The organism is Maritalea sp. S77, assembly GCF_049801075.1.
Taxonomy (GTDB): Bacteria; Pseudomonadota; Alphaproteobacteria; order Rhizobiales; family Devosiaceae; genus Maritalea.
Genome location: NZ_JBNAGG010000001.1, coordinates 457,968 through 573,310, shown reverse-complemented (window position 1 = coordinate 573,310; position 115,343 = coordinate 457,968). Strand labels below are relative to the sequence as shown.

Annotated in this window: 109 protein-coding genes, 1 tRNA gene and 1 pseudogene (2 of these 111 cut by a window edge); 77 read left to right on the top strand and 34 right to left on the bottom strand. The window is 50.9% G+C overall.

The window, feature by feature from the left end:
• The 5 genes from ACP15Y_RS02645 to ACP15Y_RS02625 all read left to right on the top strand — a co-directional run.
• Positions 1-105, top strand: the 3' end of a protein-coding gene (locus ACP15Y_RS02645; RefSeq protein WP_424981454.1) for a sigma-54-dependent transcriptional regulator. 1,260 nt of this gene lie to the left of the window's left edge; only the last 105 of its 1,365 coding nucleotides appear in the window; the start codon falls outside the window, past its left edge; it ends in the stop codon at positions 103-105.
• A gap of 167 nt (positions 106-272) precedes the next feature.
• Complete coding sequence (locus ACP15Y_RS02640) at positions 273-1,607, top strand: extracellular solute-binding protein (RefSeq protein ID WP_424981453.1); 1,335 nt, start codon at positions 273-275, stop codon at positions 1,605-1,607.
• 63 nt (positions 1,608-1,670) lie between these two features.
• Positions 1,671-3,404: an ABC transporter permease gene (locus tag ACP15Y_RS02635; protein WP_424981452.1), complete on the top strand. Its 1,734-nt coding sequence runs from the start codon at positions 1,671-1,673 to the stop codon at positions 3,402-3,404.
• 27 nt (positions 3,405-3,431) lie between these two features.
• Positions 3,432-4,520: an ABC transporter ATP-binding protein gene (locus ACP15Y_RS02630; RefSeq protein WP_424981451.1), complete on the top strand. Its 1,089-nt coding sequence runs from the start codon at positions 3,432-3,434 to the stop codon at positions 4,518-4,520.
• Positions 4,510-5,178, top strand: a complete 669-nt coding sequence (locus ACP15Y_RS02625) for an HAD family hydrolase (protein WP_424981450.1) — start codon at positions 4,510-4,512, stop codon at positions 5,176-5,178. The genes ACP15Y_RS02630 and ACP15Y_RS02625 overlap by 11 nt, the downstream gene beginning before the upstream one ends.
• Before the next feature lie 76 nt (positions 5,179-5,254).
• Here ACP15Y_RS02625 and ACP15Y_RS02620 read toward each other — a convergent pair whose 3' ends face one another.
• Positions 5,255-7,294, bottom strand: a complete 2,040-nt coding sequence (locus ACP15Y_RS02620) for a bifunctional aldolase/short-chain dehydrogenase (RefSeq protein WP_424981449.1) — start codon at positions 7,292-7,294, stop codon at positions 5,255-5,257.
• Between the two features lie 87 nt (positions 7,295-7,381).
• Between ACP15Y_RS02620 and ACP15Y_RS02615 the strand changes: the two genes are divergently transcribed.
• Positions 7,382-8,359: a sugar-binding transcriptional regulator gene (locus ACP15Y_RS02615; RefSeq protein ID WP_133573687.1), complete on the top strand. Its 978-nt coding sequence runs from the start codon at positions 7,382-7,384 to the stop codon at positions 8,357-8,359.
• 62 nt (positions 8,360-8,421) lie between these two features.
• Here the strand turns inward: ACP15Y_RS02615 and mtnA are convergent, their stop codons facing one another.
• Together mtnA and mtnK are read right to left on the bottom strand one after the other, a co-directional pair.
• Positions 8,422-9,516 (bottom strand): S-methyl-5-thioribose-1-phosphate isomerase, encoded by a 1,095-nt coding sequence (gene mtnA, locus ACP15Y_RS02610; protein WP_424981448.1) that lies wholly within the window; start codon positions 9,514-9,516, stop codon positions 8,422-8,424.
• Complete coding sequence (gene mtnK / locus ACP15Y_RS02605; protein WP_424981447.1) at positions 9,513-10,781, bottom strand: S-methyl-5-thioribose kinase; 1,269 nt, start codon at positions 10,779-10,781, stop codon at positions 9,513-9,515. The genes mtnA and mtnK overlap by 4 nt, the downstream gene beginning before the upstream one ends.
• Positions 10,782-10,953: 172 nt before the next feature.
• Here mtnK and ACP15Y_RS02600 point away from each other — a divergent pair, with 172 nt between their 5' ends.
• From ACP15Y_RS02600 to ACP15Y_RS02535, 14 genes are all read left to right on the top strand, one after another.
• Complete coding sequence (locus tag ACP15Y_RS02600) at positions 10,954-12,489, top strand: sugar ABC transporter ATP-binding protein (protein ID WP_424981446.1); 1,536 nt, start codon at positions 10,954-10,956, stop codon at positions 12,487-12,489.
• 26 nt (positions 12,490-12,515) lie between these two features.
• Positions 12,516-13,505: an ABC transporter permease gene (locus tag ACP15Y_RS02595; protein WP_424982445.1), complete on the top strand. Its 990-nt coding sequence runs from the start codon at positions 12,516-12,518 to the stop codon at positions 13,503-13,505.
• Positions 13,506-13,558: 53 nt separating this feature from the next.
• Complete coding sequence (locus tag ACP15Y_RS02590) at positions 13,559-14,605, top strand: substrate-binding domain-containing protein (protein WP_424981445.1); 1,047 nt, start codon at positions 13,559-13,561, stop codon at positions 14,603-14,605.
• 95 nt (positions 14,606-14,700) lie between these two features.
• Positions 14,701-15,144 (top strand): RbsD/FucU family protein, encoded by a 444-nt coding sequence (locus ACP15Y_RS02585; RefSeq protein ID WP_424981444.1) that lies wholly within the window; start codon positions 14,701-14,703, stop codon positions 15,142-15,144.
• Positions 15,145-15,242: 98 nt separating this feature from the next.
• Positions 15,243-16,172: a transketolase gene (locus ACP15Y_RS02580; RefSeq protein ID WP_424981443.1), complete on the top strand. Its 930-nt coding sequence runs from the start codon at positions 15,243-15,245 to the stop codon at positions 16,170-16,172.
• A 14-nt stretch (positions 16,173-16,186) separates the two neighbouring features.
• A complete protein-coding gene (locus tag ACP15Y_RS02575) occupies positions 16,187-17,191 on the top strand; it encodes a transketolase family protein (protein ID WP_424981442.1) in 1,005 nt (334 codons plus the stop codon).
• A 3-nt stretch (positions 17,192-17,194) separates the two neighbouring features.
• Positions 17,195-18,313, top strand: a complete 1,119-nt coding sequence (locus tag ACP15Y_RS02570) for a RuBisCO large subunit C-terminal-like domain-containing protein (protein WP_424981441.1) — start codon at positions 17,195-17,197, stop codon at positions 18,311-18,313.
• A 356-nt stretch (positions 18,314-18,669) separates the two neighbouring features.
• Entirely contained in the window at positions 18,670-19,845 is a 1,176-nt protein-coding gene (locus ACP15Y_RS02565; RefSeq protein ID WP_424981440.1) for a transporter substrate-binding protein, read from the top strand.
• On the top strand, positions 19,842-20,462 hold the full coding sequence (locus ACP15Y_RS02560; RefSeq protein WP_424981439.1) for an ANTAR domain-containing response regulator: 621 nt from the start codon (positions 19,842-19,844) through the stop codon (positions 20,460-20,462). Before ACP15Y_RS02565 ends, ACP15Y_RS02560 begins: the two co-directional genes overlap by 4 nt.
• Positions 20,463-20,465: 3 nt before the next feature.
• Positions 20,466-21,314, top strand: coding sequence for an ABC transporter permease (locus tag ACP15Y_RS02555; RefSeq protein ID WP_424981438.1), 849 nt, complete (start codon positions 20,466-20,468; stop codon positions 21,312-21,314).
• 1 nt (position 21,315) lies between these two features.
• Positions 21,316-22,236, top strand: a complete 921-nt coding sequence (locus tag ACP15Y_RS02550; protein ID WP_424981437.1) for an ABC transporter permease — start codon at positions 21,316-21,318, stop codon at positions 22,234-22,236.
• Positions 22,237-22,292: 56 nt separating this feature from the next.
• The gene (locus ACP15Y_RS02545) at positions 22,293-23,909 is read left to right on the top strand and encodes an ABC transporter substrate-binding protein (protein WP_424982444.1); all 1,617 of its coding nucleotides are present in this window, start codon (positions 22,293-22,295) and stop codon (positions 23,907-23,909) included.
• 11 nt (positions 23,910-23,920) lie between these two features.
• A complete protein-coding gene (locus ACP15Y_RS02540) occupies positions 23,921-24,865 on the top strand; it encodes an acetamidase/formamidase family protein (RefSeq protein WP_424981436.1) in 945 nt (314 codons plus the stop codon).
• A 41-nt stretch (positions 24,866-24,906) separates the two neighbouring features.
• Positions 24,907-26,679 (top strand): ABC transporter ATP-binding protein, encoded by a 1,773-nt coding sequence (locus ACP15Y_RS02535; protein ID WP_424981435.1) that lies wholly within the window; start codon positions 24,907-24,909, stop codon positions 26,677-26,679.
• A gap of 101 nt (positions 26,680-26,780) precedes the next feature.
• On the opposite strand, the gene ACP15Y_RS02530 is transcribed toward ACP15Y_RS02535, so the two are convergent.
• The gene (locus ACP15Y_RS02530; RefSeq protein WP_424981434.1) at positions 26,781-28,280 is read right to left on the bottom strand and encodes a CoA-acylating methylmalonate-semialdehyde dehydrogenase; all 1,500 of its coding nucleotides are present in this window, start codon (positions 28,278-28,280) and stop codon (positions 26,781-26,783) included.
• Between the two features lie 98 nt (positions 28,281-28,378).
• Here ACP15Y_RS02530 and ACP15Y_RS02525 point away from each other — a divergent pair, with 98 nt between their 5' ends.
• Positions 28,379-29,260: a LysR family transcriptional regulator gene (locus ACP15Y_RS02525; protein WP_424981433.1), complete on the top strand. Its 882-nt coding sequence runs from the start codon at positions 28,379-28,381 to the stop codon at positions 29,258-29,260.
• Here ACP15Y_RS02525 and ACP15Y_RS02520 read toward each other — a convergent pair.
• Positions 29,257-30,276, bottom strand: coding sequence for a LacI family DNA-binding transcriptional regulator (locus tag ACP15Y_RS02520; RefSeq protein WP_424981432.1), 1,020 nt, complete (start codon positions 30,274-30,276; stop codon positions 29,257-29,259). The two genes, ACP15Y_RS02525 and ACP15Y_RS02520, sit on opposite strands and share 4 nt — an antisense overlap.
• 186 nt (positions 30,277-30,462) lie before the next feature.
• On the opposite strand from ACP15Y_RS02520, the gene ACP15Y_RS02515 reads away from it, so the two are divergent.
• The 8 genes from ACP15Y_RS02515 (at position 30,463) to ACP15Y_RS02480 (ending at position 38,807) form a co-directional block, all read left to right on the top strand.
• Entirely contained in the window at positions 30,463-31,707 is a 1,245-nt protein-coding gene (locus tag ACP15Y_RS02515) for an ABC transporter substrate-binding protein (RefSeq protein WP_424981431.1), read from the top strand.
• 116 nt (positions 31,708-31,823) lie between these two features.
• The gene (locus ACP15Y_RS02510) at positions 31,824-32,720 is read left to right on the top strand and encodes a carbohydrate ABC transporter permease (RefSeq protein WP_424981430.1); all 897 of its coding nucleotides are present in this window, start codon (positions 31,824-31,826) and stop codon (positions 32,718-32,720) included.
• A complete protein-coding gene (locus ACP15Y_RS02505; RefSeq protein ID WP_133570807.1) occupies positions 32,710-33,624 on the top strand; it encodes a carbohydrate ABC transporter permease in 915 nt (304 codons plus the stop codon). Before ACP15Y_RS02510 ends, ACP15Y_RS02505 begins: the two co-directional genes overlap by 11 nt.
• Before the next feature lie 2 nt (positions 33,625-33,626).
• A complete protein-coding gene (locus ACP15Y_RS02500; protein ID WP_424981429.1) occupies positions 33,627-34,703 on the top strand; it encodes an ABC transporter ATP-binding protein in 1,077 nt (358 codons plus the stop codon).
• A gap of 10 nt (positions 34,704-34,713) precedes the next feature.
• Positions 34,714-35,460 (top strand): sugar phosphate isomerase/epimerase family protein, encoded by a 747-nt coding sequence (locus tag ACP15Y_RS02495; protein ID WP_424981428.1) that lies wholly within the window; start codon positions 34,714-34,716, stop codon positions 35,458-35,460.
• Between the two features lie 8 nt (positions 35,461-35,468).
• Positions 35,469-36,593, top strand: coding sequence for a Gfo/Idh/MocA family protein (locus ACP15Y_RS02490; protein ID WP_424981427.1), 1,125 nt, complete (start codon positions 35,469-35,471; stop codon positions 36,591-36,593).
• Positions 36,594-36,604: 11 nt separating this feature from the next.
• Positions 36,605-37,663 carry a sugar phosphate isomerase/epimerase family protein gene (locus ACP15Y_RS02485; protein ID WP_424981426.1) on the top strand — a complete coding sequence of 353 codons (1,059 nt, stop codon included), beginning with the start codon at positions 36,605-36,607 and terminating at the stop codon, positions 37,661-37,663.
• Positions 37,664-37,667: 4 nt separating this feature from the next.
• On the top strand, positions 37,668-38,807 hold the full coding sequence (locus tag ACP15Y_RS02480; RefSeq protein WP_424981425.1) for a Gfo/Idh/MocA family protein: 1,140 nt from the start codon (positions 37,668-37,670) through the stop codon (positions 38,805-38,807).
• Positions 38,808-38,848: 41 nt separating this feature from the next.
• On the opposite strand, the gene ACP15Y_RS02475 is transcribed toward ACP15Y_RS02480, so the two are convergent.
• From ACP15Y_RS02475 to ACP15Y_RS02445, 7 genes are read right to left on the bottom strand one after another with little or no spacing between them, the layout of a single operon-like run.
• Positions 38,849-39,805, bottom strand: a complete 957-nt coding sequence (locus tag ACP15Y_RS02475; protein WP_424981424.1) for an ABC transporter substrate-binding protein — start codon at positions 39,803-39,805, stop codon at positions 38,849-38,851.
• A gap of 38 nt (positions 39,806-39,843) precedes the next feature.
• Positions 39,844-40,896, bottom strand: a complete 1,053-nt coding sequence (locus tag ACP15Y_RS02470; RefSeq protein WP_424981423.1) for a FecCD family ABC transporter permease — start codon at positions 40,894-40,896, stop codon at positions 39,844-39,846.
• The gene (locus ACP15Y_RS02465) at positions 40,893-41,888 is read right to left on the bottom strand and encodes a FecCD family ABC transporter permease (RefSeq protein WP_424981422.1); all 996 of its coding nucleotides are present in this window, start codon (positions 41,886-41,888) and stop codon (positions 40,893-40,895) included. The genes ACP15Y_RS02470 and ACP15Y_RS02465 overlap by 4 nt, the downstream gene beginning before the upstream one ends.
• Before the next feature lie 16 nt (positions 41,889-41,904).
• On the bottom strand, positions 41,905-42,768 hold the full coding sequence (locus tag ACP15Y_RS02460; RefSeq protein ID WP_424981421.1) for an ABC transporter ATP-binding protein: 864 nt from the start codon (positions 42,766-42,768) through the stop codon (positions 41,905-41,907).
• A gap of 58 nt (positions 42,769-42,826) precedes the next feature.
• Positions 42,827-43,795 (bottom strand): ABC transporter substrate-binding protein, encoded by a 969-nt coding sequence (locus ACP15Y_RS02455; RefSeq protein WP_424981420.1) that lies wholly within the window; start codon positions 43,793-43,795, stop codon positions 42,827-42,829.
• A 10-nt stretch (positions 43,796-43,805) separates the two neighbouring features.
• Positions 43,806-44,771: an ABC transporter substrate-binding protein gene (locus ACP15Y_RS02450; protein ID WP_424981419.1), complete on the bottom strand. Its 966-nt coding sequence runs from the start codon at positions 44,769-44,771 to the stop codon at positions 43,806-43,808.
• A 57-nt stretch (positions 44,772-44,828) separates the two neighbouring features.
• On the bottom strand, positions 44,829-45,680 hold the full coding sequence (locus ACP15Y_RS02445; RefSeq protein ID WP_424981418.1) for a (2Fe-2S)-binding protein: 852 nt from the start codon (positions 45,678-45,680) through the stop codon (positions 44,829-44,831).
• Positions 45,681-46,217: 537 nt separating this feature from the next.
• On the opposite strand from ACP15Y_RS02445, the gene ACP15Y_RS02440 reads away from it, so the two are divergent.
• The 7 genes from ACP15Y_RS02440 (at position 46,218) to ACP15Y_RS02410 (ending at position 55,235) form a co-directional block, all read left to right on the top strand.
• A complete protein-coding gene (locus tag ACP15Y_RS02440) occupies positions 46,218-48,176 on the top strand; it encodes a beta-galactosidase (protein ID WP_424981417.1) in 1,959 nt (652 codons plus the stop codon).
• A gap of 154 nt (positions 48,177-48,330) precedes the next feature.
• Positions 48,331-49,497: an ABC transporter ATP-binding protein gene (locus ACP15Y_RS02435; protein WP_424981416.1), complete on the top strand. Its 1,167-nt coding sequence runs from the start codon at positions 48,331-48,333 to the stop codon at positions 49,495-49,497.
• Positions 49,494-50,723 (top strand): ABC transporter substrate-binding protein, encoded by a 1,230-nt coding sequence (locus ACP15Y_RS02430; RefSeq protein WP_424981415.1) that lies wholly within the window; start codon positions 49,494-49,496, stop codon positions 50,721-50,723. Before ACP15Y_RS02435 ends, ACP15Y_RS02430 begins: the two co-directional genes overlap by 4 nt.
• Before the next feature lie 24 nt (positions 50,724-50,747).
• Positions 50,748-51,683: a carbohydrate ABC transporter permease gene (locus tag ACP15Y_RS02425; protein WP_424981414.1), complete on the top strand. Its 936-nt coding sequence runs from the start codon at positions 50,748-50,750 to the stop codon at positions 51,681-51,683.
• Positions 51,676-52,488 carry a carbohydrate ABC transporter permease gene (locus ACP15Y_RS02420; RefSeq protein ID WP_133570822.1) on the top strand — a complete coding sequence of 271 codons (813 nt, stop codon included), beginning with the start codon at positions 51,676-51,678 and terminating at the stop codon, positions 52,486-52,488. The genes ACP15Y_RS02425 and ACP15Y_RS02420 overlap by 8 nt, the downstream gene beginning before the upstream one ends.
• Positions 52,489-52,491: 3 nt before the next feature.
• Positions 52,492-54,195, top strand: a complete 1,704-nt coding sequence (locus ACP15Y_RS02415; protein WP_424981413.1) for an amylo-alpha-1,6-glucosidase — start codon at positions 52,492-52,494, stop codon at positions 54,193-54,195.
• 8 nt (positions 54,196-54,203) lie between these two features.
• Positions 54,204-55,235, top strand: a complete 1,032-nt coding sequence (locus tag ACP15Y_RS02410) for a LacI family DNA-binding transcriptional regulator (RefSeq protein ID WP_424982443.1) — start codon at positions 54,204-54,206, stop codon at positions 55,233-55,235.
• 5 nt (positions 55,236-55,240) lie between these two features.
• On the opposite strand, the gene ACP15Y_RS02405 is transcribed toward ACP15Y_RS02410, so the two are convergent.
• Together ACP15Y_RS02405 and ACP15Y_RS02400 are read right to left on the bottom strand one after the other, a co-directional pair.
• Positions 55,241-56,029, bottom strand: coding sequence for an SDR family NAD(P)-dependent oxidoreductase (locus ACP15Y_RS02405; RefSeq protein ID WP_424981412.1), 789 nt, complete (start codon positions 56,027-56,029; stop codon positions 55,241-55,243).
• Positions 56,030-56,149: 120 nt separating this feature from the next.
• Positions 56,150-56,272 (bottom strand): annotated as a pseudogene (locus ACP15Y_RS02400) (GMC oxidoreductase); the annotation flags it as partial.
• A gap of 669 nt (positions 56,273-56,941) precedes the next feature.
• Here ACP15Y_RS02400 and ACP15Y_RS02395 point away from each other — a divergent pair.
• The 3 genes from ACP15Y_RS02395 (at position 56,942) to ACP15Y_RS02385 (ending at position 62,957) form a co-directional block, all read left to right on the top strand.
• Positions 56,942-58,093, top strand: a complete 1,152-nt coding sequence (locus tag ACP15Y_RS02395) for a hypothetical protein (protein WP_424981411.1) — start codon at positions 56,942-56,944, stop codon at positions 58,091-58,093.
• Between the two features lie 211 nt (positions 58,094-58,304).
• The gene (locus ACP15Y_RS02390) at positions 58,305-62,168 is read left to right on the top strand and encodes an OmpA family protein (protein ID WP_424982442.1); all 3,864 of its coding nucleotides are present in this window, start codon (positions 58,305-58,307) and stop codon (positions 62,166-62,168) included.
• Between the two features lie 159 nt (positions 62,169-62,327).
• Positions 62,328-62,957 (top strand): hypothetical protein, encoded by a 630-nt coding sequence (locus ACP15Y_RS02385; RefSeq protein ID WP_424981410.1) that lies wholly within the window; start codon positions 62,328-62,330, stop codon positions 62,955-62,957.
• 38 nt (positions 62,958-62,995) lie between these two features.
• Here the strand turns inward: ACP15Y_RS02385 and ACP15Y_RS02380 are convergent, their stop codons facing one another.
• Both ACP15Y_RS02380 and ACP15Y_RS02375 read right to left on the bottom strand, forming a co-directional pair.
• Entirely contained in the window at positions 62,996-63,925 is a 930-nt protein-coding gene (locus ACP15Y_RS02380) for an alpha/beta fold hydrolase (protein ID WP_424981409.1), read from the bottom strand.
• A gap of 54 nt (positions 63,926-63,979) precedes the next feature.
• Positions 63,980-66,046: a lytic transglycosylase domain-containing protein gene (locus ACP15Y_RS02375; RefSeq protein ID WP_424981408.1), complete on the bottom strand. Its 2,067-nt coding sequence runs from the start codon at positions 66,044-66,046 to the stop codon at positions 63,980-63,982.
• Between the two features lie 283 nt (positions 66,047-66,329).
• On the opposite strand from ACP15Y_RS02375, the gene dapA reads away from it, so the two are divergent.
• The gene (gene dapA, locus ACP15Y_RS02370; RefSeq protein WP_424981407.1) at positions 66,330-67,208 is read left to right on the top strand and encodes a 4-hydroxy-tetrahydrodipicolinate synthase; all 879 of its coding nucleotides are present in this window, start codon (positions 66,330-66,332) and stop codon (positions 67,206-67,208) included.
• A gap of 3 nt (positions 67,209-67,211) precedes the next feature.
• A complete protein-coding gene (gene smpB, locus ACP15Y_RS02365) occupies positions 67,212-67,694 on the top strand; it encodes an SsrA-binding protein SmpB (protein ID WP_424981406.1) in 483 nt (160 codons plus the stop codon).
• 6 nt (positions 67,695-67,700) lie between these two features.
• Here smpB and ACP15Y_RS02360 read toward each other — a convergent pair whose 3' ends face one another.
• The gene (locus ACP15Y_RS02360) at positions 67,701-68,237 is read right to left on the bottom strand and encodes a uracil-DNA glycosylase (protein ID WP_424981405.1); all 537 of its coding nucleotides are present in this window, start codon (positions 68,235-68,237) and stop codon (positions 67,701-67,703) included.
• A gap of 152 nt (positions 68,238-68,389) precedes the next feature.
• Positions 68,390-68,917 (bottom strand): NYN domain-containing protein, encoded by a 528-nt coding sequence (locus tag ACP15Y_RS02355; RefSeq protein WP_424981404.1) that lies wholly within the window; start codon positions 68,915-68,917, stop codon positions 68,390-68,392.
• A gap of 287 nt (positions 68,918-69,204) precedes the next feature.
• On the opposite strand from ACP15Y_RS02355, the gene rpoZ reads away from it, so the two are divergent.
• The 9 genes from rpoZ (at position 69,205) to parC (ending at position 78,360) form a co-directional block, all read left to right on the top strand.
• Positions 69,205-69,579 carry a DNA-directed RNA polymerase subunit omega gene (gene rpoZ / locus ACP15Y_RS02350; RefSeq protein WP_424981403.1) on the top strand — a complete coding sequence of 125 codons (375 nt, stop codon included), beginning with the start codon at positions 69,205-69,207 and terminating at the stop codon, positions 69,577-69,579.
• Between the two features lie 109 nt (positions 69,580-69,688).
• Positions 69,689-71,968, top strand: coding sequence for a RelA/SpoT family protein (locus ACP15Y_RS02345; protein ID WP_424981402.1), 2,280 nt, complete (start codon positions 69,689-69,691; stop codon positions 71,966-71,968).
• Positions 71,968-72,552 (top strand): orotate phosphoribosyltransferase, encoded by a 585-nt coding sequence (pyrE, locus tag ACP15Y_RS02340; protein ID WP_424981401.1) that lies wholly within the window; start codon positions 71,968-71,970, stop codon positions 72,550-72,552. Before ACP15Y_RS02345 ends, pyrE begins: the two co-directional genes overlap by 1 nt.
• Before the next feature lie 11 nt (positions 72,553-72,563).
• A complete protein-coding gene (gene acpS, locus ACP15Y_RS02335; RefSeq protein WP_424981400.1) occupies positions 72,564-72,968 on the top strand; it encodes a holo-ACP synthase in 405 nt (134 codons plus the stop codon).
• A gap of 22 nt (positions 72,969-72,990) precedes the next feature.
• The gene (gene lepB / locus ACP15Y_RS02330; protein ID WP_424981399.1) at positions 72,991-73,743 is read left to right on the top strand and encodes a signal peptidase I; all 753 of its coding nucleotides are present in this window, start codon (positions 72,991-72,993) and stop codon (positions 73,741-73,743) included.
• On the top strand, positions 73,740-74,450 hold the full coding sequence (rnc, locus tag ACP15Y_RS02325) for a ribonuclease III (protein ID WP_424981398.1): 711 nt from the start codon (positions 73,740-73,742) through the stop codon (positions 74,448-74,450). The genes lepB and rnc overlap by 4 nt, the downstream gene beginning before the upstream one ends.
• Positions 74,440-75,345, top strand: coding sequence for a GTPase Era (era, locus tag ACP15Y_RS02320; protein ID WP_424981397.1), 906 nt, complete (start codon positions 74,440-74,442; stop codon positions 75,343-75,345). The genes rnc and era overlap by 11 nt, the downstream gene beginning before the upstream one ends.
• On the top strand, positions 75,299-76,075 hold the full coding sequence (recO, locus tag ACP15Y_RS02315) for a DNA repair protein RecO (protein ID WP_424981396.1): 777 nt from the start codon (positions 75,299-75,301) through the stop codon (positions 76,073-76,075). Before era ends, recO begins: the two co-directional genes overlap by 47 nt.
• A gap of 38 nt (positions 76,076-76,113) precedes the next feature.
• Entirely contained in the window at positions 76,114-78,360 is a 2,247-nt protein-coding gene (parC, locus tag ACP15Y_RS02310; RefSeq protein WP_424981395.1) for a DNA topoisomerase IV subunit A, read from the top strand.
• A 39-nt stretch (positions 78,361-78,399) separates the two neighbouring features.
• On the opposite strand, the gene ACP15Y_RS02305 is transcribed toward parC, so the two are convergent.
• From ACP15Y_RS02305 to ACP15Y_RS02290, 4 genes are all read right to left on the bottom strand, one after another.
• On the bottom strand, positions 78,400-79,404 hold the full coding sequence (locus tag ACP15Y_RS02305) for an endonuclease/exonuclease/phosphatase family protein (RefSeq protein WP_424981394.1): 1,005 nt from the start codon (positions 79,402-79,404) through the stop codon (positions 78,400-78,402).
• 24 nt (positions 79,405-79,428) lie between these two features.
• A complete protein-coding gene (locus ACP15Y_RS02300) occupies positions 79,429-80,169 on the bottom strand; it encodes an arginyltransferase (protein ID WP_424981393.1) in 741 nt (246 codons plus the stop codon).
• Between the two features lie 38 nt (positions 80,170-80,207).
• On the bottom strand, positions 80,208-82,037 hold the full coding sequence (locus ACP15Y_RS02295; RefSeq protein WP_424981392.1) for an SLC13 family permease: 1,830 nt from the start codon (positions 82,035-82,037) through the stop codon (positions 80,208-80,210).
• A gap of 79 nt (positions 82,038-82,116) precedes the next feature.
• Entirely contained in the window at positions 82,117-82,659 is a 543-nt protein-coding gene (locus ACP15Y_RS02290; RefSeq protein WP_424981391.1) for an RDD family protein, read from the bottom strand.
• Positions 82,660-82,791: 132 nt separating this feature from the next.
• Here ACP15Y_RS02290 and ACP15Y_RS02285 point away from each other — a divergent pair, with 132 nt between their 5' ends.
• Positions 82,792-83,046: a GlsB/YeaQ/YmgE family stress response membrane protein gene (locus ACP15Y_RS02285; protein WP_424981390.1), complete on the top strand. Its 255-nt coding sequence runs from the start codon at positions 82,792-82,794 to the stop codon at positions 83,044-83,046.
• 65 nt (positions 83,047-83,111) lie between these two features.
• Here the strand turns inward: ACP15Y_RS02285 and ACP15Y_RS02280 are convergent, their stop codons facing one another.
• From ACP15Y_RS02280 to hemB, 3 genes are all read right to left on the bottom strand, one after another.
• Entirely contained in the window at positions 83,112-83,666 is a 555-nt protein-coding gene (locus ACP15Y_RS02280; protein ID WP_424981389.1) for a TetR/AcrR family transcriptional regulator, read from the bottom strand.
• Positions 83,663-84,172: a dihydrofolate reductase family protein gene (locus ACP15Y_RS02275; RefSeq protein WP_424981388.1), complete on the bottom strand. Its 510-nt coding sequence runs from the start codon at positions 84,170-84,172 to the stop codon at positions 83,663-83,665. The genes ACP15Y_RS02280 and ACP15Y_RS02275 overlap by 4 nt, the downstream gene beginning before the upstream one ends.
• Positions 84,173-84,321: 149 nt before the next feature.
• Positions 84,322-85,338: a porphobilinogen synthase gene (gene hemB, locus ACP15Y_RS02270; protein ID WP_424981387.1), complete on the bottom strand. Its 1,017-nt coding sequence runs from the start codon at positions 85,336-85,338 to the stop codon at positions 84,322-84,324.
• Between the two features lie 161 nt (positions 85,339-85,499).
• Here hemB and ACP15Y_RS02265 point away from each other — a divergent pair, with 161 nt between their 5' ends.
• From ACP15Y_RS02265 to ACP15Y_RS02230, 8 genes are all read left to right on the top strand, one after another.
• Positions 85,500-85,892, top strand: coding sequence for a hypothetical protein (locus ACP15Y_RS02265; RefSeq protein ID WP_424981386.1), 393 nt, complete (start codon positions 85,500-85,502; stop codon positions 85,890-85,892).
• A 165-nt stretch (positions 85,893-86,057) separates the two neighbouring features.
• Entirely contained in the window at positions 86,058-86,567 is a 510-nt protein-coding gene (ldtR, locus tag ACP15Y_RS02260; RefSeq protein WP_424981385.1) for a transcriptional regulator LdtR, read from the top strand.
• A gap of 232 nt (positions 86,568-86,799) precedes the next feature.
• Positions 86,800-88,035, top strand: coding sequence for a L,D-transpeptidase family protein (locus tag ACP15Y_RS02255; RefSeq protein ID WP_424981384.1), 1,236 nt, complete (start codon positions 86,800-86,802; stop codon positions 88,033-88,035).
• A gap of 53 nt (positions 88,036-88,088) precedes the next feature.
• Positions 88,089-88,292, top strand: a complete 204-nt coding sequence (locus ACP15Y_RS02250) for a DUF6898 family protein (protein WP_424981383.1) — start codon at positions 88,089-88,091, stop codon at positions 88,290-88,292.
• A gap of 111 nt (positions 88,293-88,403) precedes the next feature.
• Complete coding sequence (gene glyA / locus ACP15Y_RS02245) at positions 88,404-89,690, top strand: serine hydroxymethyltransferase (RefSeq protein WP_424981382.1); 1,287 nt, start codon at positions 88,404-88,406, stop codon at positions 89,688-89,690.
• Between the two features lie 9 nt (positions 89,691-89,699).
• Positions 89,700-90,176 carry a transcriptional regulator NrdR gene (nrdR, locus tag ACP15Y_RS02240; protein WP_424981381.1) on the top strand — a complete coding sequence of 159 codons (477 nt, stop codon included), beginning with the start codon at positions 89,700-89,702 and terminating at the stop codon, positions 90,174-90,176.
• 150 nt (positions 90,177-90,326) lie between these two features.
• Positions 90,327-90,833, top strand: coding sequence for a transcription antitermination factor NusB (nusB, locus tag ACP15Y_RS02235; RefSeq protein WP_424981380.1), 507 nt, complete (start codon positions 90,327-90,329; stop codon positions 90,831-90,833).
• 15 nt (positions 90,834-90,848) lie between these two features.
• A complete protein-coding gene (locus ACP15Y_RS02230; protein WP_424981379.1) occupies positions 90,849-92,063 on the top strand; it encodes an MFS transporter in 1,215 nt (404 codons plus the stop codon).
• 65 nt (positions 92,064-92,128) lie between these two features.
• On the opposite strand, the gene ACP15Y_RS02225 is transcribed toward ACP15Y_RS02230, so the two are convergent.
• Positions 92,129-92,560, bottom strand: coding sequence for an outer membrane protein assembly factor BamE (locus ACP15Y_RS02225; RefSeq protein WP_424981378.1), 432 nt, complete (start codon positions 92,558-92,560; stop codon positions 92,129-92,131).
• A gap of 160 nt (positions 92,561-92,720) precedes the next feature.
• Between ACP15Y_RS02225 and ACP15Y_RS02220 the strand changes: the two genes are divergently transcribed.
• The 7 genes from ACP15Y_RS02220 to ACP15Y_RS02190 all read left to right on the top strand — a co-directional run bounded on the left by ACP15Y_RS02220 (position 92,721) and on the right by ACP15Y_RS02190 (position 97,373).
• Positions 92,721-93,272 carry a ubiquinol-cytochrome C chaperone family protein gene (locus tag ACP15Y_RS02220; protein ID WP_424981377.1) on the top strand — a complete coding sequence of 184 codons (552 nt, stop codon included), beginning with the start codon at positions 92,721-92,723 and terminating at the stop codon, positions 93,270-93,272.
• 4 nt (positions 93,273-93,276) lie between these two features.
• The gene (locus ACP15Y_RS02215; RefSeq protein WP_424981376.1) at positions 93,277-93,819 is read left to right on the top strand and encodes a YceD family protein; all 543 of its coding nucleotides are present in this window, start codon (positions 93,277-93,279) and stop codon (positions 93,817-93,819) included.
• Between the two features lie 79 nt (positions 93,820-93,898).
• The gene (plsX, locus tag ACP15Y_RS02210; RefSeq protein WP_424981375.1) at positions 93,899-94,966 is read left to right on the top strand and encodes a phosphate acyltransferase PlsX; all 1,068 of its coding nucleotides are present in this window, start codon (positions 93,899-93,901) and stop codon (positions 94,964-94,966) included.
• On the top strand, positions 94,963-95,937 hold the full coding sequence (locus ACP15Y_RS02205; protein ID WP_424981374.1) for a beta-ketoacyl-ACP synthase III: 975 nt from the start codon (positions 94,963-94,965) through the stop codon (positions 95,935-95,937). The genes plsX and ACP15Y_RS02205 overlap by 4 nt, the downstream gene beginning before the upstream one ends.
• Positions 95,938-96,017: 80 nt before the next feature.
• Positions 96,018-96,329, top strand: coding sequence for an integration host factor subunit alpha (locus ACP15Y_RS02200; protein ID WP_424981373.1), 312 nt, complete (start codon positions 96,018-96,020; stop codon positions 96,327-96,329).
• Positions 96,330-96,346: 17 nt separating this feature from the next.
• Positions 96,347-96,880 carry a MerR family transcriptional regulator gene (locus tag ACP15Y_RS02195; RefSeq protein ID WP_424981372.1) on the top strand — a complete coding sequence of 178 codons (534 nt, stop codon included), beginning with the start codon at positions 96,347-96,349 and terminating at the stop codon, positions 96,878-96,880.
• Positions 96,881-96,950: 70 nt separating this feature from the next.
• The gene (locus tag ACP15Y_RS02190; RefSeq protein WP_424981371.1) at positions 96,951-97,373 is read left to right on the top strand and encodes a GFA family protein; all 423 of its coding nucleotides are present in this window, start codon (positions 96,951-96,953) and stop codon (positions 97,371-97,373) included.
• Here ACP15Y_RS02190 and ACP15Y_RS02185 read toward each other — a convergent pair.
• Together ACP15Y_RS02185 and ACP15Y_RS02180 are read right to left on the bottom strand one after the other, a co-directional pair.
• Positions 97,370-98,611, bottom strand: a complete 1,242-nt coding sequence (locus tag ACP15Y_RS02185) for an FAD-dependent oxidoreductase (RefSeq protein ID WP_424981370.1) — start codon at positions 98,609-98,611, stop codon at positions 97,370-97,372. The two genes, ACP15Y_RS02190 and ACP15Y_RS02185, sit on opposite strands and share 4 nt — an antisense overlap.
• A gap of 108 nt (positions 98,612-98,719) precedes the next feature.
• A tRNA-Pro gene (locus ACP15Y_RS02180) sits at positions 98,720-98,796 on the bottom strand.
• Positions 98,797-98,950: 154 nt separating this feature from the next.
• Here ACP15Y_RS02180 and ACP15Y_RS02175 point away from each other — a divergent pair.
• A complete protein-coding gene (locus ACP15Y_RS02175) occupies positions 98,951-99,946 on the top strand; it encodes a phosphotransferase enzyme family protein (protein WP_424981369.1) in 996 nt (331 codons plus the stop codon).
• On the opposite strand, the gene ACP15Y_RS02170 is transcribed toward ACP15Y_RS02175, so the two are convergent.
• The 4 genes from ACP15Y_RS02170 to ACP15Y_RS02155 all read right to left on the bottom strand — a co-directional run bounded on the left by ACP15Y_RS02170 (position 99,943) and on the right by ACP15Y_RS02155 (position 104,509).
• Complete coding sequence (locus tag ACP15Y_RS02170) at positions 99,943-101,202, bottom strand: O-antigen ligase family protein (protein ID WP_424981368.1); 1,260 nt, start codon at positions 101,200-101,202, stop codon at positions 99,943-99,945. The genes ACP15Y_RS02175 and ACP15Y_RS02170 overlap by 4 nt on opposite strands.
• 29 nt (positions 101,203-101,231) lie before the next feature.
• Positions 101,232-102,749 carry an undecaprenyl-phosphate glucose phosphotransferase gene (locus ACP15Y_RS02165; protein WP_424981367.1) on the bottom strand — a complete coding sequence of 506 codons (1,518 nt, stop codon included), beginning with the start codon at positions 102,747-102,749 and terminating at the stop codon, positions 101,232-101,234.
• Between the two features lie 77 nt (positions 102,750-102,826).
• Entirely contained in the window at positions 102,827-103,927 is a 1,101-nt protein-coding gene (locus ACP15Y_RS02160; RefSeq protein WP_424981366.1) for a glycosyltransferase family 4 protein, read from the bottom strand.
• Positions 103,928-103,954: 27 nt separating this feature from the next.
• Complete coding sequence (locus ACP15Y_RS02155; protein ID WP_424981365.1) at positions 103,955-104,509, bottom strand: polysaccharide biosynthesis/export family protein; 555 nt, start codon at positions 104,507-104,509, stop codon at positions 103,955-103,957.
• Positions 104,510-104,689: 180 nt separating this feature from the next.
• On the opposite strand from ACP15Y_RS02155, the gene ACP15Y_RS02150 reads away from it, so the two are divergent.
• On the top strand, positions 104,690-106,852 hold the full coding sequence (locus ACP15Y_RS02150; protein ID WP_424981364.1) for a GumC family protein: 2,163 nt from the start codon (positions 104,690-104,692) through the stop codon (positions 106,850-106,852).
• A gap of 20 nt (positions 106,853-106,872) precedes the next feature.
• Entirely contained in the window at positions 106,873-107,928 is a 1,056-nt protein-coding gene (locus ACP15Y_RS02145; protein ID WP_424981363.1) for a polysaccharide deacetylase family protein, read from the top strand.
• Between the two features lie 7 nt (positions 107,929-107,935).
• Here ACP15Y_RS02145 and ACP15Y_RS02140 read toward each other — a convergent pair whose 3' ends face one another.
• A complete protein-coding gene (locus ACP15Y_RS02140; RefSeq protein WP_424981362.1) occupies positions 107,936-108,172 on the bottom strand; it encodes a DUF2842 domain-containing protein in 237 nt (78 codons plus the stop codon).
• Between the two features lie 102 nt (positions 108,173-108,274).
• Here ACP15Y_RS02140 and ACP15Y_RS02135 point away from each other — a divergent pair, with 102 nt between their 5' ends.
• The 6 genes from ACP15Y_RS02135 to ACP15Y_RS02110 all read left to right on the top strand — a co-directional run bounded on the left by ACP15Y_RS02135 (position 108,275) and on the right by ACP15Y_RS02110 (position 112,621).
• Positions 108,275-109,327: a COX15/CtaA family protein gene (locus tag ACP15Y_RS02135; protein ID WP_424981361.1), complete on the top strand. Its 1,053-nt coding sequence runs from the start codon at positions 108,275-108,277 to the stop codon at positions 109,325-109,327.
• A 142-nt stretch (positions 109,328-109,469) separates the two neighbouring features.
• A complete protein-coding gene (gene rplM, locus ACP15Y_RS02130) occupies positions 109,470-109,934 on the top strand; it encodes a 50S ribosomal protein L13 (RefSeq protein ID WP_424981360.1) in 465 nt (154 codons plus the stop codon).
• 1 nt (position 109,935) lies between these two features.
• Entirely contained in the window at positions 109,936-110,421 is a 486-nt protein-coding gene (gene rpsI, locus ACP15Y_RS02125; RefSeq protein WP_424981359.1) for a 30S ribosomal protein S9, read from the top strand.
• 92 nt (positions 110,422-110,513) lie between these two features.
• Positions 110,514-111,611, top strand: coding sequence for a Wzz/FepE/Etk N-terminal domain-containing protein (locus tag ACP15Y_RS02120; protein WP_424981358.1), 1,098 nt, complete (start codon positions 110,514-110,516; stop codon positions 111,609-111,611).
• 112 nt (positions 111,612-111,723) lie between these two features.
• A complete protein-coding gene (locus ACP15Y_RS02115; RefSeq protein ID WP_424981357.1) occupies positions 111,724-111,999 on the top strand; it encodes an autorepressor SdpR family transcription factor in 276 nt (91 codons plus the stop codon).
• On the top strand, positions 111,986-112,621 hold the full coding sequence (locus ACP15Y_RS02110) for an SdpI family protein (protein ID WP_424981356.1): 636 nt from the start codon (positions 111,986-111,988) through the stop codon (positions 112,619-112,621). The genes ACP15Y_RS02115 and ACP15Y_RS02110 overlap by 14 nt, the downstream gene beginning before the upstream one ends.
• Here the strand turns inward: ACP15Y_RS02110 and ACP15Y_RS02105 are convergent.
• On the bottom strand, positions 112,618-113,916 hold the full coding sequence (locus tag ACP15Y_RS02105; RefSeq protein WP_424981355.1) for a glycosyltransferase: 1,299 nt from the start codon (positions 113,914-113,916) through the stop codon (positions 112,618-112,620). The genes ACP15Y_RS02110 and ACP15Y_RS02105 overlap by 4 nt on opposite strands.
• Before the next feature lie 130 nt (positions 113,917-114,046).
• Between ACP15Y_RS02105 and argC the strand changes: the two genes are divergently transcribed.
• A complete protein-coding gene (gene argC, locus ACP15Y_RS02100; protein ID WP_424981354.1) occupies positions 114,047-115,099 on the top strand; it encodes an N-acetyl-gamma-glutamyl-phosphate reductase in 1,053 nt (350 codons plus the stop codon).
• Between the two features lie 167 nt (positions 115,100-115,266).
• Positions 115,267-115,343 carry the 5' portion of a glyoxalase superfamily protein gene (locus tag ACP15Y_RS02095; protein ID WP_424981353.1) on the top strand. The gene runs 61 nt beyond the window's last position, so 77 of the gene's 138 nt are visible here — the first part of the coding sequence; the start codon lies at positions 115,267-115,269; its stop codon lies off the right edge, out of view.

Below are 115,343 nucleotides of genomic sequence, written 5' to 3'. Positions count from 1 at the left end.
AATGTCACCCGAACCGCAGAAATGTTGAACATCCCGCGCAAAAAACTTTATTTGCGGATGAAAAAATACAATCTCGATAAATCCTTTTTTGACACAAATGGGTGAGTCAAAATTGACGCATTGGGTCAAAATTGACGCATAAATATCTGCTAAAATTTTAGAAAATTCTGTTATTTTTCAGATAATTATAGTTTTTCCTCCAATTGGCACGCCGATTGCAATGCATAGGGTGCGGAAAATTCCGCATACCTAGATTTGGGAGGAAAATCGGTATGAATTTATTACGTAACGCCCTGCTTGCAGGCGTCGCCTTTGCGGCGACCGCAAGCGCCACGACAGCATTCGCTGCTGACAAGTTGGTGGTGGTGACATCGTTTCCTAAAACTTTGACCACACCTTTCGAGCAAAAGTTCGAAGAGATGTATCCTGATGTCGATGTGGAGATCGTCAACAAGTCGACTTCGTCCTCAGTGAAATATATTCAAGAAACAGCATCATCCAACACATCAGATATTTTCTGGGCTTCTGCACCGGATGCATTTGAAGTGTTGAAAACTGATGGCTTGTTGATGAAGAGCGGTGTGACCAACGACAACATTCCACCAAATGTGGCTGGCTATCCCATGAATGACCCTGACGGGTTCTATAACGGCTTTGCAGCTGCTGGTTATGGCATCATGTATAATGAGCGCTATTTGGCAGGTAACAATCTTGAGCCTGCTCAACAGTGGATTGATTTGGCTGAACCTGAATATTTCGGCCATGTGGGCATGTCTGCCCCATCTCGCTCAGGCACAACCCACCTGACCGTTGAAGCGGTTATTCAAGGTGAAGGCTGGGACGAAGGCTGGTCGCAATGGAAATTCATCGCGGGTAACTTTGCCACAGTAACAGAGCGTAGCTTTGGTGTGCCGGATGGCGTGAACTCAGGTCAGTTTGGCCTTGGTATCGTGATTGACTTCTTTGGCCTAGCCTCTAAGGCATCTGGCTTCCCTGTTGATTTTGTTTATCCGAAAACAACAGCGATTGTGCCGGCCAATGTGGGCATCATCAACGACGCACCGAACCAGCAAGCAGCCAAAGACTTTATCGAGTTCTTGTTGTCCGTTCCGGGTCAGGAATTGCTGTATCACCCTGAAATTCGTCGTTTGCCGGTGAACATTGAGGCCTATGCCAATGCGCCGGAAAACTTCCCGAACCCCTTCAATGGTTCAATTGAAGCTTCGGTGAATTTTGACGTTGAAAAATCAGGTGCTCGGTACAATGTGGTCAACTCGCTGTTTGACGTGATGATCACCTATCGGATGGATGATCTGCGTGATGCTGTGCGTGCTGTGCAATTGGCTGAAGAAAAGCTTGGCGATGCGGACAATGCAGAAGCAAAGGCCTTGATTGAAGAGGCGCGCGCATTGATTGCGGCGATGCCAATTGATGAAGCAAAAGCGTTGGATCCAGATTTTGCTGCCATCTTTAAGACCAAGCGTAAAAAGGCCGAAGACGTTGTCGAAGGCCGTCAGGCTGAAGTTGAGCAGGAATGGGATTCTATCGTCACTGCCAACTATGCGAAGGCGAAAGAACTCGCCGATAAAGCAGCTTCAATGCTGTAATTGACCAAGTAGGTGTGTTGGCCCTTTGGGCCAGCACACCATCTGGCACAAAGGTATTCCATCATGACTCATCAATCCGCTGGCGCGGCACCTGCACGCCGCCGCTTGACAGATGTGCTGTTTCCAAAATTTTCGGGCACGGTGCTCGCAGCCATCTTTATCGCAACGCTTTTGTTTGGCTTTTTGATTTTGCCGGTGGCAAAGGTGATCTACGTCGCCTTTGTGGACCCGCAAACAGGGGGGCTGACGCTTCAAAACTTTGGAGATTTTTTCAATTCTTCATTGTTTAGGGAGAGCTTTTATAACTCACTATACGTGTCCGCCATGTCCGTTGTGGTGGCCAGCGTCTTTGCCCTGCCGCTGGCTTACATCACCTCAAGATTTGAATTTAGCGGCTCCATGCTCATCCAAAGCCTTGGCTTTATCCCATTGATCATGCCGCCATTCGTTGGTGCGATTGCGATGCAACTTTTGTTTGGCCGCAATGGTACCTTCAATTTGCTGCTGGGCAATATGGGCATCAATATCCCCTTTATGGAGGGACTAAACGGGGTGATTTTGGTGCAAAGCGTGCACTATTTCCCGTTCATTCTGATTAATCTTTCGGCCAGCTTGCGCAATATTGACCGCTCCATGGAAGAGAGTGCCCAAAATCTAGGTGCTCACGGCATTCGCTTGTTCCGTCGCGTGGTGTTCCCCTTGGCCGCACCTGGTTATCTCGCTGGTGCTTCATTGGTGTTCATCAAAGTGTTTGACGATTTGGGCACACCGTTGCTGCTGAACGTCAACAATATGCTCGCGCCACAAGCCTATTTGCGCATCTCATCTATCGGCATTTCAGATCCGATGGGCTATGTGATTTCCTTTATTCTGGTGGCTTTCTCTGTGTTTTCGCTTTGGGCCAGCTTCTTGCTGATGCGCGGTAAAGACTATGCCACAACGCAAAAAGGTGGGGGCGGATTAAGCCGCCGTAAGCTATCCACACGAGAAAACATCGTGGCCTATGCCATCGTGATCTTGATTCTGTTGATGGTGCTTTCGCCACACATCGCGCTTGCCTTGCTGGCTTTTGGCACGATCTGGTCTTACAGCCCGCTGCCGGACGCATACACGCTGGATAATTTCAGCACCATGTTCGCGCAATCAGGTGTCTACATCAAAAACACCTTGATCTATGCAGGCCTTGCCGCATTCATAGATGTGATCTTGGCCACAGCCATCGCCTACATCGTGTTGCGCACCAAGATCATTGGTCGCCAATGGCTGGACTATATGGCCACTGCGGCGCTGGCTGTGCCGGGCGTTGTGCTGGGTATTGGCTATTTGCGGACGTTCAACGACTTTGACGTGCCGTTGGTGGGCAAGCCCTTGGCATCATGGTGGGTGATCATCATGGTTGCACTGACCATCCGTCGATTGCCTTATGCATTGCGTGCTTGCACAGCAGCGTTGCAACAGGTCAGTATTTCGCTTGAAGAAGCGGCGGAAAGCTTGGGAGCAGACCGCTCCAGCACTATTCGTCGCATCGTGATCCCCCTTATGTCGGGCGGCATCCTAGCTGGCTTCGTAACCAGCTTTGCCACAGCGGCCGTGGAACTTTCAGCCACCATCATGCTGGTTTCAACCGATCAGGACGCACCGCTTGCCTATGGCATCTATTTGTTCATGCAAAGCCCATCCGGACGTGGGGCAGGGGCTGCCCTTGGCATCTTTGCCGTCATCATCGTCGCCGCGGGTACTTTGTTGGCTCAATATATCATTGACCGTGACCGTAAACACCGGACTGGCGAGCGCTAAGCGCTCGTCCTTTGTGGAGGAACTCAAATGACTTTAATTCAAAAAAGCGCAGGGATCTCAATCCAAGATGTGCACCTTTCCTTTGGCAGCACCAAAGTGCTGACTGGGGTAAATCTAGAAATCAAAGCTGGTGAATTCTTCGCCTTTCTCGGGCCATCAGGTTCGGGGAAATCCACCCTCCTGCGGGCAATAGCGGGCTTCGGCCCGCGCCCAAAGGGAAAGATTTTGGTGGGTGACCGCGATTTGGCTGGCCTTCCACCTTGGGAACGCAATGTGGGCATGGTGTTTCAAAGCTATGCGCTTTGGCCACACATGTCGGTGCGCAAAAATGTGGCTTTTGGCTTGGTGGAAAATAAAGTCCCCAGCAATCAAATTAACGAAAAGGTTGAGGCGGCATTATCCCTCGTCGGTTTGCTTGATTATGCCGAACGTATGCCCTCTCAACTTTCTGGTGGTCAGCAACAGCGTGTTGCACTCGCCCGCACAATTGTGGTCGAACCGGATGTTTTGCTCTTGGATGAACCCCTGTCCAACCTTGATGCGAGCCTTCGGGTGCAAATGCGGCGCGAGCTCCTAGCCTTGCAACGTAAACTGGGGCTGACCACCATTTTTGTGACACACGACCAAGAAGAAGCCAACACAACGGCTGACCGCATGGCCGTTCTGGATCAAGGTGTGGTGCAACAAATTGGCAGCCCGCAAATGTTGTACGACCATCCTGAAAATCTATTTGTGGCGCGCTTCTTGGGCACGGCCAACATTTTGGAGGGCGAAATCAACAAGGTGAACGGTAGCACCCAAATTACGCTGGCAACCGGCGAAAACATTGCTATTGAATCATCGGTGTTGGGCGACGGCAACTTGGTGCTGCGACCACAAAATATCGTGGTGCGGCCAGACCCAAGCGCTAGCGCGCTAACGGGCATCATTAGCCACCGCGAGTTTTTGGGCGCGCAGGTGCGCTATCTTGTGGATGTGGCCAACACGCAAATGGTTGTAGATCAAAGCCATGCGCTTGATCAGCCCGTGTTGGAAGTGGGGGCGGAAGTTGGCCTCGACATCAACAAAAAAAGCGGTGTATTCCTGCCTAAAAAAGAAGTGCAACATGCCGCTTAAATATCGCGTGATCATTTTTGATCTGGATGGCACACTGGTGGACAGTCTTGGCGACTTCCACCACGCTGCCAGCCTTATGCTCAAGAGCATTGGCCATGAGCCCATTCTTGCTGATGAAGTGAAAAGCTTCATCGGCAACGGGCAGGAAATGTTCATCGCACGCTGTCTGGTGCGGGTGGGGGCGGACCTCACCGCACAGCAATTGATAGAAGCCACAAAGGTGTTTGAACAGGCCTATGATGCTGCTGACGGGCAATATAGTCGCCTTTATGAAGGGGTGGAAACCTTGCTTGCACAGATAAAAAGTGCAGGTGCCCTTGTTGGTCTCTGTACCAATCGGCCAGTTGCCCGTGCGCGGAAAATTCTTGCCGGATATGGCATCAATCAATATTTCGATGAAATTGCTGGTTTTGAAACCGTCGAGAACCCAAAGCCTGCACCAGATCCAATATTGCACTGTCTCAAGCAGTTTAAATGCGCACCGTCTCAAGCGCTTTTTATCGGCGACAGTGATGTCGACGGAGAGGCCGCGGACCGGGCAGGGGTGGAATTTGCGTTCCACACGCAAGGCTTTGGCAGTCTTAAGGCACAACCCTGTCAGAAATTGATCGACCATTATAAAATGCTGGATTTGTTGCCTGCCAACGCAGCAAGCTAGTCGTACATCATAGACAGACAAAAAAGGGCACGTTGAGGATGAACTTAGCGTGCCCTTTATTTAAATGCGAGAACCGCTAGCGCAAGCTGGCTTCGATATTGCCGCCGTCAACGGTCATAATATGCGCGGTGGTGCGGGCGGACAAAGCCAACGCCACAAAGGCATCCGCCACATGGCTTGCCTCAACTTCACGCTTCAGCAAATTGCCTGCCATATAGCTTTCCGCGCTGATATTGCGTGACTTTGAACGGCTTTCGATAAACTCGTTTGTCAGCAGGCCAGAGCGAATGCGGTCTGCATTAACGCCATTGACGCGAATGCCCAACTCGCCCAGCTCAAGCGCAAATTGCTTTACCAAGAAGAAGGTAGCCGCTTTCGGCAAACCATAGGCGCCAAAATCTTTGCCCGGATTAACCGCCTGCTTGGACACGTTGAACAAAATCTGCCCACCAGCGCCTTGCACCTGCATCACTTTTGCAGCGGCTTGCGCGATTTTCTGGTGAGAGAAGAAGTTCAATTCAAAGCTGTTGCGCAATGTGTCCTGATCCATATCCAACATGGATTTTGACCACGCAGCGCCTGCATTGCTGACCAAAATATCAATGCCGCCAAACCGCCGTACCATTGCGTCCACCGCCTGTTGCGGGCCTTCAGCGCTGCACAAATCAATCACCGCGCCATCATGGTCCATGCCCAAACTGCCAAGTGCAGTCATGAGGCTATCTTGATCGCGGTCCACCAAAAAGATGTTCGCGCCCTGGTCTTTGAAAGCTTTGGCCGTGGCCAAGCCGATTGCACCTGCGCCGCCCGTGACCAACACGGCTTTGCCCTGCAATGGTTTTGGCTTGGCCTTGCCCAATTTGGCCTGCTCCAATGACCAATATTCCATATCAAACAGATCATCTTCTTTGATCGGATAAAAGCCACTATTGGCTTCGGCCCATTCCATCACTTGAATGGTCTGCGTGCCCAAATCAGCCGCAATGCGCGCAGCGGATGCATTGGCACCGGCGCCGATCAAGCCAAGGCCAGGCACCCAGAAAAGGTTTGGCGTTGGCACCAGCATGGTTTTCTTGTCGCTCACCCGCGCATCCTGTCGGGCGAAATAGGCTTTGTAGCTTTCCACAAACGCATCAATGGCGGCATCCACGCTGGCTTGGTCGTCACTGGCGATAATGGTGGGGAAGCCCTTGGTGCGGATCACATGGTCTGGCGTGGCAACGCCGCGCTTGGCCAAATCGCCCAAATCATCGCGGGTCAAAAAGCTCAGAAATTGATCATTGGCGCGCAAATCCAAAAAGGGAGCTGCCTGATCCTGATTGCCCGTATGGGCCTTCATAGCGCGGGCGAGGCTGGCGCGAATTTTTGGCAAAATGCTCTTCGCGCTGATTGTTGAGCTGGGTGCTGCTGCGGGCTGTGCGGCACGCGCATTAAACCAAGCTTCAACCGCACTCACATGTTCAACCATTAACTCATAAGAGCTTTTGGCGTCTGGTCCGAATGTGAAGTGGCCATGATTGATCAAATGTAGCCCTTCAACATTTGGGTTTTGATCAAAAATATCGGCCGCGACCTTTGCCAGCTCGAAGCCGGGCATGATGTAAGGCACCAGCGCGACCTTATCGCCAAAAATCTCTTTCACCACCTCTTCCACATTCGGCATATTGGCCAAGGCCAACATGGCTGTGGCGTGGGTGTGATCAACAAATTTATGGGGGATATAGGCGTGCAGCAATGTCTCTACCGACGGATTTGGTGAAGTGCTGTCCAGCAAATTGGAGCGCTGCAAATTCACCATATCTTCATCAGACAGGGCAGGCAGTTCGCGCAGCTTATTGAGCGGTTCAATTTGCACACCAGGCAGGCCCGCCGCTTCAATGGTTTCAAGATCCCAACCACTGCCTTTAACGTGCAACACATCAATCTCATCGCCAAAAATATTGGCGCGTTTGACCTTAACAGACGTGTTGCCACCCCCATGCATAACCATGTCAGGGTCTTGACCAATCAATCGGGATGTATAAACCCTCAATGCCAGTTGACGATCTGCTTCCTCTGGGCCAGCATTATCGAGAAAAGATTGCGCGTCTTGTTCGTTCCAGAGATTTTTTACCACGAGGCCGTCCGTCCAATTTTTAGGGATGATTTTTTGTAATTTGACAAATGTTAGTGACATCTGTCAAATAGAAAAAAGAGGGGAATTATGGCATACGGCAAAAGGCGGGCTTCTGGCCAGGTGAGTGGTGATGAAATTGTGGTGGAAGCCGCATGGCTTTATTATCATGATGGGCTGAACCAAAATGAAATTGCCGACCGGCTGGATGTATCACGCGCCACTGTGGTCAATTATTTGCAGGAAGCGCGGGAGAAAAATTACATCCGCGTCACCATGGCACCTGATGTGTTTATGGGCCATAAGCTTTCCCACCAATTGCGCGAAAAATTTAACCTGAAAGCCGCCTTCATTGTGCCCAATGGGCAGGGCGATATTCAAGCGCGACTAACCCGCGCGGCGCGGGGCGCGGCAGAGTGGTTGCCTGACTTGGTGGCACCCGGCGACAAGTTGGGCGTAGCGTGGGGCCAAACCATTTATGAAATGGCCGAACTGCTGGTTTCCTCTGCTAACGTGACCATCCCTGACGTGGAAGTGGCGCAATTGGTCGGCTCCATGGCAACGCCATATGGCTTTACCGCTGAAATCTGTTCCGCCCATCTGGCACAAGGACTTGGCGCTGCCTGCATCAATTTGCACGCCCCAGCCATTGTGACTAATGTGGAATTGGCGCGGCAATTGCGGGCTGAGCCGATCATCAAAAATCAATTGGCGGCCTTGGAACAATGCAACAAAGCAGTGTTTGCCGCCGGCTCCGTCAATGCCAATTCTCATGTGGTGATGAGTGGCATTGCCACCGAAGATGATTTGAAAACCTATGTCGATAAGGGTGCATGCGGTGTGCTGTGCGGCCGCTTTGTAGATCAAGCGGGCAAGCCTGTGCATGGGCCGTTGGACGACCGGATGATCGGCATTGAGTTGGAAAAACTCACTCACCTCGAAACTGGCTTGCTGGTTTCCGTTGGGGAAGATAAGGCGCAAGCCATGGCGGCGGTGATGAATGGGGGCTATGCCACCCATTTGGTGACAGATGCTGAAACGGCGCAGCTTATCCTCGCGCTAGACTAAGCAGAACAATCCAAGTCAGATTGAGAAAAAAGGGCGCAACCTGAGTTGCGCCCCTTTCGCATTTATTCCTGCTCAGGGAATAGGCTTTTAAGACCTTCATTGGATGCGGCACAAACACCGCGCTCTGTGATCAAACCTGTGATCAACCTTGCAGGTGTTACGTCAAAGGCGGGATTGCCGCCTGGTGTCGCGTCCGGTGAAATTTGCACCCAATCACGCTCGCCATTTTCCAGCTTGCCATAAACATGGGTCACTTCACGGCCATCGCGTTCTTCGATTGGAATTTCCTTCACGCCATCATTCACGGTCCAGTCGATGGTAGGTGAGGGCAGGGCCACATAGAACGGCACATTATTGTCCTTAGCGGCCAGCGCCTTCAAATAGGTGCCGATCTTGTTGCACACATCGCCTTGCGCGGTGGTGCGGTCTGTCCCCACAATCACCATGTCCACTTGCCCATGCTGCATCAAATAGCCGCCCGCATTGTCGACGATCAAAGTGTGCGGCACCCCATGGCTTGCCATTTCCCAACTGGTCAATTGTGCGCCTTGGTTGCGGGGGCGGGTTTCATCCACCCACACATGCACTTTAAGGCCTTTTTCAACCGCGTGATAAATGGGCGAGGTGGCGGTGCCCCAGTCCACAGTGGCGAGCCACCCCGCATTGCAATGAGTTAAAATATTGATCGTTTCACCAGGGGCTTTCTTCGCCGCAATCTCTTCAATGAGCTTGAGGCCGTTTTGGCCGATGGCGCGATTGATCTCTACATCTTCATCGCAAATTTCAGCCGCCAATTTATAGGCTGCAGCCGCCCGTTCTGCTGGCGCAATGGCGCTGAGGTGGGCTTTGGCGCGGTCCAACGCCCAGCGCAAATTGATAGCGGTGGGGCGGGTTTCGTTCAAAATTTCCCATGAAGCATCAAGATTTTGATCTGATGGATCATTGGCCATAGCCAAAGCCATGCCGTATGCCGCAGTTGCGCCAATCAAGGGTGCACCACGCACCCACATATCTTTAATGGCCACAGCCGCATCTTCACGTGATTTCAGCTCCACCACTTTCAACTCGTGCGGCAATAAGCGCTGCTCGATGATTTTGACGGTCTGTTGATCATCCCCCAACCAAATGGAGCGATAATGAGTGCCATCTATTTTCATAGGAAATTGTCCTTTCTGACCGCGCGCGCAAGCTCGGCGATTTGATGTGGGGATTTATAAGCGTCACGTGAAATCACGATTTGACGGCCAAACTGCAAAGCCCGTGCCTCGCAAGCGGCGCGCAAATCCGCGTCCTCAATGCTGTCGAGCTCCATAATGTGGGCAAGGCCCAAAATGCGGCGGTGCATCTCAATACCGCCAAAGCCTAGCGCATCTGACCAGATTTGATTCAAGCGATCAGTGAGCGCCTGTTCAGATGCAAGATTGTGGCCCTGATCTTCATAAAGTCGTTTGTCGTAAAGAATGCCGGTGCGCTCCGTGCGCCACAAATGGCTGAACTCTTCTTCAAAATGGTGCCAGATGTCGCACGTAACATCCAAAATCCATTGCGCATAATCATCACGCGCGCCTTTAGACGCTTCATGACCATCCTGCGCGAAGAACGCCATATAGAAATTGCCCAGCAACATGCCAATGTCGAAACCGATGGGGCCGTATGTGGCAAATTCAGGGTCGATCACCACTGTGTCACTTTCGGTGACCATAATAGAGCCTGTGTGCAAATCGCCATGCAGCAGCGTTTCAGCATTGTTGCAGAATTTGGCTTTGAAATGCTGGGCCGCAACTTTCATGTCGATGTCAGCGCGCAAGCTCGCCACAATCCCATCCAATTGCGGGCTGGTGTGGCGGTTCATCTCTGCATCGAAATATGGATCGGTGAACACAAGATTTTCGGTGATGTCACACAGTTCAATATTGTCTGCGAAAAGCGCCAGATCTTTTTTGCGCTCTTTGGTGTCCATGGACAGATCAGAAGCTCGGAACAGGGTGCGGGCACAAAATTTGCCCATCACTTCGGCCAGATTGTCGTGCTTGATCCCGTCGCGCAAGCTGTTGCGCAATATCACATGCGGGGTCATGAACTGCATCACGATCAGCGCTTGCGATTCGTCAAAATGATAAACCTCAGGCACATCTTCGGGGGCATATTTAGCTTGCCGGATCAGCGCGTGATACTCAAAGAAAGCCCGCTTTAGGGGCAAGGGCCAGCTGTCGCCCACCAACCGCACATAGGGCAGGGCCTGCTTCACAATCGCTTGGCCATTTGGGCCGGTGACAATAAAGACCAGATTGAGGTTGCCATCGCCAACTTCTTGTGCCGACCAGCTTGCCGCATTAGGCCCAACTTTTTCTTTCAAGATCTCCAAATGGCCAAGTTTTTCGCCAATTGTGTCTACATTTAATGGTTCATATGGATTGCTCACAATATCCTCCCAATGCGCTGGTCACACTAACAAATTCAGGGGTTAGGGTGACATGGCAAGCGCAAAACGCCAAACACATATTGCCCCATGATTTGCAATTTAAATGTCAAATGTCAATAACGTTTGACATTTGATGCGAAATGCATTTATCGTGCCGCTATCGGAGGAGTTTATGGCTGGAATACCCATCAAAATTCGCGGGCTCGAAAAGCGTTTTGCGGCCAATCGTGTGCTGCGCGGCGTGGATTTAGATATCCCTGCGGGCAAAGTAACAGTGCTGATGGGCGCCAATGGGGCGGGCAAATCCACCTTGGTCAAAATCATCTGCGGGCTTTATGCCGCCGATGCGGGCCAAGTTGAATTGAACGGAAAGCCCTTCGCACCAACCACACCTTCTGAAGCGCTGCAAGCGGGCATTGTGACCGTCCACCAAAATATCAATGATGGCGTGGTGCCGGATTTGGATGTGGCGTCCAACCTGATGTTGGATTGGCTGGCCAACCCGAAAAGCGCGCCCGTGCTCAACCCCCGCAAAATCCGCCGTTCGGCGGAAGAAATTGCCGCAAAGTTGGGCCTCAATTTCGATATGAACATGATGGTGAGTGATCTCACCCTGGCGGATCGGCAATTGGTGGCTATTGCCCGCGCCATGGCGCACGAGCCGAAATTGATGATTTTGGACGAGCCGACCAGCTCGCTCTCCGCATCAGAAGCCGAACGGCTTTTCGCGCTTGTCGATAAATTGCGCGAAGGCGGCGTAGCCATTCTTTATATTTCTCACCGCATGTCGGACATTCGCCGCGTGGCCGACCGTATCGTTTCCATGCGCGATGGCACCATTGTGGGCCAATATGAAACCGAGCCTCTCGATTATGAGGGCGCGGTAAATGATATGCTTGGCCACACCATGACCGATGTAAACATCGCGGTGCAGGCGCCGGGTGAAAAAGTGCTGGAGCTGGAAAATCTGCAGCTTAAGCCTGAGAGCAAGCCGATCAATTTAACAGCGCACCGCAATGAGGTGATTGCAATCACCGGATTGGTCGGCGTGGGCAAAACCCAACTCACGGAAGTGCTGTTTGGCCAATTGGCCCCAGCAGGTGGCACGGTGACGTTGAAAGGCAAAAGCTACACCCCGCAATCGGCGCGCGATGCCATCAATCAAGGCGTGTTTTTATGCGCGAAAGATCGCGGCACCAATGGTGTGGTGCAAGATTTTGACATTAACCGCAACATTACGCTGCCTTTTCTTTCTAGCTTGTCGACGCTTGGCTTTGTGCGCCGCCGTTCTGAGTATCGCATTACCAACGATGCCATCAGCAAGTTGGGCATTGTGTGCCAGAGCGCCAATGACGATATCGGTACACTTTCTGGCGGCAATCAGCAAAAGGTAATGGTGGGCCGCTGGCTCTCGCACCCCAGCGATGTGTTGATTTTGGACGAGCCGTTCCAAGGCGTGGACATTGCCGCCCGGCGCGACATTGGCGCGAAACTGCGCGAAACCGCGAAGGATCGGGCGACCATCGTTTTGGTGGCTGAGCTGGATGAAGCCTTAGAGATTGCCGACCGCATTTTGGTGATGGCTGAATTCACCATTGCCGGCGAGCACAAAAACGAAAATGTCGATGTGGACCTGATCTTGGAGCAAGTTTCAGGCGCGGCGGCACCACAAGATCTACAAGAACAAAAAGAAGGGGCTGCTCGATGAGCGAAACCCGTGTGAACAAAAAATCCATGTCACTGACAGATTATGCCATCCGCTATGGCTTTGTGGCCCTGCTGGTTGGCCTTGTGGTCTATTTCAGCGTGGCGGCAGAAGGTTTTGCCAGCCCTTATAGCGCGGTGTTCATTTTCCAATCTGTAGCGATTACGGGCATTTTGGCCCTCGGCGTTACTGCAACATTGGTTGTGGACGGGTTTGACCTTTCCATCGGCGCGGTGGCCACGTCGGCCCTCATGCTTTCCGCCTATGTGATGGTGGTGATGGAACAAAGCGCGCTGGTGGCTGTAGTTGCCTGTTTGCTGATGGGCGCACTGGTGGGCTTGATCAATGGATTTTTGATTGTGCAAATGCGGGTGCCAGACTTGTTGGCTACTTTGGGCATGATGTTCTTGCTGATCGGTTTGCAGCGCATCCCAACCGAAGGCCGTTCCATCGCGACAGGCATGAGCTTGCCCGATGGTTCAACGGCGGCTGGCAGCTTCTCGCCTGAGTTTTTGGCCCTTGGCCGTCACCGGTTTGATTTTTTCATCGACAATCTGATCCCGGTTTCCGTGGTCTTTTTGGTGGTGATCGCCATCGGCATTTGGCTGTTTCTTGAATATACCCGCTATGGCCGCGTGATGTATGCGATCGGGTCGAACCAGCGCGCGGCAAGCCTCGCAGGCGTGCCAGTGAAGAAATACAAAATCATCGCCTATATGATTTCTGGTGTTTTGGCTTCTGTTGGCGGCATCTTGCTGGCGGCACGCTTGGGCCGCGGCGACATCGCCTCAGGCAACAATTTGCTGCTCGATTCTGTGGCGGCAGCGCTGATCGGTTTTGCCGTTTTGGGCGCAGCGAAACCAAACGCGTTCGGCACCGCGGTGGGTGCGCTTTTTGTCGGCATTTTGCTGCAAGGCCTCACCATGATGAATGCCCCTTATTACACCCAAGATTTTGTGAAAGGCGGCGTGCTGGTTGTCGCGCTCATGTTCACATTTGCACTTTCAAATAGACGCTAGGTCCGACCACCCTAGAGCCTTAACAAAGCGGTCGATTAAATCGGAGGAACCAAATGAACTTAACAAGACGCATGTTTGCTAAACTGCTCGCAGGGGCTTCCCTTGCTGCATCTAGCTTCGTAGGCTTGGCCCATGCGGCCGACATGCCTGCGCCATTTGATAATGCTGGCGATGTGAAAATCGCGTTGGTGCGTTATTTGTCTACAGGTGACTTTTTCCAAGCTTATTTGTCAGGCGTTGAGCGCCAGTCAGAAGCATTGGGCGTAGATTTGCGCGTGCTCGACAGCCGCCAAGATGCAGCCTTGCAGGCCGACATGGTGGACCAAGCGATCGCATTGGGCGTTGACGGCATCATCGTACAGCATGGTTTGACTGAATCTATGCAAGAAGCAGTGCAGCGCGCTGTGGATGCAGGCATCAAAGTGGTGGCTTTCGACGTAAACGTTGAAAACCCGGCCGTGCCGCAAATCGAGCAATCTGACCGCGACTTGGCCCGCTTGGCTTTGGAGCAAGCGATTGCTGACAATGGCGAAAGCTGGAAAGCTGGTTATGTTTATGTGCCAGGCATTGCACCGCTCGATCGCCGCAACGAAACATGGGTAGAGTTTAAAGAGCGCTATCCTGGCATCGACGAAAAAGCCCAGTTCGGCACATTGGACAACCCAATCGCCAACTCAAACGCCAACCAAGCCCGTTCAGTTTTGTCTGCAAACCCAGATATCACCGTGATGTTTGCGCCATATGACGAATTCGCCAAAGGCGTGAAGATCGCTGTTGACGAAGCAGGCATGTCAGAGCAGGTGAGCATCTATTCTGCTGACGTTTCAACATCTGACATCGCAGCAATGCGCGAGCCAAACAGCGCGTGGAAAGCAACTGCAGCAACCAACCCAGCTGTGGTGGGTGAAGTTTCTGTACGTGCATTGGCGATGATGTTGGCTGGTGAAAATCCAGGCGCAAGCGTTGTGGTGCCACCAACCTTGATCACGCAAAAAGATCTGTTGGAAAAAGACATCAAAAATATGGAAGAGCTGAGCGCGAAATTGCCACAGTTCGCCCATGCGCCAGTGGCTGTGCCTGAATGGATGCCACTGCCATAATTTAAGGATCTAACCTTAAAAAGACGCAACCCTTTGACTGGGGCGATCTGTCGGGCAGCACCCGTAGGTCGCCCCATTTTTCTTTGGAGACCAATATGCTCAAAGGCATAGATGCAAAACTGTCCGCCCACCTTGTTTATCTGATGATGCAAATGGGACATGGCGATGAGATCGCCATTGTTGACGCTAACTTCCCGGCGCATTCAACCGCACTTGAAACCGTTTCTGGCGAACTGGTTGACCTGCCTGCGATGGACGCACCAACGCTGATTGAGGCGATGATTTCGCACTTTCCCTTGGATGAATTTTACGATTTTGCCGCGTGGCGCATGGAAATTGACGGCGCGCCAACCGAGATGGGCGAGGTGCACAGCCAAGTGTTTACGCTGTTGGAGAAAGCCAAACCAGAGGGCGCCAAATTGGGTTCACTCGAACGCCAAACCTTCTATCAGCAAGCCAAAAATTGCTTTGCCGTTGTACGCCTGGGCGAGATGCGTCCGTTCGGGTGCTTTATCTTGCGCAAGGGCGTGATTTTTTAGCTATTTTGCAGCGCTTCGATCTTTATTTATCAAATGTTATATGATACTGACATTAGTAATAATTGATGTATTCACGCCAACTTTGATTGGGGAATCTGGTGAAGAATAAAAAAACCACTGAAGAAGTCGCGTTGGGCATTCGCCGCCGCGTTTTTGAACATTCCATGCGCAACAATGGTGGCTATTTGAGCCAAGCTTGTTCCGCTGCTGAGCAGTTGGCGTGGCTATATAATGAAGCCCTGAATTTGGGCGAACCCACCATGCCCATGATCCCGCCTCCATTTGGCGGCGTGCCAGCCCCCGGTAATGATGACTATGTGACCGGCGCGGGCTATAACGGCCCGTTTGAGCCGCAATATGATCGCCTGTTCATCGCGCCAGCGCACTATGCTTTGGTGGCCTATGCCACATTGATCGAGGTGGGGCGCATGGCCGAAGAAGGGCTGGAAATGTTCAATAAGGATGGCTCGTCAGTTGAAATGATCGGCGCCGAACATTCCCCTGGCATGGAAGTGCACAATGGTACATTGGGCATTGGTCTTTCTACTGGCGCGGGCCTTGCCTATGGCCGCCGATTGCGCGGCGACAGCGGCGAAGTTTGCGTGTTCATGTCAGACGGTGAAGTGCAAGAAGGCCAGACATGGGAAGCCATTCAAGCCTGTGCACACCACGGCATTGATAATGTGTGGGCCATTATGGATGTGAACGATCAGCAATGTGACGGCGCCATGTCTTCTGTGATGGAAGTGCGCGACATCGCCACCAAAATGCGCGCCTTTGGCGCCACCGTGGTGGAAATTGACGCCCATGATTTGAACGCCATGCGCGAAGCCAAAGCTGAGCCCCATGAAGGTCAGCCATTGATTATTCTTGCCCATTCCTCGCCTACCAAAGGCATGGAATTCTTGCAGCGGCGCTTCCCGCGTTTGCACTATGTGCGCTTCAAGTCTGAAGAAGAACGCGATGAGATGAACCAATCTATCGCCAAAGAACTGGGCATCGAACCCGTTCAATTTGACACGCATTAAGGGAGTAAACTGAGATGGTTGAAATGGTAACGCGCCCTTATGCGAGCGCTTTCGAAAAATACGCACTGGCCAATAAAGATGTGGTCTGCATGTCTGCAGATTTGACATCGTCTTGCGAAATTGATGGCTTCCGCGATCGGCACCCTGAGCAATTTATGTCCATGGGCATGGCAGAGCAAAATATGATGAGCTTTGCTGGCGGTTTGGGCCTTGCAGGCTATCGCCCGTTCATTCACACCTTTGGGGTGTTCACCTATCGTCGGCCTTATGACCAATTGATGGCTTCTATCGCTTATCCGCGCCGCAAAGTGCGGATTATGGGCTTCTTGCCCGGCGTCACCACACCCGGCGGCATGACCCACCAAGCAATTGAAGATATTGCCATTATGCGCGCCATGCCCAACATGTCGATTTTGGAAACAGGCGATGCGACAGAGGTGGAAAGCCTTTGCGAAGCGGCAGACTCAATCGATGGTCCGGTTTATTGTCGTGTGTTGCGCGGCTCGGTGCCGCGCTTGTTCGATACGCCAATCAAGGTTGGCGAAATGCGCGAACTTTCCACCGGTGATGATGTGCTGGTGGTGACCGCAGGCATCACCACAGAAGAAGCCCTGCGCGCCAAAGCCGCGCTGGCCGGGGCGGGTGTTTCCATTCGTCATTTGCATCTGAACACATTGAAGCCGTTCGATTCCAAGCGTTTGCTTGACCATTTGCAATCGGTCAAACATGGCGTGATCACCTTGGAAAACCATGTGATCAATGGTGGCATCGGGTCGCTAGTGGCCGAAACCATTGCTGAAGCAGGCATTGAGAAAAAGCTGGTGCGCCTTGGCCTGCAAGACACCTATGCCCATGGCGGATCGCGCCCCTATTTGATGCGCTATTATGGCTTGGATGCATTGGCCTTGGTGCGTGGCATTGAAGGACTGATGAACATCGAAACCAATATTGATGCGGACGATTTGGATGCAGTGCGTGTTGATGCGGTGCACTCAAGCGCGAAAGCGGAGGCGCTTTAAGCCATGGATCGGATGCGCGTCACCTACCAAATTGATGCCCAAAGCAATGATGAAGCCCTGGAACGGGCGCACAATATCGCTTTGGAACAAACTGTTGAGATTCCGCGCGACGTGGTGCCGCAAGGTTTCATCGAAGATGAGATTTTGGGCAAGGTGGAAAGCTGTGGCCTAGCCAGCGACGGGCAGTTTGAAGCCGTGCTGTCTTACAGCCCGGAAAGCGTTGGCACAGAGCTGACCCAATTGTTCAATGTGGTGTTTGGTAACTCCTCAATCCAAAAGGGATTGCAAGTCACCAACATTGATTTGGGCACGAGCCTTTCCAAGCAGTTCCCCGGCGCACGCTTCGGCATCAAGGGCGTGCGTGAACGTTCTGCCACGCCAAAGGGCGGGTTGATCTCGCCTGTATTGAAACCGCAAGGCTCTAGCGCAGACGAACTAGCGGAAATTGCCTATCTGTGTGCGGTAGCCGGGGCCAACATCGTGAAAGAAGATCATGGGCTTGTGAACCAGCCTGCCGCACCGTTCAAAGAACGGGTGGAAAAGATTTCCAAAGCCGTGGAACGCGCGAACAAAGAAACCGGCCAAAGCTGTCTCTATTTGCCAAATATTGGCGGACATTTTGCTCACCTGATCGAAGATGCGCAGTTCGCTAAGCAAGCGGGCGTAGGCGGCATTTTGCTGATGCCGGGGCTTTTGGGCTTTGACATCGTCAATCACTTCGCCCGAGATGCAGCATTTGATTTGCCGATCATGACCCACCCAAGTTTCTTGGGACCATATGTGTTGTCAAATGACACAGGCTTCACCCATGCCATCATGTTCGGCCTGTTGCAGCGCCTCGCCGGATCTGACATTTCGGTGTTCCCAAATGTAGGCGGTCGCTTTGGATTCTCGGTCGCGGAATGCACTTCCATTGCGAATGCATGTCGCGCGGCGGATGGTATTGGCCAACCGATTTTCCCAAGTCCGGGTGGCGGCATGTCTAAAGATCGTGCGGGTGATATGCTCAACATGTATGGCGACGATGTGGTCTATCTTTTGGGCGGCAGCTTGCTGCGTTATGGCGATAAAATCGGCGAAGGCATAAAAGATATGCGCGCCGCACTGGAAGCCGCACGGTAAAATGCTCGCGCCCGCGTATCATTTATTCTAAATGTTGTGCGTGCGAGGGGGCACAGCGCGTCGCCAAAATAATCTCACAATTTTGCGTCCGAGAACTCTTTTTGTACGCTTAATTTTTGTGAGTACGAAAACCGCCAACATCATACAATCGATATGATTCTATGAACGAAGTTTTCCATTTAAGGTATTGAATTTATTGAAATATATTTTTGAAAATATTTGAATACAATTTTCGGTTGACTCTTTCTGGAACTCGCTCTACCGTTTTTAAACAGCATATTTTGGCAATGAAGCCCCACCCCTGATCGTACCTTGGATTGCGTTCAGCGGTGGGGTTTTTTGTTTGGGGAGGAACAATGTCAAAGCAAATTCCAATTGGGCTTTTGTTCTCGGTCACCGGCACTGATAAGAACATTGGCATTGACGCTTTGGACGGCGCCATAATGGCGCTTGAAGAGGTGAATGCTGACCCCAATTTTGACTTTGAGTTCGTTCCCCATGTGCGAGATCCGGGCGATAGCCTGTCACTGTTTCGTCGCTATGCAGATGAATTGCTGACCGAACATAATTGCCGCAACATTATCGGCACGGTCACCTCATCTTCGCGCAAAGAAGTGATCCCAGTGGTGGAAAAGCATGACGCGCTGCTGTGGTATTGCTGCCCCTATGAAGGGTTTGAGAGCTGCGAGAACGTCATCTATATCGGCTCCACACCGAGCCTGCACATGGTGCCGCTGTTTGAATATGTGGTGCCACGCTTTGGGGCGAATGCCTATATTGCGGGGTCCAATTATATTTGGGGTTGGGAAACGGGCAGGGTGGCCCGCGAGCTGCTGACCGCCTGCAAGGGGCAAGTGCATGGGGAGCGCTATATCCCCATCGGGTCGGAAGATATTGGGCGGCTGATTGACGAGATTGAGCAAAAGCGCCCGGACTTTGTGATCAATAATCTGATCGGCAATTCCAGCTACGCGTTCTTCGATGCCTACAAAAAACTGGGCGAGCGTGATCCGTATTTTCTGCCGGAAAACTGCCCAATCGTCAGCTGCAACATCACCGAAGCAGAGATCGACTCCATCGGCGTGGAGCAGCTGATTGGACATTTCACCACGGCAGTTTATTTCGAAACACAGCCCAACGCTGAAAACCAAATCATGCTGGATGCGGTGCATAAGCGCTATGGTGAAGCGCGGCGCGGCTCCACCTATATGGTGTCGAACTACACGGCGATCAAAATGCTCGCATCCGCGATTAAAGATACGGACAGCGACCGCATCAATGAAGTGCGCTCAAACCTTCATGCCCGCAAATTTGATACGGCGCTTGGGCCATTGAAGATTGATCAATGGACCAACCATGCCGCCTTGCGCCCGGGCGTTGGCAAGTTTGATGGCCTTGGGTTTGAGATTGTCGCGGCGGCAGATGAGCTAGTGGAAGCTGACCCATATTTCGTACATTTCGAAGCGAAGGATTTCGCGCGCAAGATTGCTGATAGCCAAAAAACGACCCCGCATTTGAGGGTGGTGAAATGAGCAATTTCAACACCCCCAATTTTAGAGGCTGGCGCGCGGTGATTGTGCATCGCCACAGCGAAAATATGGATCGGCTGGTGCGTCAGCTCGCCCGATTGGGCATTGAGGCTGAGTTGGTGTGGCCTTCACTTGAAGGCGTCGAAAGCGCGGACATTGTGTTTTTCGATGGGGACAACGCTTATGACGGTGTGTTCCCTTGGCCAGAGGGGCATGCGCCCGTGCCGATGATCGCCTTGATGGGATCAGAAGCGCCAGGGCGGCTTGAATGGGCATTACGCCAAGGCGTTTCTGCGCATCTGCTCAAGCCGATTGGTTCTGGCGGCGTATTCTCCACGCTGGTGTTTGCTGTGGCCAACTTCAATCAGCAACAACAAATGGCTGCCGAAATTGCGGAAATGAAGAGCAAAGCACGGTTGCGACCCATGGTGGTGCGCACGGTGATTTCCATCATGCAGCAATATGGGGTGGATGAAGATGCCGCCTATAAACTGATCCGCGATGAAGCGATGAAGCGGCGGCAAAGTGTCGAGGCTTTGTGTGAAGCGGGTTTTTTTGACCCCGGAAATGGCCATCACTCGCCGCCCAAAAACAAAAGAAAACAGACAGGTTCAAGGTAATTTATGTCGGTCCTGCGCCAGATTTTAGCCAGACCCCTCGCGGTTTTTGGCCTTCTCATTGTGCTTATTACTGTGATTTTCGCGGTGTTTGCGCCATGGCTCACCCCCTATGAGCCAGACGCGCAAATGTTTGATGGTCTCACCCTAGAAGGGGCGCCGTTGCCCCCGAGCAGCAAGTTTTGGCTGGGCACAGATTTGCTGGGTCGCGACCTGTTTTCTCGCTTGGTATATGGCGCTCAGACTTCTTTGATCATCGGCATTGTCGCGAATGGTGCGGCGGTGACGATTGGTGCTTTGGTTGGTATTACGGCAGGTTTTTTCGGTGGCTGGGTTGGTGCCATTCTGATGCGTTTTACTGATTTGATGATGGCGTTTCCCGCTTTGCTGCTGGCCATTGTATTGGCCGCAATTTTCAAACCCAGCCTGTGGATCGTGGCGCTGGTGATTGCCATGGTGAACTGGGTGCAGGTGGCGCGGGTGATCTACACCCAAGCGGTGTCGTTGTCGGAGCGTGATTTTATCACCGCTGAACGCAGCCTTGGCGCAAGTTCTGGCCGTATTCTCTTCCATCATATTTTGCCGCATATGGTGCCAACATTGTTGGTGTGGTCCACTTTGGGCATTGCCACCACCGTGTTGTTGGAAGCGACGCTGAGTTATCTCGGCGTTGGCGTGCAGCCCCCCATTCCGAGTTGGGGCAATATCATCTTTGAAAATCAAACCTATTTCACTTCAGCCCCATGGCTGGTGTTTGTGCCGGGCATTGCCATTGTCATGTTGGCGCTCGGGTTCAATCTGGTCGGTGACGCCTTGCGCGACATTCTAGACCCCACATTAAAGGGGAAAAACTAAGATGTACGCTTATGTTATCCGTCGCCTGATCGAAGCTTTTCTGATCCTATTGGGTGTCAGTTTCATCACTTTCATTCTGCTCTATCTGGTGCCAGCCGATCCGGCGCGGCAGATTGCGGGGCGCAGCGCAACAGCGCAGACTGTCGAGAATATTCGTGAACAGTTGGGGCTTAATTTGCCGTTCTATGAGCAATATTGGCGCTATCTCGTCAATTTGCTGCAGGGCGACTTTGGACGTTCTTATTTGCAAAAATCGGAAGTGGGTGAATTGATCGCCGCACGTCTGCCCGCCAGCTTGCTGTTGATGGTGGCCGCCATCTGCACCGAACTGGTGATGGGCGTTTTGATCGGCGTGGTCGCCGCCATTAAGCGCGACACGCCGCTGGATAAGGGCTTGATGATCTTTTCCTTTGTCGGTGTGTCCGCCCCACAATTTGTGGTCGGTATCCTGCTGCTCTATGTATTCGCGGTCCAGTTGGAATGGTTCCCCATTGGCGGCTATGGCACCTTTGCTCACATCGTGCTGCCCGCGCTCACCCTAGGGGTGCTGGGGACGGGCTGGTATTCCCGCATGATGCGCTCATCGCTGATTGATGTGATGACGCAAGATTACATCCGCACGGCGCGTGCCAAAGGCATGCCGCGTATGCGCGTGATTTTCCGCCACGCGTTGCCCAACGCCTTTTTGCCCATCATCGCTATGATCGGCATTGATATCGGCTTCTTCATGAGCGGCATTGTGGTGGTGGAATCTGTCTTTGGCTGGCCGGGCATTGGGCAACTGGCATGGCAAGCCATTCAACGGGTCGATATCCCAATCATCATGGGCGTCACGCTGGTTTCAGCCTGCGCGATTGTGTTGGGCAATCTGGTCGCTGACCTGATTGCACCCTTTGTCGACCCAAGAATCAAACTGAAATAGAGAATTAAACTGAAATAACAAAAGCTTCCAAGAGGAGGGAGGAACCTAAAATGAACTTGAGAAACAAACTATTGGCAGGTGTCGCTGCAACGGCGATGACCCTTGGCGCAGGCACAGCCCTGGCCGACAATATGGGCGGCAACATCACTGTCACCTATAAAGATGACGTGTCCACTTTGGACCCGGCCATCGGTTATGACTGGCAAAACTGGTCGATGATCAAAAGCCTTTTTGATGGCTTGATGGATTATAAGCCCGGCACAACCGAGTTGGTGCCCGACTTGGCTGAAAGCTACACCATTTCTGATGATGGTCTTGTCTATACCTTCAAGCTGAAGCCGGGTGTGAAGTTCCACAATGGTCGCGAATTGGTGGCTGCTGATGTGAAATACACATTGGATCGTGTGGTAAATCCTAAAACGCAAAGCCCCGGCGCTGGATTCTTTGCAGCGATTGACGGCTTCGATGCGGCGTCAGCGGGCGACGCTGAAGGCCTGTCTGGTGTGAATGCTGTGGATGACCAAACGGTTGAAATCACCCTGTCTCGTCCCGATGCGACCTTCTTGCATGTGATGGCGCTTAACTTTGCACATGTTGTGCCAAAAGAAGTTGTTGAAGAACATGGTCAGGATTTCGGTAAGCACCCTGTGGGCACTGGTGCCTATGAGATGACAGACTGGACCTTGGGGCAGCATGTGATCTTCTCGCGCTTTGACGATTATCACGTAGAAGGCTTGCCAAAGCTTGATCAAATCACTTTTGAAGTGGGGCAGGAGCCGATTGTGGCCCTGTTGCGCTTGGAACGTGGCGAGATCGACATTGCTGGCGACGGTGTGCCGCCTGCGAAGTTCCTAGAAGTGACAGGCAATCCTGAATATGACGGCTCTATCGTTGAAGGTAGCCAGTTGCACACAGGCTACATCACCATGAACACGCAAATGGCACCTTTCGATAATTTGAAAGTGCGTCAGGCCGTGAATATGGCGATCAATAAGGACCGTATTGTGCGCATTATCAATGGTCGCGCGGTGCCTGCCAACCAGCCATTGCCGCCATTGATGCCGGGCTATGATGAAAGCTATGAAGGCGTCAAGTTTGATCCAGATGCGGCCAAGGCCTTGTTGGCTGAAGCTGGGTTTGCAGATGGGTTCACCACTGAGCTTTATGTAGCCAACACCGATCCACAGCCGCGTATAGCGCAAGCCATTCAGCAGGATTTGTCCAATATTGGCATTAAAGCTGAAATCAAATCATTGGCCCAAGCGAACGTGATCGCTGCTGGTGGTGAGAAAGACCAAGCGCCGATGATCTGGTCTGGTGGTATGGCCTGGATTGCCGACTTCCCCGATCCATCAAACTTCTATGGTCCGATTTTGGGTTGTGGCGGTGCGGTGCCGGGCGGCTGGAACTGGGCTTGGTATTGTAACCCTGAGTTGGACAAGCGTGCGATTGCAGCTGATGCAATGGCTGACCCATCACAAGCAGAAGCGCGGATTGAAGAATGGAAGAAAATCTTCACTGAAATCCAAGATGAAGCCCCTTGGGTGCCTGTGTTCAACGAACAGCGTTTCACCATTCGGTCGAAGCGGTTGGCCGGGCCTGAAGGTATCTTTGTGGATCCCGTGCACATTCCGGTTCACTATGACCATGTCTATATTTCTGAAGGCAACTAAGGAAAAACTCTATGTGTAACGCGCCGGATTATACCATCCACCGGCATCACCATCACTTTGGCTGGGACAATTCTATTGTCCCAGTTCAAACGGTTGCGCCGGGCACAACGCTTGAATTTGAGTGTATTGATTCATCTGGCGGGCAAATTACGCCAGAAAGCACAACAGCAGATATTGCCAAGCTGGACTTTGCGAAAATTAATCCGGTTTCCGGCCCAATCTTTATTGATGGGGCAGAGCCGGGCGATGCGATTAAGGTGAAAATTGAGGGCTTTGGGCCTTCAGGTTTCGGCTGGACGGCCAATATTCCAGGCTTTGGCCTTTTGGCAGATCAGTTTGAAGAACCTTCCTTGCAGCTATGGCATTATGATAAAGATAAATTAGGCACTTCGGCCTATGGGCCGGGTGGACGTGTTCCGCTAAAACCATTTGCGGGCACCATTGGGCTTGCACCGGCAGAACCGGGCGAACATTCGGTTGTGCCGCCAAGGCGCATGGGCGGTAACCTAGATATTCGAGACCTTGCGGCGGGGACCGAACTTTATCTCCCAGTGGAAGTGGCAGGTGGACTGTTTTCCATGGGAGATACCCATGCGGCCCAAGGGGATGGCGAAGTGTGTGGTACGGCAATTGAAAGCCGCATGAATGCCATTGTTACCCTTGATCTGGTGAAAAATGCCAATCTGAATATGCCGCGGTTTACCACGCCCGGACCAGTGACCAATCATTTGGATCAAAAGGGCTATGAGGTCACCACAGGCATCGGTTCTGATCTGATGGAGGGTGCGCGCAACGCCCTGTCTGGCATGATCGATCTGTTGTGCGCACAGCACAATATGAACCCGGTGGATGCCTACATGCTGTGTTCAGTGTGTGGTGATTTGCGTATCTCTGAAATTGTGGACCAACCCAATTGGGTCGTCTCCTTCTATTTCCCGCGCATTGTATTTGAATAGGGTGGTCCCCTTAGGGGCCATCCACATTTTGGGCAAAAATTATGCAACAAAAATCGCACCCTATTTTGGATGTTCAAGGCGTTTCCATTTCCGTGAAAACGGATGACGGTTTGAAACAGGTGGTCAATCAATTCACCTATCATGTGGATGCGGGGGAAACCCTTTGCATCGCAGGTGAATCTGGCTCCGGCAAATCCATCACATCACTGGCGATTATGGGGCTTTTGCCCAAAAGCTCGGCCATGGTGACCGCGGGCAAAGCCGTTTTGGATGGCGAAGATTTGTTGCAGATGCCGGAAAAGCGGCTGGAACATGTGCGCGGCAATGATATTGCCATGATCTTTCAAGAGCCGATGACTTCGCTGAACCCCGTGATGACCATTGGCGATCAATTGCGGGAAGTGCTGCGGTTTCATAAAAGCATGGATGGAGGCGCGGCAGACGCGCGGGCGCTGGAGATGCTCGAAGCTGTGCGCATGTCAGAAGCGAAAAAGCGGTTGGAGCAATATCCGCATGAATTGTCAGGTGGGATGCGCCAGCGGGTGATGATTGCCATGTCGCTTTTGTGCAGCCCAAAGGTGCTGATCGCGGACGAACCCACCACCGCGCTGGATGTGACCATTCAAGCGCAAATGCTGTCTTTAATGAAAGAGTTGCAGCGCGAATTTAACACCGGCCTGATTTTGATCACTCATGATATGGGCGTGGTGGCTGAAATGGCTGACCGCGTGCTTGTGGTCAATCGGGGCGAAATGGTGGAAGAGGGTGATGTGAACGCCATTTTCTCTGCGCCGAAGCAGCCCTATACTCAAGAATTGCTGGCAGACCTGCCTAAGCTCGGTTCCATGCAGGGCACAATCAAAGAACTTGCTGTACCAGAAGCTGAGCGCCAATTGGCGAAAGATCATCCCTTATTGAAGGTCAAAGATTTGACTGTGCGGTTTGACATAATTGGGGGCGTGTTGCGGCGACCAGTTAAGCGCGTGCACGCGGTTGAAAAAGTCTCGTTTGATCTGCGGGCAGGCGAAACTTTGTCGCTGGTAGGCGAAAGTGGCTGCGGCAAATCCACCACGGGCAGGGCGCTGCTTAATCTGGTGGAGTGGCAGGGCGAAATTGAACTGGACGGGCAAAGCACCCGCACATTGTTCAAGCAAGACCCAATGGCCGCGCGGCGGCAAATTCAAATGATTTTTCAGGACCCCTACGCGTCCCTTAACCCACGCATGAGTGTAGGTGATTTGGTGGGTGAACCCCTCGTCATCCACCAAATCGGCACATCGGCTGAGCGTAAGGAGCGTGTGGCCGATTTGTTTAGGCGCGTGGGTTTGTCGCCAGATCAGATGGATCGCTATCCGCATGAATTTTCTGGCGGCCAGCGTCAGCGCATTTGCATTGCACGCGCATTGGCATTGAACCCGAAAATCATTGTGGCTGATGAGAGCGTTTCTGCATTGGACGTAACAGTACAGGCTCAAGTTTTGGATTTGCTGCAGGAACTGCAGGAAGAAATGGGACTTTCTTATATTTTCATCTCGCACGATATGGCCGTTGTAGAGCAAGTTAGCCACCGCGTTGCGGTGATGTATATGGGGCAGATCGTTGAGATTGGCTCACGTGAGGCCGTGTTTGAGAACCCAGCACATGACTACACAAAAGCCTTGCTAGAGGCTGTGCCCATTCCAGACCCACAGATTAAGCGTGAACGGTTATTGATGACCGGCGGAGAAATCCCAAGCCCCGTACACGGACTGGATTATCAACCGCAATATGTCGATTTGAAACATATCAAAGCTGAACATTTTGCGGCTGTATAGGTCATTGCCGGTCAAACATTTTCGCAATGTCGTAGGATGACTTGAAAACCCGATGCATTAAAATACCCGGGCGATGAACCCGGGTATTTTGTTGAAGTTTATTAGCCCAATGTGGGCATGGAGAATTGTGCATCAGTGCGCATTCCCGTCGGCCAGCGGCTGGTGGTGGTTTTCATGCGGGTATAGAACCGCACACCTTCCATGCCATGCATGTGGTGGTCGCCGAATAGGGAGGCCTTCCAGCCGCCAAAGCTGTAAAACGCCATTGGCACAGGGATCGGCACATTGACGCCAACCATCCCCACTTCAATTTCTTCGCTAAAGGAGCGCGCCACATCGCCATCGCGGGTGAAGATTGAAACGCCATTGGCATATTGATGACCATGGATCAGCTCAACAGCATCCTGATAGGAATTGCGGCGGATCATGGTGAGCACCGGACCAAAAATCTCTTCTTTGGAAATGGTCATGTCCGGTTCGGCATGGTCAAACAGCGAGCCGCCAATAAAGAAACCATCTTCATGGCCTTGCGGCTTTTTGAAGGTGCGCCCATCCACAACCAGCTTTGCGCCTTCTTCAACGCCCTTATCGATATAAGAGGTGACTTTGGCCAAATGCTCGCCAGTGACGAGTGGCCCCATTTCCATGCCTTGCTCAAGCGAAGGGCCAACTTTCAAGGCTTCAATTTTTGGCACTAGTTTTTCCACCAACGCATCAGCAATCGCGTCAGTCACAGGTACGGCCACCGAGATGGCCATGCACCGTTCGCCTGCCGAACCATAGGCTGCGCCCATCAAGGCATTGGCCGCCATGTCCAAATCAGCATCTGGCATGATCACCATATGGTTCTTTGCGCCGCCAAGGGCTTGTACCCGCTTGCCATTGGCCGTGCCTTTTTGGTGGATATATTGCGCTATGGGGGTGGAGCCAACAAAGCTGATGGCTTTCACATCGGGATGCTCAAGCAAGGCATCCACGGCCACTTTGTCGCCATTGACCACGTTGAACACGCCATCTGGTAATCCTGCCTCTTTTAGCCACTCAGCAATCAACATAGGTGCTGATGGATCGCGCTCACTCGGCTTTAGGATGAAGCAATTGCCTGTGGCCAGCGCGACGGGGAACATCCACATTGGCACCATGGCGGGGAAGTTAAACGGGGTGATGCCTGCCACCACGCCCAATGCTTGGCGCACCATATGGCTGTCTACGCCTGTGCCAACATTTTCAGAAAACTCACCTTTTAAAAGGTGGGGCATGCCAGTGGCAAATTCTACCACTTCAAGCCCGCGGGTGACTTCGCCCTGCGCGTCGTCAAACGTTTTGCCATGTTCAAGCGACACAACACGAGCGAGTTCATCCAACCGATCCCATAGAATGGTTTTGAACTTGTCTAGAATACGTACTCGACGCAGGGCAGGTGTTTTGGACCATGCGGGCCATGCAGCTTTGGCTGCTGCAGCCGCTTGATCGACTTCCTGCGTGCTGGCCAGCGCGACTTGTGCGCTGACTTCGCCGGTTGATGGGTTGAACACATCTTTTGCCTGACCCGATGTGCCCGCCACTTGCTGATTAGAAATGAAATGTCCAATAGACGTCATGATAATCGCTCCTTTGCCTTTGGATCACCATATACATTGCAAAAATGGAACTAAACGCGCATAATTGCGTAACTGAATTGCAAAAAGCGAAATAAGATATGAATTGGGACGACGCGCGAATGTTCCTCGCGGTGGGGCGCCATGGTCAATTTTTGGCCGCGTCCCGCACGCTTGGCATCAACCAGGCCACATTAAGTCGGCGGATTTCGGCATTGGAAGCTGATGTCGGCAGCAAATTGCTGGTGCGCCGCACCAATGGCTGCGAGTTGACCGAAGCGGGGCGCAAAATGTTGACGGCATTGGAACAGGCCGAAAGCAACATTATGGACGGGCTCGAAGGCGTGTCGCATCAAGATTCTGATGTCAGTGGCACCGTGCGGATCGGTGCACCAGATGGCTTCGGCATTGGCTTTTTAGCGGCGCGACTTGGGGCGCTGGAGGCAAAACACCCCAATTTGAAAATTGAACTGGTGCCCGTGCCGCGCAGTTTCTCACTTTCTCAGCGCGAAGCGGATATCGCGGTAATGGTGGGCCGGCCAGATAAGGGCCGCTTGGTGGTCCGCAAGTTGGTCGATTATAGTCTGGGGCTCTATGCCGCTAAGAGCTATCTGGACCAAGCAGGTCGTCCGCAATCACGCAATGATCTGGCAGATCATAAATTGATCGGCTTTGTAGACGATCTCATCTATGCACCTTCACTGGACTATGTGCAGGAATTTTACCGCGGGTGGCGATCTAGCGTTGCCGTGTCGAGTGCGACAGGGCAGGTGGAAGCGGCAAAAGGTGGCGCGGGCATTGCCATTTTGCACGATTATCTTGTTTTGCCAGAAAGCGGCCTAGAGCCTGTTTTACCCGATTTGAAGATCACTCGATCCTACTGGCTGGCCGTGCATGAGAGTCAGCGCAACTTGGCGCGCATTGCAGCGGTGAATGACTTTTTGATAGAGATAGTAGGCAAAGAACGAAACCTGTTTGCCTAAAGCGGCGCAGTGCTTTGCCGGGGGATGAGTTTCACATCTACTTGCTGCACAGGTGTTGTTTGCGGCGGCAGGCGATTGGCGAGTTGGTCCAGAAGATAAGAGGCGGCCAAAACACCGATTTGCGTGCGGTTCTGCCGGATGGTGGTGAGCGACGGAATGAAGCTGCCTGCAATTTCAATATCATCAAAGCCGACCACTGAAATATCATCCGGCACTTTCAGGCCGCGACGCGATGTTTCGGAGATAAAGCCCATGGCAATCAGGTCGGAGCCGCAGGTAATTGCCGTTGGGCGTTCTGTCATCTCCATAAAGGAGCGGGCGGCTTGTGCGCCCGCATCAAGAGAGAATGCGCCGCCATCGATAAAGAAATCGCGGTTGATGGACAGGCCAAGTTGTTCCATCGCGCTTTCAACGCCGCGCAAACGCTCTTTTGTCAGCACATTATTGCGCGGGCCGGATATATGGCCGATTTTACGATGGCCTAAACTGTGCAAATGCTCGACCGCCTGAACGGCGCCGCCAAAATTGTCGCTACGGACGGAGGGAAACTCAAACTCAGGCTTCCATTCGCAAGCAAAGATAATGCGATTGCCAAATGCGGAATTTTGCATCTGTGTAAGGACATCACGCGGAATAGCACCATCGAGAATGATCATGCCATCCGCGCGCATATCCATGAAGTAGTCCAAAAGATTGTCTTCGCGTATGCCCTTGGTGTCTGACACCAGCAAACTCAAATCTGAGGTGGTGAAAACACTCTCAATTCCGGATAGAATTTGCGAAAAGAACGGGTTGCCCAAATCCGGGAGCAGGGCAAGGATTGCATCCGACTGCCGCTTTCGCAAGTTTTTCGCGGCGCGATTCACGCGATATCCAGTGCGCTTAACGGCGTCTAAAACCAGTTCGCGGGTTTTCTCGGAAACCAAATCCGGGTTGGAAAGGGCGCGGCTTACCGTGGCTGTGGATACTCCAGCAACGGTTGCAACATCTTGAATTTTGGGGCTTTTCCCGTCCATAAGTTGCGGTCCTTTTCCTCACCTTCTTCCAGTCATAAACAAATTCTTGACAAAATCAAATCTTTGATTGATCGTTTGTAATCGATTACAGAAAACGATTGCAGTTGAATGTAATCGATTGCACCAACTTTGCTGGTAGGAGGCCAGAAAAAGCGGGTGCGAACGGTCGATTTTAGGGAGGAACAAATGGACCAATTGAAGAAAATTCTAATCGCAACCTCAGCTATGGGCGCGATGAGCTTGGGCAGCGCAGCGCTGGCCGCTGATCTGGAAGTCACACACTGGTGGACATCTGGCGGCGAAGCAGCAGCTGTGGCTGAATTTGCCAAAGCATTTAACGAGAAAACAGACCATAATTGGGTGGATGGCGCTATTGCTGGCTCTGGCGGCACAGCGCGGCCAATCATCATCAGCCGTATTTTGGGCGGGGACCCAATGGCGGCAACTCAGTTGAACCACGGTCGTCAGGCGGAAGAGCTGGTCGAAGCCGGATTGATGCTGGATTTGACCGATGTAGCTGAAGCTGAAGGCTGGCGCGATGTGGTACATCCTGTGTCCCTGCTAGATAGCTGCACCGTTGACGGGCGCGTTTATTGTGTGCCGGTGAACATTCACTCTTGGCAATGGCTATGGTTGAGCCATCAGGCATATGCCGATGCGGGCGTTGATGTGCCAACAGACTGGAGCGAATTTGTTGCAGCGGCGCCAGCATTGGAAGCTGTAGACAAAGTGCCATTAGCTATGGGCCAGCAGGGGTGGCAAACCTCAGGCGCATTTGGCGTGATCAATGTGGCCATTGGCGGGCTTGATCTTTGGCGCAAAATCAATGTGGACAAAGACGCGGCAGCAGCAGCGAGCCCAGAAATGTTGGAAGTGTTCCAAGCTTTTGCTGAAGCACGCTCATTGTCGTCTGGCTCGAATGTTCAAGACTGGAACTTGGCCACCAACATGGTGATCACTGGACAAGCTGGTGGGCAAATCATGGGCGACTGGGCCCAAGGTGAGTTCCAAGTTGCTGGCCAAACTGCAGGCGAAGACTATACCTGTTTGCCAGGTCTGGGCGTGAACGAAATTATCTCCACTGGTGGTGACGCGTTCTACTTCCCAAAAACGGATGATCCCGAAATCACCGCCGCACAAAAAGAATTGGCAAGCCTGATGCTCTCCAAAGAAGTGCAGGTGGCGTTCAACCTGAAAAAAGGCTCTCTGCCTGTGCGGGGCGACGTTGACCTGCAAGCAGCAAACGACTGCATGCGCAAAGGCCTCGATATCTTGGCCAAAGGCAACATTATGCCAAGTGGTGACCAGCTGTTGACTGCGGATACTTCGTCACAAATCGAAGATTTGCTGGTCGAGTTCTGGAGTGACACCAGCATGACGGCAGAAATGGCGCAGGAACGCTACGCCGACATCATCTCAAACGCTGACTAATTGCTCCCGCGACCGGAGCTGGTTCTTCGCCTAAGCATAAGAGCCAGCTCTGCGCTCAAGGTTCGCGCGTCGACGAAACGTGCGAACCCTTTCGCAAGACTTGAGAGGCATTTCACATGGCGGGCGCAAAACAACCCGTGCGCATTTTGCGCAATTTGAATGCGAAAATCGCGGCACTGCCCATGATCGCCACGGCGTTGGTGATTTTTGTGGGCTGCACAGTCTGGACGATTGTTCATTCATTCACAAAATCCAGATTGCTGCCGAAACTCGAATTCGTCGGCTTCGATCAATATGAACGACTTTGGAGCACACGCCGCTGGCTAATCTCAATTGAGAATTTGGCTTATTATGGTATTGGCTCACTTGTGTTCTCGCTTACCATCGGCTTTTTGCTCGCAGCTTTGCTCGATCAAAAAATCCGCTTTGAAAACGCATTTCGCACCATCATTCTCTATCCGTTTGCCTTGAGCTTCATTGTGACTGGCCTTGTATGGCAGTGGATACTAAACCCTGAATTTGGCATTCAGCACATTGTGCGCTCGCTCGGTTTCGAAAGCTTCGTGTTCGATCCGCTTTATACGCCAGACATTGTGATCTTCGGCGTTTTGATCGCTGGGCTGTGGCAGGGCACAGGTTTCATCATGGTGATCATGCTTTCCGGCTTGCGGGGCATCGATGGTGAAATCTGGAAAGCGGCACGCATTGATGGCATTCCGAAATGGAAAACCTATCTTTTCATCGTCATCCCGATGATGCGCCCGACCTTCGTGACTGCGCTCGTATTGATCTCGGCTGGCATCATCAAAGTTTATGATCTTGTTGTGGCGCAAACCAATGGCGGGCCGGGCATCGCCTCTGAAGTGCCAGCCAAATATGTTTATGACGCCATGTTTAGAAGCCAGAATTTGGGGCAGGGCTTCGCCGCTTCCACCATGATGCTGCTTAGTGTGCTGGTGGTGCTGATCCCCTGGGCATATTTAGAATTTGGGGGCCGCAAAAATGGCAAATAATGCAAAAACCATAAGCGCATCAGGCGTAGAGCCGCGCGGGCCGAAACCGCGTCCCATGCTGTCGCCGCGCAACATCATGATTTACGGCACTTTGTTCATCGTAGCGATCTATTATGCATTGCCCCTCTATGTGATGGTGGTGACCAGCCTGAAAGGCATGCCAGAAATCCGCCTAGGCAACATCTTCGCGCCGCCAGTTGAGGTGACGTTTGAACCTTGGGTAAAGGCGTGGGCTGAAGCTTGCACTGGACTAAACTGCAATGGGTTGAGCCAAGGTTTTTGGAATTCAGTCAAAATTCTTATCCCATCGGCCGCTCTGTCGATCTTGATCGCTTCGATCAATGGCTACGCTTTGGCCAATTGGAAGTTCAAAGGCTCGGAGGTGTTTTTCACCATTTTGATCTTTGGTGCTTTTGTGCCTTATCAGGTGATCATCTATCCAATCGTGATCATTTTGCGGGAATTGAACCTGTTCGGCAAATTGGGCGGCCTTGTTATGGTGCATGTGATTTTCGGTATGCCGATCCTCACCTTGCTGTTCCGCAATTATTTCACTTCACTCCCCGAAGAGCTGTTTAAGGCGGCACGTGTGGATGGGGCAGGTTTCTGGGGTATCTATTTCCGGATCATGCTGCCTATGTCTTTGCCCATCTTTGTGGTGGCGCTGATTTTGCAGGTCACTGGGATTTGGAACGACTTCCTGTTTGGCGTGATCTACACCAAGCCAGACAATTACCCGATGACAGTGCAGCTCAACAACATCGTCAATTCGGTGCAGGGCGTGAAGGAATATAACGTCAATATGGCTGCAACCATGCTCACGGGCATTGTGCCGCTCATCATCTATTTCGCATCAGGCAAACTATTCGTGCGCGGCATCGCTGCTGGCGCGGTGAAAGGTTGATCATGACCAGTGTTTCTATTCAAAATCTTGATCTTAATTTCGGCAGCGTGAATGTGCTGAAACAGTTGAACCTCTCCATCGAAGAAGGGGAGTTTCTGGTGCTGCTTGGCGCTTCAGGCTGCGGCAAATCCACGTTGCTTAATTGCATCGCTGGTTTGCTGGATGTGAGTGACGGACAGATATTCATCAATGGCAAAAACGTCACATGGGCCGAACCAAGCGAGCGTGGCATCGGCATGGTGTTTCAATCCTATGCACTTTATCCGCAAATGACGGTGAAGGGTAATCTCAGCTTCGGATTGAAAAATGCCCGTATGCCGAAGCAGGAGATTGAAGCGCGTGTGGCACGCGCCGCTGAAATTTTACAGATCGAGCCCTTGCTAGATCGCAAGCCCGGCGCGCTATCCGGCGGGCAACGTCAGCGGGTCGCCATTGGCCGTGCCTTGGTCCGTGACGTGGATGTGTTTCTATTTGATGAGCCGCTCTCAAACTTGGACGCCAAGCTACGGGCAGAGTTGCGAGTGGAAATCAAACGACTTCACCAAAAGCTCGGCAACACCATGATCTATGTGACCCATGATCAGGTGGAGGCAATGACGTTGGCCGATCGCATTGCCATTATGCGCGGAGGTTTAGTGCAGCAATTGGCCAGCCCCGACGAGATCTATAATCGCCCAGCCAACAAATATGTCGCCGATTTTATCGGTTCGCCCGCCATGAATTTCTTTGAGGGGCAAATTGATGCGGATGGCAAATTCAATGTCGGTAAGCTGACCATAGACCTCAAAAACTATGATTTCGCCGATGGTACGGCCAAAGGCAAACATTGGCTGGGATATCGACCAGAACATGTGGTGCTGGGCGAAGCAGCGCTGAGCATGCCTGTGCATGTGGAAGCTTTGGCAGACATTGTGGAGCCGATGGGATCTGATACGTTGATCTGGACCAAGATTGAAGGACATGATTTCCGCATTCGCACAGACGGGCAGCAAAAAGTGGCCGCAGGTGATCGGCTTATTGTGGGCATGGACCCACGCTTTGCCTCAATTTTTGATAAAACAACCGAAGAACGCGTGTAGGACGAATAAAATGGATTTGAGTTTTCAATTATATAGCGCCCGTAACTTCCAACCTTGGAGTAAGGTTTTTGCGGCTTTGGCGGATTATGGCTATGCTCAGGTTGAGGGTTTTGGCGGGATGTTTGACCAGCCGGATCAATTGGCTGAGCTGTTAAAAACCACGAGCTTACGCATGGATTCCGCGCATTTTGGCCTAGACCAACTGGAAGATGATTTCGACAATAGTCTCGCCATCATCAAACAACTTGGCATCAAATCTGTCTTTTGTCCGTATCTGGACGAAGCGGATCGCCCGAATAGTGTGGCCGGTTGGGAAACATTTGCCCAACGGCTGGCCTCAATCGGCGATAAGCTGGCCTCCAACCACATCGCCTTTGGCTGGCACAATCACGATTTTGAGTTCAAGGCGCTGGATGATGGGCAATTGCCGATGGACATCATCTTGCAAAGCGCGCCCACTTTAGAGTGGGAGGCAGATATTGCTTGGGTGCATGTGGGCGGGCACAACCCGCTGGACTGGATTGAAAAATATAAAGACCGTATGACCGCCATCCATGTGAAAGATCGGGCGCCTGAAGGTGAAAATCTGGACCAAGATGGCTGGTGTGATGTTGGCGAGGGCGTGTTGAACTGGCAGGAGATTTTGGATGCGGTGCGCAGCAAAACCAACGTCAAAATTTTTTGCGTTGAGCACGATAATCCGGCAGATGCATTTGCCTTTGCACAAAACTCATTCAACAATATTCAGAAATTTTAGGGGGCAATATGGCCAATAAACTTGGTGTCGGCATCATCGGATGCGGCAATATCTCTGCAGCCTATATGCGCCTCGCGCCCATGTTCAACTCCATTGAAGTGCGGGCGTGTGCCGATTTGAACCGTGAGGCAAGCGCCGCGCGTGCGGCAGAATTTGGTTTGCGTGACCTATCAATTGATGAGCTTCTCGTAGCGGACGATATTGATATTATTGTCAATTTAACCGTGCCTGCGGCGCACTTTGAGGTGAGCAAAAGCATTTTGGAGGCAGGCAAACACGCCTATTCCGAGAAACCATTTGTACTGAGCGTGGACGAGGGCAAAGAACTCGCGGCAATCGCTAAAGTGCGCAACCTCTATGTTGGCAGTGCGCCAGATACGTTTATGGGCGGTGCCCACCAATTGGCGCGGCATCTGATCGATGAAGGTGAAATTGGCAAGGTGATTGCCGGGTCTTGCCATGTGATGAGCCACGGCATGGAGGATTGGCATCCCAATCCGGATTTCTTTTTCCAGCCGGGTGGCGGCCCCGTTTTGGACCTCGCACCATATTACATCACCAATTTGGTGAATATGATTGGACCGGTGAAGCGCGTTGCGGCGTTGGCCACCAAGGGGTCGGATACCCGCACCATCGGCAACGGGCCGCGCAATGGCGAGAAAATTCCGGTAGACACCCCAACCAATATCCATGCGCTGCTCGAATTTGAGAATGGTGCCACCGTCACCATGTCCAACTCGTGGGACGTGTGGGCCCACCGCCACGCAGAAATGGAAATTTACGGGGCAGAAGGCAGCCTGTTTGTGCCGGACCCGAACTTCTTTGGCGGCGATGTGGAACTGGCCAAATCTGACGGTCAAATCAACAAGGTGCCCATGTGGGACCATGCATTTGCGAAGCCAAACGAAGAGGATGGCGCAAACTACCGCACCGTCGGACTTGCAGATATGGCAGACGCGATCATCCACAACCGACAATTCCGCTGCTCAATCGACTTGGCATTGCATGTTGTCGATGTGATGCTGGGAATCTTGAAATCCGGCGAAACAGGCGAGTTTGTCGCCATGACAACAAGCTGCGCCCGACCGGCTGCGTTTAACCCCGAACATGCCAAATCGCTTTTGGCTGATTGAAGGGAATAATAATGACAAAGAATATGAAGGGGCCGGGCATCTTTCTGGCTCAATTTCTAGGCGACGAAGCGCCTTTCAACAGCCTTGAAGGCATGACCAAATGGGCGGCCAATTATGGCTATAAAGGCGTGCAGATTCCCGTTTGGGACAAGCGTGTTTTTGATTTGGATAAAGCGGCGACGTCTCAAACCTATTGCGATGAAATTAACGGTATTTGCGCGGAAAATGGCGTCGAGATTACCGAGCTTTCAACCCATATGCTGGGGCAGCTGGTTGCGGTGCATCCTGCCTATGATGTGCAATTTGATGGTCTTGTGCCACAAGAGGTGCAGAACAACCCCAAGGCGCGGCAACAATGGGCCGTTGATGGCGTGAAGAAAGCCGCGAAGGCTTCTCGCAATTTGGGACTAGATGTCACCGTGTCCTTTACCGGTTCGCTGGCATTCCCGTACATCTATCCTTGGCCGCAGCGCCCAGATGGATTGATCGATGAGGCATTCTCCGAATTGGCGAATCGCTGGCACCCCATATTTGATGAATATGAGGAGCAAGGTGTCGACATTGGCTTTGAGTTACACCCCGGCGAAGATGTGTTCGACGGCATTACCTTTGAAATGTTCTTGGACAAGGTGAAGGGCCACAAGCGCTGCACGATCAATTACGACCCGTCACACTTTTTGCTGCAACAGCTCGACTATCTGGACTTCATCGACATCTATCACGAGCGCATAACTGCCTTTCATGTGAAGGATGCCGAATTTACCCCATCTGGCCGCCAAGGCGTTTATTCCGGCTACCAGCCATGGCTGAACCGGGCAGGGCGTTTCCGCTCGCTTGGCGACGGCCATGTGGATTTCAGCGGCATATTTTCGCGTTTGGCCACCCATGGTTATGAAGGCTGGGCTGTGTTGGAATGGGAATGCTGTTTGAAGCATCCTGAAGATGGCGCACGCGAGGGCGCACCTTTCATTGCCGACCATATGATCCGCTTGACCGAACAAGCATTTGATGACTTTGCGGGCGGCGAAACTGACCGTTCCGCGCTCAAAAAAATGATGGGCATAGACTAGGAGTATGGCGATTCACAAAAGATTGAAACTTGGCATGGTGGGCGGCGGCCAAGGCGCCTTTATTGGTGCAGTGCATCGCATTGCAGCCCGCATTGATGATGAATTTGAACTGGTGGCAGGGGCATTGTCTTCCAAGCCTGAGGTCGCTCAACAATCCGCTGCCCAGCTCGGCATCGCGCCAGATCGCGCCTATACCGACTTCAATGAAATGGCCAAAGCAGAAGCCGCGCGAGCCGACGGCATCGATGCAGTGTCAATTGTTACGCCCAACCATATGCATTTTCCGGTCGCAAAAGCTTTTCTGGAACAGGGCATTCACGTAATCTGCGATAAGCCGCTCACTGCAAATTTGGATGAGGCCAAGCAATTGGCCGAAATCGGCAAAACCAGCAAAGCCGAATTTGTGCTGACCCATAATTACTCCGGCTATCCCATGGTGCGGGAAGCGCGACATTTGGTGCAAAGTGGCGCGCTGGGCAAACTGCGTCGGGTCAATGTGGAATATGCACAAGATTGGCTAAGCGAGGCGATCACCGACCCGGAAAACAAGCAGGCTAGTTGGCGGGCAGATCCAAAACAAGCGGGCAAAGGCGGTGCAATTGCCGACATCGGCACCCATGCCATGCAATTGGCGAACTTCATTACGCTACAAGCGCCTGAAACCCTTTCGGCGGATCTAACAAGCTTCGTTGAAGGGCGTTTGGTGGATGATGATGCGCATATGATGTTGCGCTATGCCAGCGGCACAAAAGGCTATTTGCTCGCCACACAGGTGGCGCCGGGCAATGAAAATAATCTGCGCATTCAAATTTATGGCGACAAGGCAGGGCTGACATGGGCGCAGGAAAATCCAAATCAACTCTGGTTTGCACCGCTCAACGCGCCAAAGCAACTTCTGACCAGAGGTGGGCATGGCACATCTGTGCAAACGCAAGGCCAAACGCGCGTGCCGCCAGGGCACCCAGAAGGCTATCTTGAAGGCTTTGCCACCATTTACCGAGACGCGGCAGATTTAATCCGAAACGGGCGCGGCGAAAATTGCTTATTGCCGACGCTTGAAGATGGCCTGCGCGGAATGCAGTTTATTGATGCTGCGATCCAATCATCTGCACAAGATGCAGTTTGGACCAGAATTGGCGATTGATATGCCAACGGAAAAGGCGGCCCCGAAGGACCGCCAGTTTTTTAAGGCATTGGTGTGAATTGGCGACCAGCAATATGCGTGGTTAACAAATCCAAATTTAGCTCCAGGGCGGAGAATGAATAGCCAAACGCGGCGTAAGGGAAGAAGATCATCTGATCGATTTCACAGGCATGTAACTGAGCGCACCAGTTTGGTAGAAACTTCTCCAACCCAGCCCGCACTTCTTCTGGGCCCGCGCTGGCTTCGTTGCCGTAGAAATTAATGATGAAATCACCATCGATAAGCTGGATTTGCTCAGGGCTAACGCTAAAGCTGCGTTTGCCTTCGTCAAGGATTGGCTGTGGAAGATTTAGCCCCAAATCATCAAGCGCCACGGTGAGGGCGCCTAAATCGGTGTAGGCGTAAAGTGTTTCGCCTGCTGGGAAGGAGAAGCTGACGCTAACTGTGATATCTTGTTCTTCTGGAAAGTGATTTTGAACCGTGGTGAGTTTATTTTCGTAATTGTCCAACAACCGCTCATAGGTGTCCAATCGGCCAGCCGCGTCGGCCAGTTTTTTCATGCCGTCTTTGACAGGATATTTGTTTGGATCAATGTAAAGCGTTGGCGCAATGCGGGACAATGGCTCCACAAATTCATCGCGTTGGGTGAAGATCAGATCAGGCTTAAGCCCAGCGATCTTTTCGTAATCTAAATCATTGTAAGTGCCCAAAAACTCAATATCTGAATTGGCTAAGCTGATGCCCAACAAATCGGGGACGGTGCGCAAGAATGGCGTGCCATCCCCAGTCAACCGGCCAGCGCTGCCCACCACAGGCACCCTAAGCTCCAATAGAGGCAGGGTGAGGCGATTGTCATTTTGTGAGATAACGCGCTCAGCCCGCGCAGGCACTTCAACCTGACGGCCCGCATCATCAGTAAAAATTCTCGTCTCAGCGGCAGAAGCTGTATGCACCATCAAGCTCAGCAAAATGGTGAGCGGTAAGAGTAATGTTCGCATGATTTTTTTCCTTATTGTTGTGCGACCTAATTGAAAATTCAAAGTTCGGTGCGGGCCTGCTGTCGCATGATGAGCCAAACGAAAAGTGGTACGCCAATAATCGCCGTGACCAAGCCCGCAGGGATTTGCACCGGAGCGAATGCGGTGCGGCCAAACAAATCGGCAACCGCGACCAAAAGGCCGCCAACGGCTGCCGTGATGAGAAGATGCACACCAACACCAGAATGGGTGAGCCGGCGTGTAACATGCGGTGCAACCAGCCCGACAAAGCCGAGAGGTCCCACGGCTGCTACGGCGAAAGCCGCCAATGCCACGGACAGCATGATCAAGCCCCACCGCGCAATCGAAACATTCACGCCCAATCCAGTGGCGGTTTCCGGCCCCATGCGCATGGCTGCCATTGGGCGGCTTGCCCACATCAAGATGGGCAGCAAGGCGAACAGACAGGCGCTGGTAAGCCAAACATCTTGCCAGTTTGAAGCATGCACAGAACCGGCGAGCCAGCCCAACGCGGCTGTAGCGCGGTTGATGTCGCCATAGGTCAAAAGGGCGGATGTGCCAGCGGAAATGAACGCCGCAACGCCGACACCAGTGAGAATAAACCGCATGGTGGAGCTGCCCGTGCGACCGGCAGAAATCCACTGGATGACAAATGCGACAACCAACGCGCCGCCAAAGGCGTAAAGCGGGCGATAATAATAGCCAAGCTCCGGCATCAACACGGTGAGAGCAACAACGGCAAATCCAGCACCTTGGCTGACGCCGACCAAAGATGGATCAGCCAAGGGGTTGCGGGTTATATTTTGCAAGGTTGCGCCAGAAAGGCCCAACAAGACGCCGACCATGATCGACACCAGCACCCGAGGGAACCGAAACTCCCACACAATAGTTGTGCCTGTTTCGTCGGCGGGGCGTTGCCACAGAATATCCAAAACCTGACTTGCAGATAACGGGTAGCTGCCGAGCATCAGCGATAGGCCGATGATGAACAACAACGCGATCATCATGCCGAACAGCACCCATAAAGCGCGGACGGGCAGGCGCAATGCGAGTTTTTGGTTCGGTGTGCGAACAATCAGGTCAGGCTTCATAATTTTGCCCTCACCAACCACACGAAGAAGGGTGCGCCTAAAAGGGAGGTGACCAGCCCGGTCGATATTTCAATCGGCGCCAAGGCAATGCGGGCGACAATATCCACGAACAATAAATAGACGGCGCCTACCAGAGCGGAATAGGGCACAACGAAACGATAGTCGGTGCCAACAAACAGGCGCACAGCATGGGGGATGACCAGACCGATAAAGCCTAAAGGGCCGGAAAGAGTGACCGCTGATGCGGTGAGAGCAACAACTGCAATTAAGCTCAAGACTTTCACCTGAGCCACGTTCACGCCCAAACCGATTGCCACCTCATCGCCCATCACCAGAGATGTGATCTGCCGTGCAACAGCGAAAGAAACAAGAAAGCCAACCAACAGCCAGGGCAGACACCACATCATGTAAGACATACGGTTGCCATTGATGGTACCTGTCAACCAAACCCGTAATTGGTCAAAATTATCTTGGTCAAGCAACTGCACCGCAGCAATGATGGCGCCAAGAAACGCAGTGATGGCGGCACCTGCCAAAATCAAGGTGAGGGGACGTGCGCCGCCGGGCGCGGAAGACGCAATCCAAAACACCAGCGCAGAGGCCGCCAAGGCGCCCCCAGCAGCAACCAAAGGCATGATAGGCACAATGGCGCTTCCCCAAATGCCGAAGCCGACAACAACGGCGAATGACGCGCCCGCCAAAAGTCCCAATAGGCCAGGGTCGGCGAGTGGATTGCGCGTAAGGCCCTGCATCAAAGCCCCGGAGACAGCCAAGGCGGCACCCACCACCATGGCGATCAGCGCACGTGGCATACGCAAATGCCATACAACGATGTGATCAAACACAGTTTCATCTCGTGCGATCAGCGCGGTGAACACATCAGATAGCGGGATAGCCTTGGCACCGATTGAAATGTGTAAGGCAAAGAACAGGGCGATGACCGCAGCCATCAAGCCGAGGCGCCCAACTTCGCCAAATTTTTGAATTGTCATTATTTCGCGGCGTCCATCAGCCATTCAGATTGGGCATGCACACCGGACGGCCCGCTTCTGCGTCAAAGATAACGCGTGCATCTAGGCCGAAAACAGCGCGTAAATTTTCGCGTGTGAAAATGTCATTCACATCGCCTTGCGCAATGATTTCACCACTGCGCATCATCACCAAGTTATCAGCGTAAGCAGCTGCAATGTTCAGTTCATGCAATACGATGACCATGGTTTTACCAGCCTCTTTGGCAGTCTTGGTCAGCAAGTTCATCACATCGACCTGTACCTTCAAATCCAAAAAGGTCGTGGGTTCGTCTAAAAGCACCAAATCCGTTTCTTGAGCGAGGGCCATGGCGATCCAGCAACGTTGACGCTGTCCGCCAGACAGGGCATCGATGGGGCGTTCAGCAAACTGCGAAATGTTGGTCACTTCCATTGCCCAATCAACTGCGGCGCTATCATCCTTCGTCCATTGTTTCAGCAATGTTTGGTGGGGGAAACGCCCTTGCGCCACCAATTCACGCACCTTTAAGCCTTCCGGCGCAATCGGCCCCTGGGCGAGTAATGCCATTTGCTGCGCAACTTGGCGCGTGGGCAATTGGTGCACATTTTGCCCGTTAAGGCTGACGCTCCCTTCGCTAGGCGTCAGAATGCGGGCCATGGTTTTCAGTAAGGTAGATTTGCCACACCCATTTGGCCCCACCAGAATGGTGATTTCACCCTCTGGGACATCCAAATCAATATGCCTCAGAATTGGTGTTTCACCATAGCCCGCGCTGATATTTTGCGCCCGCAAGCTGATTGGCTTTTGCGTCGCTGGTTTTTGCGCCAGCGGCAAGACCTTCACTTTTTCATTGTGATAAAAATCTTTCGCCATTTGGGCCATGTGAAACTCCAATTCAAAAGGGGTGGGCCATTGGCCCACTAATTGCGCGTAACGTGCCTTACGGACGGTCGTCTTCATGTGTTGTTGGGTCGCCATCAAGTGCCATTTCAATGGCTGCTTCCAGCCGATCAATGGTGTAAGGCAGGCTCAATAAAGAGGCATGGGAGAATGCGCCTGTGACCTCTTTGCCCAAAAACACTTCCCGACCGTCTTTCACCACATTGAGGAAAGGCCGTGCTGCCAACTCTTCGATGGGGCCAAACTCGCCAGTTGAAGAAAGCCAGATCAAAACATCGGTATCCAGCGGCGTTAAATCTTCGGGGGACAATTCCGCCCAGAAGGCATCGCCAACCGCATCATCAATTTTTTGCGGCGTGCCGAGCCCCATATTGGCTAGCAGCAACGGGCGAATATCGTTGGAGGCATAAACACCGGGCGTGCCATCCCATGCCGTCGCCACAGCAACATTTTTGCCCTGCCATTCAGGGTGATTTGCCTTCACGTCCGCCAATTGGTCGCGGATTTTTTGCACCTTTTCTTCGACAAGTTCTTCCACACCTGCCGCACGCGCGGCGATCATGGCGCGTTCGTCCCACGGCAAGGCATAATCGCCAACACCTTCAGGCACCGCAACAACTGGCGCAATAAGGCTGAGGCGCTCATAATCTTCAGCGCTAATGCCGGACCAAAGGCCGATAATCACATCTGGTTGTGCGGCGGCAATGGCTTCGAAATCCAACTCGCCCCGTAAAATGGTAGGCTCCGTTGTGAGCGAGGGGGCCGCCCATGGCCAAACCACACTGTCATAATCGCCATACCAATAGCGGATGGTGACGGGCTGGATACCCAGAGCCAGCAAATCATCTGCCCCGGCATAATCGATGGACGCCACGCGTTCCGGCTTTTCTTCAATAATACTGGTGCCAAATTTGTGCTCGATTGAGAGCGGAAACTCTTGGGCCAACGCTGTGGTGCTGGGCGCAACCAGCATGGCAGCGGCACCAAGATATCGAAGTGCTTTTTGCATTGTGAAATTCCTATTTGCTTAAGACAATTGTCGCAGGGTCGCCATCAATCGCCGCTTCAATCTGTGGCACCAACGCATCAATCGCGGCGTCAAGACTAATCAAGGAGCCATGCGAAAGGGCGCCATTGGTGATGGAGTTGGTGGACATCATAATTTCGCGTCCCTCTTGTGCGGCCTTAAGTGTGGGGCGTAGCGGCAAGTTTTTGATCTGCTCTTCAGACTCTGGTGTGGTGAACCAAAACAACACATCGGCATCGAGTATGGGCAGCTCTTCTTCAGAGATAGTGACGTAGAATTCGCCCTTTTTGGAGATGTTCTGCACACTAGGCGCAACCGTAAGCCCCAAACCTTCGATAAACTTCACACTTGAATCATATGCGGAATACACGCCAACACTGCCGTTCCAATAGGTGGCCATGGCGAAGGTCTTACCGGCCCATTCAGGATGTGAGGCTGAGACAGACTTAATTTTCGCGCGTATCTCATCAATCTTGGCAAGCGCTTCATCTTCCTTGCCCAACACGCGGCCTGCCAATTGTGCCTGCTCATGCCATTGCAGCTCATAATCGCCATAGCCAGGCGGCACCGCCACAACAGGTGCAATTTCGCTCAGCTTTTCATATTCTTCTGCGCTGATGCCAGACCGAATAGCCATAATCACATCTGGATTGGTTTTGGCAATTTGCTCGAAATTCAACTGGCCGCTCAACACTTCCGGTTCGATGGAAAGCAGGTCTTGCGCCCACGGCCACACTGCATTTGGATAATTGCCAAACCACAGTCGTGTCGTCAGTGGCTGCTCTCCAAGCGCGAGAATGTTGTCGTGCCCAGCATAATCAACTGTCGCAATCTGCTTAGGTTGCGCCTCAAGCACAGTTGTGCCGAATTTATGGTCGATTGTGAGCGGATATGTCTGCGCAAAAGTGGGCACAGCCAGTGCCAAAAAAGCGCCCAAAATCGCAATATTCTTTTTCATTATTATCCTTTCGACTGCCGGCGGCAGCGCTGGTTATGCGACCTTTGAATTGTGGGATTAGGCAGCGTGTTCTACTGCATATTTGTCGCGCAAATGCGTTTGTAGCCGGGCGATCATGCTGTCTTCATCGCGCAGCACGCAGGTGGAACAATATTCACCGCCATCTGAAGTGTAATAGCGACAGCAACCGCCACGCTTTCGAAACCATTCTGAGATTTCAGGCCGTTCGGGCAGTTTGATTTGAATAAAACCGCTCTGTTTGGCGAAAAGCTTGCCGCCTTTGGTTTTTAAGATCTGCTCTGCAATCCGCATGGCAGGCATCACGCAATTGAAGTTTTCGCCCTGCACCAAAAAGGCGGTCGCCAAACTGTCGCCCACAAGCCGCCACAGCGCAGGTTTCGCGAGACCGGAAGCTGCATGGTTTGCCTCAACAAGCGGGGTGAACAATTGCTCAAGCATTTGTGTGAAGTGGGCGACAACATCTTCATCAGATGCCGCCAAGCGCCAAGCTGTTTGCGCGCTGTCGAGGCTGATATCGGCCGCATTCATGGTGCCGCTTTGCCCATTCTTGTGCCAAGAGACTTGACGCAAATGCAGGGTAAATGCGGCGAGGTCGGCGTCATCCAGCCACATATTGTTCATGGCATAGCCCGCAATCGGGCGAAGGATCGCCCATGACATGCGACCCATAGAAAAGGCGGCGCCCATTTTAATGTCGGCACTCGGATAATGAACCGTCGCTAGCTTAAACAAGCGCGGCAAATCCGCAGATGTTAAAGCGCCAATATTTTGTCCCTCAAGACCATTGGGTGCAAAAGAAAGGCGAGGGGAGAAAGCACTTTCATCGCGGTTGATGGCACTCAGTAAGTGAACCAGCTTATCTTGGGTCGTTGCAGGAGCGACAGGCATATCGGCCTCACAGTTTTGAATAACTGGAGTTCAATAATCATAATAGAATGATGTACGCAAGTTTAACTGGAGTAATTTGGTATAGTTTAATTTCAGGTGGCTTTGCAGAGGTTGACTGCTCTCTGGATTATGAAATTACAAATATATATCAATGTGTTGGGAATGATCCCAACGGTTGGTGCTATGGTGGATTTCGGTGAAGAATGAAGCCGTAGTCCACAAGATGCCCAAAAATTCAGAAAATTTTTTCCTGTTTAGAAGCGATCTAATCTTTAGTGCTTTCAGTGGAAACTATCGATTATATATCAGTATGTTATGCCGAAAGTCAGAATCATTTTCTTATAAGCACTGCCAAACCTCCTATTTTTTAGTTTAGGGCACGCGACTACTGCGGTGCCACAAAGTGCTTGCGACTTTGAAAAATGATAACTCAAAATATAAACGTTTATATTTTGAAAAATATATGCCATAACTAATTGAGAATTTGATTCCGGCTGACGCGTAAATTGTGCAGCTGGCGGGCGGTGAGGAGAGTTTATGCTTGAGTTGGGCGTGTGTTATTATCCGGAACAGTGGCCGGAACATATGTGGGAACGCGATGCCCAACGCATGGTTGAACTTGGCCTGACATGGGTGCGTGTGGGCGAGTTTGCCTGGTCTCTTATCGAAGAAGAAGAGGGTGAATTCAACTGGACGTGGCTGGACCGCGCCGTTGATATTCTTGGCAAAGCGGGCCTGAAGGTGGTGATGTGTACACCATCGGCTGCACCACCAAAATGGTTGATCGACAAACATCCTGAAATTTTGCCTGTGGATGCAGAAGGGCATGTGCGCAAATTCGGTGCGCGCCGTCATTATTGTTTCTCAAGCGATATTTATCGCGAACATGCCGTCCGTATCGCTGGTGAATATGCAAAGCGGTATGGCGCCAATCCCTTTGTAAATGCATGGCAAATTGACAATGAATATGGCGACCACGACACCATTCACAGCTATTCAGAAAGCGCGAAAAAGGCATTTCAGAGCTGGCTGGCCAGCCGCTATCAAGGCATTGATGCGTTGAATCAGGCTTGGGGTACTGTTTTTTGGAGTATGAAATATAATCGTTTTGATCAGATTGAACTGCCGAACAGCTTGGTTGAAGAACCAAGCCCGACGCATCTGCTCGATTATCAACGATTTGCTTCAGATGAAGTGATTAAGTTCAATCGCGCACAGGTCGATATTGTGCGTAAATTTGCGCATGATCGGCCAGTTACCCATAACTTTATGGGGCACAATACTGACTTTGATCATTATGAGTTGGGGCAGGACTTGGATTTTGCGTCATGGGACAGCTATCCAATGGGCGCGCTCATTCATGGTAAAATGGATGATGCCGAGAAAGCGCGCTTGCTTCGCACAGGGATCATCGACCAGCCAGCCTTTAACAATGATCTTTATCGTCAAGTTGGGCAGGGGCGTGCGTGGATTATGGAGCAACAACCTGGGCCAGTGAACTGGGCTGCCCATAATCAATCGCCCCATGATGGCATGGTGCGGTTGTGGACGTGGTTGGCATTCGCGCATGGGATCGATGTTGTGGTCTATTTCCGTTGGCGTCAGTCGAAATTCGCGCAAGAGCAATTCCATGCCGGCCTATTGCTGCCAAATGATGAGCCAGATCAGGCCTATTTCGAGGTGGCGCAAGTAGCTAAAGAAATTGCTCAGCTGCCACAAGAGATTGCGGACCGGAAGACAGCTAAAGTGGCGCTGATGCTTGACTATGCGTCACGTTGGGCGGCGTTGAGCTTGCCGCAGGGTAAGGATTATTCGAGCGCCCGCAACATGATGAATTGGTATCAGGCGCTATCTGCTAAGGGCGTAGATGTTGATATCGTCGGGCCGCATAATGATTTAAGTGCATATGATCTGGTGATTTTGCCCGACATTATTTTGGAAAATGCTGAGTTGGTGCAAAAGCTAAAAGCGAGCAATGCCAAAATCTATCTCGGCGCACGCACGGGCAGCAAAACGCAGAATATGCACATTCCAGACAATCTGCCGCCGGGCGAATTTGCCCAACTTATCAATGTGAAAGTCAAGCGCGTTGAATCTTTGCCTGAATATAATCAGGACCTTATCGTAATGGATGAGCAGCGTTTCGCTGTGGGCAATTGGCGCGAATGTATCGAAAGTGACGAGCCCGTTCTGGCGCGATTTGAGTCAAACCACCGGGATCAATCGCCCGCATTGGTGGGCAATGAGAAGTGCTGGTATGGCGCCGCCAATTTTTCAGGTGCGGCACTGGAGCATTTGGTCGATAGATTGTTGAGCTGGGCAGGCGTTCCGATGAGTTCATTGGGCCGCGATGTGCGGGTGACAAAAAGAGGTCCTTTGCATTTTGCTTTTAACTTTGGCGAACATGTTGCTGAGGTGCAGATGCCAGAAGGGGCGGAGATATTGCTCGGAAGGGCGAAAATTGCACCGCGCGACGTTGTGATTTGGCGTGAGTAGAGGGTGAATCAATCTGAAAAGTCAGATTGGTAAAATACTGAAAAACAATAATAAAAATTCATTTTAAACGCATTTCTAAATTAATTGAATTAACACTTTACAACTTAAGTTAAACGTTTATATTTTTGACAAATGCCACGGAGAGGGACGAAGCATGGCAGGCGTAAAAATCGATGGGCTGGAAAAGAAATTTGGTAGCCTCCGGGTTCTAAAGGGGATTGATCTCGATATTCGCGATGGCGAGTTTGTCAGTTTCCTTGGGCCTTCAGGTTGCGGCAAAACTACGCTTTTGCGGTCCATTGCGGGTCTTGAAGAGATCGATGGCGGGCAGGTTGTTTTGGGTGGTCAGCCCATCAGCAAATTGCCGCCTGCTAAGCGCGATATTGCCATGGTGTTCCAAAACTATGCGCTCTATCCGCATATGAATGTCTACAAGAATTTGTCATTCGGCTTGTCGCTCAATGGTGTGTCAAAGGCAGAAATTGACGAGCGGGTGCAGAATGCAGCTCGCATCCTGCAAATTACTGAGCTTTTGAAGCGGCGGCCCAAGCAATTATCAGGCGGGCAGCGCCAACGTGTGGCGATTGGCCGGGCGATTGTGCGCGATCCAAAGCTTTTCCTGCTGGATGAGCCATTGTCGAACCTTGATGCTGGCTTGCGGGTGACCATGCGGGTGGAACTTGCAAATCTACATAAACGCCTTGGCGTCACCATGATCTATGTGACCCACGACCAAGTGGAAGCGATGACCTTGTCTGATCGTGTGGTGGTGCTGGACCAAGGTAAAGTTGCCCAATTCGGCACGCCGCTCGAGCTATTTTATGCGCCGCGGAATCTATTTGTGGCCAGCTTTATCGGCTCGCCCAAAATGAACTTTTTGGACGTGTCGGCCAAAATCTCTGGAGAAAAAGAACTTACCGTTAGCGCCGAGGAATTGTCCGGTGAAATCAAAGTGACGCTCGAAGCCGCTGCGAAAGATGTTGCTGGCCCACACACCTTGGGCATTCGTCCGGATAATATCGAACTGGTCGCGCAAGACGAGGCGCATATGAGTGGCCAAGTGCTGCTGGTGGAGCGCCTGGGTACTGAAAGCCAAGTGCATATCAAACTCGAAAATGGCCAAACATTTGTAGCGATTGCCCGCGGCACTCATCCGGCGGCGACGGGCGACCGCGTTTACCTGAAATTTCCTGCTCAACATTGCCACATTTTCAATGGGGAGGGGCAGGCATATCCGCGTGAACTGGATGCGGAAACCCGATCACTGATTGATCGACAAAAGTCGCTGCATGGTGCGGCGCAAAGAGGAGAGGAAAAATGAAGCATTTGAAGAAACTGGCCTTGGCGTCTGTTTTGTCAGTCGCGGCGCTGTCAGGCACGGCTCTTGGGGAGGAAACCATTCGTTTTGCCACGTGGGATAGCGATGAAAGCCTTGAAATTCAAAAAGAAATTGCACGTCGCTTTGAAGCGGCCAATCCCGGTGTGAAGGTGCAAGTTGAGCCATATGCAGATGGCTATGACCAGAAGCTGATTGCTTCATTCGGTGCCGGCAACCCGCCAGATGTGATGTATATGTGGAACTATCCCAAATATTACACATCATTGATGCCACTTGATGATTTTATGGCGCGCGATGCTGAAGCCATGGATTTGGATGACATTCCACCGGGCCTGATCAATACAACACGGATTGACGGCAAAGCCTATGGTATGCCAGCGGGCTTCACCACCCATGTGGTGTTCTACAATAAAGACATGTTCGAAGCAGCGGGCGTTGAAATGCCAAGCGAAGACTGGACATGGGCTGAGCTGCGCGAAAAAGCAGCGAAATTCCGTGATGAAGAAAGCAAAGTCTACGGCTTTGCGGTTGAAGCCAAGCCTGATCCATTTGATTATGAGCAATTTTTCTGGTCCAACGGCACGCGCTTTATCGCAAAAGACGGCTCGGCGGTTGATGGCTATATGAACAGCCCGGAAGCTGTGGAAGTGCTGACCATGTTTGCGGATATGGCTGCAAATGAAGAAGCAGTTGTGCTCGGCATCGGCGACAATAGCTCAGGTTCTGCGCTGTTTAAGGGCGAGAAGCTAGCCATGTATCAATCGGCCATGTGGTCAAAAGGCGGCTTCGACGAAGCTGGCATCAATTATGGCGTGGCAAAGCTGCCATCCTTTGGTGACAAGCCTGTGCATTCGTCCATCGGTGCGTCAGCCATGTCTATGGCCAAAGACACAAAGAACCCAGATTTGGCATGGGAGTTCATCAAGTTCTTCTCATCAGCAGAAGCGGTGAAATTGCGCACGAATGATTTGCCCATCCGCACCAGCGTTGCAGAAGAAATGGAAATGACCACTGATCCAATCTTCAAGCCATTCTTTGACATGTTGGCGGTTTCCGACAGCGAGTCAAATGCATTCCTGAAACACGAAAACTGGGGCAAAATCCAAGCGAACCTTGAACGCGCGATTGAAGCCACAATGATCGAAAAAGGCAATGCAAAGAAACATCTTGATGACGCTGTTGCTCGTTCGCAGCGCCACCTAAACTAACCCACGATAGGGGGGATGGATATTATGTCTAGAGTTCAAGATCGGCAGTATCAACGACAAAAGTTTGTTGAGAAACTCACGCCATATTTGTTCATCTCCCCTTGGATATTGGGCTTTTTCTTCTTCACCCTTGGTCCTTTAGTCTTCTCCTTTGTGATGAGCTTTTACGATTGGCCAGTGGTGGGGGAGCGCGAATTTATCGGCACCCAGAATTATGAAGTGATGCTGACCCAAGATCCACTTTTCTGGGACAGCTTGTGGGTCACCATCAAATTCGGGCTGTTCTTTGTGCCGTTCAATATTATTCTTGGCCTGCTGCTGGCGGTCTTGCTCAATCAAAAGGTGATCGGTAGCGGCATTTTCCGCACCATCTTTTACCTTCCCAGCGTGATCTCCGGCGTGGCGCTGGTGACCATCTGGGCGTGGATCTATAGCCATGAATATGGCATTTTGAATTTCCTTTTGGGATTGGCAGGCATTGATGGGCCGAACTGGCTTGGTGATCCGAGCTGGGCATTGCTGGCCATCGTCATCGCGTCACTTTGGGGCCTTGGCGGCACCATGCTGATCTTGCTGACCGGGTTGCAATCCATTCCAAAAGAACTTTACGAGGCGGCGAAAATCTCCGGCGTGCCAGGCTGGGCGCGGTTGATCTTTATCACCATTCCTATGCTCTCACCGATGCTGCTTTTCACCTTCATCACGTCAATCATTGCGGCCTTCCAGCAATTGACCATTGCCTTGTTGCTGACAGGCGGTGGGCCACTCGAAAGCACATATTTCTTCGCGATGTATATTTACGACAATGCCTTCAAGCATTTCGAAATGGGCTATGCCGCCGCAAATAGCTGGGTGATGTTCCTGATCATTCTGGCGCTCTCCATGATGGTGATGAAATCCTCGTCCGCCTGGGTTTATTACGAAGGCGAGATGAAAAAGGGAGGCAATAAAGATGCTTAGAACCTTCACCTATGGCGCGCTGATCTTTCTTTCTGCGCTATTCATCCTGCCTTTCTATTGGACCTTTATCACCGCGGTGAAAAGCGTTTCTGAGCTGTATCAATATCCGCCTGTGTTTTGGCCATCGGACGTGCAGTGGGAAAACTTCATTACCGCATGGTTCAAGCAACCCTTTGATGTGTATTTTAAAAACTCTGCAATCGTGGTGGTGATGTCCACCATCGGACAGCTCTTTTCATCTTCGCTGGTGGCCTATGGCTTTGCCCGGTTCCAGTTTAAAGGGCGCGACGTGATCTTCATCATTCTGCTGGCCACCATGATGATCCCATGGGACGTGAAAATGATCCCGCTCTATATGGAGTTCAACATGCTGGGCTGGATCAATACACTTAAGCCCTTGATCGTACCTGCCTATTTCGCTGAAGCATTCTTCGTCTTCTTGCTGCGGCAGTATATTATGACGGTGCCAATTGAGATCGATGAGGCAGCGCGCATGGATGGGGCGAATAGCTGGCAGATTTACTGGCGTATTCATTTGCCTTTGATGATGCCTGCGTTGGTGCTGGTGGGCACGTTCCACTTTATGAACGCGTGGAACGACTATCTAGGGCCGCTAATCTTCCTCAATGACCAGTCGAAATATACGCTTACGCTTGGTCTTTCCATGTTCAAAGGTCTGCACGAAACAGACATCACATCTATTGCGGCGATCACTGTGCTGCTGTGTATCCCGCCGCTGATCCTGTTCTTCTTCGCCCAGCGCTACATAATGGATGGGGCTATTGGATCTTCGGTGAAAGGTTAGGCAATGTTGTTTGATTTCGACAAGGTGCCATTTTCAAAGCACCAATGTTTCACCACATTGTCGATGATGGGGGAGGGCGCAGATCGCGCCCTTTACCTGCGTTATGTGGCAGGCGGCGACGAACGGCCAAGCCTTGGCAAACTATGCCGCGTTCGCTTTGAGGATGAGACAGGTCATGAATTGTCACCAACCTATGATCTTACGCCTGCTGCACTGAAGGTCAGCTTGTTCAACGGCACAGAACAAGTCGGCACCGCGGCTTTTGCCATCGGCGAAGGCGAGACTTTGCATTTCAAAGCGGAAAATGTCGCGGTGATCTTCGCATTAGAAGGTTCGCGCTATGATTATGCATACAAAACAGCTCATGGCGCCGACTGCGTGGTCGCAGCTGGGGAAAATCTTCGACTAACGCCATTTGTACATCATGGGCAAACCAATGTGAGCGGCCAATGGCGGCGCGATCATGCGGAGAAAGTAGAGCTACGGTTTACTGGTGTAGAGCTTGACGCTGGCATTATGTTGCACGAACGTTTGGCTTCTAAGGCACCATCGGCAGGTTATGAAGACGCGCAAACGCAATCAAGCACTGCGTTCGAGGCATGGCGTACATCAGATAAAGGCGAAGCGGCGCTTCTGGCCAATTATCTACTGTGGGCCAATTGCGTGCCAAAGCAGGGCTATCTGACCGCACCCGCCATCTACATGTCCAAAAATCATATGATCAACATATGGAGTTGGGATAACGCGTTTTCCGCCCTTGGCGTGGCGGAAAATGATCCGCAACTTGCTTTTGATCAGTTTGCGGCCATCTTTGATCATCAAGATGAAAGTGGCTTATTGCCCGATTTTGTGCACGATAAGGGCGCGTCTTATAGTTTCACCAAGCCGCCTGTACATGGATGGGCGATCAGTTTGATGCTACAGCGCAATCCCGACATTTTTACGGAAGCGCAATTGGCTTATCTGCGGGAAAAATTGGTACTTCAGTTCAATTATTGGATGAAATATACGCGTGCAGATGAGCACTCACTGCCCAGCTATGCCCATGGCAATGATAGCGGATGGGACAATGCCAGCTTTTTTGCTGAAGGGGGGCCAGTTATCGGCCCGGACCTGCCAACATTTTTGGCGCTCACCGCTCGCACCATTGCACATTTGGCTAAGCGTGCAGGCGATATTTCGCAGGTCTCAGAGTTTACGCAGCATGAGGATCAATTGATTTCGCTTCTGCTTTCGCAATTGTGGGATGGAAACACCTTCCAAGTGCGCCTGCTCCATGATCAGGCAAAGACTTTGCCCGACCAAAGTCTTATTCAATTTATGCCACTTCTGCTGGGCGATAAGCTGCCTCAAGAGATTGCGGCCAAATTGCTCCAACGATTTGATGAATTGGGCATGGTGACTGCTTGGGGGCCAGCAACAGAATCGCCAAACAGCACGAATTATGAAGCTGATGGATATTGGCGGGGGCCGATTTGGGCGCCTACAACATTGCTGATTGCCGAGGGCTTACTGGCTCAAAATGAGCGTAAGCGCGCACATGAAATTATGCAAAAATACCAGCACTTGTGCGAGACTTCCGGCATGGCTGAGAACTTCGATGCACTAAGCGGCGCTGGTCTGCGCGATAAAGCTTTTGCTTGGACATCAGCGGTTTATTTGCGTTTTGCCCAACTATTGGCTAACGATTTTGGGGAAGAAATTTGAGCACACTTATGTCACCGCGCCCCACAATTAAAACCATTGCCAAAGAAACTGGCCTTTCGACGGCCACCGTGTCCAAAGCCCTGAACGGCTCGCCGCAAGTGCGTCCGGACACTCGCGATAAGATTTTGGATGTTGCCAAAAAGCTTGGCTATGAAATGAATTTGAGTGGCGTACAATTGCGCACAGGTAAAACCCACCAAATTGCCATGATCACCGTGATCTCGTCGCCCCATGATGATGAGTGGGGCGGGGTAGGCTATGCCCAGCTTGTTTATGGGGTTTCAGATGTGTTGCACGACACACCTTATCGCGTGGTGCAATACCAAGCCAGCTCTTACGAAGAGAGCTTTGACATCATTAAGCGCATCGTGGCCAACCGTAAAGCGGATGGCATCATCTTGCCCGGCACGCGAGTGAAAGATAAGCGCGTTGAATTTATGCAAGCGCAAGATTTCCCGTTCGTGACCTATGGCCTCACTGAAGCCGAAGTGCCTCATGCTTATGTGGATACCCACAACCAACGCATCGTTTCTATTTGTGTGGAGCGTTTGATCGCCAAGGGGCACAAACGGATTGCCATGCTCAACGCCGATATGGTGCTGATGTATTCGCGGGACCGTGAAAATGCCTATCGGCAAACATTGCAGGATGCCGGACTGGTTTTTGATCCAAACCTTGTGGCCAATGGCGAACTCACGCCTGCATTCGGTCGCGAGCAGTTTTTTGAAATGTCGATGTTTGATGATCCGCCAACTGCCTATTTCTGCGCCAATGAGGCGACAGCCATGGGCGTTTTATCAGGTTTTCATGTGCGCGGTTATGAGCATGGGCGCGATGCGGTGGTGATTGCGACGGACGATTTGAACGTGTCGCAATATTTCTCACCACCCATCACGACCTGCTATTTGCCCATTTCAAAGCCTAGCCAGGTGCTTGGCGAATTTATGTTGAAACTGCTGAATGGCGAAGCACCCGAGAAGCTGCAAAAACTATTCGTGCCCGATCTGATTGAGCGCAGCTCAGACGAACTGCGCACATAATCGGGCTACCAGGCGGTGTAACCACCATCGATCACAAAGTTTGATCCGGTGACATAGCTTGAGGCGGGTGAGGCGAGGTAAAGCGCGAGGCCCGCAATTTCGCGCGGATTGCCCGCACGCCCCATCGGCGTGCACGAAACAAACTTCTCAATCGCTTCCGGCGCTTTCTTTGTCCACGCCTGATTAGGCTCGGTCATAAACAGGCCCGGGCTGATGCAGTTTGCGTTGATGTTGTGTGGCGCCCAATCCACCGCCAATGCTTTGGTGAAATGAATGATCGCGGCTTTGCCCGCTTCATAATGTCGGCCCGCAACGCCTTGGTTGATGATCATGCCGGAAATAGACCCCATATTGATAATGCGGCCGCCTTTGCCACGCTCGATCATGGCTTCTCCAATCAAACGTGTCATCAAAAAGCAATGGTCAACATTCAGCGCAAAACCTTCTCGCCACTCATCATCGCTGGTTTCTTCAATCTTGTTGTTTGGTTTCCGCCCACCCACATTATTGACCAGAATATCGATGCCGCCCGGAAGGGCGAGGGCTTCACGCGCCGCGCGTTTACATTCATCGGGCACAGTAACGTCTGCGATGATGATTTGGACTGAGGCACCGCGTGCTTCAATTTCGGCGGCTGTCTCTTTCAAACTGTTCTCGCCACGCCCCACCAACACGATCTCGGCACCTGCATCGGCATAGGCAAGGGCGATCTCGCGCCCCAGACCACGGCTTCCACCAGTGATTAGCGCACGTTGGTCGGTGAGTTTAAAATCATCAAAGATAGAAGCAGGCATTGGGACACTCCAAATTTAGGGGAGGCCTTGCGCATTAGCGCAAGGCGAATTTGCACGACCCCATATTTATGACAATGCCACAGCCAGACAGCAAGTCCTTTTAAGACCAATTTTATACCTTTAGACGTTCGCCTTGATGAAACGCGCCGCACGCTCGGCAATCATCATCACTGGCACATTGGTGTTGCTTGACACCAAAGTTGGCAAAATAGAGGCGTCGTCGACCCGTAATTTATTTACCCCTTTTGCCGTCAATTGTTATGCATATTCCTTACTCATCGCTAATGGTTGGCTCTTGCTCGTCGGTCGGAGGGGGCTCCCATATCAGAGACAACATTGCGTCTTGTTTGATAGCTTTAAAGATGTGCGCAAGCACGTTTTGTATATAGAGCGGTCTATTGCCCCTACCAATCGCCTCGATTAGCCGATGCATATTATAGACAGGAACAGCCGCCATGCCATAGAGCGATTCAAAGCTATTGGCCCTAAGGACGTTTTGCGAAGGCAGAGGGAATCGCAATGCAGGCAACTGTGAGTTGTTTGTCGGAGTCCATAGAAATTATTTCAAAAACCTCGCCTGCATGTTAATAAAAGGTTAATTTTATCAAGTGGATGAGTTGCACAGGGCTGCAGAAATTGCCGGATATGCTCAAAATGTGACGGGCAGATGCGCAAAATGTGTCCAAAATGCAACATGGTCAGCAGAACAGACGTTTTAGGCGCCAAAATTCCAATTCTTAACTTGTATGTTTTCCTTTCATGGGTAGTTTGTGTCTTGCGAATCCATGCATGGAATCGTTTGTCGGTCGCGAATGCGACGTCAAACACACCCTCATAAGTGTGGTCGCGTTTCGACAAACAGCCGGAAAAACCGGCAACTTTAAAAACAAACTGATTTTGGAGGTCAGTACTATGAAAATTAAGAGCCTATTTCTCGGTTCTGCAGCAGCTGTAGCGCTTTCTTCAGGCGCACTTGCCGCTGATCCTATTGGCATCGCTTTGGACACATGTTCAATGTTGGACATCACTGGTTTGACAGTGTCTTCAAAGACAAACTGCCTGAAGTTCTCTGGTGAAGTTTCCTATGATTGGGAATACACCAACGACTCTAACGGTGACGGCACAACAGGTGACGATGCTACAACCAGCGAATTTGGCTGGGAATTCACAATGGAAGCCACAGCGCCTAGCGACTTTGGTCCTGCTAAAGCAGTTGTGACTTTGATTGACGAAGACGGCACTTCAACATCTTCAGACGTTGATATCGACGAAGCATATGTAGCGATTGGTGATCAGACTGTTATCATGGCTGGCCAAAAAGGTTCAGTGTTGAAAGACGGCGACGACGAAACTTATACAGCTTTGTTCTCACTCGACGTTATTGATGGCGACGACGAAGGCATCTTTGCACCTACGCCAGGCGCAACTGGTGGTCACGTGATGCAAATCACTTCTGACCTCGGCAATGGTGTTGATGTAGCTTTGGGTCTTGAAGATCTTCAGTCAAGCAACAACGCTTCTTTGGTAGCGGGTGTTGGTGTTGATCAAGACTGGGGCACAGCGCACATCGGTTTCATCTATGATGATATCCTGTCTGGCACAAGCTTGTGGGACTTCCACGCTGGTGCAACATTCAATGTTGACGAAATGTCATTCCGTGCTGCATTCAGCACTGACGAAGCAAGCAACTGGGCCGCATTGGTAACTGGTAAAGCTGCATTCGATATGTTCACATTGGCTGCTGGCGTTGAGTTCTTCTCAGGCAATGCTTGGGAAGGCGCGATTTCAGGTGAAGCTGAAGTTAACGACGCTGTAACTATCGCAGTTGCAGGCCGTTGGGACGACAACAGCGACTGGGATATTGCTGCACAAGGCGTATTCGCAGTGTCCGATAACCTCGACTTGACTGCTAAAGTTAACTTCGATGAGTCAAGCTTGACAGTGTTTAACGCTGATCTTGATTGGGCTCCTGGTGGAAACGATTTCGAAGCTGGTGTTGGCGTTCAGTTCGACAGCAACTCAGTTGTAGAAGTTTCTACTTCATTCTCAAAAACATTCGAATAAGTCTTATAGACCTTATCGATGTGGAAGGCCCGGCGCATTTGCCGGGCCTTTTTTTTTGCCTGAATTTGGCGATAAATCAGTTAAATCATTGAAATTTGTCTGGTGATTTTAGGAAGAAGCGTTACACTTTGGCGCGGAAGAGGATCGTTCTCGGCATGGCGGTGAGCGATAAAAGCTAGATCAGAAATTGCGGGGATTTACTGTGAAGTGGATGAATATTTTGGCCGTGGGGGCGCTGGTAGCGCTTGGCGGCGGCACTTTTGCGATATCGCAAAACCAAAATAAAATGGAGCATTCACTTCAAGCGCAAATTGTCGAAAATCCTCGACTTCCAGTTGCGACTTGGGCTGACATCCAAATTGAAGCGCGCGATGTAACGCTGAATGGCGTGACCACGGATTCCAATGAACTCCGACAACTTGTTGATGGTCTGGGGGCAATGCCAGAAATTGCTTCGATCGAAAACAATGTAAAGCTGGCACCGATTGCAGATCCGTTCGAATTTGTGGCTAAAATTGCCGATGGTCAGGTCGTGATAAATGGGCATATGCCAAGCGCGGAAATGCAAAAGGAATTTCTTTCGCAACTTGATGAAAATGTGATTGCAACCTTCGATTTGGCATCTGGCGGGCCGGCTGCACGTGATTGGCGAGATGTCTTGACCTATAGCACGCGGCTGATCAACCATTTTGATCAAGGTGAAATTCGCGTAGCAGGATTGGAAGTTTCGTTTGTCGGTAGAGCGGGCGATCATCAGTCCTTTAGCGATCTCGATTTGATCGCAAACGCGGGCTTTCCAGACAATTTGAAGCGCGGATCAACGGAGATAATTGCGCCATTTGAAGACAATTTTGTCTTGCAGGGGGGCATGGATGACAATGTCCTCACGCTCAATGGATTTGTGCCGAGCAAAGCTCTACGCACCGAATTGCAGAGTTTGGGTGCTGATGTATCAAATCTTCTGGTGGCATCGGGGGCGTCCGATGGCTTTGAAAATGATGCTCAGCTATTGACAAACCAACTTCTTAATTTGGGGGAGGGCTCATTCGCACTCGGCGAGGACAGGCTCGAATTTTCCAGTCAAACCAATGATTTTGAACTTTTTGACCAAACAATTGATCAATTGAACACAATCAAGCGGGCAGCAATTGATATTGATTTTCCGCTCCCAACCATCGCTCCGTTTACATTCGAAGTGAAACAGGTTGGCACGACCAAATTTGCAACAGGCTATATGCCTGAAAATATGAGAGAATTTGAACTGTTGCAGGGCGTTGACCAGACGTCACTTCGTGCTGCAAACGGAGCGCCAGCTAACTTTGATGAAGTGGCCGCGTGGATCGCAGATAGTGAAGTATTCTTGGCGAATGACTGGCGTTTAGCATTCGAAGGCGACGAAATGAACGTTCAGGGGCAAGCCAAAACACCGCAGGCCTATGTGGATTTGTTGGCCCATGCTGCCCAGCCACCAGAGGGGATTACGATTGACCTGACCAATTTGGATTTGGCCGTCGCCGACCCATATATCTGGTCGCTGGATAAATCCGGCAATGGCGATGTCAAAATGGCAGGATATTTGCCAGATAGCCAATTGCGCCAAACCATTTATGCCGTACTGGATACTTCAGCAGATGATACGACGCTCTTAGCAGCAGGGGCGCCTGAGGAATTTGGCACCTTGGTAACGTTGGCCGCAAAGACAATCAATGTGGCCGATTCTGGTGAGGCCATTTATGATCAATTGGGTTGGCGAACAGATGTTACGGCTCGTGATCTATTTAATAAAAACAATATTTTGCAGCAGTTTTCTAATGAAGAAATTCAACCAACCAGATTGGGCCTGAAAGTTGCTCAATTGCCACCTCCGCTTCAAGACCCTTATCGCTTTTCCGTCGAGAAGCAATCTGATGGTACGCGCCAGTTTGAAGGCTTTGTGCCAACTGAAGCGATGCTCATCAATCTTGCTGACCAAGGGGCGCTTGATTTGGAGTTAGCACAGGGTGCACCAGAACAATTTGAAGAATTTGTTGCCCTTGGTAATTCTATTCTCTCAGGCCTAGAGCGAGGCACATTGTCATTTGCTGGTGATAAATGGAATCTGGAGGGCACAACAGACAGTTTCGAAGCCAAGCAGAAACTGATGCAGCAAATTGAAGCCGCTGGATTGAGCGATGACGTTTGGACGATCGAAATCACGTCACCAGCGCAAACAATTTCGCCTTATCTCTTCTCCGCCGAAAAGATGCTTGATGGCGATATGTCTGCATCGGGCTACGCGCCTAATCGAGAGCTAATTGACCAGTGGGCAGATGATTATGGCTGGCGTGCGCAATTGCAGGTTGGCGCAGGAGCTCCTGAAACATTCTTAGAGCGTGCAATGATCGGGTTGAATGCGCTTGAGCTGTTGGATGCGGGCCGCTTGAGCCTTGTTGACGGGCAGTGGGCGTTGATTGGCCGCGCGGCGTCCGATGCGAATTTGGCCGCTGTGCTGGAAGTTCTGGCTGCTCATAGCGATAGCTTCCTTGTTGACGTGCAAGTCATTCAACCGATTGACCAGCTATCTTTGCAAATACGGAAAGACTCTGAGGGGCAATTTGAATGGTCTGGATATCTGGCTGATGAAACTTATTGGGAGCAGGGACAGAGCCTACCGATCGCCAAACCAAATATTTTGCCGGAACGTGCAGAGTTCAATCAAATGACCGCTTTGGGCATCGATGCGCTTAAGCTTCTGGATTCAGGCGAAATGGTCCATGCCGGTGGGCAATGGAGTATTTCTGGTCAAGCACCAGATCGCGCCGTTAGATCTGCTGTAAAGCTCATGCTCAGTGGAGCGCCGCTTGGGCCATGGTACACTACGTTGACCACACCAGTTGTGGAAGAAGTTGTAGATGAGGCCGCAGCAAGCGCTGATGAAACTGATATGTCAGCCGACTCCGAATCTGGCGCAGACACACCCGCAGCGGATGCGCAAGATGAGAACATGGGCGATGCAACGGAAGCAGCGGATGCCGATTCTTTGCAAACTGAGCCCGAGACGATGGATTCATCAGATGAAGAGATGTCCACGGATGAAGCGGAAGATAGCAATTCAGATGTAGATTCGACCGAAGAAATGACCGATGCCGTTGAGCAGGAAGTCGAATCTGATGGCGGTGAGGCGACGTCAACTGACGAAGTTGCAGATGAGGGCGATCAATCAGAAACCACAACCGACCAAAGCGACGCAATTGAATCGGATGAGGCGACGGAAGCTGCTACCGAAGAGTTGGCGTCACAAGGGGATGAGGCCGCTGAAACCACCGAAACCAATGCGTCGAGCGAACAGCCAATGGAAGCTGAAGAGGTAAAAGATAATGCGCCGATCGCAACCTTTGAAACGCAGATCGCTAAATCCTCGACAGGCATTGCCATCAGCGGAAATGTGCCGGATGCAGCATCGCGCTACGCCCTTGAATTAAGTGCAGGCGACGGAGCGAAGCTGGACGTTGTCGAAGCTGACGGGGCGCCGGAGCGTTTCTTGGCGGATGCATTGACTGTGGCGCAAGCTCTATCAGCAGCCGACAGTGGTGAAGCAACGCTCAATGAAGGGCAATGGATTGTAAGCGGCAAAGTAAGCAGCTTTGAGGCTGGGGATCAATTTGAGGCGGTATTAGCGGCGTTGCCAAATGCACGCATCACAATTGACATGCCACCTGCGCATAAATTGTGCAATGCCAATGTAGAGCAATTGATTGCAGATCAGGCTATTCTGTTCCAATCTGGCAGTGCCCGCATTACGCCAGGATCGCAGGCTGTGCTTGAAAAAATTGCAGCTCAGCTCAGCAATTGTCCTCAATCTGTTGTTGAGGTTGAGGGACATACAGATGCAGATGGCGATGATTTGATCAATCTGTCACTATCAGTGCAGCGTGCAGAAACTGTTGTTAGCGAATTGATCGAATTGGGCGTAGAGGCAAACCGCCTTTACGCACTGGGTTTTGGTGAAACACTGCCCATTGCTGATAACAATACACGCAGTGGCAAAGCGCAGAACCGTCGCATTGTGTTTACAGTGCGGCCACCGCTAGAGTAGATTGCGGAAAAAAGGGAGAGTCAGATGTTTTTCCAAACCATCGGATTTCTGATTTCACAATATTGGCTATATTTCAGTCTTGCGCTGATCATCGGGGTGTTGACCGGTTGGTTCAGCGTTTCTGTTGAACAAAACAAAGAATAATCCGGGAGGGGCACAATGACACCGCATCTAATTGAAATCGTTCTGCTGATGCTGGCCTTTTTCCTATTGGGCTGCCTATTCGGATATTATGTGCGCCGCTGGACCATGGGGGCGGAAACGGCCGCACAACCAGCTCCAAATGTAACGCCTTCCACGCGGAGCGAGGAAGAAGCAAGCAATGTTGAAAAAAACGCGCCAACAGCAACTGCGGCAAAAACAGCGGAAAAGGATAGTGTAGCGGAGGTCGCTAAAAAGGCGCCAACCCCAAAAACAACTGCAAAGAAGCCTGCGGCAAAGCCAGCCGCTGCGAAACCTGCAACGAAGAAACCAGCCGCCAAAGCACCTGCCAAAAAAACGGCCGCACGTAAGCCTGCCGCCAAAACCGCTGCAAAAGCTGTGAATGATAAGCCCGAATTGCTCACCGCACCACGCGATGGCAAAAAGGACGATTTGAAAAAGATCAAAGGTGTTGGTCCTAAAATCGAGTCTACGCTCAATGAAAAAGGCATCTATCACTATGAACAGGTTGCGGCTTGGAAGCGCAAAGACGTGAAATGGTTTGACGAAGAGCTGTCGTTTAAGGGGCGTATTGATCGCGAAGAATGGGTCAAGCAAGCCAAGGCGCTCGCCAAAGAAAATGGCTAGTCATTTTAAAGTGGATAGAGATTGAACAACGCGGCTTCTTAGCCGCGTTTTTTGTGCCATTTGCATGTGTGCAGCACGAAATCGGCGAGGGCGTTCATCTCTTCTGCTCTCTCTAAAAGGGCAGGCGTGCCTTCACCAATAATTTCAACATTGGGGGCATCTGGTCGCCTGTCGCACATCATATGAAACACTTCTGACCGCAGCAGATCTGTATGTTGGGTACGCATCAGCAAAATTGGCACATTAGCCAAGGCGTCGAAAAGGTGCCAATTGGCTTGCAACACATCATCATTCTCGAGTTCTTTGAGCTGATGAGCCAGACGCATATCAAATCGAGGTTTGAGGCGCGACTTAGCATCTGTTTTATGGGTGCGCGCTGCGATTTGGTCCAATAGACCGTCTCCCAAACTGGGATAATCGACCCGCAACATGCGGCGCATCAAATCGCGCACTGCATTTTTGCCCCGCAACTTTGACAAATAAGCCATATTGTTGCGTAAGCGAACCAATCCGCGCACATTTATGATGGGACCAGCATCGCACAGGATTGCGCCAGCGATGAGTGTTGGGCGTTGAGCTGCTAATGCCATAATCACTTGCCCGCCATGCCCCTGACCGAACCATATGGCTTCTTCAATCGCCTTGGCACGGCAAAATTCTGCCATGTCATCCGCATCATGCAATGTGGAATAGGCGCGATATGGACGTTCCTTGCGGGCGTGGCCGCGGCCAATGAGGTCGATACGAATGATCGGCCAATCGCGTTTGGTAAAGTCCGAAAACTTCTCAGCAAATGCCGAAAAATCTTCCATATTGCGCTGAAGTCCAGCAAGACAAATAATGGGGAGTTTTTGCGGATCGTCAAAATCACCTTGCATATGATAGGCGATCTGTCGCGCGCCATCGCCGCTCGTAAGCAGACGAACAAGCTGTTCTTCACTATCCTGCGACGCGATGTTTTGATCCATAATTTGGCTATACCAGCTTTTGTTGCCGGGCAATAGGTGCAAGATCGACCCGAATTAGTCGATCTTCATCAAATAGTTGGCCAAACGCAAGCGACTATCGCCCAAACGAACGCGATAAACCTGATAGTTGGCAAGCACTTTCTGGACATATCCGCGAGTTTCAGTGAAGGGGATAAGTTCAATCCAATCCACAACATCGATTTTGCCAGACCGTGGGTCACCAAATCGCTTCAGCCATTTGTTCACATTGCCAGCACCTGCATTGTACGCCGCAGCGGCCAATACGAGCGACCCATCATACCGTTCCAGTTGGGCTTTCAAATAGGTTGAGCCCAACAATGCATTGTAAGAAGGGTCGCTGGTCAAGCGTGATTTTGAATAGCTAAGACCCAATTTTCCGGCAGTTTCCTTGGCAGTACCAGGCATCAATTGCATCAAACCTAACGCGCCTGAATGCGATTGCGCCGTGCGATCAAAGCGGCTCTCCTGCCGTGCCACCGCATAAACGGCAGCTGCATCAATGGCTGCAAGTTGGTTCTTTGGCAGTCCGTCTTTCGGAAACTCAAACAAATCCAAATCGACGCCGCGATTGCTCGAAATACTTGCCATAAGGATGGCCAGGTCGTGGGCTTCGATGTCCTGTGCCAAGCGTGCAGTTAAGAGCATTTCACCAGGCGCCTTTACCTGATAAATCAGGCGGCGAATAAGTGGCCGCGCAAATCCATATGTTTTATTGCCTTCAAACAGGCGAATGGCCTGAACCAATTCCCGCCGGTTAAACCCGGCTTCCGCATCTTGCCAAGCAGGCAGGGGAGAAAGCCGCAATTGCTGCACGTTCAACTTATGGGAAGCCAGCTGACCGTAATAATAATCATCATGTTGGGCGGCGCGCTGATATTTCACGCGGGCATTTTCAATCTGCCCCATTGCCTCAAAAGCACGGCCCCACCAATAGTTGGATTCACTAATGCAGGAGGGCAATGTCGACAAGGAAGCCATCTTCTCAAAGTGTTTCGACGCAGTGGCCGCATCACCAAGGAAACGCAGAGCGATCCAGCCCGCATGGAATTGAGCATCCACTACGCGACCTTCGGGACCATTTGTATATCCAGCGGCGGCCAAATAGGCATTTTTCTTATCGCCAGATTCCAGCAACTCACGCGCCAAATAGCGGCGTTTGTACCACCACAAGTGACTTTCCGGCAGTTTACCCGCCGCGCGGTTCAAATGGGCAACGGCACCAGCATCGGAGCCGCGCAACTGCGCCCATTCAGCATTTGCCCAATGGAACAAGTTGTGATTGCGATATTGAGGATCAACACGGTCTAAAAGCGTTTGCGACTTGTTGTCTTTACGCGCAACTGCGATCACCGCCTGCAACAGGCTTTGTTGCGCAGGCGAAAACTCGCCGAATATGCGTTCAACCGCACGGGCGCGATCATGCATCAACAGCCGATTGGCGCGTGCCCAATGTTCAGCGTTGGTCAGCTGACCGCGATAGCGCTGGTAGAGATCTTTTTCTGTGGCGGCATCGAGAAAATTGTTCACCCAAACATCTTTGATGATGCGTCCAGCACGGGCGACTTGGCCATCCTTCACATAGGCGTCAGCCAGTTCGATTTGCGCGTTCACCAAGTTAGGCATCTGCCCACCCAAAAGCTGAATTACTTCTGTGTAAGGCAGATCGCGCTTGAGCATAGACTGCTCCAGCCGCGTTTTATATGTGCTGGCAGTGGCGAAATGCGGCGCATCTGACTGGAAACGAAGGATCGTTGTGTGGTCGATTTCATCTTTGCCGAAATAAATCGCGGCCCATTGAATAGCACGGCGTTCAACATTGTTGGAAAATCCGCGCGCCGCGTTATAGGCATCGGCATATTTCTGATCGCGTAGGGCGTTTAATGCGTTTTGAAATTGTGCGCTGCCTTTTGCGCCTTGCATGATCACGCTGCCAGCGCCGCCTGTAGAACTCGTGGTCACTGGATCAATCTGCACTTGCGCAAATGTCGGAGAAGCGATTGCTCCAGACATCATAAGCGCTGAGCCCATCAACAGCGCACGCAAGGAAGCTGCGCGGCGAGGGAAAAACTGGCGAATAGAAATCGTGCTTGAAGAAAGCATTGTTAAACCTGTCAAATTACGCGATACAATTTTTTGACGGCATGTTCGGACTGCCGGACCCATGAACAAAGTCTAGCGAATTTAGGTGAATGATTGGTTTAGATTGAATTTTAATCAATTTGCCTTATCCAATCTTAGAAACAGGGCTTGTTGCCATCTTTTCAGCTTATTATGGTGAGCAACTCGGGTCTTTCTGCGCTAAAAACGCGGAAAAAGTTTGACCTTTTTGCGCCAACATGGTGTCAACATGCCAACGAACAAAATGAAAAAAGGATGTGAAGGGATGTTTCGCGCCTCAATTACCGCTTTGATCACGCCATTTAATAACGGCGAGGTTGATGAAGCTGCATTTAGACGTTTCATCGACTGGCAGATCAATGAAGGCACGTCTGGATTGGTTCCCGTGGGAACTACCGGTGAATCACCGACCGTTAGCCATGAAGAGCATAAACGGATCATCAAGATTTGTGTTGAGGCAGCGAACAAACGGGTGCCGGTGATTGCCGGCGCTGGCTCAAACTCCACACGCGAAGCCATCGGCTTTGCTGAATTTGCTGAGGAAGCAGGGGCTGATGCGATCCTTTCCGTTTCGCCTTACTACAACAAGCCAAATCAAGAAGGCTTGTTTGCCCATTTCAGCGCGATTGCTAAATCGACCAAGCTGCCAATGATTTTGTATAATATTCCAGGGCGGTCCATCGTCGACATAAATGTCGATACGATGAAGCGGCTAACGGAAGAATGTCCGAACATTGTAGGCGTGAAGGACGCAACAGCCGATATGGCGCGAGTGTCTCAGCAACGCAGTATTTTGGGGCCCGATTTCATTCAGCTCTCTGGCGAAGACATTTCTGCGCTCGGCTTTAATGCGCATGGCGGAGTAGGGTGCATCTCTGTAACCTCGAACATCGCCCCGCGTTTGTGTGCTGAAATGCAGCAAGCGACTTTGGACGGCAATTATGAAGCAGCCTTGGCGATCCAAGATCGCCTAGCACCGTTGCACAAGGCATTGTTCTTAGATCCGAGCCCAGTGCCGGTAAAATATGCGGCTGAGCGTTTGGGACTTTGCAATGCAGATACGCGTTTGCCATTGTCACCAATTACGCCACAAACCAAGTTGGCCGTTGACGAAGCATTGATTCACGCAGGACTTATCAATTAATCCATGGCGCCAAAAAAGAATAACTCATTGAAAAGCACAGGGCTCGTGGCGGAAAACCGCCGCGCCCGCTTTGACTATGAAATCTTGGATACAATGGAAGCAGGCTTGGTGCTGGAAGGCACTGAGGTGAAAAGCCTGCGTAATGGTAAGGCGCAAATCACTGAAAGTTATGCCTCGCCCGAAGATGGTGAAATTTGGCTTATCAACGCACATATTCCTGAATATTTGCAGGCCAACCGCTTCAACCATGACGAGCGTCGTCGGCGCAAATTACTGTTGAAAAAGCGGGAGATGAGTCGCTTGATGTCCGCTGTTGAAAAGCAGGGCAATACAATTGTGCCGCTCAAACTATATTTCAACGACCGGGGTATGGCCAAGCTACTCATTGGAATCGCCAAGGGTAAAAAGCAGCACGACAAGCGCGAAACTGAACAAAAACGTGACTGGTCGCGCCAGAAGAATCGTTTGTTGAAAGAAATGGGCTAAGCGATTCTATTTGTTTAGAATTTCTCTGGCAGCCCCAAAAACATCACTAAACATATCCGGCGTAAGGACATTGGTGTTCACATTGTAGCGTGAGCAATGATAGCTGGCGAGCAAGGTTTGCCCAGTGGGCAGTTTATGATGTGCGCCGTGCCCGAATTTATAGTCCTTTTTGCGCACGTCAAAGCAGCTCAAAAATGCGTTGTGGGCCACGCTGCCCAAAGTGATAAACACTTCTACATCTGCGTAATGCTTTAGTGTCGCCAGCAAATAGCGGCGGCAATTATTGACTTCGCTGGCAATTGGTTTGTTTTCCGGCGGAACACACCGCACAACATTGATGATTGAGCAGTCTACAAGCTGCAACCCGTCATCAGCTCTATTGCCAAATTCGCCAGAGGTGAACCCGTGCTGATCCAATGTCTTAAACAGGAGGTCGCCCGCAAAATCCCCTGTGAAGGGGCGTCCAGTGCGGTTGGCTCCCTTCATGCCGGGTGCCATGCCAACCACCATTAGTCGCGGGCGCGTCGCAGCCCAATTCGGCACTGGCGCGTTAAAAAAGTCTGGGAATTTTTGCCTGGCGGCGTGTCGGTAAGATTTTAGCCGCGGACAACGCCCGCAATTTTCAGGCGGGTCAATCGCAACCAAAATCAAACCTCACACTTCAAGTTTCGCTAAGAGCTTAGTCCAAAAAGCAATTAAGCGTCACGACCGACCGATTTGGCCAGATCTGCAATATCCATAAAATAATCCGCCTGCCGCCGAAGATCGTCCGAAATCATCGGGGTAGAGGTTGCTTTTGTGGAAACAACAGTCACCTTTTTGCCCTTGCGCTGCAAAGCCGAAACAAGCGCTGTGAAATCACCATCACCTGAAAACAGAACCAAATGGTCGTAGTTATCAGCCATATCAAGCGCATCAATGGTAATCTCAATATCCATATTACCTTTGATTTTACGCCGGCCTTGATTGTCGGTGTATTCTTTAGCTGGTTTTGTCACAACGGTGTAACCATTATAATCTAACCAGTCGATGAGGGGGCGGATCGAGGAATATTCCTGATCTTCCACCAGTGCCGTATAATAATAGGCGCGTAATAAATAGGCCTGACTTTGGAATTCTGAGAGCATACGCCGATAGTCCAATTCGGCGCCCAATGCCTTTGCTGTGGCATAAAGGTTGGCTCCATCCATTATCAAGATGACCTTTTCGCGAGGATCAAACATTAAACAATAGCCTTACTTTGCTTATCAGGCGAATATTACCTGCATTCGTTTGATAAAACATTACTAGTCCATAAGCACAATGCCACATGTGCGGTTCCATGCACACACAGCAAAAAGGCCACCCTTGTCCAAGAGGCGACCTCCGTACTTAACGTAGTCATAAATCATATTTGGTGAATATGTCGATTCAATTATATGAAACAATGTTAATTCATTTATCGGGTTGTAAAATCTAGCAGCTTGGTGTAGATCACCCCACTGATTATCCAAAATTGCGGAGATTTGCTTTGGCGCGCGTTACCGTTGAAGATTGCATTGAAAAAATCCCTAATCGTTTCGAGCTCGTTTTGCTAGCTGCACACCGTGCACGATTGATTTCGTCAGGGGCACCTATCACTGTTGATCGCGACAATGACAAAAACCCCGTTGTGGCTTTGCGTGAAATTGGCGATGGCACAATTTCACCAGGTGATTTGAAAGAAGATTTGATCCACTCACTCCAAAAATATGTGGAAGTGGACGAGCCGGAAGCTGAAACTGCGCCAATGATCGAAAGTCAAGGCGGCGGTGACGACGAAGGCATGGTGTTCGACACAATGAGCGAAGAAGACCTTCTACGCGGCATTGAAGGTCTTTCTCCACCGGATCGTCGGGACGATTAATCTTGCATCTTTCACTGAGCTGCACGATAATGGAAGGGCGCCTTAATCGGCGCCTTTTTTATGATTCTAAGATGCTTTTTGACCGACAAACGGAGCTGCATTTCCGCCCATGATGCGCCAATATGAACTTGTTGAGCTGGTGCAGGCTTATAATCCCAATGCGGATGAAGCGCTGCTCAACAAAGCTTATGTCTATGCCATGCAAAAGCATGGTCGCCAAACGCGCGCATCCGGTGATCCATATTTCGCCCATCCCCTTGAAGTTGCAGCCATTCTAACCAAGCTGCACTTGGACGACGCCACCATCGCCGTGGCGCTCTTGCACGATACAATTGAAGATACTGATGCGACACGCGCCGAAATTGACCAAATGTTTGGTCATGAAATCGGCGAGATTGTTGACGGCCTGACCAAAATTGATCGCCTGAATCTCGGCTCCCGCGAAGAAGCGCAGGCCGAAAATTTGCGCAAACTTCTATTGGCAATCTCGGAAGATGTGCGTGTGCTGTTGGTTAAGCTGGCCGACCGTTTGCACAATATGCGCACCTTGGGCTTTGTGCCGGAGCACAAAAAGAAACGCATCGCACAAGAAACGATGGAAATCTATGCGCCGCTTGCTGGCCGTATGGGTATGCAAGATATGCGTTCCGAGCTGGAAGATTTGTCATTCCAGACGCTGCATCCTGAACAATATGAAGTGATCCGCAACCATTTGAACGCTTATGCGAAAGACAATCGGGCGGTGGTTGACGAAATTCGGATGGAATTGGCGCAACGCTTTGTTGATGCAGGAATTATTGCTGACGTAACATCACGTCTGAAAGCGCCTTTTTCCGTCTTTAAGAAGATGGAACGTAAATCCATCAGTCTTGAGCAACTTTCAGACATTATCGGTTTTCGGGTCATCGTTGACAGCGTAGACATGTGCTACAAAACGCTCGGCGTTGTGCACCAAACTTGGTCAGTCGTGCCGGGGCGTTTTAAAGACTATATCTCAACGCCCAAGCAGAACGATTATCGCTCGATCCACACAACCATTGTGGGGCCAGAGCGGGAGCGGGTGGAACTTCAAATCCGCACCCATGATATGAACTCGATCGCTGAAATGGGGATCGCAGCCCACGCGCTTTATAAAGACGAAATTTCCGGCGATATGAAGCGGCTGGAAAAAGAAAGTCGGGCCTATGCATGGTTGCGCAACACCATCGAGCATTTGACCGAAGGGGAGAACCCGCAAGAGTTTTTGGAGCACACAAAGCTAGAGCTTTTCCAAGACCAAGTTTTCTGCTTCACGCCACGCGGTCGCTTGATTGCGCTGCCTCGCGGTGCCACGCCAATCGATTTTGCCTTTGCTGTGCACACGGACATTGGCAATGCATGTGTTGGCTGTCGCATTAACGGCACGGCCATGCCACTCACCACCAAGCTGCGCAATGGCGATGAAGTGCAAATCGACCGAGACGAAAAGCACCGTCCGCCGCCAAATTGGGAAAATATTGCCATAACAGGCAAGGCGCGAGCGGCAATCCGGCGTTCGCTGCGCTTGGCTGCGCAGGAGCGAGCAGGGCGGCTAGGCAAGCAAATTTATGATGCTTTGCTGGAACGCGAGTCCTTTTCGATTGATCGAAAAGAGCAAGACGCCATGCTCAGCCATCTAAAATATAAAAGCATGCACGCGCTTTATGTCGCGTTGGGAGAAGCCCAGCTTTCAGGTGAAGATTTGGTGCATGAGCTTGACCAGCTAAAAGGCTATGAGCGGACACGGAAGCGCAAACCCTTGGGCTTACCTGTGGGCACCAGCAAGGATGGCTGGTTCTCTTTGGCGCAAGGCGAAAACTTCAAATTCCGTATACCGGGCGGGCAAACGGTAGATGCTGACTTCTTAGGCGGCGCGCAGCTTGAATTTGGTACGCCGGTTGAAATTTCGTGTGAGGGCGTGTTGCCTGGTGACCGTATGGTCGGCATCCTGCCTGACAATGGCGTGCTGACTGTCTATCCAATCGGTTCAGATGCTTTGCTTGAATATCAAGATAAGGATGCGCTTTGGGTCGATGTGTTGTGGGATTTGGACGCTGAAAAGCATGCCACATTCCCCGTCGTGATGGTCGTGCAATCAGTCAACAAGCCCGGCATTTTGGGCCAAATTTCATCCTCAATCGCCTCATGTGAAGCCAATATCGTCAATTTACTGTTTCGCACTGTGCGATCAGATTTCTCAGATATGCTCTTCTGTATTGAGGTGCAGGATATCGCGCAGTTTAATGACGTCACCACAACAATCAAACGCATCGTTGGAATCTCCAACGTGCGCCGTGCCACCTGTGAAGAGGGGGCGCTCATGGATAGTTTGACCCAGCAATATAAGCAATTAGAAACGAAGGTAACCTGATGAACCAGCAAGATGTGCTCGATATTTTCCGCTCCTGTGATGCGCTTTTGGAAGGCCACTTCATTTTATCGTCCGGATTGCGCTCGCCGGTGTTTTTGCAAAAGGCAAAAGTATTCATGCACGCCGATAAGTCGGAAATCTTGTGCAAGGCGTTGGCCGATAAAATTCGCGCCGAGGGCTTTGGCGACGTGTCGCAAATTGTATCGCCTGCTGTTGGTGGCATCATCCCGGGTTACGAAACATCACGTCATTTGGGCGTGCCTGCTATATTCACAGAGCGTGTAAATGGCGAATTCGAATTGCGCCGCGGCTTCCATGTTGAGAAGGGCGAAAAAGTAATTGTGGTAGAGGACATTGTGTCCACTGGCCTTTCAATCCGCGAATGTGTCAAATGCTTGCAAGATTTGGGCGCCGATGTTGTGGCTGCCGCTTGCTTGGTCGACCGTTCAGATGGTGAGGCAGATGTGGGCGTGCCATTGGTGGCGCTAACTGGCTACAAAGTGCCCGCCTATGAGGCGGACCAATTGCCGCCAGAATTGGAAAATATACCTGCGATTAAGCCGGGTAGTCGCGGCTTGCAATAAGGGGCAGAAATTTGATCATCGGCATTGGCAACGATATTTGCGAGATTGCGCGCGTTGAAAAAACGTTGGAACGTTTTGGTGACCGTTTCGTGCAACGTTGCTTTACCGAGATTGAACAGCGCAAGTCAGATCGGCGCGCGCAGCGCGCCGCCAGCTATGCAAAGCGCTTTGCAGCGAAAGAAGCCTGTGCCAAAGCGCTGGGAACCGGAATGTCCCATGCTGTTTATTGGCGCGACATTGGCGTGGTGAACATGCCTTCTGGCAAGCCGACAATCGAATTGACAAACGGTGCGCAAAAAGCACTGGAAAGACTTGTGCCGACAGGCTACACACCCTATCTGCATTTAACAATCACAGACGATAATGGTATGGCTCAAGCGATTGTGATTATCGAAGCTGAGCCAACACGCGCCTAAAACAAAAAGAAAAGCGGAAAATATGTCAGATAAAACAGCAAAATCGGCCAAAAGCGAGATTTGGGAAACCATTGTCGTTTTGGTGCAGGCGCTTATCATCGCATTGGTGATCCGCAGCTTCTTATGGCAGCCCTTTTCAATTCCTACCGCATCGTTGCAGTCTAACCTGCTAATCGGTGACTATATTTTGGCGTCAAAATATACCTATGGCTATTCCAGCTATTCATTCCCGTTCAAAGCTGTGCCCATCAATGGCCGAATTTTTGGCCGCACGCCAGAGCGTGGTGAAATCGCTGTGTTTGAACCTGTGCCGCAGCGTGACGCTTACATTAAGCGCGTGATCGGCTTGCCTGGCGACGAAATCCAGATGAAAAAAGGCGTGCTGCACATCAATGGCGAACCTGTGAAAAAGGAACGCACTGGCACCGCCATCGATACTGACAGCAATGGCATTTCTGTAGAAGTGATCACCTACACAGAAACATTGCCCAATGGCACAAGCTACACAGTGCAAGAGATTTCTGACACAGGCGCCTATGACAATACTGCGGTTTATAAAGTACCTGCAGATCATTATTTCATGATGGGCGACAACCGCGACCGCTCGCTTGATTCCCGCTCTCTTTCAGCAGTGGGCTATGTGCCATTTGCGAACTTCATTGGCAAAGCAGATGTGCGTTATTTCTCAATCAAGGACAATTTGAACCCTTGGGCAATTTGGAATTGGCCCGGCAATGTACGCTGGGATCGGATGTTTGAATCGATCTATCAATGACCCAAGTAGCGCCCAAAACCCAAAAGCTGGTGGAACGGCTCGATTATCAATTTATTGATTTCGAGTTGTTGAACCGCGCGCTAACGCACTCAAGTGCAATTGCGCCGTCTAACCGCACTAAGCAATCCTACCAACGTTTGGAATTTTTGGGCGACCGTGTTTTGGGACTTGTGGTTGCAGAATATCTGCACTTGCATCACAAAAGCGCCAACGAAGGTGAACTATCTCGGGCGTTGAACGCGGTTGTGCGGAAAGAAAGCTGTGCAGCGGTGGCAAGACAATTAAATGTGCCCGCAGCCTTGGCACTTGGCCAGTCGGAAGCACGCACCGGTGGTGCGCAAAAGGAAGCCATTTTGGGCGATGTTTGCGAAGCCATCATTGGCGCAATCTACCTTGATGGTGGGCTGGAACCAGCCAAGATCTTTATTGAGCGCGAATTTGCCAGCTTCTTTAAATCCTCGATGAGTGGGCGTGGCGATGCCAAAACCACATTGCAGGAATGGGCACAATCGCGTGGATTGGACCTGCCCAAATATGAAGAAGTGTCTCGCGAAGGGCCAGATCACGCGCCTGTTTTCACAATCGCAGTGAAGCTGGACGGGCACGAATTGGCGCAAGCCACAGGCAAATCGAAAAAAATAGCAGAACATGAAGCCGCCACTGCATTTTTGGTGCGTGAGAGCATTTGGACCGAAGATGACAAATAATATTGATACACGATGTGGCTTTGTGGCGCTGGTTGGCGCACCTAACGCGGGCAAATCAACATTGCTGAATGCATTGGTGGGCACCAAAGTGTCTATTGTGACCCACAAAGCCCAAACAACCCGCACGCAGGTGCGTGGCGTAGTGACGCTCGAAAAGAGCCAGATGGTGTTTGTGGACACGCCAGGTATCTTTAAACCCAAGCGCCGTTTAGATCGCGCGATGGTGCATTCCGCATGGTCTGGTGCCGCTGACGCAGATGTTTTGGCCTTGATCATCGACTGCAAAAAAGGGCTAACCGGCCAAATTGAAGAGCTAATCGACGGATTGAGCGATTATAAGCAACCCAAGGCGCTCATCCTCAATAAGGTCGATCAGGTTGAGCGCAGTAATTTGTTGGCTCTTGCGCAAGAGATCAATGAAAAGTTGAACTTTGATCAAACCTTTATGATCTCGGCACTCAAAGGCGATGGAGTAAAAGACTTTGTCGATTATTGTGCAGAAGCTATGCCAATCGAACCCTGGCATTTCCCAGAGGATCATCTGACTGATCTAACTTTGGCGCTCACCGCGGCAGAAGTGACACGCGAAAAACTATTTTTGCGTATTCACGAAGAGATCCCTTATGCAGCGACTGTAGAGACAGAGCAGTTCAAAACACAAAAAGACGGCTCCTACCGCATTCAACAAGTCATCTATGTGTCCCGCGATGGTCACAAAAAGATTGTGTTGGGTAAAAACGGCCAAACGATCAAAAAGATTGGCGAAGAGTCGCGCAAAGAGCTGACCGAGATTTTTGAGACCAAAGTTCACCTGTTCCTATTTGTGAAAGTGCGTGAAAAATGGGCCGATGACCCATCGCGCTATCGCGAAATGGGCCTCGAATTTCCGCAATAGGTCCGCGATGGAGTGGCAGTCTGAAGGATTAATCATTGGCACCCGTAGGCACGGGGAAAGCTCGGTGATTATCGAAACCATGACTGCCGAATTCGGTCGCCATCTAGGTTTGGTCAAAAGTGGTCGCTCCCGCAAATATGCTGCATTGTTGCAACCGGGGAACTCGGTCCAATTGGTTTGGCGAGCGCGGCTGGCAGACCATTTGGGAATGTTCACCGTTGAAGCGCTAAAATTGCGCGCCGCTGGTCTAATGGAAAGCCGCCAGCGTTTGGCGCTAAGCCAATTGCTCTGCGAACATTTGCGACTTCTGCCCGAACGTGATCCGCATCCAAGGCTTTATGCTGAGGCGCTGGCCATGCATGACAATGATGCGGACGGCGAAACACTTGCACGCGCTTTAGCCAAATTTGAGATGCGTTTGCTGAACGAACTTGGCTTTGGCATCGATGTGTCAGCTTGTGCGGTGACCGGCGAAGAGGAGGGGCTATGCTATGTGTCTCCACGCACTGGCCGTGCGGTTACAAAACCAGCGGGTGAAGCCTATAAGGATAAGCTGTTTGCTTTGCCGGACGTGCTTGGGGGCAGCCTTGAAATGGACAAAGCAGATGCGATAGACGCTGCATTTCGGCTGACCGGGCATTTTTTGCACCTGCATATTTGGTCGCCACGGCAATTATCCCCACCTTCTATGCGTCAGGGCCTAATCGAAGGCCTTGTAAAAGCGCTATAATCAAAGTGATTCGGAACGACTAAACCAAAGGGATCCCCATGGGAGATCAAACGCCTGTTGATGGCGGCGGTGAGCTGCCAACAATTGATTTGCGCGGCGCGCTTGAAGAACGCTATTTGAGCTATGCGCTTTCCACCATTACCCAGCGGGCGCTGCCCGACGTGCGCGATGGCCTGAAACCTGTGCACAGACGTATCTTGCACGCTATGCGCTTGCTGAAACTTGACCCCGGGCAGGGCTATAAAAAGTCAGCGCGTGTGGTTGGCGATGTGATCGGTAAATATCACCCGCACGGTGACCAAGCAGTCTATGATGCTCTGGTGCGCTTGGCGCAAGATTTTGCTGTGCGCTATCCTTTGGCTGACGGGCAGGGCAACTTTGGTAACATTGATGGCGATAGTGCTGCTGCGATGCGGTACACCGAAGCGCGCCTTACTGGCGTCGCGGCCAGATTGCTGGAAGGCATTACCGAAGATGCTGTCGATTTCCGTGAAACCTATGATGGCGAAGAAGAAGAGCCAATCGTTCTGCCAGCAAATTTTCCGAACTTGCTGGCAAACGGGTCTTCCGGCATTGCCGTGGGGATGGCGACGTCAATCCCACCACACAATGTAGCGGAACTTTGCGATGCAGCGCTGCACCTCATTAAAACGCCAAATGCCCGCACAGAGACTTTGGTCAATTATGTGCAGGGTCCAGATTTTCCAACGGGCGGTATTCTCGTTGATGATCGGGACACGATCATTCACGCCTATGAGACAGGCCGTGGCGGCTTTCGTTGCCGCGCGCGTTGGGAAACCGAAGATCAGGGGCGCGGTGGCTACCAAATTGTCGTAACCGAAATTCCATATCAGGTCCAAAAATCGCGGCTGGTCGAAAAAATTGCGGATCTATTGTTGGCCAAGCGCCTGCCACTGTTGCGCGATGTACGCGACGAGTCGGACGAGAACATCCGTTTGGTGCTGGAGCCGAAAAGCCGCACCGTTGACCCCGTACTGCTTATGGAGTCGCTGTTTAAGCTGACAGATCTTGAAAGCCGAATCTCGCTCAACATGAACGTGTTGGCGCATGGCACAGTGCCAAAAGTTATGGGGTTGGGCGAAGTGCTCCTTTCGTGGCTGGAGCACCGTAAAGAGGTTTTGGTTCGTCGATCTAACTATCGCTTGGGCCAAATCGAACACCGCCTCAATGTGTTGGGCGGCTACTTGATTGCTTACCTCAACATTGACGAAGTGATCCACATTATCCGTGAAGAGGATGATGCAAAGAAAGCGCTGATGGCGCGTTTTGAGCTGAACGACGTGCAAGCTGAAGCCATTTTGAACATGCGCTTGCGGGCATTACGTAAGTTGGAAGAGTTCGAAATTCGCAAGGAATTCGACAAGCTCAGCGAAGAAAAAGACGGTCTTGTGGCCTTGCTCGGTTCAACCGAAAAGCAATGGGAAGTCATTGCAGAGCAAGTGCGCGAAATCAAAAAAGAATTCAACAAAGACACCGAGATGGGCAAGCGGCGCACCACATTCGAAGATGCGCCTGAAGCGAATCTGGACGACATCCAAACGGCAATGATTGAGCGCGAGCCAATCACTGTCATCATGTCGGAAAAGGGTTGGATTCGTGCACTGAAAGGCCACACGACCGATTTGAGCTCTGTTCCGTTTAAGGCGGGTGACAAGCTGAAATTATGGGCACATGCGCAAACCACCGACAAACTTCTGATGCTGTCGACCAACGGTCGAGTTTACACGATTTTGGGCGACAAGTTGCCCGGTGGTCGTGGACACGGCGAGCCAGTTCGTATTCTCGTGGATATGGAAGAAGGTACCGATATTGTGGATTTGGTGGTCTTTAAAGCCGAGGCGAAACGCTTGATTGCGTCTGATTTGGGCAATGGCTTTATTGTGCCGGAAGAGGGGATGATCGCCAACACCCGTAAGGGCAAGCAGGTGCTGAATGTGTCTGGCAAAGTTGAAGCCAAAATCTTCGCCCCAGTCGAAGGCGACATGGTTGCCGTTATTGGCCAAAACCGGAAATTGTTGGTGTTCCCGCTGGATCAATTACCTGAGATGGGCCGCGGCAAAGGCGTGCGTTTGCAGCGCTACAAAGATGGCGGCGTGTCTGATGTGAAAACCTTCAGCCGTGAAGAGGGGCTAACTTGGACCGATAGTTCTGGCCGCACTTACAAGCGCGAAGCTGACGAGCTTATGGAATGGTCTGGCGAACGCGCCCATGCGGGACGTCAGCCACCGCCAGGCTTCCCGAGAAACAATAAGTTCAAGGGCTAAAGTTTCAAGATCCCCGTGCATACATAGCGCGGGGATTTTTTATTCATTAGAAGATTGAACGATGAAATCCGTATAAAGCGGAAAATGGTCCGAACCGCCGCTTGGCCCCCGACGCGCAGGCGTTGCCACAACATCACCGCGACTCATCAGCTGATCCAATTGCAACCAAGCAGGCATCGGGATGGGATAGGTTGGGGGCGCTGGCCATGTGGGAATACCCTTCGCAATACGTCGCAATGACGCCCGTTCGATGAGGCCTTTTAGGGAATACGAATAGGGGGTAGAGTTGAAGTCTCCCGCCACCAACATTGGCCCTTCAACTTGTTGCAAAGCAGTGATGAAAGTGTCCACCTGCTGCCGTTGCCGTGCAATGGGAATTGGCCAATCGAAGTGGGTCGTCACCACATTGAAGCTTTCATGTGTTTCCGTGGCCGGAAACTTCACTGATATAATCGAGGTCCGCTGGTTTGCGGCCAGACTGTCCATGCAGTCATTGCCCGGTTGAGGCGCGAATGGGAACTTGGCATAAAGCGCAATAAATGATCGGCGACCACCTTGGCAATGCAAAGTATAAGGATAGGTCTCGGTCAATCGTTCTTCAAGTCCGGCGCGATGCCATCGCCAAAATTCTTGAAAAACCACAATGTCTGGATCAACTTCCAGCACACTCAAGGCCAGCGCGTTCAGATCGTCATTTTTTGCAAAAATATTGAATGTCATCAAGCGTAGGCTTTTGTCTGTGTCGACATCAGGCGTTACCTGCCGAACACCAGCCAAATATTCCGGCAAAACGATGGAAGTTGAGGCCAGAAATCCTGTGGCGCTGAGGGCAATCACAAAGCCGCGTATCGGCTGCCTGCGCAAAATAAACGGCGCTATCAATAGACACAAAATGCCGCCGGCTAACCAAATCGGCTGTAGATGGTTGAACACATCAAATGGCCAGAGTGCAAAACCCAAAAAGCCAACAATCGCCGCAAGCGCAAAAAAGCCTGCAGTCGCGGCAAAGCCAAAAATGACAAAGCTATTGAACGCTTTGCGCATAGAACCCTCGTTTATCAGGGAAGATTAGTCTTCCAATGGTGTCCAGCGGTCGGCCTCGGTGAGAACTTCCAACGGTTTATAGTCTGCCTTATAGGCCATTTTGGGCGAGTTTTTGACCCAATAACCTAAATATAGGTGCGGCAAACCAGCCGATTTGGCGCGAGCGATTTGATCCATGATCATATAGGCACCAAGACTGCGCTTGTTCGCAGCCGGATCAAAGAAGCTGTAGACCATTGAAAGCCCGTCTGGCAGCACATCGATCAGGGCAACCGCGAGGAGCGGATTGAGCTCCTCCGGCTCAAGCGAGCGCTTGCGATATTCAACCACCACCGTATGAACTGGGGTGTCTTCCACCATATATTCATAGTCAAATGCGGTCATATCAGACATGCCGCCACCAGCATGGCGATCATTTAGATATTTGCGGAACAGGCGATATTGTTCACGCGTGGCAGCGGGAAACACATCTTGCGTCGTCAAATCAGCGTTTTTGCGCAAGATGCGGCGTTGCCGCGCATTTGGCGCAAACTCGTCTGCGATCACACGTGCGCTTTGGCAGGCAGTGCAGCCTTCGCAGGCGGGCTTGTAGACGATATTTTGACTGCGCCGAAACCCATGCAATGACAAGAGGTCATGCATCTCACCCGCACGTCGCCCACCAAGGTGCGTGAACACTTTGCGTTCCGTACGATTGGGCAAGTAGGGGCAGGGGCTGTCCGTCGTCAGATAGAACTGAAGTTCAGCGGTGCGATGTTCTGTCATCGTCCGGACCTTGGTTAAAATTTGTGTCTAAAATCAGTCTAAACGCCATAATAGATTGGCGCAACAATGCTGAACACCAACCACACAATCAAGATCAACGGAATGCCCGCTATAAAGAAGTGTTTAAAGCGATAGTGACCTGGGCCCATGACCAAGAGGTTTGTTTGATACCCGATTGGGGTGGCAAAGCTGGCATTGGCGCCCAAAATCACGGCGACCACAAATGGAAGCGGGTCGATCCCGATCGCCTGTGCAGTGGAGATTGCGATTGGCGTGAACAACACAGCGGTTGCATTGTTCGAGAGGAAGTTGGTCAACACTGCCACAATAATAAATATGAGTGACATCACCATCGCCGGGCTAACGTTAGCAAGTGCCATGGCGGTTGCGTCTGCGATCATCGCTGCACCACCCGTTGTTTCCAACGCGGTAGACATAGCGATGGCTGAGCCCACCAGCAAGAAGATGCGTCGATCAATGGCGCGCGTTGCTTGGCGTACATTGAGGCAGCCGCCAGCAAGCATGGCAAATGCACCTGCGATAGCGGCGAACACGACAGGCACAATACCTGTTGCGATGGCGGCGACGGTGGCAGCAAAAATCAATTGCGCGCGTGAGGCAAAGCGGTGAGGGCGCACTTCCGAAGCGCTCCATTCAATCACGACCACATCTTGCTGTCCGCGCAAATTGTTGATGGCGCTTGAGCGGCCTGCAATTAGCAACACATCACCTGCATCCAGACGAATCTCGGCAAGGCTTTCGCGCGGCATGCGGCTGCGGCGCTCAATGCCAAGAATCAGGCAGCCATGCTGCGAAAGAAAGCCGCGTTGATCGATGCCATTATTGATCAAACGTGAACCCGGCGGCACCAAAGCCTCACACAGCACAATACCATGATCAGTCGGCCCATCTTGGTCCTCTGAAATTCGTGGATTGTCGAACGCGCGCCACTCTTTCAATGCATCGGTCAATTGCTCACGTGTTGCAGCCAAAATCAGCACGTCACCTGACCGCAGCTCCAAATCCTCAAAAGGCGGGACATAACGTTCGTAACCACGCATCACGGCGCGTACGGTCATTTTGGTGAATTTGGGAAACATCCCCGCGACGGTCTTTTCGCCAATCAGTGGATGGCCTTCATAGAGCCGAATCTCTGTAATGAACTGCAGGTTGCGCGGTTGCACCTCTTGCCCTTTTTCGTTCACCCGGCTCGGCAAAATGTAAGGCATGACGAAGATAACATAGATTGCGCCGACGCCTGCCATCACAAGGCCAGGCACGGTGAAAGCAAAAAAGTCGACCGTCACGCCATAGCTAATGGCAATTCCGGCTGCCAGCAAGTTGGTTGATGAGCCGATCAAAGTGGTCATGCCGCCAAGAATGGAAATGAAGCTCAGTGGCATCATAATTTTGGGCGTTGCCAACTTGCGCCGCGCGGCTACGGCTGTCAGCAGCGGAATGAACATCACCACAACAGGCGTGTTGTTGATTACAGCGCTCGAAATGCCAGCAATAACCAAAATGATCGGAATCACGCGCGACGGATGTCTCGGCCATAACCGTTCGAACGCTTTGGTAATGCCACCTAGGGCATCTGTTTGAAAAAGTGCTTGCCCGATCACCAATAAGGCAATGATGGTCAGAAGGGCAGGGTTGGCAAATCCAGAAAGCAGGCTTTCCGTGGTCAGTTGGGTTTCTGGTGTCATCAGGCCGATGGCCATCAAGATCACCAACACGCCAAGAGAGACAATTTCAATGCTGACAAGTTCAGTGGCGAATAGCACGATGGCCGCAAGAATAACGGCAATAGTCAGCCACATGGCCACCGGCATTGAAAGCGTGCCCGCTTGAATAATCGCGTCTATCATAGTGGCGCATTTTGCAGCTAAACATCTGCGCCACCAAGTCTTATTTGCCTAAATTAAGCGTTTTCTTCAGAAAAGTTGCCTACCGGTTCAAATCAACCCAAGGCTCTTCATACTGATCGTATTCCTGATGCCAAAACCGGTCCATGGGTGAGCGGCGAACCATCAAAGTACCCACCACCAAATCGTGGACAAGTTGGCGGCGTGCGGTGAACAAGCCTGCGAGTAGCACGAATGGCGTAAATAGGGTGATGCTGGCCCACCCAACGATTGGATGTAGAATCGCCAACCAACCTTCAAGCGGCGATTTGCGGGTTGGGGTAAGCACAATATCCATCATTTGCATGCCCACGGTGGCGCGTACAGGGGAGCCAAGGGTGAGGGCGTAGTAGCCGACCCAAACTGCTGGCACTAAAATGAAATAGCCAAGCCAAGCGAGGCCCAAGGTGAGCACGCCGAGTATTCCCAAGATGATAGAAGCCACGACAATGGTGACCGTAACCACGATAAGATCAATGATAAAAGCGAGAATACGCCGTAGCAAAACGCCATCAAACAGCTCTGGTGCTGATTGGGGATCAGGTAGGTCGTCTCGTACAAACCAGCCGAATGAATTTTTTGCCATAATAAGGTTCTCCACAGTCTCCGTGGTTTTAACATGGCAATAAATAAGTGAAATACAAGTGGAACTTAATGATAGGCTCGACAGTTTCTATTGAGACTGTCAAACTGAACTTATCAACAAGGAGGGAGAAATATGGATATTGCTAGTTTGTTGGTGCTGCTGCTCATTGGTGCAGTTGCAGGTTGGCTTGCCGGACTAATCGTAAAGGGATTCGGCTTTGGGCTTATTGGCAACATTGTTGTCGGTATTCTCGGTGCTGTAATCGCTGGCTATTTGTTGCCCATGGTGGGAATCGCCATTGGCGGTGGCATAATCGCTTCGGTTATTAATGCCACGATCGGTGCAGTCATACTGCTATTTGTGATCAGCTTGATCAAAAAGGCCTAGCTGCCAAAATTTGAATCAAGTGCAAAAAAATGAGTGGACCGGCTTTGGCCCACTCTCCCCCACGTTCAATCTAGACGATCTAACACCCAATCCAAGCTTCGCAAATATGTTGCTAGATCTGGACCTTCTCCCTTGGGCGCCGCAGCAACTGCAAAAATATGCCCATGGGCAAAATCAACCAATAAATTGAGTAGCTCATCAGCGTCGTCACCCGAATTGACCGCTTGCGTTTCCATGCGCAAAGCGTTTGTAAATTCTAGCAGTTGGGCTTGCATTAAATACGGATATTGGAGTGCAGCACGCACCAAATATGTGTTTTCCTCACCAAACTGCACATATCGGATCAGCAATTCTCGTAATCGTTCTTTGGGCGTGTCCGACTTTGAGGGTAAGTTGAGTTCTGCAAAAGCAAGATCGACCATTGCAAGCAAAAGATCTCGGCGCGTGGATACGTGATAGCTCACGGCCATCGCAGTTACGTCTAACTCGACAGCCAAACGGCGAAAAGAACAGGCATCCAGCCCATCTGCCGCCGCAATCTCCATGGCCTTCGAAACAATCCGCTGCTTAGAAAGTGAGCTTTTCGAACGGGAAGGGCGCCCCCGCGCTGTTCGGTTCACGGCAATACCCTATAATGCAAATCCACTAACCCGGAGGCAAAGGTCTCGGTTTTTTCGAGATGCAAATCGATATCACGAGGTTGCTTGTCGAATAAACGCACGCCATCGCCGATCAAAATAGGCACAATTGTAATATGCATCGTTTCGATAAAGCCCTCTGCCATGAAAGCGCGGACAATGGCACCGCCATCAATGTAAGCGCGTTTGATGTTTCTTGATTTCAACTCACGCACCAACTGTGAAGGTGATTGATTCAAAATCTCAACTTTGTCGGTTAAATGCACTGGAATATCATCATCTTTCAATGTCCGGCTGAGCACAATGACTGGCGTCGTGTATGGCCAGTCGCCAACCCCCAAAACCGTGCGAAATGTATTACTACCCATAATGATGACATCGATGGACGCAATAAAATGATCGTACCCATGATCTTCCCCATCGGTTTGCTGTTTCATCAGCCAGTCAAGTTGGTGATCCTTTCGCGCAACAAAGCCATCGAGGCTCATTGCCATCATTACATGTCCACTTGTCATACGAATCTCATTATTTATACACTGTATAAATATATACCCAAAAGTAGATTTCATCAATGTAAGTAGACAAAAAAGGGGCGCCAAACGCCCCTCTAACTTCGTAAAATTGCAGGTTAAGCCAGCTAACTTTTCAATAGCCGAGCAGCATCCAAAGCGAAATATGTCAAAATGCCGGAGCATCCTGCACGTTTGAACGCGATCAAGCTTTCCATCATTGCAGCTTGCCGATCCAATGCGCCTGCCGCCGCAGCGAATTCAATTTGTGCATATTCGCCTGAAACTTGGTAGGCGAATACAGGTACGTCAAATTGATCTTTCACTTCGCGCACAATATCCAAATAAGCCATGCCGGGCTTCACCATCACCCAGTCAGCGGCCTCAAGCAAATCCTGCTCAACTTCGCGCAACGCTTCTTCGCGATTGAATGGCTCAAGTTGGTACGTCTTCTTGTCGCCTTTTAGTCTCGCGCCAGACCCAACAGCGTCACGGAACGGTCCATAGAAGGCAGATGCGAATTTGGCGGCATAGGACAAGAGGATCACGTTTTCAAAACCGTTTGCATCAAGCGCTTCGCGCAACGCACCAATTCGGCCGTCCATCATGTCAGATGGAGCGATAATGTCGGCACCAGCTTTCGCTTGGTTCAGCGCTTGCTTAACCAGAACAGCAATGCTCTCATCATTGAGGATGGTATCACCATCCATTAGCCCGTCATGCCCGTGGCTCGTATAAGGATCCAGCGCAACGTCGGCCACCAAGCCAATGTCAGGCACAGCAGCTTTAATGGCGCGTAGGGCGCGGCACATCAAATTATCGGGATTATAGCTTTCAGCTCCATCTTCTGTGCGCCGATCATTCTGTGTGCACGGAAACAATGCCAGTGCAGGGATGCCGAGGTCACGGGCAGTTTTCGCAACCTCCACTGCGAGATCGATACTTAGACGCTCAACGCCAGGCATTGTGGCGATTTGCTCGCGTTGGTTTTCACCATCCAAAATAAAGAGCGGCAAAATCAAATCGCGCGCCGTCAAGTCAGTCTCTTGCACCATGGCGCGGCTCCAGCCTGATTGCCGAGTGCGGCGCAAGCGCTTGCCTGCCAGAAAATCCAAATCGGCTTTTTCGCGAGATGATTGCGTCATGATTGCTCCTTGGTGCGTTCTTATCGACAAGATCTATGTCAAAGCATAAATTGAGCCAAGGGGCTATATTGAAGCCATATGAATTGGGCAGAAATTTATGCGGCACCTTGCCACGGACTTTTCCACGGGCTATGGGCAGGCAAGGCGAAGGGGGAGATGATTTGGCATTTTCTGAAAAACCATTCTCATTAGCAGCGCGTGTGTTGGCAATTTTGGCGTTGGTCCATGGCCTCACCGCCATTTTTTATCAATTTAGCACCGCACGGGACGTAAATGTTTCTGTCGACGCGTTAGGAAATGTTGCCTTCGCGATTACCATTTTATGCGCTTTGTTGCGATTGATGGCGGCTGTTGGTTTATGGAGTCTAACCATCTGGGGAGGTGTTTTACTAATTATTGCCAATGTTATGGAGCTCAGCGCCGCATTTTGGTCGCCCAAAATCTTGCATTTTTCACTGTTTGAAATTGCCCTGCGAGTCCTTATTTTGCTTGCGATTTGCGTGCTTTTGGTGTGGGCAAATAGAAGCCGCAATCAGCATGGTCACGAATTGTAAGGGTTTCTAATTCGTAACCTAAGGTAAGAAGTTAGAAAGCTAAAAATCCTAATTTTATCAGTAACATATTTTTAAGTCTGTATTTTAAACTGATCTTATTTGCTTCCCCATAGATTGCTTCACATAGACACGAAAAATCGTGCGACCAATAACAGTGAGGCTAAAATGGGTATCAACACAATGAAAGTGCAGGCACATACGCCTGTTGAAGAAGAAGGTCTTAAACCGCGTTACTTGGAGGCGGTGTCACGCGTTGAACGTTTGCACCGTCGTTTGCTTGATCTTGTTAAAGACGAGTTTGACCGGATGGGCTGGGACGACATTAATCCTGTACAAGCGATCATGATGTTCAACATCGGCAATTCAGAGCTGACTGCTGGCGAACTGCGCTCTCGCGGCTACTATTTGGGATCAAATGTTTCTTACAATCTGAAAAAGTTGGTCGATACCGGTTACATTTTCCAGACCAAATCAAAAACAGACCGTCGCTCAGTGCGCATTCGTTTGACACCGAAAGGTGAAGAGGTTGCCGAAGTGATCGACGAGCTCTACGACCGCCACCTTAAGTCAATTTCTGAAGTCGGTGGTTTGGACGAAAAAGAATTTGAAGGCTTGAATTCTGCTCTTGCACGCCTTGAGCGGTTCTGGGTCGACCAAATCCTTTATAAACTTTAAGCGATATTACGCGAACTGGTTGGTCGAATGGATTGGCGTCGGGTTTTACCCGGCGCCACCAAGCGAACACCAAAATACAAAAGGTGAGAGGCAAATAATTGCCTATTTCCATCTTTTGGCCCCAAATAATTAGAAAATGATAGCGATTCGTTTGTTGTGAGCTGCTGAGCAACCTGCTAAAGGTCTGGCAACAACTGGGCTGAACACTTTCTATATATTTGGGATGGATAGCATGAACCGACTGAATTGGCTGGCGAGATGGACCGTAACTGTGCGCGCGATGTGCGGCGCTGTTGTGATTGGCTCTATGGCTTTTGGTTCAAGCATCGCATCGGCTGATGAAGTCACCAACAGTGTCGCAGCTCAAGATGCTATTGATAGCTCCGAGCCAATTCTATCTTACGAAACATCCTATAATCTGGTTGCTGCCATCAAACGCTACGAACAAATCGTGGCAAATGGTGGTTGGGAAGAGATGACACGTGGTTCATATGCGCTTGAAAAGGGCGATGATCGCGGGCATGTTCGGGCGTTGCGTCGTCGATTGATAGCGTCGGGCGACCTTGAAGATACGGGCCGCCTCTCTTCTAAATTTGATGATGAATTGGATGCTGCGTTGCGCCAATTCCAAGCACGTCATGGCCTACAGCTGACCGGAATCATCGATCAGGAGACATATCTCACCCTGAATTTACCTGCTGAGGCGAAATTGAAGCAATTGCGGCTGAACCTTGAGCGGGTCAATCAAGTTGTTGGCGATCTTTCAAATAGATACATCGTCGTTAATATCCCAGCAGCAAGTATCGAGGCTGTGGAAAATGGCGTGGTGGAACGTCGGCATACCGCGATTGTCGGTCGGATTGATCGTCAAACTCCGATTTTGACGTCAAAGGTGCACGAAATTAATTTCAATCCTTATTGGCATGTGCCGAAGAGCATCATTCGCCGTGACATCATCAAATATATGAACCAGGATCCGAATTATCTCACTGATTTCCGTATTAAAATCTATGATGCTAGCGGCGACGAGCTAGATCCGCAATCAATTGATTGGTCAACGGAAGAAGCCGTTCAATACTCTTTCCGCCAGGAGCCGGGCGCAGAAAACTCTATGGGCCATGTAAAAATCAATTTTTACAACCCACATGCTGTTTATCTGCATGATACGCCGCAAAAATCACTGTTCGGGCAAAATCGTCGCTTCCACTCATCAGGCTGTGTACGGGTAGAGAATGTGGACGAGCTGGTATCTTGGTTGCTGCGCGAGAATACGTCTGACTGGAGCCTACCTGCGGTCGATGCGGCTTTCGAGTCTGGCGAACGGCAGGACGTAAATCTCGAAAAGCCGGTGCCGATCATCACTACTTATATTACAGCATGGGCAAATCGTGCTGGCGTGGTCAGTTTCCGCAATGATATCTATGGATATGATGATGCGGGTAGAATCGATTTTGCTAGCGCAAACTAAGCCATCACAGGCCATTTTGCCGCTTGGTGGAGTTGCTGAGGGGCAGTAGTGACATGAAAGATCGGGATATTGCGCCGAATTTAGGCGAAGTCTTATTTGAGTTTGTTCAATTGGGTGGGCAAATGCGTGTTGCCGCAGTGCACGCCAATTCGGGCACCGAAGTCACAATCATTGCGCCACTTTCCGCCAGTGAAATGCAAATGAAGAATTTGGCGCTCGCAAAGCTACGTCGTGCGCTTATGCGCAATTCGTCTTAAGGTTCCCTAATTAGCCAAAAGGCGGCTTGGATAAAGCAGGGGGCTGTGCTAAGCGATCTCCACCGAAACTAGGGGCTAGCTCCTAAATCTCATCCACTCTGGGGACGTTACATGACTGAGATTTTTCCAAATTTCTTCACCCATTCGCTGGCGCAATCAGACAATGAAATTGCGCAGGCCGTGGCCGCTGAACATAATCGTCAGCAAAATGAAATCGAACTGATTGCTTCTGAAAACATCGTATCTAATGCAGTGATGGAAGCACAAGGTACTGTTCTTACAAACAAATATGCTGAGGGCTATCCCGGCAAACGTTATTATGGCGGTTGTCAGCATGTAGATGTTGTTGAGAATTTGGCCATTGATCGCGCCAAAAAATTGTTCGGCTGTGATTTTGTGAATGTGCAGCCAAACTCTGGTTCTCAAGCCAACCAAGGTGTGTTCCAAGCGCTTATCAAGCCAGGCGATACCATTTTGGGTATGAGCCTTGATGCTGGTGGTCACTTGACCCACGGTGCGCGGCCAAACCAGTCTGGTAAATGGTTTAATGCGGTGCACTATGGAGTGCGCAAAGAAGATGGCCTTTTGGACATGGATCAAGTGCGCGAGCTTGCCAAAGAGCATCAGCCAAAATTGATAATTGCTGGTTTCTCTGCATATTCACGTGTTTTGGACTTCAAAGCATTCCGTGAGATTGCTGATGAAGTTGGCGCATTTTTCATGGTTGATATGGCGCACGTTGCTGGCCTTGTGGCGGGTGGTCAATATCCAAGCCCATTTCCACATGCGCATGTAGCGACCACAACAACGCACAAAACATTGCGTGGCCCACGTGGCGGCATGATCATGACCAATGATGCTGATATTGCCAAAAAACTGAACTCGGCAATCTTCCCAGGTATCCAAGGTGGTCCGCTGATGCATGTGATTGCTGGTAAAGCAGTTGCCTTTGGCGAAGCGCTAACAGATGACTTTAAGCAATACACAAAACAGGTTGTTTTGAATGCGAAAAGCCTAGCGGACGCCTTGATGAAGGGCGGCTTGGATATCGTGTCTGGCGGCACTGATAACCACTTGATGCTGGTTGATCTGCGGCCAAAAGGCGTGACGGGTAAAGCGACCGAAGCAGCGTTGGAACGCGCGCACATCACCTGTAACAAAAACGCAATTCCGTTCGATCCGGAAAAGCCTTTTGTAACATCAGGTATTCGCGTGGGTACACCTGCGGCAACTTCACGTGGCTTTGATGAAACCGATTTTGCTAAGGTTGGTGAATTGATCGTGGAAGTGGTAGACGGCCTCAGCCAAAATGGCGAAGATGGCAATGCTGACGTTGAAGCTAAAGTTCGCGCTGAAGTGAAAAAGCTCACAGACGCGCATCCAATCTATCCTTCATAAGGTAAATCAATGCGTTGCCCTTACTGCGGAAATCAAGACACACAAGTCAAAGATTCCCGGCCAACAGAAGACTATAATTCCATTCGCCGCCGTCGGGTGTGTTCCGGCTGCGGTGGGCGTTTCACCACATTTGAGCGCGTTCAGTTGCGCGATATCGTTGTGGCGAAAAAGTCTGGCCGTAAGGTGCCGTTTGATCGCGAAAAGCTGGCCCGCTCGATTAGCACTGCATTGCGCAAGCGTGAAGTTGAGCCTGAGCGGGTCGAGCGCCTGATTTCCGGCGTTGTGCGCCGTTTGGAAAGCATGGGCGAAAGCGAAGTCACGTCAGAAGAAATTGGCCTTCTGGTCATGGACGGGCTGAAAGAGCTTGATGATGTGGCCTTCGTTCGGTTCGCCTCAGTATATAAAAACTTCTCTGGCGCCGACGATTTTGAAGCATTCCTGTCGACATTGAATACGACAGATGAGATGCCCACCGAAGATAAATAGACTATTCCGACGACTTAGAGACGTTTAACGCCACAAATAGAGCGCGATTAAACTTTTTTGTCGCATTGTGCGTTATGGTCTGGTATGCGCAAGCTTTAATCACGTGCGGTGAAGCACGCATTTTTGCCGATCCCGATCCCGGAAGAGTTGATGAGCAGTTCGAAATCATCCCAAAGCGATAAATCGAAAGAAACGACCAAGAAAGCCAATCAGCGTGGCGCTGCCCGCTTGGCGGCTGTGCAGGCTCTGTATCAAATGGATATTGGCCGCACCACACTTGATCATACGCTCTCGCAATTCATGAGCTTCTATATGGGGCAGGAGATCGAAGGCGATGAATATCTGCCTGCAGATAAAAGCTATTTCAAATTGGTGGTTGAAGGCGTTTCCAAGCACCAATTGCAGATCGATCCGCTGATCGATAAATCTTTGGTTGATGGCTGGCCAGTCACTCGCATCGATAGCACTTTGCGCGCCATTTTGCGCGGCGCAAGCTACGAGTTGCTGCACAAAAAAGACATTCCGGCACGCGTCATCATCACAGAATATGTCGATATTGCCCGCGCCTTTTACGAAGGCGATGAACCACGCCTTGTAAACGGCGTGTTGGATAATATTGCCCACCAAACACGCAAGGACGAATTCACGTCTAAATAATCTGGAGCCATCGCTATGACAGTCGACACTGAACCTAAGACTCACGCTCATGTGGGTCGTAATATTAGTTTGTTGTCGATGACGCAGGCGATCGTTGGGTCAAACCAAGCCATTATTATGGCGGTTGGTGCACTCACAGCGGCCTCGTTGGCGCCGGCCAAATCAATGGCCACCTTGCCAACAACATTCATGATCCTTGGTTTGGCGCTCACTGCAGCGCCGGCCACAAAGATTATTTATGCTTTGGGGCGCCGCCGGGGATTTATGCTTGGTGCAGCTATTGGGATGGTTGCAGGTATTATTGCCAGTCTAGCAGTATATCTCAGCTCATTTTGGCTTTTTGCCGCCGCGTTGGCCATTGTGGGGGCGTCTGCTGCTTTCGGCCAGCAAATCCGTTTTGCGATTGCCGACAGCGTGCCCGAGCCAATGCAGGCGAAAGCCATTTCCTGGGTGCTGCTCGGGGGCGTTGCCGCCGGGTTTTTAGGCCCGCGCTTGTCCTACCTTGCAAAAGATTGGGTCGGTGGTGTCGAGTTTACAGGTTCATTCTTGGTGATCTCTGTGCTCTCCGTTATTGGCGTATTGATTCTCAGCCAAACAAAGCTGGCTCCTGTGCGACAAAAGCAAGAGGGGGATGCTGAAGGCAGAACAGCGGGCCAACTCCTTCGCGTGCCCGAAATTGTCATTCCACTGGCTACAGGCATGGCCTCTTATGCATTGATGACATTTGTTATGGTGGCGGCGCCACTGGCGATGGTCCATGTGTGTGGTCATTCGCCAGAAGCGGCAACCACCACGATCCAATGGCACATTATTTCGATGTTCCTACCAAGCTTGGTCACTGGACACATTATTTCGCGCATTGGCAGCCACGCTGTTGTCGGCATGGGCATGTTGTTGATTCTGGGCTGTGCACTGATCAACCTAAATGGCACCAGCACGCTGCACTTTGACATTGCGCTGATCTTGCTTGGGGTAGGGTGGAACTTCGGGTTCATCGGGTCCACAACCATGCTGGCCAAAGCCTATCGCCCTGAAGAGGCCTCAACCGCGCAAGCGCTGAACGAGCCAATGGTGTTCGGTACCATGGCCGTTGCGTCGATTAGCTCAGGTTTCTTGTTGGAAAATATTGGTTGGGAAGCGATCAATGTGATGGTGTTGCCCATTGCAACCGCGGCATTGGCGCTGCTGGCATGGGGTGACTATCGCTTGCGTCAGGCCAAAAACGCTTAAAAACAATCCACGAAAAAGGGGGCCTCGCAGCCCCCTAAATTTTTATACCATTATTTCTGCGCAGTTTAGAAGGACAGGGAGCCCAACAATTGCTGCAGGAATGAGCGATCTTGGCCGAAACCTGGTGTGCGGCGGGAAACAACATCCACAACCTTACCGTCTTCAAGGCCATAAACGGCTTTGTCAGTCACGCGATCCTTTTTGTCGAAATATACGGCCAAAACTGTGCGGGACTTAACAGTGGTGAGACCAAATGCCGTTTTGTCGACTTTGGTTTCCACATAATAATAAGCTTTTTCATCACCAAATGTGTTGGTGGTTTGTGGTGAACCCAAAACAAATTCCACCAACTCTTTGGAAACGCCGGGGCGCACCTGTTCAAGACTGTCCTCGGGAATATCATAGCCTTGGGTGCGTTGCTGAGTCAGGCAGCCGGATAGCCCCACTGCGACAAAAACAACGAACAAAATTGAAAGAAAACGATTTGCAGAACGCATGACCATCATATAATTGGCTTTCTGTGACAATCTCGATTAACTAGTCTAAACACAAATTGAGTGCGTAACACTGTTTAGCTGGCATAAACCCGATTTGGCAAGCCAACAAACAACATCGACACTCGACAACAGCTCCGCGGCATCAAACGACGAAAAGAAGATGATTTTCAACCCCTTTCGTAAAAACCCACATGCTGACGCTGCTTACGCGGTTTATAATGCCATTGTGGCGCAATCTCGGCATCCTGACTTTTATTTGCATTATGGCATTAAAGATAATGTGACGGGCCGCTTCGATATGATTGTGCTGCACTTGTCTTTGGTTTTCCATCGCTTGCAGCAGGAAAATGACAAAACCAAAGATTTCGCCCAAACCCTTTTTGACCTGTTTTTCAAAGATATGGATCGTTCATTGCGAGAAATGGGCGTGGGTGATTTGACCGTGCCGAAAAAGGTCAAAAAAATGTCTGAGCTATTTTATGGATTGCTTGGCTCCATTAAGGATCATTTTGATCCTAAAGATGTTGAAGGGTTGACCCAAGCATTGTCGCGCAATTTGTTCGATCCTGAAGATCCAGAAAATGCTAGTATTTTGGCACACTATTGCTTTGGACAGCTGGATCATTTAGACCCGCAAGGTCAAATTGATAAAGGAACGCTCACACTATTGCCGCCAAATGAGGCGATCAAAGCTGGCGGCGGGCAAGGTTAATAATATGGCGGCGCAGAATATACATAAATTACTCGACCTGGACGTGCGCCTTTCCGAGGTGCCGAAAGACGGGCGCTTATATGAATTTGAGGCCGATGATTTGGCCAAAGATGCGCTAGTGGCCGAAACAAAGCTTGATAGCGTTGAACGCTTCAGCGGAAAAATCACCATGCGCCCATTTCGCGGCGGCTATCAGGCCAAAGGTGAGGGATTTGCCGTGGTTGAGCAACCATGTGTGGTGACCCTCGATCCGGTCCAAGAAGAGGTTATGCTCGAATTTGAACGCATTTACATGCCAGGTAAGCCGCCAGCGCTTGACGTGGCCCCCAATGCCGAAGTGTTTGTGAATTTAGACAGTGAACCCGACCAAGATTGGTTTGAAGGCGACAGCATTGATCTGGCGCCAATGGTTGTGGAAACCCTATTGCTTTCCCTCAATCCCTATCCACGCAAGCCAGATGCAGAATTTGCCGACCTCAAAGAAGATGAACGCGACGAAAGTGAGTCGCCATTTGCTGCCCTTGCAGCACTTAAGGACAAGAAATAGATCTTTTTTCTGAAAATAACTTGTTTCATGGCCTGTCTTGGCTAAGCTGCGCCATAACGGAGTGCGAATAAAGAAAATAATGTCAGATTCAATCATCATTTCCGTTGATGCCATGGGCGGTGACAATGGGCCAAAAATCGTGGTGGAGGGCGCAGCCCTTGCGCTGATCGAGCGCCCGAAGGCAAAATTCATCTTCCATGGGCGTGAGGATGAGCTGAAACCACTTGTAGCGAAGCATGAGAAGCTGCAGGCTGCTTCAGAAATCCGCCATTGCGACAATGTAATCTCTATGGACGACAAGCCATCTCAGGCTTTGCGTAAAGGGCGTGGCGACTCATCCATGTGGAATGCACTGCAATCCGTCAAAGACGGTGAAGCACAGGCCGCAATCTCAGGCGGCAACACGGGCGCTCTGATGGCGATGGCCACATTCTGCCTGCGCCCTATGGAAGGCATTTCGCGACCGGCATTGGCCGCGCTTTGGCCAACTTTACGCTCCGAAAGTGTGGTTTTGGACGTTGGTGCCACGGTGGGGGCTGACGAGGAGCAATTGATCGACTTTTCCATTCTCGGCGCTGCAATGGCGCGCGCCTTGTTCGATGTGGATCAGCCCAGCATCGGGTTGTTAAATGTCGGCGTTGAAGAAGTTAAAGGCCTAGAAGCCGTAAAAGATGCCTCCAAACAATTACATGCCCATTCCGGCCATGGCTTTAAATATCACGGCTTTGTTGAAGGCGATGATTTGGGCAAAGGCACTGTAGATGTGGTGGTGACTGAAGGATTTACGGGCAATATCGCGCTCAAGACCGCTGAAGGCACTGCGCGGCAAGTGGCCTCCTATTTGCGCACCGCGCTTAGTCAAAGCTGGCTTTCGAAGCTTGGCGCGCTGCTTGCCATGGGTGCAATGCGCACTTTACGATCCAAAATGGACCCGCGCACAGCGAATGGTGCGGTGTTTTTGGGCGTGAATGGCATTGTGATCAAAAGCCACGGCGGAACTGACGAAATTGGCTTTAAAAGCGCATTGGGTTTGACTTATGAGATGGCACACAACCAACTCATCAACAAAATCAGTGAAGGTCTGCGTGAATATGCAGCCCATGATGAGGCCACCAAAGAAAATAACAACGAGGTAGGTTCGGCGTGACCAATTTGAAAACGATCGTGCGTGGCGTGGGCCATTATTTGCCAGAAAACGTTGTGACCAACGACGAATTGGCCAAACGTGTTGATACATCCGATGAGTGGATCACCCAACGCACAGGCATCAAACAGCGCCACGTGGCGCGTGATGATGAATTTACGTCAGATCTCGCGACCAAAGCCGCGATTGAAGCGATCGAAGCGGCAGGGCTTACGCCAAACGACATCGACTTGATTGTTTTGGCAACCACCACGCCAGACCGCACATTCCCAGCAGCAGCAACAACAGTGCAAAAAAATCTGGGCATCAAGCATGGCGCTGCCTTTGATATTCAGGCGGTTTGTTCCGGCTTTGTGTTTGCGGTGGCGACTGCGGACAGCCATTTGAAAAATGGCATGGGCAAACGTGCTTTGGTGATTGGCGCAGAAACATTTTCTCGCCTTTTGGATTGGGAAGACCGTACCACCTGCGTGCTGTTCGGCGATGGGGCAGGCGCCATGGTGCTGGAAGCGGTGTCTGCTGATCAAGAAGATGATCGCGGCATTTTGTCTTCTTCATTGCGTTCCGATGGCGATCATTGGGAAAAGCTTTACGTCGACGGTGGCCCATCATCCACAGGCACTGTTGGGTTCGTGCGCATGCAAGGGCGCGAAGTGTTCCGCCACGCTGTGGGCATGATCTCAGATGTCGTGGAAGAGGCATTTGAGAAGGCCGGCAAGACTGTCGATGAGTTAGATTGGTTTGTGCCCCACCAGGCCAACCGTCGCATTATTGATGGTGCCGGCAAAAAACTGCGCATACCGGAAGAAAAAGTTGTTGTCACTGTGGATAAACACGCCAATACCTCCGCTGCATCGGTGCCGATGGCACTTAGCGTGGCTGTGGAAGATGGTCGCATCAAAAAGGGCGACCTTGTGATGATTGAGGCCATGGGCGGCGGGTTTACATGGGCTGCGTCCTTAATTCGATGGTAATTGAGTAAAAGTCACTCATTGACCGATACAAAAGCTGGTTCTATGCTCATAGAATTATTGATCTTTTTTGCGGGGGAGACATGAGCGGAAAAACGTTAACACGCGCTGACCTTAGTGAAGCCGTCTACCAACAGGTAGGCCTATCGCGCGCTGAGTCGGCCGAACTGGTAGAGCGTGTATTGGAAATGATGAGCGATTCCTTGGTGGATGGCGAAAGCGTAAAGCTGTCGTCTTTTGGCTCATTTTTAGTGCGATCAAAAAATGAACGTGTTGGGCGAAACCCTAAAACTGGCGAAGAAGTGCCAATTTTGCCCCGCCGGGTTCTCGTTTTTAAGCCTAGCAATGTGCTAAAAAACAAGATCAACAAATCTATGCTTTCAAGCAAGAAATAAGTTAAGCGAGGGATACGTTGCAGAAGTCTCCAGACGCTTTTCGAACCATTTCAGAAGCTGCTGACGAGCTCGATCTCCCGCAGCATGTTTTACGTTTTTGGGAAACGCGCTTTAAACAGATTAAGCCGTTGAAGCGTGGCGGTGGGCGAAGATATTATCGCCCGGATGATGTCCAACTTTTAAGTGGCATCCGTTATTTGCTCTATGATGAAGGTTTTACCATCAAGGGCGTCCAGAAAATTTTGAAAGAACATGGCGCTCGTCATGTGATCGCGATTGGTGAAAAAGGTGCAATCGAACCGGTTGCGCCAGTTGGCGCATTGCCGAATGGCGATGGCGACCAGAATGCGGAAGCGAGCGATTTGGATGTGGGTCGTTCGGTCAGTGCACCTGACGTACCTAGTGAAATCACAGTGAACGAAGCAATTGAAATTGCGAAGAAGGCGGGCGTGACAGATACTTATTCGCGTGCGCGCTTGAATGAAGCACTAACGGAATTGCTGGAGTGTAAGCGCATCTTGGAAGACGCGGTAAACTCAAAGTCAGATTAGCCGCGACCAATCTAATTGTGAATTGAGGCTCTACTGCGTTTGCCAGTAGAGCCTTTGTTTTGGGTGAAATATGATGAAAAGAAATGGTGGCTGTTTTTGCGGCACAGTGAAATATGAATTGAATGGCGAAGTCTTTGGTGCGCGATCGTGCCATTGTTCTCGCTGTCGCAAAGCATTTAGTGCTCAGGCCAATTCCTATGCTGTCATCACACCCGGTAGCCTCACATGGCTGAGCGGTGAAGAAAAACTCAGAAAATATCCAGAAGCGGGACGCGAAGGGCGACTTTTTTGCTCAACTTGTGGGTCAAGCCTTTGCGGCGTGGTGGACGATGAAATTCATGGCATCACCCTTGGTTGCTTAGATGATGATCAAGATATTCAAATCAAAGCACATATATTTGTTGGGTCGAAGGCATCATGGGAGACAATCCCAGAAAACGTTCCCCAATTTGAGGGGGGCCCTGACAATATCGAAATTCTGACAAAACCCTAATGGCACGGCTTTTCGGCGTCGATTATGCCTTCGTCCACATGCTCGGGACGCAGGCCATTCCCAATTAAGCCACCCACGAAGCGACGAAATGTGGGCCAATTTGCCAGCTTTTTCAAAATCCAAGGCGGAACAATTTTACCTTCGGTCTCTAAGACACGATTGAGGATACGCTCATGCGCATTGCGTTGCATAAACTGCGTCGCCCGCGTGGGCCAACGTCTCCGCCGTTCTATGGCTGATAAATCGGCGCTTTCAACTGCACCGGAATTGAACGCGCCATACAGCAAATTGGCCGCTGCCACCGCATCCTGAATGGCCAGATTGATGCCTACGCCACCAACTGGCGACATTGCATGTGCCGCATCGCCAATACAAAGCAATCCTTTGTGATGCCATTGTTTTAAATAGTCAATTTTTACAGTAAGCAGCCGAATCTTTTCCCAGTCGTCTAGAACTTCCAACCGTTCAGCCGTAAAACCCGAACTGTACATGATTTGTCGGCGAAAATGCGCAAGTCCTTGTTCTTTCAGCAGTGCAAGCTCACCTTTGCCGATCACAAATGCACACTGCCAATAGCTGTCACGATTGATCATTATTAGGATGCTGCCAGGCAGAATTTTCGCTTCAGTTTCGTCACCATCTTTTGGATCCCGCGGCACGCTAAACCACAAAACATCAATTGGAACACCTTGTTCTTCAACTTCCAATCCCGCGCATTCGCGTATGGCCGATCCGCGGCCATCTGCACCAACGGTCAAATCTGCTTCAATCTCAATAATGCCAGTCGACGTTTTGGCATATAGGCCTGCAACTTCGTCGTCGACCACGCGCAGATCGAATGCCTCGGCTCCCATAAGAATTTGGAAGTTTGAAAACTTCTTCGCCTCCGCGGTCAAAAAGTTGAGAAAATCCCATTGCGGCACGAACGCGATGTAAGGGGCCGCGTTTTTGAGGTGCGAAAATTCAGCGAGATAAAGTTTATCCTTGCCTATAGTCGCACCAAGCTTTTCAACTTTTTGATGCGGCAATTGGCGGAATTTTTCCAGCAAGCCCAGTTCGTTCATGACTTCGAGCGTTGAGGGATGCACGGTGTCTCCACGAAAATCGCGAAAGAAATCAACATGCTTTTCCAGCACAATCACGTCAACGCCAGCGCGTGCTAACAAATAGCCGAGCATAACTCCGGCTGGGCCGCCGCCAGCAATACAACATTGCGTTTTCTTGTGTTCGGGCGCCATGTCACGCCTCCCAATTGCCATACGCATGATGGGCGAAGTTTACAGCCGGATCAAGCTGATGCAACGATTGGATTGAACCATCGTGCTGCGTGAACATATATGGGAAAATGGTCGGAGCGGCAGGATTTGAACCTACGACCCTCTGTCCCCCAGACAGATGCGCTACCAGGCTGCGCTACGCCCCGACTTGCGGCAATGTCTACCCAAGTTTTCGTCAACGTGCAAGCCAAAGCCACAGCACAAGGTCAAAATAATTGTAGCAAATTACTGCTCAAGCTTTTCATTTTGGCATTTGCCCAAAAGTGCGCTATGCCCGGTGCCCAACAGGGTAAGGGCTGTATGCAGGATCAAATTGAACAAACAGGCATTAGCGCAGTAAGGCTATCAAATGCTCTCGCGCTCTGGTCGGGCTGGAAGGATGCTTCCTTCGAGCTGATCAACCATACAGAGAATGCGACTTTTTTGTTGCAGCGCCACTCAGGCGAGAAATCTGTACTGCGCGTTCATCGCTATGGTTATAACAGTGCTGCGGCAATTCAGTCTGAACTTGTGTGGATGCAGGCACTGCGACACGATCAGAACATGTTCACCCCAACGCCAATTGCAGGCGCCAACGGTGCATTGTTGCAACAAGCGAGGGTGAACGCAGACTGTAAAATTCCAGCGCAGCACATGGTGTTGTTTAAATTTGAGGCGGGGCATGAACCTAGCGAAAATGACCATCTAGATGGTTCATTTGAAGAGTTAGGCCGTTTGGCCGCTTCGGCCCACTTACATGTGCAAAACTGGTCGCCACCAGCCGGGTTCGAGCGGATTAAGTGGACGGAAAACACGATCCTTGATGCGGACGGGCTTTGGGGCGATTGGCGCAAAGCCCCGCTGATGCAAGACCATCACGACCAATATGCCCAGCTGGACCAGCTTTTGCGCCGACGGTTGACGGAGTTCGGAAAAGGGCCAGATCGATATGGCTTGATCCATGCCGATATGCGCCTGGCAAATCTACTTGTTGATGGCAACCAAACCAAATTGATAGATTTCGATGATTGTGGGTTTTGTTGGTACCTCTATGATTTCGCCGCTGCAATATCATTCATTGAAGATAGCCCAAAAGTTCCTGCTTTGCGGGCAGCGTGGCTAAAAGGCTATCGTGCAGTCAAATCGCTTTCTCCCGATGATGAAGCGGAAATGGATACGATGGTGATGCTGCGACGTATGGCGCTAACGGCTTGGATTGGGTCACACATTTCTTCGCCATTTGCCGCCGAAATGGCCAAAGATTTCGTACCGGGGGGCGTGCCTTTGATCAAAGAATATATCGCTAAGTTTGGCTAAGGCAGATAGCGCTCAGTGCTTTGCGCAGGCTGCTTGTCATAGCCAGCGGTAATGCCCCAAATGATACCCATCACCAAAAAGTAATGCCGCCAGTGGTCAACATCGATAATGGCCGCTTCAATGCTGAGTGGAACGAATGTCGCCAATGCCGGGATCAACAGCAAACGGTTGGGTGAGGGGATGGCCATGCAGCGAATGCCGCGATTGAGAGTCATCAAAATCATCCAAACAAATGCCATGCCACCAAACCAACCATAGTCGAGAAACACTTTGAGATAGGTGTTGTGCGGTTCTTCAGTGATGCGCATGGAGGAAAACTGTGACGGGCCAGTACCCAAAGGTGTTTGCAGCGCCAATGCATAGCCCCAAGCCTGCCGCCCAAAACGTCCCGTTTCGCCGCCATCATAGCTCTGCACCAAAGCGAAGCGTTGCACGAATAGCTCTTGAACTTCAGGGATCGACAACAGTCCCAGCAATGCAATGAACAAGCCAAGCGTGCCAACGATAGCCAAAACAATCATGCGCACTTTCTCACGCGCCGTGGCTTCTAGCAAAAAGTTGAGCAAAAACACCAGACCTGCGGTGACAACCAAATGTCCCCATGCACCGCGCGAGAAAGAAACAAATATCCCGACAAACAAGATCAGGAAGAAAATACAATTGACCAGCATGTCCTTTGGCTTGCCCAAGAGAATGCGCTGAAACACATAGGCTGTCGGCAGCATAAGAAACGGCCCATAGACGTTGGGATCGTTAAACATGGCTTTGGCACGACCAAAGCGCAAAAACACGTCTCCGCCCGGCAGAACGCCAAGATAGGCCGTAGTGCCGATAATAGCGCTTAACATCGCTGCGAATAGATATGCCTTGTTTATGGTGCGCATCCGTCGCCACGGGCTTTCACTGACATAGTTTGCCACAAAATATGAAGTGAGCATCAAAAACAGTGTGACCGTCGTGAAAATCAGCGCCTCCATCAAGGTGCCAAACTTGATCTGCGTCACGGCAATGTAAGCTGGAGGAATGAAGCACAGTATGGCGATCAGCAAATTGTTGGTGCGCCAGTGCATTTTCATGCCGCCGACGATGGCAAGCGCGAACACAACGAAAAACAGCAACTCATAAGGCGCTGGCTCAAATAGCACAAAAAAGCCACTTCCAATCCAGATAGGCACCAAAAAACGCATCGCCGCGTGCGATAACAGGGGCACGCCGCGATCGCTGGTATCTATGGATTGTGGGGAGGTGATGCTCATATCAATTTGCCGAAAGCGCGAGTGGCGCCTTAATAGGCGCCCTCATTTTTGCTCACCAGTGAAATTGGAGTCATAAACAGGATATAGATATCCATAAATATCGACCAATTTTCAATGTAGTGAAGATCATGGCTTACACGTTGCAACAGTTTTTCCGTCGTGTCGGTTTCACCCCGCCAACCATTGATCTGAGCCCAGCCTGTAATGCCTGGTTTCACGCGGTGACGCGCAAAATAGCCGTCCACAGCATCGTGATAAAGCTGGTTGGCCGCTTTTGCTTGTAGCGCGTGTGGGCGTGGGCCACAAATGGACAACTCGCCACGCAACACATTGAAAAACTGCGGTAATTCATCGATTGAAGTCTTGCGAATAAACCGACCAACTTTTGTTACGCGTGGATCGTCTTTGGTCACCAACTTGGATGCTTGCGCGTCTGACATGTCAGTATACATGGACCGGAATTTATAAACCTCGATCAGTTCATTGTTAAACCCATGGCGCTTCTGTTTGAAGAACACGGGCCCCTTGCTGTCGAGCTTGATCATGACGGCGGTCACCAGCATCACAGGTGACAACAGCACCAACGCCATCAAGGCAACGATCTTGTCGAACAACCATTTAACCACCAAGTTCCAATCCGAAATCGGCTTATCGGCCATGTCGAACACTGGCACATCGCCAAGAAACGAGTAGGCGCGGTTCTTAAATTTCAATTTGCTCATATGAGCCGAAAGACGAATATCAACTGGCAAAACCCAAAGCTGCTTCACCATGTGCAACACCCGCGCTTCTGCTGAAACAGGCAGCGATACGATGATCAAATCAACTCGCGTATGGCGTGCAAACTCCAGCAAGTCTGCCACTTTGCCGAGTTTCGGACAGTCCGCAACAATGTCCGGCGAGCGCTTGTCAGCACGATCATCGAACATGCCAAGCAGCTCAACATCGTTCACAGCGGTTTGGCGAATGCTTTCAATCAGGAACTCCGCCTCTTGCCCGCCGCCTACAATAACCGTACGACGCTTCAAACGTCCCTGATTGGTCCATTGCATGATTTTTTCGCGTACGATGTAGCGGAACAGCACAATGGTTACAGCACCAATGCCAAACCAGCTGACGATCCAAACACGTGAGAAATATTCACCCAATTTAACAAGGAACAAGCCGACCAGCACAATACCCAGTGTGGCCGCCCAAGCGCCGACTGCGCGGCTCGTCTGCGTGATGCGCGTCCGGTATGCGCTGATTTCGTGAGATTTAGAAATGTTGAAAGTGAAAAGCGAAATGATAAGCGTTACGCTGATAATTGCTGCGTAATGGCTAAACTCTTCATTGCCGACATAGGCAAAATAGATGCCAAAACCGAGAATGGCCAACATGGCCGTCTCAAGAGCTTGCACCGTTCCCAAAATCACCATGCTGGACACAGCTGGCTCTACTGGAGCATCAATTATTTTTTGCGCTAACTTCGATAGCCTTGGTGCGCCATCGCTACGATTGTTGCCGACATATTCTGCAACCACGCGCTTTGGATCAATTTTAAACATTCTATTCCCCGAACCTCTATTGATGCGAAGTATAGGGTTGGAGAGTGAAAAGCGAGTGAAAGCAGAGGGTTAATAATCTATTTCGCTTGGCGATATTGATCAGCGATGGAACGGACCATCCGGCTGTTCACAAACTCACTATGCACATGCTCAAAAAGCTTTGGATTTGGCGGACCATCGGTCATTGGCTGGGCGAGTGCTTCCCGCATTTTCATATGCAGCGCACCGCTGTCTTCTGCCGGGATAAGTTCATCGGCACAGGGGCCATAAATCTCTGAAATACCGCCAACATTTGTTGCAATTACCTGCTTTCCAGCAGCAACGGCTTCCATCACGATATAGGGAAGCGATTCTTTCAACGATGGCACGATCACCGTGCGTGCACGTTCAAAGCCATACTGCGCGGGCATGGCCCCAGCAAAAACAACTTGGTCCGCGATTTTGAGCGATTTTGCCTGTTCTTCAAACTGCGCGCGATGCGGTCCATCCCCGATCAAAAGTAAACGAAGTGGCTCATTGCTTTCTTTGCAAAGCGCTGCAAAAGCGTCGAGCAAATAGGCAACACCCTTTAGATCACGCAACTCTCCCACAAACACGAAATCAAAAGAATCATCGCTTGGCACCGCCGTAAATTCAGCTTCGTCCAATCCGTTATGGATCACGATACCTCGTGGTCCCACCTGCGTGATTGCATCATTATAGGTGCGTTGGGCATATGCGCTTTCGAAGATGATCTTCTTGCTAGCGGGCACCAACAGTTTTTCCAGCGTATGAAACACAAATCCAGCCGGAGACTTGCTCGAAAAGTGCAGGGCACCTCCATGTGGCGTGTAAAATGCTGAAGCTGGAAGACCGAGCGCGCCTAAACGCGCATGGAAACCACCTTTTGCACCATGGCCGTGTACAATATCGATATCGAGAGATCGGACCAGCCCGCGAATTTTAAATGGCGTTGCAAAATCGGCAGGGCCAAGGAGGCGGGGGATGGCCATTTCGTGGATGCCTAGTTTCGCATAGGGTGACAAAATCGCTAGTTTCTCATCCGTCTGCGCGTCCTTGGAAAGCAGGTCGACGACAACGCCGACTTCGTGACCCTCTGCATGAAGACCCATGGTTAAATCGCTGACATGACGAAATAAACCGCCAACAGGTGCGCGCAATATTTGAAGAATTTTCACGATTGGCAACCTTTTAAAAGGGTGGACCTATAGCCAGCGCTCATGAACTACGATTGTATCGCTTGGCATTAATACGAAATCTAGCGGCACTTTTTGTTCAACCACGCGACCTTCAACTTTGCGATAAAGTGTAACGCGCGAACGTTGGGCTACATCTGTAAAGCCGCCTGCAATGGCAATCGCATCGCGTACGGTCATGCCATAGACATAGGCAAACTGACCAGAACTGGCCACTTCACCCTCGATAAAGAAGGGTCGATAAGTCGCTACTTCTACTGCGACGTTCGGATCGCGCAAATAGCTTGCGGCCAATCGTGCCGTGATGAGGGCGCTGGCTTGGTTCGTTGTTTTGCCGCGCAAATAGATTCGCCCCACCAGCGGCATTGCTGTGTGGCCAGAATCGTCAATGCCATATGTATTGGTCAATTGCTCGTCATTATAGACAGAAAGCCGGATCACATCGCCTGTGTCTAAGCGATAAGGGGCGCTGGCGGGCGTGGTATTGAGCGTTGGTTTGCCGACATTCGCACAACCGGCAAGTGCAAGGACTGCTGTGAGAAGCAAAAGCTGGACAAAACGCATGATCAAACCCGAATGATTACAACTGCACTATCCATGCCGGATTATAGTTAACAATAAGCAAAGCTTTGCAAATTGGTGTGTAAAATTAGCCGCGCGCCAAATGTCAGGTTAACCAAATGCTTACTATAAATTGGCATGTATGAAAGCACGGTGCACGCATATCAATGAAGGATTCGGCGCATGACCCAGAATGGGGCCTCGAGCTACGAAGACGTACAAATTAATATTCATCATCTGCTCGGCGCAATCCTAAAGCGATTGCCGCGAATTTTAATCGTGACACTTCTGCTGGCGGGCGCTGTTTATATGCTGACGTCAATGATGACGCCCAAATATGATGCCACCGCATCAATATTGGTTGAGCCGCGCCTTGATACATTTGTAAGTAACTCAGATCGCCCGCAAAATTCGCCCAATCCGGCTGCCGACGATGCAGCCATCTCCAGCCAAATTCAATTGCTCACATCTCGTGAAACTTTGTTGCAAGTGGTGGACCAATTGGATCTGCGCTCAGATCCTGAATTTACCCAATCCAGTGGTGGCTTGATGTCCACCATCATGGGACTGTTAGGTCGTCAGTCATCGCCATCTACAAAGAGCTTGGACGATCGAATTGTCAACAAACTCAATGACAACATTGTAGCAGCCCGTGCACGGGACAGTCGAGTGATCGACATTACCTATCGTTCGGAAAGCCGCCAAACAGCTGCCGACGTGGCAAATGCGCTAGCTGCTGCATTGGAAAAACGACGCTCGAACCTCACCATCGAAGACACAGCCAACGCGACACGTTGGCTCGAGCAAGAGATTGTCCGTCTACGTAAAGATGTAACCGAAGCCGAAAACAAAGTTGCTGACTTCCGCGTAAACAATGATTTGTTCACTGGACAAAGCGACAATTCGTTGCTGGGCCAACAGCTCTCTGAGATTTCTCGCCAAATCAGCGCCGCGTCAGAACGGAAAAATGCTGCGGCTACTCGCTCTCGGTTGATTCAAGACTTGCTGCAAAAGGGGCAGCCGCTAGAATCTGTGCCGGATGTGCGCGAGTCACCAATTGTCCAGCGTATGCTTGAGCAGAAAGCAAACTTCCAAGCTTCGCGAGCGCAAAGCGCAGCGACATTGCTCGACAATCACCCGACAATTCAGGCTCTCGATGCTCAGATTCGTGACATCAATGCCCAAATCGCAGCAGAAGGTCGACGCATAGCGCAAGCTCTGGCCACGCAAGCTGAAATTGAAGCCGAGCTGGAAAAGTCATTGCAAGATGATTTGACGCGGTTGAAGCTCTCTGCATCAAACGCTGAGCGCTCCGGTGTGACTTTGGCTGAACTCGAGCGCGAAGCTAGTGCTCAACGCGATCTGCTCAATACATTCCTTGCACGTTTAAGCGAAGCGACCGCTCGCACCAATAGTGGCGCAACGTTCCCTGATGTCCGTACAATTTCAACAGCAAGCGTGCCCAATTCTGCCGCTTCACCAAAGAAGACCATGTTGACCATTGTGGCTGCCGCGCTGGCCCTTGTGGTTCAAATCGGATCGATCATTGTCGGAGAGCTAGCTTCTGGTCGTTTGGTGCATCTGCGTCAATCCAAGGCCGAAGACGAGGGGCGTGAGCCAACATTGCCAGTGGTGGAAGAGCCTATGCCTGTGGCTGCGCAGCAGCAAGCTCCTGTTGAAACAGTGTCACATGAAGTGCCTACCCAGCCAAAGCAAGAGAACGCTGAGGCGGCGCCTCATGATGAGGTCTTTGCACAAGAAGAGGTGCATAAAATCGCCAAGAGCGAACCAAAATTTTCTGATGATTTACCAGTGGTGCTGAGCGAACTCGCTTTGTCGCAGCAACATGTTGTCTTAACGGCCACGCCACGCTCGAATCGTGAAGATCAGCGGTTGGCCGCCGAATTGATGGCCAATATCGGTCGCGATGGCCAGACTGCTGTTGTCGTAAATGCAGGTGGCGCCGACCATTTGAAAGATACGCCAGGTCTTACTGATTTATGTGAAGGCGAAGTGGAATTTGGCGATATCATTCACGGTGGCCGCGAAGAAAACCTCTTCTTCGTCCCTTGGGGCACGAAAGAGCGTTTGAAATTCAATTCGCCCGATTTTATGCTGCTCATTGATGCGCTGAGTGCCCTTTATGACTTTGTCATTGTGGAATGTGGGCAACTTGGCGCGCGTTCGCCCATCGTTGCATTTGCTGACAGTGGCGCACATTTGGTGTTGCCGAGCGATGGCATCAACCGTGCCCAGTTTGATAAAATTCGTGCGGATGCGCAAAGCCTTGGTTTGGGCTTTTGCCGTATTACAGAGAGTCAACATCGCGATACGCACGTCGCGTAATCCCAACGTTTGGAAGATTTGTGGCTGGTTTAAAGTATAAAATATTGCAGGCTGGCTTTGAAATGCTGGCCGCAACCCATCTCACTGGGCTTATTCGGCGCTTTTCGGCATCCAAAGGCGTCATATTTACGTTGCACCGTGTGCTCCCGGATAGGCCTGCCGCCTTTGCGCCAAATGCTATCTTACAAATTACACCGGAGTTTTTGGAACAGGCAATTTTAGCGTGTCGCGAAAATGACATAGATATTGTCGACCTCTCGGAGGCACGCAAGCGCATCCAATCGTCAGACAAAACCAAAAAGTTTGCGGTGCTTACATTCGATGATGCCTATCGCGACAATTTGCAATTTGCGCTCCCCATTTTGCAAAAACACCAATGTCCATTCACCTTGTTCGTGCCAACCGCTTTCCCTGACGGGGAAGGGGATATTTGGTGGCAGGCACTTGAGGACATCATTGCACAGCACCCAAGTGTAGAAATTGACATAAACGGCACGCCAACAGAATTTTCGGCGCAGGATGCAGACGAAAAAGAAAATGCATTCAATGAAATCTATTGGCATATGCGCAAAATGCCTGAGCAAGATCGCGTCAGATTAATGCATGGATTTGCGCAGGCCTATGGCTATGATTTGCGCAAACAATGCCGCGATTTGATTATGTCATGGGATGAGCTGAAGGCGTTCGCGAGCGATCCATTGTGCACCATCGGTGCGCACACGGTGCAACATTTTGAACTTAAAAAGCTCGAGGCTGATGAGGCAAAAGCCGAGATTTTGACGTCCTTTGATGTGCTCGAGCAAAAGCTAGGGAAGCGTCCGACGCATTTTTCCTATCCGCTAGGCGGGCCGCTATCTGCTGGAAAGCGTGAGTTTGATATGGCAGCAGAGCTTGGCATTGAAACCGCAGTGACCACCCGTCCGGGCGGGCTTTATCATGAACATGCGCAACATCTTACGGCACTGCCACGTATTTCGCTAAATGGGCATTTCCAGAAGCAGCGTTTTCTGGATGTGTTTCTCACGGGCGCGATTTTCACCGCGCAGGCGGGCATGAAAAAAGTCAATATAGACTAGGTAACCTCTAAAGGTCCGCGTAGGGATCTTCATTTTCACCAGGGCCGGGGGAAGACATCCAACGGATTGCCCATGTTGCTGGGAAAAACCAGCCAAAGCCTGCTACTGCAAAATAGATCACCTGCACCCAGTTGGGCAGTTGCATAAAGGCAAGCTCGTAAAGCATGACGCCCAGCACGGCATAAACAATGACAATGCACAAGAGCAGGGGAATACCCAATAATTTTTTGGTGCTACGTTTCATGGCATCCTCATTCTCATACAAACCTGCGGCAAAAACTGACATTGCGCCGCCGCGCCAAAGGCTTTACCACACTGTATCAAATTAACAAGTTGTGAGTGTTTCATGAGCTCAACCGCATCCACCAATGTTCAAACACAGGATCATCTTCGTCCAGTTCGGATTTGGCTATACCTCTTGGCCGTCCTGATTTTGATTATGGTCGCCGTAGGTGGCGCAACGCGTTTGACGGATTCGGGCCTTTCCATCACAGAATGGAAGCCCATTTCAGGGATTATTCCCCCACTTACAATGGAAGATTGGCAAGCCGAACTTGAAGCCTATCGGCAGATTCCTGAATATCAACTGATCAATAAAGGCATGAGCCTAGAAGAATTTAAGTTCATCTTTTGGTGGGAATGGGGCCATCGCTTTTTGGGCAGAATGATTGGCTTTGCTTTCGCAATCCCGTTCGTTGTCTTTCTGTTTCAAAGGCGCCTTAATTGGCAGTTGGCACCATCATTATTTGTGCTGTTCATCCTTGGTGGCTTTCAAGGCTTTCTTGGCTGGTGGATGGTCAGCTCTGGCCTCACCGAGCGTGTGGACGTGTCCCAATACCGTCTTGCAACACACCTCAGCGCAGCTTGCATCCTATTTCTTGCAATCATCTGGGTCGTCCGGCGATTGCGTCATGTCGATCCAATTTGGGTCGAAAAAGGATGGCGCGGCCTTATCTGGCTGTTTGGGGCTCTGGTGTTCATCCAACTGATCGCTGGCGCGTTTGTCGCTGGCATGGACGCTGGGTTGGCCTACAACACTTGGCCACTCATGGATGGCGCACTGATCCCACAGAACATTTATACCTCATCACCTGCATGGCTTGATGCATTTGAGGATGTAACCACAGCCCAGTTTAACCACCGAACTCTTGCCTATGTCATCGCAGCATTTGCGATCTTCCTCGTCTACCGCGCTTGGAAAAACACGCAGTTTGCGGGTGTACATGGCTGGATGTTGATTGTCGGATCATTGGTATTTGTGCAGATTTTATTGGGCATATTTACTCTGATTTATGTGGTCCCACTGGGTCTGGCACTAGCGCACCAAATCACTGCCTTTTTGTTGCTTGGCGCCATTGTGGCTTATCTTGCTGATATGAAAGCGGAAATTATGCGGTAATTTAATACCGCTTGCGCAAGGTATTGAAAATAAACAATAAAAACTTTTTAGTTGACGCTAGTTTGTTTTTGCCCTAAATCGTGCGCCGAACCGACGGAATAGGGGCGTTTGCCCCGTTCTTGACCAATCAAGGAATTATATAATGAAGACCTACTCGGCGAAACCGAGCGAGATTGAGAAAAAGTGGATCTTGATCGACGCAACTGACGTGGTTGTGGGCCGCTTGGCAGCTGTTGTTGCCACTCGTTTGCGCGGCAAGCACAAACCATCATACACGCCGCACATGGATTGCGGTGACAATGTTATCATCATCAATGCTGACAAGGTAAAATATACCGGCAAGAAGCTTGATAACAAAATCTTCTATTGGCACACAGGCCATCCAGGCGGCATTAAAGAGCGTTCAATGCGCGATTTGTTGACTGGCAAATACCCTGAGCGTGTTTTGGAAAAAGCTATTGAGCGCATGATGCCACGTGGCCCATTGGCTCGTCAGCAGCTCAAAAATTTGCGCGTTTATGCCGGCGCTGAGCATCCTCATGAAGCTCAAGCACCAGAAGTGCTGGACGCTGCCTCTATCAATGCCAAAAATAAGCGGGTGAACTAATATGGCCGAACAAGAGACCATCAATTCGCTCGAGGAGCTCGGCGAAGTAAACACAGCAGTTGTTGATGAAGCGCCTGTACACGTTCAAAAATTGGACGAACATGGCCGTGCATACGCAACCGGTAAACGTAAAGACGCGATTGCCCGGGTTTGGATCAAGCCTGGTGCTGGCAAAATCACTGTCAACGGTCGTGAAATGAATGCATATTTCGCACGCCCAGTTTTGCAAATGGTTTTGCAGCAGCCAATCGTTGCAGCAGAGCGTAAGGACCAGTACGACATCGTAGCGACTGTTTCTGGCGGCGGTTTGTCTGGACAAGCAGGTGCGGTACGTCACGGTATTTCTAAAGCTTTGACCTATTTTGAGCCTGAGCTTCGCGCAGTACTGAAAAAAGGTGGCTTCCTTACACGCGATAGCCGCGTTGTTGAACGGAAAAAGTTCGGTCGTGCAAAAGCTCGTCGTTCTTTCCAGTTCTCAAAGCGCTAATAACCAGGCGTTTCGAGATTTTAAGGGTCGCCACTGGCGGCCCTTTTTTGTATCAAGTCGAAAGCACTTGAATATTTTTTGGGAGATTCGGCGTGAGCCAAAGCGATCAAAACCCACAATCTCAATATGATGAAATTGATCTTGGTGATTTGCTTGTCAGCCTTTGGGATGGCAAATGGATCGTCATTGGGGTTACATTTTTGGCGCTGATTTTAGGGCTGGCTTATGCGTTAATCCCCAATCATCCGAAAAGTGCGTCGGTGGAACTTTTCCAAATCAGCAACACCGAACAAAATGAATATGTGCCGCTCAACCAAACTGAATATATAAATGTGACGCGCGGGCGATTGCTCAACGATTTTGTGGGCGAATTGCAGTTGCGCGATATTATTGTTGAAGCGGCATATGAAGTGTTAGTTGACCCATCCTCACAAGATCCTGAAGGTGCGGCAGTTGGCTTTGCCAACGCGCTAAAACTCACAGCGCCAGACCCTGAAGATACCACCAAAAACAATTGGCGACTGACATTCAATGCGGCAACTGAAGACGATGCGATTGCGGTGATGACGCGTATCGTTGAACTCGGAAACAAGCGAGTTCAGTCAAGCTATATGCAGCTATTTGAACAGCAGCTTTTATTTGATGAGCAGTCTCGGCGGATTCAACTAGAAGATCTGCGTGAAGACCGTGAAAATGCGATTGCCGATTATGACAAGCGCTTGCAGGCACGGCTGGCCTTTTTAGAAGAGCAAGCGGCATTGGCGCGATCTCAAAACCTTGAGCAAAGTGCTCTTTTGGAAGGCAATACATTCGGCCGGAATGCCACGGTGACTCAAATTCAAGCAGATGTGCCTTACTATTTTGCGGGGTATGTCGCGATCGAAAAAGAAATTGAAATGATGCGCAGTCGGGAGAATAAGGAAAACTATATTGCCCAACTCGCTGAAATCGATAAAAACATCCGAGAGCTTGAACAAAACCGCTCTATTGAACGGGCAAAGGTCGCATTCGCGGCAACTCCGCTGGCGACAGATCAATTCAGCGCTGTAAACTTTGATTCTCGTGATATCCAGTTTTCCCACACAATCCGACGAAACCTCATTTTGGTTGGTTCGTTGATGTTTGGTGGCTTTCTCGGTTTAATGGCTTTGATCATGCGGAATGCGCTCAAGAATAGAAAATCAGCCTAGGTCAGAGCGAGAAATCTTTAGAGATAAAAGCCGCGTCAACGCGGCTTTTATTTTGTCTATTGACTCTTTTTAGAAAGATATCTAATTAGGTAATGATCGAAATAGGTGGATTATGAATTCTGTTTTTGAGGCTTTGTCGCATCCGGTTCGTCGGAAAATTATTCAGCGACTGAAAGAAGGGCCGCGATCGGCAGGTGAGCTGGCAGAAATGTTTGAGCTGACCAAGCCAACCATGTCGACCCACTTTGCGAAGCTTAAAAAAGCAGATTTGGTGGCCACCCGACGAGATAAAAACACGATCTATTACAGCCTGAATATGAGCATCCTAGAACGAGCGCTCACCGAGTTAATTGATATTGGCGGAGTAAAATCTCATGACGACGAATAAAGTGCTGACCCGCATCCATTTTGCACAAATTCTCATCACATGCGTGATCGCAGGCATTGGATATTTGATGCTCGATCAAAATCAAATGGTGCCGATCCATTGGAACATTTGGGGTGAAGTCGACAATCAGTGGCCCGCCAAGTGGGCTTTGTTGATCGGGCCAACCTTTGCTATCGTTTTCCTTGGAATATTTGCCGCGATTGGCACAAAGGAGGAGGGCAGTTGGCTTCCGCCATTGACCAGCACCATTCTTGCCTTGGCCATTTTGATCGAAGCAATCATATTGCTGTCCGGCCAAGGAGCAGAATTAAACGTGCCACGCTTGGTGACAATTGCAGTAGGACTCTTGCTGATCGTGGTCGGCAATTATCTACCGAAAAGCCAGCCAAACAAAACATTTGGCATCCGATTCCCGTGGACGCTCAATAATCCAAAGGTCTGGGCGCGAACTAACCTTTTTGCTGGCTGGTTCTTCATGCTGGTTGGTGCCGTGTGTGCTTTGTTTGCTGCGGTGCTCAATGTTGCCGCATCGATCTACTTCGCCATATTGATCGCAGGTGTTCTGGCAGCCATCATCATCATTTCGGTGTATAGCTACCAGTTGAGTAAATCTGCCAGTTAGATTTGAGCGGACCGCTGTTGCTGCACAACTGCTTGCGGTTGATAGCGGTCCATCATGTCCTCAATCAAATCACAAGCGGTCTCACAACCATTCTCAGCGTGCAGTTTTCGCGCCAATTCCTGGGCATTCTCGGCGTATTCTGGGGTGTTGGCCAGCAAACGAAGCGCGTCAGCCAAGTCATCCGCAGTGAGTTTACGTAGCCGCACCGGCTTAGGCCCACATCCCAAATCATAGACACGACGTCCCCAATAAGGTTGGTCAACAGTTTGGGGCACCACAAATGTCGGCAAACCTTGGTGTAGGCCTGCAGAAGTGGTACCAGCGCCGCCATGATGCACAACGCCACGGACATGTTGAAACAGTTTGTCATGTGGCGCTTTGCGGATAGCGTAGATGGTCTCAGGCAAATCGTCAGGGTTGATCCCGCCCCAGCCTCGAGCAACCACCACACGGCCGCCCCATTTGGCGACAGCCTCTTTTAAAATTTCAGTGTTGCGAGATGCACCAAATGGCATGGAGCCAAAGCCGACATAGATTGGTTTTTCGCCAGCAGCCAAGAAGGCTTTAAATCGGTCGCTGGGTTCCCAGCCCGAATTATCGTCCAACTGCCAATAGCCTGTAACTTTTGCACTCTCCGGCCAGTCGGAAGGGCGAGGGGAAACGTGATCTGAATAGGCATAGAGCGTTTCCAAATCATTCCCCAGTGTATCCTTGAAGAAACCACCCTTCTTGCGTGGCTTGAGGCCCAGCAACTCCTTACGCAGCCGATTGCGCGGCAAATCGTAATAAAGCTGTTGTACATTCATGATGGAATAGGAAAGCTTGTTAAAGGTCTTGCCCAAATCAGGGCCGTAATAGGCGCAAAGCGGGAATTCTTCTGTTGAATTTAAAGGCTGCAATGCGGCCATAACTGAGGGGATGTCGAGTGCTTCGGCAATATCAATGCCAAAGCTGGTGTTCATGTTAAGGACCAGCGCATCAGCACCTTGGCACATTTCCCAAGATTGGCGCGCAGCAGTTTCCACAATCTTTTGCCCTTTAGTCAACAATGAAGGCATGTTCACCAACATGTTTTGGCTCATGGCATTTTCGAAGTCAGATTGCTGCAAGAAATTCTGGATCTTGTCGCCCAAGGAATAAAATTCCAAGTCTCGGCTTTCGATCATATCTTTGAAATCGTCCGGCGCGCCAACCACAACATCGTATCCACGATCCTGCAGGGCCATAGCCAGAGCCACATAAGGCTGGACGTCACCTTGCGTGCCAATGGTGGCAACAGCAATGCGTTTTGCCATTTGTACCCTCACTTCCACCGAATAGCCGAACCATATCCCCGGTTCAGCCCATTTACTTTACATATTCAAGCAAGTAGAACGGCTTTCTGGACAATTTCTTTCGCATAATCAACCAAGAAGGGCAAGAGATATGAGCAAGAAGCTCAAAGCAGCACTCCTGGGCGCATCAGGTTATACCGGAGCGGATTTATTGCGAATAGGTGTCCTCCATCCTCAACTTGAGTTCACTGCTTTAACTGCCAATACCCATGCAGGGAAGCCCTTGGGCACGGTGTTTCCCCACCTAGATGGGTTGGGTTTACCCCAATTGCAACAGACTGATGACATGAATTGGCAAGATTTTGACGTTGTGTTTTGCGGGTTGCCCCACGCGACGTCGCAGGAAATCATTGCTGAGATTGTGGAAAACCATGACCGTCTGCGCATCATTGATATGTCAGCGGACTATCGTTTGCGCGATCCTGATTCTTACCAAAAATGGTATGGCAACAAACATATTGCGCCTCATTTGCAGGAAAAAGCGGCCTATGGTCTGTCCGAGCATTATCGGGAACAGATCAAAGATGCCCGCATTATTGCATGCCCAGGCTGTTACCCAACAGCCGCACTTATGGCGCTGATTCCACTGGCAAACGCAGCATTAATTGATCCGGCAGATATTATTATTGACGCGAAATCTGGCGTTAGCGGAGCAGGGCGCGGCCTTAAACAAAACACGCTTTTCACAGAAGCTGGCGAAAGCCTTTCGCCCTATGCTGTCGCGTCGCACCGGCATAGCGCAGAACTTGATCAGGAAATCAGCTTGGCAGCAGGGCAGCAAGTTGCTGTTGGCTTCACACCGCATTTGATTCCCATGAGTCGCGGTGAGCTTGTGACCTGTCATCTGCGCCTTGCTGAAGGCAAATCGGTAGCGGATCTGCGCTCAGAATTGAAATCCCGATATGACGCTGAGCCCTTTGTGCAGATCCTAGACGAGGGCGTGTTCCCGTCGACCAGCATGGTGCGCGGATCAAACCTTTGCAAAATCAATGTGTTTGAGGACCGTATTCCAGGCCGCGCCATTGTGATCGCGACCCTCGACAACCTTGTTAAAGGTAGCGCCGGGCAAGCGATCCAAAACTTTAATATCGCTTTTGGCATTGAAGAAACCACTGGCCTGCAACAAGTGGCGATGTTCCCCTAGCGCTTGACTTTATGTCAGGGCGGCGTAGCCTTTGATTAGGTTTACGCCACCTGCCTGCGCAATCCCTCGAGGAACGGTGAAGGCGTTCAAAGTGTGATAATCGTCACAATTGCGACGATGTTCAGTAATTTGCGCAACTGGCTTTAATCGTCGCAAATGAGGCGACTATGACTTATGCTGACCACGCAAAAGCGCTGGCCAAAAGGCTGCGCAAGTCCCTAAAACAGCGCGATATTGACCTGTC

What these genes read in the sequence shown, in the direction of transcription:
- ACP15Y_RS02640 (WP_424981453.1), top strand. Translation starts at nt 273, where the DNA reads ATGAATTTATTACGTAACGCCCTGCTTGCAGGCGTCGCCTTTGCGGCG.
- ACP15Y_RS02635 (WP_424981452.1), top strand. Translation starts at nt 1,671, where the DNA reads ATGACTCATCAATCCGCTGGCGCGGCACCTGCACGCCGCCGCTTGACA.
- ACP15Y_RS02630 (WP_424981451.1), top strand. Translation starts at nt 3,432, where the DNA reads ATGACTTTAATTCAAAAAAGCGCAGGGATCTCAATCCAAGATGTGCAC.
- ACP15Y_RS02625 (WP_424981450.1), top strand. Translation starts at nt 4,510, where the DNA reads ATGCCGCTTAAATATCGCGTGATCATTTTTGATCTGGATGGCACACTG.
- ACP15Y_RS02615 (WP_133573687.1), top strand. Translation starts at nt 7,382, where the DNA reads ATGGCATACGGCAAAAGGCGGGCTTCTGGCCAGGTGAGTGGTGATGAA.
- mtnA (WP_424981448.1), bottom strand. Translation starts at nt 9,516, where the DNA reads ATGAAAATAGATGGCACTCATTATCGCTCCATTTGGTTGGGGGATGAT.
- ACP15Y_RS02600 (WP_424981446.1), top strand. Translation starts at nt 10,954, where the DNA reads ATGGCTGGAATACCCATCAAAATTCGCGGGCTCGAAAAGCGTTTTGCG.
- ACP15Y_RS02595 (WP_424982445.1), top strand. Translation starts at nt 12,516, where the DNA reads ATGTCACTGACAGATTATGCCATCCGCTATGGCTTTGTGGCCCTGCTG.
- ACP15Y_RS02590 (WP_424981445.1), top strand. Translation starts at nt 13,559, where the DNA reads ATGAACTTAACAAGACGCATGTTTGCTAAACTGCTCGCAGGGGCTTCC.
- ACP15Y_RS02585 (WP_424981444.1), top strand. Translation starts at nt 14,701, where the DNA reads ATGCTCAAAGGCATAGATGCAAAACTGTCCGCCCACCTTGTTTATCTG.
- ACP15Y_RS02575 (WP_424981442.1), top strand. Translation starts at nt 16,187, where the DNA reads ATGGTTGAAATGGTAACGCGCCCTTATGCGAGCGCTTTCGAAAAATAC.
- ACP15Y_RS02570 (WP_424981441.1), top strand. Translation starts at nt 17,195, where the DNA reads ATGGATCGGATGCGCGTCACCTACCAAATTGATGCCCAAAGCAATGAT.
- ACP15Y_RS02565 (WP_424981440.1), top strand. Translation starts at nt 18,670, where the DNA reads ATGTCAAAGCAAATTCCAATTGGGCTTTTGTTCTCGGTCACCGGCACT.
- ACP15Y_RS02560 (WP_424981439.1), top strand. Translation starts at nt 19,842, where the DNA reads ATGAGCAATTTCAACACCCCCAATTTTAGAGGCTGGCGCGCGGTGATT.
- ACP15Y_RS02555 (WP_424981438.1), top strand. Translation starts at nt 20,466, where the DNA reads ATGTCGGTCCTGCGCCAGATTTTAGCCAGACCCCTCGCGGTTTTTGGC.
- ACP15Y_RS02550 (WP_424981437.1), top strand. Translation starts at nt 21,316, where the DNA reads ATGTACGCTTATGTTATCCGTCGCCTGATCGAAGCTTTTCTGATCCTA.
- ACP15Y_RS02540 (WP_424981436.1), top strand. Translation starts at nt 23,921, where the DNA reads ATGTGTAACGCGCCGGATTATACCATCCACCGGCATCACCATCACTTT.
- ACP15Y_RS02535 (WP_424981435.1), top strand. Translation starts at nt 24,907, where the DNA reads ATGCAACAAAAATCGCACCCTATTTTGGATGTTCAAGGCGTTTCCATT.
- ACP15Y_RS02530 (WP_424981434.1), bottom strand. Translation starts at nt 28,280, where the DNA reads ATGACGTCTATTGGACATTTCATTTCTAATCAGCAAGTGGCGGGCACA.
- ACP15Y_RS02525 (WP_424981433.1), top strand. Translation starts at nt 28,379, where the DNA reads ATGAATTGGGACGACGCGCGAATGTTCCTCGCGGTGGGGCGCCATGGT.
- ACP15Y_RS02520 (WP_424981432.1), bottom strand. Translation starts at nt 30,276, where the DNA reads ATGGACGGGAAAAGCCCCAAAATTCAAGATGTTGCAACCGTTGCTGGA.
- ACP15Y_RS02515 (WP_424981431.1), top strand. Translation starts at nt 30,463, where the DNA reads ATGGACCAATTGAAGAAAATTCTAATCGCAACCTCAGCTATGGGCGCG.
- ACP15Y_RS02510 (WP_424981430.1), top strand. Translation starts at nt 31,824, where the DNA reads ATGGCGGGCGCAAAACAACCCGTGCGCATTTTGCGCAATTTGAATGCG.
- ACP15Y_RS02505 (WP_133570807.1), top strand. Translation starts at nt 32,710, where the DNA reads ATGGCAAATAATGCAAAAACCATAAGCGCATCAGGCGTAGAGCCGCGC.
- ACP15Y_RS02500 (WP_424981429.1), top strand. Translation starts at nt 33,627, where the DNA reads ATGACCAGTGTTTCTATTCAAAATCTTGATCTTAATTTCGGCAGCGTG.
- ACP15Y_RS02495 (WP_424981428.1), top strand. Translation starts at nt 34,714, where the DNA reads ATGGATTTGAGTTTTCAATTATATAGCGCCCGTAACTTCCAACCTTGG.
- ACP15Y_RS02490 (WP_424981427.1), top strand. Translation starts at nt 35,469, where the DNA reads ATGGCCAATAAACTTGGTGTCGGCATCATCGGATGCGGCAATATCTCT.
- ACP15Y_RS02485 (WP_424981426.1), top strand. Translation starts at nt 36,605, where the DNA reads ATGACAAAGAATATGAAGGGGCCGGGCATCTTTCTGGCTCAATTTCTA.
- ACP15Y_RS02480 (WP_424981425.1), top strand. Translation starts at nt 37,668, where the DNA reads ATGGCGATTCACAAAAGATTGAAACTTGGCATGGTGGGCGGCGGCCAA.
- ACP15Y_RS02475 (WP_424981424.1), bottom strand. Translation starts at nt 39,805, where the DNA reads ATGCGAACATTACTCTTACCGCTCACCATTTTGCTGAGCTTGATGGTG.
- ACP15Y_RS02470 (WP_424981423.1), bottom strand. Translation starts at nt 40,896, where the DNA reads ATGAAGCCTGACCTGATTGTTCGCACACCGAACCAAAAACTCGCATTG.
- ACP15Y_RS02465 (WP_424981422.1), bottom strand. Translation starts at nt 41,888, where the DNA reads ATGACAATTCAAAAATTTGGCGAAGTTGGGCGCCTCGGCTTGATGGCT.
- ACP15Y_RS02460 (WP_424981421.1), bottom strand. Translation starts at nt 42,768, where the DNA reads ATGGCCCAAATGGCGAAAGATTTTTATCACAATGAAAAAGTGAAGGTC.
- ACP15Y_RS02455 (WP_424981420.1), bottom strand. Translation starts at nt 43,795, where the DNA reads ATGCAAAAAGCACTTCGATATCTTGGTGCCGCTGCCATGCTGGTTGCG.
- ACP15Y_RS02450 (WP_424981419.1), bottom strand. Translation starts at nt 44,771, where the DNA reads ATGAAAAAGAATATTGCGATTTTGGGCGCTTTTTTGGCACTGGCTGTG.
- ACP15Y_RS02445 (WP_424981418.1), bottom strand. Translation starts at nt 45,680, where the DNA reads ATGCCTGTCGCTCCTGCAACGACCCAAGATAAGCTGGTTCACTTACTG.
- ACP15Y_RS02440 (WP_424981417.1), top strand. Translation starts at nt 46,218, where the DNA reads ATGCTTGAGTTGGGCGTGTGTTATTATCCGGAACAGTGGCCGGAACAT.
- ACP15Y_RS02435 (WP_424981416.1), top strand. Translation starts at nt 48,331, where the DNA reads ATGGCAGGCGTAAAAATCGATGGGCTGGAAAAGAAATTTGGTAGCCTC.
- ACP15Y_RS02430 (WP_424981415.1), top strand. Translation starts at nt 49,494, where the DNA reads ATGAAGCATTTGAAGAAACTGGCCTTGGCGTCTGTTTTGTCAGTCGCG.
- ACP15Y_RS02425 (WP_424981414.1), top strand. Translation starts at nt 50,748, where the DNA reads ATGTCTAGAGTTCAAGATCGGCAGTATCAACGACAAAAGTTTGTTGAG.
- ACP15Y_RS02420 (WP_133570822.1), top strand. Translation starts at nt 51,676, where the DNA reads ATGCTTAGAACCTTCACCTATGGCGCGCTGATCTTTCTTTCTGCGCTA.
- ACP15Y_RS02415 (WP_424981413.1), top strand. Translation starts at nt 52,492, where the DNA reads ATGTTGTTTGATTTCGACAAGGTGCCATTTTCAAAGCACCAATGTTTC.
- ACP15Y_RS02410 (WP_424982443.1), top strand. Translation starts at nt 54,204, where the DNA reads ATGTCACCGCGCCCCACAATTAAAACCATTGCCAAAGAAACTGGCCTT.
- ACP15Y_RS02405 (WP_424981412.1), bottom strand. Translation starts at nt 56,029, where the DNA reads ATGCCTGCTTCTATCTTTGATGATTTTAAACTCACCGACCAACGTGCG.
- ACP15Y_RS02395 (WP_424981411.1), top strand. Translation starts at nt 56,942, where the DNA reads ATGAAAATTAAGAGCCTATTTCTCGGTTCTGCAGCAGCTGTAGCGCTT.
- ACP15Y_RS02390 (WP_424982442.1), top strand. Translation starts at nt 58,305, where the DNA reads ATGAATATTTTGGCCGTGGGGGCGCTGGTAGCGCTTGGCGGCGGCACT.
- ACP15Y_RS02385 (WP_424981410.1), top strand. Translation starts at nt 62,328, where the DNA reads ATGACACCGCATCTAATTGAAATCGTTCTGCTGATGCTGGCCTTTTTC.
- ACP15Y_RS02380 (WP_424981409.1), bottom strand. Translation starts at nt 63,925, where the DNA reads ATGGATCAAAACATCGCGTCGCAGGATAGTGAAGAACAGCTTGTTCGT.
- ACP15Y_RS02375 (WP_424981408.1), bottom strand. Translation starts at nt 66,046, where the DNA reads ATGCTTTCTTCAAGCACGATTTCTATTCGCCAGTTTTTCCCTCGCCGC.
- dapA (WP_424981407.1), top strand. Translation starts at nt 66,330, where the DNA reads ATGTTTCGCGCCTCAATTACCGCTTTGATCACGCCATTTAATAACGGC.
- smpB (WP_424981406.1), top strand. Translation starts at nt 67,212, where the DNA reads ATGGCGCCAAAAAAGAATAACTCATTGAAAAGCACAGGGCTCGTGGCG.
- ACP15Y_RS02355 (WP_424981404.1), bottom strand. Translation starts at nt 68,917, where the DNA reads ATGTTTGATCCTCGCGAAAAGGTCATCTTGATAATGGATGGAGCCAAC.
- ACP15Y_RS02345 (WP_424981402.1), top strand. Translation starts at nt 69,689, where the DNA reads ATGATGCGCCAATATGAACTTGTTGAGCTGGTGCAGGCTTATAATCCC.
- pyrE (WP_424981401.1), top strand. Translation starts at nt 71,968, where the DNA reads ATGAACCAGCAAGATGTGCTCGATATTTTCCGCTCCTGTGATGCGCTT.
- lepB (WP_424981399.1), top strand. Translation starts at nt 72,991, where the DNA reads ATGTCAGATAAAACAGCAAAATCGGCCAAAAGCGAGATTTGGGAAACC.
- rnc (WP_424981398.1), top strand. Translation starts at nt 73,740, where the DNA reads ATGACCCAAGTAGCGCCCAAAACCCAAAAGCTGGTGGAACGGCTCGAT.
- era (WP_424981397.1), top strand. Translation starts at nt 74,440, where the DNA reads ATGACAAATAATATTGATACACGATGTGGCTTTGTGGCGCTGGTTGGC.
- recO (WP_424981396.1), top strand. Translation starts at nt 75,299, where the DNA reads ATGACCCATCGCGCTATCGCGAAATGGGCCTCGAATTTCCGCAATAGG.
- parC (WP_424981395.1), top strand. Translation starts at nt 76,114, where the DNA reads ATGGGAGATCAAACGCCTGTTGATGGCGGCGGTGAGCTGCCAACAATT.
- ACP15Y_RS02305 (WP_424981394.1), bottom strand. Translation starts at nt 79,404, where the DNA reads ATGCGCAAAGCGTTCAATAGCTTTGTCATTTTTGGCTTTGCCGCGACT.
- ACP15Y_RS02300 (WP_424981393.1), bottom strand. Translation starts at nt 80,169, where the DNA reads ATGACAGAACATCGCACCGCTGAACTTCAGTTCTATCTGACGACGGAC.
- ACP15Y_RS02295 (WP_424981392.1), bottom strand. Translation starts at nt 82,037, where the DNA reads ATGATAGACGCGATTATTCAAGCGGGCACGCTTTCAATGCCGGTGGCC.
- ACP15Y_RS02290 (WP_424981391.1), bottom strand. Translation starts at nt 82,659, where the DNA reads ATGGCAAAAAATTCATTCGGCTGGTTTGTACGAGACGACCTACCTGAT.
- ACP15Y_RS02285 (WP_424981390.1), top strand. Translation starts at nt 82,792, where the DNA reads ATGGATATTGCTAGTTTGTTGGTGCTGCTGCTCATTGGTGCAGTTGCA.
- ACP15Y_RS02275 (WP_424981388.1), bottom strand. Translation starts at nt 84,172, where the DNA reads ATGAGCCTCGATGGCTTTGTTGCGCGAAAGGATCACCAACTTGACTGG.
- hemB (WP_424981387.1), bottom strand. Translation starts at nt 85,338, where the DNA reads ATGACGCAATCATCTCGCGAAAAAGCCGATTTGGATTTTCTGGCAGGC.
- ldtR (WP_424981385.1), top strand. Translation starts at nt 86,058, where the DNA reads ATGGGTATCAACACAATGAAAGTGCAGGCACATACGCCTGTTGAAGAA.
- ACP15Y_RS02255 (WP_424981384.1), top strand. Translation starts at nt 86,800, where the DNA reads ATGAACCGACTGAATTGGCTGGCGAGATGGACCGTAACTGTGCGCGCG.
- ACP15Y_RS02250 (WP_424981383.1), top strand. Translation starts at nt 88,089, where the DNA reads ATGAAAGATCGGGATATTGCGCCGAATTTAGGCGAAGTCTTATTTGAG.
- glyA (WP_424981382.1), top strand. Translation starts at nt 88,404, where the DNA reads ATGACTGAGATTTTTCCAAATTTCTTCACCCATTCGCTGGCGCAATCA.
- nrdR (WP_424981381.1), top strand. Translation starts at nt 89,700, where the DNA reads ATGCGTTGCCCTTACTGCGGAAATCAAGACACACAAGTCAAAGATTCC.
- nusB (WP_424981380.1), top strand. Translation starts at nt 90,327, where the DNA reads ATGAGCAGTTCGAAATCATCCCAAAGCGATAAATCGAAAGAAACGACC.
- ACP15Y_RS02230 (WP_424981379.1), top strand. Translation starts at nt 90,849, where the DNA reads ATGACAGTCGACACTGAACCTAAGACTCACGCTCATGTGGGTCGTAAT.
- ACP15Y_RS02225 (WP_424981378.1), bottom strand. Translation starts at nt 92,560, where the DNA reads ATGCGTTCTGCAAATCGTTTTCTTTCAATTTTGTTCGTTGTTTTTGTC.
- ACP15Y_RS02220 (WP_424981377.1), top strand. Translation starts at nt 92,721, where the DNA reads ATGATTTTCAACCCCTTTCGTAAAAACCCACATGCTGACGCTGCTTAC.
- ACP15Y_RS02215 (WP_424981376.1), top strand. Translation starts at nt 93,277, where the DNA reads ATGGCGGCGCAGAATATACATAAATTACTCGACCTGGACGTGCGCCTT.
- plsX (WP_424981375.1), top strand. Translation starts at nt 93,899, where the DNA reads ATGTCAGATTCAATCATCATTTCCGTTGATGCCATGGGCGGTGACAAT.
- ACP15Y_RS02200 (WP_424981373.1), top strand. Translation starts at nt 96,018, where the DNA reads ATGAGCGGAAAAACGTTAACACGCGCTGACCTTAGTGAAGCCGTCTAC.
- ACP15Y_RS02190 (WP_424981371.1), top strand. Translation starts at nt 96,951, where the DNA reads ATGATGAAAAGAAATGGTGGCTGTTTTTGCGGCACAGTGAAATATGAA.
- ACP15Y_RS02185 (WP_424981370.1), bottom strand. Translation starts at nt 98,611, where the DNA reads ATGGCGCCCGAACACAAGAAAACGCAATGTTGTATTGCTGGCGGCGGC.
- ACP15Y_RS02175 (WP_424981369.1), top strand. Translation starts at nt 98,951, where the DNA reads ATGCAGGATCAAATTGAACAAACAGGCATTAGCGCAGTAAGGCTATCA.
- ACP15Y_RS02170 (WP_424981368.1), bottom strand. Translation starts at nt 101,202, where the DNA reads ATGAGCATCACCTCCCCACAATCCATAGATACCAGCGATCGCGGCGTG.
- ACP15Y_RS02165 (WP_424981367.1), bottom strand. Translation starts at nt 102,749, where the DNA reads ATGTTTAAAATTGATCCAAAGCGCGTGGTTGCAGAATATGTCGGCAAC.
- ACP15Y_RS02155 (WP_424981365.1), bottom strand. Translation starts at nt 104,509, where the DNA reads ATGCGTTTTGTCCAGCTTTTGCTTCTCACAGCAGTCCTTGCACTTGCC.
- ACP15Y_RS02150 (WP_424981364.1), top strand. Translation starts at nt 104,690, where the DNA reads ATGACCCAGAATGGGGCCTCGAGCTACGAAGACGTACAAATTAATATT.
- ACP15Y_RS02140 (WP_424981362.1), bottom strand. Translation starts at nt 108,172, where the DNA reads ATGAAACGTAGCACCAAAAAATTATTGGGTATTCCCCTGCTCTTGTGC.
- ACP15Y_RS02135 (WP_424981361.1), top strand. Translation starts at nt 108,275, where the DNA reads ATGAGCTCAACCGCATCCACCAATGTTCAAACACAGGATCATCTTCGT.
- rplM (WP_424981360.1), top strand. Translation starts at nt 109,470, where the DNA reads ATGAAGACCTACTCGGCGAAACCGAGCGAGATTGAGAAAAAGTGGATC.
- rpsI (WP_424981359.1), top strand. Translation starts at nt 109,936, where the DNA reads ATGGCCGAACAAGAGACCATCAATTCGCTCGAGGAGCTCGGCGAAGTA.
- ACP15Y_RS02115 (WP_424981357.1), top strand. Translation starts at nt 111,724, where the DNA reads ATGAATTCTGTTTTTGAGGCTTTGTCGCATCCGGTTCGTCGGAAAATT.
- ACP15Y_RS02110 (WP_424981356.1), top strand. Translation starts at nt 111,986, where the DNA reads ATGACGACGAATAAAGTGCTGACCCGCATCCATTTTGCACAAATTCTC.
- ACP15Y_RS02105 (WP_424981355.1), bottom strand. Translation starts at nt 113,916, where the DNA reads ATGGCAAAACGCATTGCTGTTGCCACCATTGGCACGCAAGGTGACGTC.
- argC (WP_424981354.1), top strand. Translation starts at nt 114,047, where the DNA reads ATGAGCAAGAAGCTCAAAGCAGCACTCCTGGGCGCATCAGGTTATACC.